Origin of the sequence: Thauera sp. 2A1 (assembly GCF_009469595.2) — a bacterium.
Lineage (GTDB): Bacteria > Pseudomonadota > Gammaproteobacteria > Burkholderiales > Rhodocyclaceae > Thauera.
Genome location: NZ_SSXV01000016.1, coordinates 1 through 115,343 on the forward strand (window position 1 = coordinate 1; position 115,343 = coordinate 115,343).

Below are 115,343 nucleotides of genomic sequence, written 5' to 3' on the forward strand. Positions count from 1 at the left end.
CGCAAGACCAGCATCAAGACCAAGCGATTGCTGGCTTCCGCTTCCGATGAACTCCGCGCCGAAATGCTCGGATTCCAACCGGAAGAGGAAGATGACGAATGATGAATGGGTAGCTGCGGCAGCCCTGGCTCCTGGCCCGGGACACGACGGGATATTCACCGGAAGAGCAGAAGACGATCAGCCAGATCAAGGACAAGGTTTCAGCCCTGGCCAGGGAGGGCATGAAATTCGAATACTGCATGTATGGCGGGAAAATCTTCGACGTCGAGCCGGCGAACGTACCGGGGGTCCGTGTCGTCGATAACGGCTGGGTGACCGTCATCGGCTATCAGGCCAATGGCTACTCCCTCATGCCTGCCTCCCTCATGCCTGCCTATTGGCGTCGGGGCGCCCGCGGCACCGTTGCCATCAGCGAGCACACCATGGCGGCAGTCCCCACCATTGCCGCCACATCGGTACCTCACCAGGAGACTTTCATGGCATTCGAACTGGAACCTTGCGAGCTTGAAAAGATGAATTCAGGGCTGACCATACATGAAGCCGCAGCGGATGACGCCTGGGAGGTCGCCATCCTCGTGGGCGAGCTGCTGGCAGAGATCATGCACGCCATCGGCACACCGGCCTTCAACTTCGACCTGACGGAGACCGCGACCCGGCTGGCGGACTTCCTGAGTCGGGAGAAGTACTTCGTGTTCGTCGCCCGCGATGCGGGCCGCCATGCCGTCGGTTTCGTCTCGCTCTGCGAAAGCTGCTCGCTCTATGCCGAAGGCACATTCGGCACGATGCAGGAGTTGTACGTGCGCCCCGAATTCCGCTCGAAGAAATTGGGACTTCGTCTCGTATCCCAGGCCAAGTCCTTCGCCATGTCCCGTGGCTGGCGTCGTCTGGAGGTCACGACACCGCCGCTGCCAGAATTCGACAGAACCCTGGCATTCTATGAACGCGAGGGATTCTCGGTGACGGGTGGACGCAAGCTGAAGCTTGCCCTCTGAGGGAATCGTCCCCCGCCCCATTCTCGGCATCGACGACATGGCCGGCGCCGCCCCGCCCGCGCCTGCTTCACCGTACAGCGGGCCGCCGTCTTCAAATAGACTGTCGGCCCCGACCTCAGCCCGCGCAAACCGATGAAGATCGACCAGCTCCCGACCGGCGCCCGCTTCCAGTGGAAAGGCCGCAACTACACCAAGGTCGGCCCCATGACCGCCGCGGCGGATTCCGGGGGCACGGACTTCATCCCCAAGCACGCCACGCTGCAGCCCATTCCCGGAGAAACTCCGCCGGCTGCGCCGGAAGAGGACACGGCACCGCCGCTCGATGCGGCAAAGGTCAAGGCCGCGTTCGAGGCCTATCACCGCGCCGCGCTGCGCGTCACGGATGAGGCCGGGCGGCTGGCGCTGCAGAGTGCGCGGGTGCGGTTCTTGGCGGAGATCAGCTAGGGGCGGGTTGTCCGTCGGACACTTGAGCGTAGAGCATCAGCGCATTGCCTCGCTGCAGGCCGGGCGCTTCGTGCTTCATGTACACCGAGCAAAGCCTCGCGAGGACGGCATGAGTGGGAACGATGGAGGTGTCGCCCATCAGGCCGATCGGCAGTGAAGTCGCGCGCGCGGAATATTCTGCTCATGGCTTGAACTCGACGGGGTTGCCCCGGTATCGACCGGGAGGATTGTGCGGGCGCTGTGGCCACCGAATTGTGTCAGTACGCTCGGCCGTCCTTGTGCAGGAACTTCCAGCGACCATCCACCCATTGAGCCATCAGGTCATCGTCCGGGTAGTGGACGGAATCTCCGGGGCTCCGGTCACCGATTTCGAGGTACTCAACATCATCCGGACCGGGATTGAAGAGCTGATGTGCATCGCCGCTGCCGGCGCGAAAGCCCGCGCACATGCCTGGTGCCAGTGGCATTTCGCCAGCGTCGGTGCGCAACATGGGATTTCCCTTGAGCACGTAGATGAACTCGTCCTGAGTTTCGTGAGAGTGGCGCAGGGCAGAAATGGCGCCGGGCTGAAGCGTTGTCAGATTGACGCCGAAGTTGCGAAGTCCAAACACTTCGCCGAGTTGGCGCTTCTCGCGCCCAGCCATGCGCGAGGCAAACGGCTCCGGGTAAGCCGAGGGCAGTCTCCTGGGCTCTACGTGTCCGGCGATAGTGGCTCGGGGCTGGGAGTGCTCATTTCTGTCGTTCGGCATGCAGTCGTTCTCCTCTTGTTCATTCGGGCGGATCGACCCGGCGATGCCGCTGACTCTGATGGTCTGTCGCTACCGCCGTCCAGTTTGGTTCAGCGGCCATCAGTATTGCGAAACTGAGCCTTGGAGTGAAAGGCTCAGTGGAGGACAAAATGTCCATCGAGCCATGTCTCTGGATCGGACATGGTTGTTCTCATGGCCGGATTGGACTTGAGGGACACAGCGATCCGCTGCCCGCCCCGCAAGGCGTCGTCCAATCGGACGATGCCCTGCAGCCATCGAGTCTCGTAGCGTGAGCAATACTGCGCATGCTCGCGCCAATGCGGGCATTACGCCCACCCCATGGAGACACACAGATGGTCATCGACAACACAAGAACAATCGGCGTCATCGGCGGTACCGGCAAGCTCGGGGCGGCCCTCGCCCGCCGCTGGGCGAAGGCGGGGCTGCGCGTGGCGATCGGCTCGCGCGATGCCGGCAAGGCCCGCGAAGCGGCCGCCGCGCTGGCGGCGGAGACCGGCGCGGTGGTCGATTCGGGACTCAACGGCGAAGTTGCCGCCCGCGCCGACCTGATCGTGGTCAGTGTGCCCTTCGCGTCGCAGGTCGCCACGCTGGAGGAGATCCGCACCGCTGCGGCCGGCAAGCTGGTGGTGGATACCACGGTGCCGCTGATGCCGCCCAAGGTGATGCGCGTGCAGTTGCCGCCCGAGGGCTGCGCCGCGCTGCGCGCGCAGCAGACGCTGGGCGAGGCGGTGCGCGTGGTCTCGGCCTTCCACAACGTGGCCGCCCACAAGCTGGCGACTGACGAGGACATCGCCTGCGACGTGCTGGTGTTCGGCGACGACAAGGCCGACCGCGCCCAGGTCGTGGCGCTGGCCGATGCCGCCGGCCTGCGCGGGCTGCATGGCGGCGCCCTGGCGAACTCTGCAGCGGCCGAGGCGATGACCTCGGTGCTGATCTTTCTCAACAAGACCTATCGTGTCGACGGCGCCGGCCTGTGCATCACCGGCAAGCTCGACATGAATGCCGACGCCTGAGCCGGCCGCCATGGGACGCCGGCTCTGTTTCGAAGCGCTTTCCGGCATCCCGGAGATCCGCCCCGGCGATGCCCTGGCGCCGCTGATCGTCGGCGCGCTCGCGGAGAACGGGAGTGCGCTGGGCAGCGACAGCATCGTCGTGGTGGCGCAGAAGATCGTGTCGAAGTCGGAAGGCCGCTTCGCCTGGCTCGATGAGGTCATCCCTTCCGACAAGGCGCGGGAGCTCGCCGGGATCACCGGCAAGGATGCGCGCCTGGTCGAGCTGACCCTGTCCGAATCGACGCGCGTGCTGCGCGCGGTGCCGGGCGTGCTGATCGTGCGCCATCGCCTCGGTTACGTGATGGCCAACGCCGGCATCGACATGTCCAACGTGCCGGGCGAAGCTGGCCGCGAACGCGCCCTGCTGCTGCCGCTGGACCCTGGCGCCTCGGCCGCCGCGCTGCGCGAGGCCTTGCGCCTGGCCACCGGGCAGGCGGTGGGCGTCATCGTCAGCGACAGCTTCGGCCGCCCGTGGCGCAACGGCGTGGTGAACGTGGCGCTGGGCTCGGCCGGCATCCCGGCGCTGATCGACCGCCGCGGCGACACCGACCGCCACGGCCGCACGCTGCAGATCACCCAGACCGCCTTTGCCGATGCAGTGGCCGCCGGCGCCGCGGTGGTGATGGGCGAAGGCGACGAGGGCATGCCGGTGGTGATCGCCAGCGGCTTCATGCCGGCCGCGCCCGAGACGGATTGCCGGGCGCTGGTGCGCCCGATCGACACGGACCTGTTCCAATGAGCGCAACCAACATCCTTGCCCTGAGCGGCGGCGTCGGTGGCGCCAAGCTCGCCGACGGACTGCTGCACGCGGCGGGCCGCGGCCGGCTCACCGTCGTGGTGAATACCGGCGACGACTTCACCCACCTCGGCCTGCACATCTCGCCCGACATCGACACCGCGCTCTACACGCTGGCCGACCTCGCCAACCCCGAGACCGGCTGGGGCCGGCGCGACGAGACCTGGACCTTCATGGATGCGCTCGCCCGCCTGGGCGGCGAGACCTGGTTCCGGCTCGGCGACGGTGACCTCGCCACCCATGTGGAGCGCACGCGCCGGCTCGCGGCCGGCGAGCCGCTCTCGGCCATCGTCGCCGACTTTGCGCGCCGCTTCGGCATCGCCGCCGACATCGTGCCGATGTCCGATCAGCCGCTGCGCACCCGCGTGCGGACGGACGACGGCGTGTTCGACTTCCAGGACTACTTCGTCCGCCAGCAATGCCGACCGGTGACGCGTGCGATCGAATTCATGTTCGCCCCCGACACGCGCCCGTGCGCCGCGTTGGAGCCGGCGCTCGCCGACGAGGAACTGGGCGCCATTCTGATCTGCCCGTCCAACCCCTACCTGAGCATCGCCCCCATCCTGGCGGTACCCGGCCTGCGTGCGCTCCTGCGTGGGCGGGGCGTGCCCATCGTCGCGGTGTCGCCGCTGGTTGGCGGCGCCGCGGTGAAGGGGCCGACGGCCAAGATCATGACCGAACTCGGCGTGCCGGTGAGCGCGGACGAGATCGTCCGCCAATACGGCGACCTGCTCGACGGCTTCGTGCTGGATGCCCGCGACGCCCACCTGCGCGAGCGCATCGCCCTGCCGGTGCATGTCACCGACACGCTGATGCTGACGCCTGCCGATCGCATTCGCGTCGCGCAGGAAACGCTCGCCTTCGCGACCGCCCTCCCACGCAAGGCCTGACCCGGCCGCGTTCCGCTCCATCGACGCAATCGCACGCCCTGAAAACCGAGCTTTTTCATCTTTAGCCGGAATGCATTTCAACGACGTCTGCACTTCATTGTTTTAATTCTTATTTTTCTGGCCCTTCGACAAAACGCGGCAGCCTCAAAGCGAGTAGCCATCGTCGTATCTGAGATGTTTCAATTTTGCCAAGGACAGCACGAAGACCATGCAGACACCTCATCACACCCCTCTCGCAGCCAATGACGCCACACACGCCTCGCGGCGTGTTGACGGCGCCGCTGCGGCCGGATCGCCAGGAGCACGGTCATGAGCTGCTGGGCTGTGGTTCCGCTCAAGGCGCGCCGCTTCGGCAAGACGCGGCTGGCCGGCATGCTGGATGAAGCCGCGCGCGCCGGGCTGGTGCAGACGATGCTCGAGACCGTGTTGTCCGCCCTGTCCGGAGCGCACGAGATCGATCGCGTCGCGGTGGTGAGCAGCGAGCCGGAACGGGTTCCTGCCGGCGTGCTCGCCCTGCCGGACCCCGGCCAGGGCCTGAACCCGGCGCTGACCGCCGCTGCCGACCGGCTGCTCGACCACGGTGCGAGCTCGCTGCTGGTCATCCATGCCGACCTGCCCCTGGTGCGGGCGGCCGACATCGACCGCTTCGTCCGCGCCGGCCGGCAGCAGGGCATGGCCCTGGCATCGGACCGCCACGGCACCGGCACCAATGCGCTTTTCATCGCGGACGGGCTGGATTTCCCCTTCCGGTTCGGCACGAACAGCCTGTCACGCCACCTGGCGGAGGCGCGCCTGCGCCGGATCACCCCCGCCCTGCCCGCGCTGAACGGTCTCGCCCTCGACATCGACACCCCTGCCGACCTCCCCTGCCTGTTGCCGGCGGCCGGTTCCCCCTTCACGCCCTCCCGCTGGAGTCCGACGCCATGCACGACCTCACTCTGAGCCTTCTCGCCCACGCGCGGGCAGGACACATGCTGTCGGCCCAGGAGATCCATCTGCTGGCCGAGCGTGCATCGCACGCCGACCTGCTGCACACCGCCGAGGCCCTGACGCTGGCCGGGCACGGTGCCAGCGTGGGCTATTCGCGCAAGGTCTTCATTCCTCTGACCCGGCTGTGCCGCAACACCTGCGGCTACTGCACCTTCGCCACGACGCCCAAGTCGGTGCCGAGCGCCTACCTGAGCACCGACGAGGTGCTGGCGATCGCCCGCGCCGGGGCAGCGGCGGGCTGCCACGAGGCCTTGTTCACCCTCGGCGAGCGCCCGGAGTCGCGCTACAAGGCGGCGCGCGACGCCCTCGCTGCGCTCGGCCACGGCTCGACCATCGAATACCTGGCGGAGATGGCCGCGCTGGTGCATCGCGAGACCGGGCTGTTGCCGCATGTGAACCCCGGCACCATGAGTGCCGAAGAGATCGCCCTGCTGCGCCCGCTGTCGGCCTCGATGGGCATCATGCTGGAGTCGTCCTCCAGCCGCCTGTGCGAACGCGGCGGCCCGCACTGGAAGTGCGTGGACAAGCACCCCGACGTTCGCCTCGCCACCTTGCGCCTCGCTGGCGAACAGGCGGTGCCGATGACCACCGGCATCCTGATCGGCATCGGCGAGACGCGCCGCGAGCGCGTCGACTCCCTGCTCGCGCTGCGCGACCTGCACGCGGCGCACGGGCACCTGCAGGAGATCATCGTGCAGAACTTCCGCGCCAAGGCCGGCACGGTGATGGCGCGGGCGGACGAGCCCGGGCTGGACGATCACACATGGACGATCGCGATGGCACGGCTGATCTTCGGCGCCCGCATGTCCATCCAGGCGCCGCCCAACCTGAGGCCCGGCGAGCTCGGCCCGCTGCTGCGCGCCGGCGTCAATGACTGGGGCGGCATCTCGCCGGTCACCCTCGATCACGTGAACCCGGAAGCGGCGTGGCCGCAGATCGATGCGCTCGCCGCCGAGACGGCAACGCACGGCCGCCATCTGCGCCCGCGCCTGCCGCTGATCCCGTCCTTCGTGCGCGAGGCTGCGCGGTGGACCGACACGGCGATGGGCACCGCCCTGCTGCGCCGTGCGGACGCCAGCGGCTTCGCCCGCGCCGACGAGTGGCTCGCCGGCACCGGCCAGGCGCCCTCGCCCGCTGCGCTGCGCGCCTTCGCGTCGCAAGCGGGCGGCACGGCGCCATCGCAGGCCATGCGCGCGCTGCTCGACAAGGCCCTGGCGGGCCGCGAGCTGGCCGAGGACGAGATCGTGCGCCTCTTCGACGCGCAGGGCGCGGATCTGCACGCGGTGATGGCGGCGGCCGACCGCCTGCGGCGCGACACCGTGGGCGACACGGTCACGCACGTGCGCAACTGCAACATCAACTACACCAACATCTGCCAGCACCGCTGCGGCTTCTGCGCCTTTGCCAAGAGCCACGCCGCATCCACGCTGCGCGGCCCGGCCTACCGGCTCGAAGCCGAGCAGGTTGCCGCCCGTGCGCTCGAAGCCTGGGCGCGCGGCGCCACCGAGGTGTGCATGCAGGGCGGCATCCACCCGCACTACACCGGCGACACCTACCTCGAGCTGCTGGCGGCGGTGAAGCGCGCGACGCCCGACATGCACATCCATGCCTTCTCGCCGCTGGAGATCCGCCACGGCGCCGCCACGCTGGGGCTGTCGCTGCGCGACTACCTGCGGCGCCTGCGCGATGCCGGCCTGCGCACGCTGCCGGGCACGGCGGCGGAAATCCTCGACGACGAGGTGCGCGCCATCATCTGCCCGGACAAGCTCGACACCGCGCAATGGCTCGAGGTGATGGAAGCCGCGCACGAGGTCGGCATCCGCAGCACCGCGACCATCATGTTCGGCCATGTGGATGCACCGCAGCACTGGGCGCGCCACCTGCTGGCCATCCGCCGGCTGCAGGCGAAGACCGGCGGCTTCACCGAGTTCGTGCCGCTGCCCTTCGTGCATATGGAGTCGCCGCTGTGGCACAAGGGCCGCGCACGTTCCGGCCCGACGCTGCGCGAGTCGGTGCTGATGCATGCGGTCGCCCGCCTGGTGCTGCATCCGCTGATCCCGAACATCCAGACCTCGTGGGTGAAGATGGGCGCCGAAGGCGCGGCGCTCTGCCTGCAGGCCGGCGCCAACGACCTCGGCGGCACGCTGATGTACGAATCGATCACGCGCGCAGCGGGCGGTGCCAACGGCCAGTTGATGGAGACCGCCGACCTGCGCGCCATCGCGGCGCGCTGCGCACGCCTGCTGCGACAACGCACGACGCTTTACGAAGCGGTGCCGCCGGCAACCGATGGTGCCGAGGTCGCGGCAGCGATGGCGGCATCGGATGCGGCAGGCAAGTGCACGACGCCGACCGCCCCGGCTGCCGAGGCCGAAGCCCCCCAACGCCCGCGGCGGGTGCATAGGCTGCACGCGACCGCCTGAACCCCCACGCTCCACGCAGTACCGAACCGCGCCGCCCCGGCGGCGCGGCCGGCCCCCCACGTCCCTAGGTCCCGCAACAAGCTGGAGAATCCATGACACTCACCCACCTGCAACGGCTCGAAGCCGAAAGCATCCACATCCTGCGCGAAGTCGTCGCCGAAGCCGACAACCCGGTCATGCTGTATTCCATCGGCAAGGACAGCGCGGTCATGCTGCACCTGGCGATGAAGGCCTTCTACCCGGCGGTGCCGCCCTTCCCGCTGCTGCACGTCGACACGCGCTGGAAGTTCCAGGAGATGTACCGCTTCCGCGACCGCATGGCACAGCAGACGGGCATGGACCTGCTGGTGCATATCAACCCCGAAGGCGTGGAAAGGGACATCAACCCCTTCACCCACGGCTCGGCCATCCACACCGACATCATGAAGACCGAGGGCTTGAAGCAGGCGCTCGACAAGTACGGCTTCGACGCGGCCTTCGGCGGCGCGCGGCGCGACGAGGAGAAGTCGCGCGCCAAGGAGCGCGTGTTCTCCTTCCGTTCCGCACAGCATCGCTGGGACCCGAAGAACCAGCGCCCGGAGCTGTGGAAGCTGTACAACACCCGCAAGCACAAGGGCGAGTCGATCCGCGTGTTCCCGCTGTCGAACTGGACCGAGCTCGACATCTGGCAATACATCCACCTCGAGAACGTGCCCATCGTGCCGCTGTACTACGCGGCCGAGCGCCCGGTGGTCGAGCGCGACGGCACGCTGATCATGGTCGACGACGAGCGCATGCCCTTGAAACCGGGCGAAGTGCCGATGATGAAGAAGGTGCGTTTCCGCACCCTGGGCTGCTACCCGCTGACCGGCGCGGTGGAGTCCGAGGCCGACACGCTGCCGGCGATCATCCAGGAAATGCTGCTGACGAAAACGTCCGAGCGCCAGGGCCGGGTGATCGACCACGATTCCGCCGCTTCCATGGAAAAGAAAAAGCAAGAGGGCTACTTCTAAATGGCACACGTATCGGATCTGATCGCCACCGACATCGAGCAATACCTGAAGGCGCACGAGAACAAGAGCCTGCTGCGCTTCATCACCTGCGGCAGCGTGGACGACGGCAAGAGCACGCTGATCGGCCGCCTGCTGTTTGAGTCGAAGATGCTGTTCGAGGACCAGTTGGCCGCGGTGGAAGCGGACTCGAAGAAATGGGGCACGCAGGGCGATGCGATCGACTTCGCGCTGCTCGTCGATGGTCTGGCCGCCGAGCGCGAGCAGGGCATCACCATCGACGTGGCCTACCGCTTCTTCTCCACCGACAAGCGCAAGTTCATCGTCGCCGACACGCCGGGCCACGAGCAGTACACCCGCAACATGGTCACCGGCGCGTCCACCGCCGACGTCGCGATCCTGATGGTCGATGCGCGCAAGGGCATCCTGACCCAGACGCGGCGCCACAGCTACCTGGTGTCGCTGCTGGGCATCCGCCACATCGTCGTGGCGATCAACAAGATGGACCTGGTCGACTACTCGGAAAAAGTCTTCCACGACATCCGCGAGGACTATTCCGCCTTTGCCGCTCAGATCGGGCTGAAGGACGTCACCTTCATCCCGCTGTCGGCTTTCAGGGGCGACAACATCATCGAAGCCGGCGATGCGATGCCGTGGTACCACGGCGCCACGCTGATGGACTACCTGGAGACGGTGGAGATCGACGACGCGCGCATGCAGCGCGAGCCTTTCCGCCTGCCGGTGCAGTGGGTGAACCGCCCGAATCTGGATTTCCGCGGCTTTGCCGGCCAGGTGGCGAGCGGCGTGATCCGCCCCGGCGACCGCATCCGCGTGCAGCCGTCGGGGCGCGAGAGCACGGTGGCGCGCATCGTCACCCACGGCGGCGACCTGGCGCAGGCGGTGGCGGGGCAGTCGATCACGATGACGCTGGCCGACGAGATCGACATCTCGCGCGGCGACGTGATCTCGACGGTGGAGGCGCCTGCGGAAGTGGCCGACCAGTTCGAGACCACGCTGGTGTGGATGCACGACGAGCCGATGCTGCCCGGCCGCCCCTACCTGCTGAAGATCGGCGCCAAGGTCGTCACCGCCACGATCACCGACATCAAGTACCAGGTGAACGTGAACACGCTCGAGCACATCGCGGCGAAGAAGCTCGAGCTGAACGCGATCGGCGTGTGCAACCTGAGCCTGGATCGGCCGATCGCCTTCGACCCCTGCGCCCACAACCGCGATACCGGCGGTTTCATCCTGATCGACCGGCTGTCCAACAACACGATAGGCGCGGGTCTGCTGCACTTTGCCCTGCGCCGCGCCCACAACATCCATCTGCAGCACGTCGATGTGGACAAGTCTGCCCGTTCGGCGCTGAAGCAGCAGAAGAGCTGCGTGCTGTGGTTCACCGGCCTGTCGGGCGCGGGCAAGTCGTCGATCGCCAACCTGGTCGAGAAGAAGCTCCATGCGCTCGGCCACCACACCTATCTGCTCGACGGTGACAACGTGCGCCACGGGCTGAACAAGGACCTGGGCTTCACCGATGCCGACCGCGTGGAGAACATCCGCCGCGTCGGCGAAGTGGCCAGGTTGATGGTCGATGCCGGGCTGATCGTGCTCACCGCCTTCATCTCGCCCTTCCGCGCCGAGCGCCAGATGGCGCGCGCGCTGGTCGAGGACGGCGAGTTCGTCGAGATCCACGTCGATACGCCGCTGGAGATCGCCGAGCAGCGCGACGTCAAGGGCCTGTACAAGAAGGCGCGGCGCGGCGAGCTGAAGAACTTCACCGGCATCGACTCGCCCTACGAGGTGCCCGAGGCGCCGGAAATCCGGCTCGCGACGGCCCAACTATCGCTCGAGGCGGCGGCAGATGCCGTGATCGACGCCCTGCGCCTGCGCAGCATCATCGCCGACTGAAGCCGGCCGGCCCCGCACCGGGGCCGGCTCCGCACACCCATTACCGAACGGAAACCTCATGCTCCCGACCCTCGATCTCCCTTCCCTGCTGGAACGTCTGCTGCCGGTGGCGCGCGCCGCCGGAGCAGCCATCATGGAAATCTACGCGACCGACTTCGCCGTACGCGGCAAGGACGATGCATCGCCCGTCACCGAGGCGGACGAACGGGCCGAAGCCCTGATCCTGCCCGAGCTCGCCCGGCTCACGCCGGACATCCCGGTGGTGTCCGAGGAAGAAGCGTCCGCCGGGCGCATTCCGGCGGTGGCCGATCGCTTCTGGCTCGTCGATCCGCTGGACGGCACCAAGGAATTCATCAGCCGCAACGGCGAATTCACCGTCAATATCGCCCTCGTCGAGCACGGCACGCCGGTGCTGGGCGTCGTGTTCGCGCCCGCGCTCGACAGGCTCTTCGCCGGCGCGGCGGGCGCGGGCGGCTTCGCCGAGGACAAGGGCGTGCGCCGCAGCATCGCCTGCCGCATGCCGCCGATGGAAGGACTCACCGTGGTGGCCAGCCGCTCGCACGGCGACGCCGACGCCCTCGCGGCCTTCCTTGCCGGGCGCAAGGTGGCCAGCCAGACCAACGCCGGATCGTCGCTCAAGCTGTGCCTGGTGGCGGCCGGCGAAGCGGACGTCTATCCGCGCCTGGGCCGCACCATGGAATGGGACATTGCCGCCGGCGATGCGGTGCTGCGCGCTGCCGGCGGCAGCGTGAACACCCTCGACGGCAAGGTGCTGACGTATGGCAAGCCGGATTTCGCCAACCCGCACTTCGCCGCATGGGGCATGGCGCCCACCCCATGACCGGCAAAAACCGAGCTTTATTCAGTTTATGATGAAAGGAAGTCGCGTAGATCTGCAGTCAATTGTTTCCAATGACTTTTATCGCAATCTTCCGGCTTCCATCACGAACTGAATGCGAGTAGCCACGGACGGGGCGCTTTGCTCCAATGATCCACGTCACCGGCACGAAAAAGCATGGCCTCCAACCACTCCCCTCTTCGCCGCAGCCCCACCCAGTCGCGTGCCGCCGCCACGCTGAAGGCAATTCGCGAGGCCGCGCTCCGCATCCTGAAGCAGGAAGGTCACGCGCGCCTCACCACCAACCGGATCGCCGAGGTCGCGGGCATCAGCATCGGCAGCCTGTACCAGTACTACTCGGACAAGCATGCGATCGCGGCCGACATCTGCAACGAGCTGCTGACCTCCGAGCTGGACGAGATCAACCGGCTCGACCGCCAGACGATCGCGCTCGCCAAGGATTCGCTGGATGCGACGCTGGCCTTCTTCGTCGAGGAGCATGTCGCACGCCACCGCCGGCTGTACCTGCAACTGCTGGACTTCTACCTCGAGATCCACTGGAAGTACGACTTCGAGTCCTACTCGCTGAAGCGCTACCCGGACAAGCCCACCACCACCGCGTGGCTGCCGTCGGCCCTCAAACGCCACCACGAGCTGCTGCGCGTCACCGATTACGCGCTGGCCGCGCAGATGGTGGTCAACGCCCTCGAAGGAACGATCCACGCCACGCTGGACCGCAACCCGGAACTGATCCTGACGCAGGGCTTCATCGACGAACTGCACGCGATGCTCGTGCGGTATCTGACCAAGCTGCCCGTTGAAGGCAGCACGAACGATTGAGGAGACACCCTTGTTCTACTACTTCGATTTCACCGTCTGGTTGAAGCTGCTGCGCCTGGTCGGCAAGGAGCAGAACCAGCGCCAGCGGCGCGGCCTCTACAAGCTGCTGTTGCTGCACATCCCGCTGCGCGCCACCGTCACGGCCGTGTGCTTCTTCCTGGACGGCATCCTGTTTCCGGGGCTCTGGTTCACGCGGGTGAAGAAGCCCGTCTTCATCATCGGCCACGCCCGCAGCGGCACCACGCTGGCCCACCGCCTGATGAGCGCGGACGAGCGCTTCTCGGCCTTCAAGTACTACGAGTTGCTGCTGCCCTCGCTGCTGCAGAAGAAGCTGGTGCGCCTGGCGGCCTGGATCGATGCCCATCTGCTGGGCCGCGCGCTGGAGCGCAAGCTGCAGGCCTGGGAGAAGCGCAAGTTCGGCCCCATGCAGCACATCCACAAGATGGGCCTGACGATCCCGGAAGAAGACGACCTGATGTATTTCAATTCGTGCGCGTCGGGCTTCTGGCTGACCAAGCTGCCCTACATGAGCGAGCTCGATTTCTTCCACATCGACCAGCGCCCGGCCGCGAGCCGGCGCCGCATGATGAAGTTCTACCGGGAATGCGTGCGCCGCCAGCTTTATCTGAACGGCAGCGACCGCATCCACCTGAGCAAGAACCCGACCTACTGCGGCCGCGTGGAGTCCCTGCTCGGAGCCTTTCCGGATGCCCGCTTCGTGGTCCTGTACCGCAACCCCTACGAGACCATCCCCAGCCTGCTAAAGCTCCTCAACGTGGGCTGGAAGCTGCAGGGCAACCTGTCGCAGGAGCGCATTCGCGAGTCCAACGAGGTCATGACCGGGCTGTCTTACGAAACCTACCTCTACCCGCTCGAAGTCCTTGCCCGCCATCCGGAGACGCCGCGCGCCGTGGTCGATTACCGCCGCCTGACGACCGATCCGAGGGGAACCATCCAGGACGTGTACCGCGACCTCGCGATGCAGATCGGCCCCGCCTATGCCGCCTTCCTCGACGCGGAGGCTGCCCGCACCCGCAAGCATGAGACGGAACACCGCTACAGCCTGGCCGAGTTCGGCCTGGACGACCGCGAAATCCGTGACCGGCTTGCCCCCGTCTTCGAACAGTTCCAGTGGGACGACGACGTCCCTGCCGCCCCGCACAAGAACAAGGAGACTGCCCATGCATGAGCCCAACCCCCTGCACGACGAGGTATTCGTGACGGTCAAGGCCCATCTCCAGCCTTCCGACCCTGCCACCCGCGACGCCGCGGCCCTGCTCCGCCAGGCCTGGGACGGCATGATCGCGCAGCTCGAGGATGCGCGTAATGCGATCGACGATCCTGCGCTGTGGCCGCCGCCCGCCACGCCCCGCAACCTCGCGGAAGGCTACCGCTACGTGCTCGGCTTCCTGTATGGCTCGATCTCGCGCTGCCTCGGCCCGACGCCGGAATTCCCCCACTTCGTGCGGGCGATCCAGCCGCTCAACCGCTCGACGATCGACAACTGCGACGCGATCTACCTGATGGCGCCGATCGACGGCAACCATAGCTACACCATCCGCGGCCGCGCCGGCGACACCAGCGCCTGGCGCGGCGGCAAGGCGCCGGCCGGGGTGCGCAAGGCACCGCACTACGTGATCTTCGAGACGCCCAGCGGCTACTCGGGCGAGAGCGGCAGCCTGAAGGAGATGACGCCCGGCTCGCGCATCAACTGCGCCGAACTGGACTGCACCGAGCTGAAAGTGGAGGCCGACGGCAGCTTCGAGATCCTGCTCGCCCCGGAGAAGCCGCCCGGCTACGAAGGCAACTTCATGCTCACCCGCGCCAGCCGCACTCGCAAGCAGAAGGACGGCAGCAGCGTGACGCGCGAGTACGTGAGCCAGCTCGTGATGCTGCGCGAGCTGTTCTCCGACTGGGAGAACGAGGACCTGCTCGAGCTCTTCATCTACCGCAACGACCTGCTGGGCAAGCCGATGCCGGCCTACACGCCCGAAGTCGCCGCGAAGCAGATCGCCGACATCGGCCGCTTCACCCGCAACCAGGTGCATTTCTGGAACGAGTTCTACGCGGTGGTGTGCGAGTGCTACGGCGACATGAACGGCGACGGCCAGTGCTTCATGCCGCGCAACGACTTCAACAAGCCGAATGCTGCGTCGCTTGCCACCGCTGGCGGCATGGCCACCAACGTGTATTGCGGCGGCATCTTCGAGCTGGCACCCGACGAAGCCCTGGTGGTCGAGCTGCACCAGCCGGTGGAGCCGGTGTACATCGGCTTCAGCCTCGGCAACATGTGGGGCGAATCGTTGGACTTCGCCAACTACCAGAGCAGCCTCGGCGGCCTGCAGGCGCACCGCGATGCCGACAACGTCTTCCGCCTGGTGGTCTCGCACCGCGACCCGGGCATCGCCAACTGGCTCGACACCACCGGCCAGCCCGAGGGCTACATGGCGATCCGCTGGGCCTACCCGGTCAAGCCGATGGACAACCTGCCGTGGGCCACGGCGAAGAAGGTGCCGCTCGCCGAGGTGCGCCAGCACCTGCCGGCCGACACCCGCCTGATCTCGCCGGAGGAGCGGCAGCAGCAGATCGCGATCCGCCAGGAACACGTGCAGCGTCGTTACCGTCAGCACTGACAAGGAGCCCCGCATGCCTCACACCCTGAAGGACAAGGTGGCGATCGTCACCGGCGCCAGCCGCGGCATCGGCGCGGCGATCGCCGAGCGCTTCGCCGCCGAAGGCGCCAAGGTGGTGCTCGTCGCGCGTACCGGCGAGCCTGGCGGCAAGCTGCCCGGCTCGCTCGACGAGACTGCAGCGCGCATCCGCGCCAGCGGCGGTGACTGCCTGTGCGTGCAGGCCGACCTCGCCAGCGCCGTCGATCGCGAACGCATCGTCGGCGAAACGACCGCCCGCTACGGCGGCGTCGACATCCTCGTCAACAACGCTGCCTGGGCGCGCTTCGGCGCCGGCCATGCCCAGCCCACCCAGCGTGTGGAGCTGGCCTACGCGGTGAATGTCTTCGCGCCACATCACCTGGCGCAACTGGCGATTCCCTCGATGCGCGCGCGCGGCGGCGGCTGGATCCTGAACCTGTCGAGCGCCACCAGTACCCTGCCCGCCCCGGCCCCCTACGACCCGAAGGACCGCGCCTACCGTTTCCACACCACGCACTCGCCCACGCTGTACGGCTCGACCAAGGCGGCGCTCGAACGCCTCAGCGCCGGCATGGCGATCGAGCTGGCGGCCGACAACATCGCGGTCAATACCCTCGCGCCGGTCGAGGCTGTCGCCAGCGAAGGCGCCATCAAGAGCGGCTCGATCGACGACATTGCGCACATGGAACCGATCGAAGCCATGGCCGAGGCGGCGCTGGCGCTGTGCTCGCGCCCGCAGGCCGTGCTGTCGGGGCGCATCGCGCTGAGCCTGCCGCTGCTGCGCGAACTCGGCGTGCCGGTGAGGTGCCTCGACGGTGCCTCACCGCTGCCCGGCTTCACCCTCTGACCCTATCCGCCCCGGAGCCCCAATGTTCGAGATCTTCGCTTCCACCCCCGAAAACATGAACCTGGCCGACATCGGCCCTTTCGCAAGACGTGTCGAAGCCATGGGCTACGACGGCCTGTTCGTTTCCGACGCGGTCCACGACGGCCTGCTGCTCGCGTGCCAAGCGCTGTCGGCGACCTCCAAGCTCAAGGTCGGCACCTCGGTGCTGATCGTCTTCCCGCGCAGCCCGATGAACGTCGCACTCGCCGCATGGGACCTGCAGAAAATGTCCGGCGGCCGCTTCGAGCTCGGCATGGGCACGCAGATCAAGCAGAACATCGAGGACCGCTATTCGGCGCGCTGGCTGCCGCCGGCCGCCGGCATGCGCGAGTACCTCGGCTCGCTGCGCGCGATCTTCCACGCCTTCCGCACCGGCGAACCGCTCGAGTACATTGGCGAGCACTACAAGTTCACCCGCCTGCAGCCCTTCTTCAACCCCGGTCCGATCGACGCGCCGGACGTACCCCTGATGCTCGGCGCCGTAGGCCCCAAGATGCTGGAACTGGTCGGCCAGACGGCGGACGGCATCCACACCCATCCGACCAACACCTCGGTGCGCTACCTGAAGGAAGTGATCCTGCCGCAGATCGCCGTCGGCACGGCGAAGCGCGACCCCGGCCGCGCCAGACCCTTCATCAGCGCCAGCCAGTTCGTCGCCACCGGAGCTGACGACGCCACCGTCGCCGCCGAGCGCGAACGCTTTCGCGACATGCTCGCCTTCCTGTTCTCGACCCCGGCCTACTGGGCGAGCCTGGAGCTGTTCGGCTGGCAGGACGTGGGCGAAAGACTGCTTGCGCTGACCCGCGAGCGGCGCTGGAAGGACATGCCTGCCGTCTTCACCGACGAGATGCTGGACACCTTCCTCGTATCCGGCCGCCTCGACGAGCTGCCCGAGCGCCTGGTGTCGCGCTTCGGTGGCCTGGTCGACCGCATCACTCTGACCGTGCCGAACGACCCGGCCGACGATGCGGCAACCGCGGCGGCGATCGAGGCGATCCGCGCCTACCGCTGAACGGGGGTGCGGGGCCGACACGCGCATCGGCATGCAGGCGCAAGAGGGCGATGAACACGTTCATCGCCCCGCTTGCCCGGCTCCGGCAGGGAGGGCGACGCCGGGCCGCCCTGGCGTCACGAATTACTGGCCGCCAAGCCGCTTGCCGAAGGACACCGCATAGGCCGGCGATCGGAACCGGAGGACGGGATCATCACTCGGCTCGATGCCGTCCGCCATGACCATGGGATCGAAGTTGATGGGCTCGCACGCCGCGCCCTTCTGCGGCGCGGCTGACGTGATGGTCAACGTGCCGGCCTTGATTCGTTGCCGCTCCGCCGGCCACGGGACGGTGGGGTCGTCTTCCGCATCGCCCGGCCGACCAATGCTGACGATCATGTCCCAACGCACCGGCGCGCGCCTGGTGCGGTCGATCAGCGCCTGTTCGAGAAAGTTCGCCCCGGCGGTCTTCAATTCATCATCGTCCAGGCGCTTTTCTCCGTCCTGCGGGACGAACTGCCAGCGCACCGGGGTGACCCGGCTCTTGTCGTCCACGAACTTGAAGGTGTGGATGCCCCAGTAGGAGCTGCTGGCATAGCTGGCCGGCGGGTTGTTCGCGGCCAGGTAGTCGGCCTGCGCCCGGCTGTCGGGGTGGCTCGCCTTGAATGCCTTCAGCTTCTCGGGATCGGGCTTGCGGGTGACCGGATCGGGCCGCATCGCCTGCATCAGGTCGAAGAAGGTCTGCGGCGTGGCGGCGCCGAACATCGGCGTATTGAGCATCGCAATGTGGTGCAGTTGCCCGTTCGGCAGCCTGAACTCCAGCGCCATGCCGCGCCCGCTCCTCGCGGTATCGGGTGCCGCGGGATTGCCGCCCGAGAGCGAGAAGCGAGCAATCACCGGCACCGGCTCGCCGGAAAAGAGCGCCGAGCGCGAGTACTCCGCCGCTTCGCGGGTGCCGACGAATTCGCCGACGGCGCAAGTTCCCTTCGTGTGATTGCGCCGTGCGCCCGGCGTCACGCCAAAGGCACCCTCGATCGCCTCGACCACCTGAGGTGCGGTGATTTCATTGCTGGCCAGCACCGGCGGGCACGTCAGCATCAGGCCGGCCGCGAGGACCGGCGCCAGAGTGATCGTCTTCATGTTCATCCTTGTTGTCGGGGGGGGGGTTCATCTACTTCTGGAACTGGTCGTAGACCGCGGTGGCGATCCGCGCCAGTTCATTCTTCGAAATGCCGGCCGAAAGCGCATAGCCGAACTGGCCGTCGATCCAGTAGAACACATTGACCGGCCCCTCCCGGGCAAAGCGGAAGGCGGTGTCGCGATTGGTGGTGTTCTCGGTGCTGACGTAGAGGGTGAGCCGCTGGCCGCTGGCATCGTGATACATGAACTGGGCCACCGGCCCACTGCTCCCCGGAAGCAGGCGGCCGCCGATCAGCTCGTAGCCGAGCGCGCCCAGCCGTGGCGGCCGGATCGGCGTGCCCAGCCGCTTGGAGAGCCAGGTCACCAGTTGATCCTCGTGCTCGGCGGTGATTTCCACCGGCCGCTTCACGTCCGGGCTGAAGACGACGTGCGCGATGGCCGCCTGATGCGGAAGCGGCGACGAGTAAGCCGCAATCATCGGCGGACGATAGTGATCATGGGCAAGCCAGCCCGCTGCGCCACCGAGCAATCCGATTGCCAGGCTCGCCGCGATGCGCTGCAGGGACCAGCGCGAACGCACCGCCGGCCGCGGCGCAGGCTGCGCTGATGGAGGCGGCTCGGCCAGCGCTCTCAGGCGATCCGGCAGCGGCTCGTCGAGCACGGGGGCGAACAGCAGGCGCAAGCCCTGTTTCTGCTCACGGTAGGCGTCCACCCGCGAGGCGTCCTCGGGGTGCTCGGCGAGCCATGCCGCGATCTCTGCGTGGCGTCCTTCGGAGAGTTCGCCATCGACAAAGGCATGCAGATCCGAATCGGAGATCGGGGAAAGACTCATCGCACGACTCGCAGTTGGGCCGGTTTCGACCGGGCATCGAGAATCCGGCGCAGCCGCTCACGCCCCCTGGCAAGGCGGGACATCACGGTGCCGGCCGGGATGTTCAGCGTCGCCGCGATTTCCGCATAACTCATGTCTTCGAGCGCGACGAGCAGCAGCACCGCGCGCTGCTCCTCGGGAAGGCAGGACAAGGCCCCTTCCAGCTCGCCAAGCTCGATACGATCCGTCTGGGTGGCACGCACGGGAAACTCGAGCGCCTCCTCGTCGATCGGCGTCACGGCAAGGGTCGGGCGCCGGATCTGGTCGATCCGGAGGTTGTGCATGATGGCCAGCAGCCAGGCACGGAGATCGCTGCCCGGCTGCCAATGGGAAATACGCAGCCACGCGCGCTCGAGCGTGTCCTGCACGAGATCGTCGGCCGCCTCGCGCGAGCCGACGAGCGCCCGCGCGTAACGACGCAGGCGCGGCAATTCGGCAAGGATCGCGCGGCTGTCCATCGGTTTCAGGGTTTCGCGACGCGCCAGACGTTGTTGAAACCGTCGCCGGTCTTGTCTCCCGGCTTCTGGTCCTTCGCCCAGAAGTACAACGGCTTGCCCTTGTACGCCCACTGCTTGCTGCCGTCGTCCCGCGTCACGATGCTGTAGTCGGCCCCGCCCGTGGCACCTTCGGTGACGAGCAGCGGCGGCCAGTTGGCCGCGCACGGGCCGTTGCATGTGCTCTTGCCGCTGCCCGCGGCGTCCTTGTCGAAGGTGTAGAGGGTCATGCCGTTGCTGCCGGTGAGCATGCCGTCACTCGTCCGCGCCGGGCCGGCAGCCTGGACGGTGTAGCCGGCACACGCGGCCAGCAGGGCGGTGGAAAGGATCAACGGGGCGGATTTCTTCAGAATTTTCATGTCTTTCTCCTTGGCGGGGCCTGCGGATGATCGGCCTGCACTGTGGTAAACGGGCCGTGACGCCGGATTATTCCCGCACCTCGAAGAAAGTTTTGGCGCCATGCCTCCCCTTGCTCACCCGCGCCGCTTCATCCGCAGCGCCGCCACCAGCGCCAGGCCGAATACCAGCGTCAGCAGCACGAAGGCCTGCGAATAGGCCCAATGGATGCCCGGCGGCTGCGCGCCGTGGATGGCGATGCGCCATTCGACGAACACGGCGGCGATCGCCACGCCCAGCACGCCGCCGAACTGTCGCGTGTAGTTGCTGACCATCGACGCCTGACCGACCTGATGTGCCGGCACGCCCCTCAGCGACGCGACCGTCAGCGCCGGAATGGTGAGGCCGAGGCCGAGGCGGCCGACCATGCACACCGCAACCACTCCCGTGTAGCTGATGGACGCACCGAGCACGGCGAACGGCAGGAAGGAAACGCCGAACACCGCCAGCCCCCACACCATCACCGGCCGCGGCGAGTAGCGGTCGGTGAGCCAGCCCGCAATCGGGATCACCACCGCCAGCAGAAGCCCGCCGGGCAGCAGGGCGAGGCCCGACAGCGCAGCGTCGTAGCCCAGTGCCTGCTGCAGGAACACCGGAATCAGGTAGGTCGACGCATAGAGTCCACAGCCATAGACCAGCCCGACCACTGCACCCATGGCGAAGCTGCGTTCCGCGAACAGGGAAAGGGAAACGATGGGCGCCGACGCGCGGCGCGCGTGGCGGACGAAGCCGAACACGCACAGCGCCACCAGCACCAGCATGGCCAGCGTCCGCGGCGCCATCAGACCGACCTGGCGCAGGCTGGTGATGAAGTCGATCGCCGCCAGCGAGGCCGCGCACAGGATGCCGACGCCGAGCCAGTCGAAAGGATGGCGCTGGTTCGTCTCGGAGCGGGCGAGCAGGTAGAGCCCGCACACGCCGGCCACGATGCAGAACGGCAGGGTCATCAGGAAGATCGCCTGCCAGCCGAAGCGCTCGAGCAGCACGCCGGCCAGCGAGGGTGCCGCCGCAGGCGCCAGCACGATGCCGAAGCCAAGCAAGCCGTGCGCCCTGCCCTGGCTCGCCGCGGGAAAGTGCCTCATCACGACCATGATGGTGAGCGGCTGCAGCAGCCCGGCGGCGATGCCCTGCAGCACCCGCATGGCCACGATGAAACCGAAGTCGCTCCCCAGCGCCCCCGCCACGCTGGTCAGCGCGAGCATCAGGTTGGCACCGAGGAAAAGGCGGCGGAAACCCACGCGCTCGAGCAGCCAGGGCGTCGGCAGCATGGCCAGCGTGAGCGCGGCGAGGAAGCCGGTGATCGCCCACTGCACCTGGTGCTGCCCAAGCCCGAAATGCAGCCCGAGGGCCGGCACCGCGACGTTGAAGCTGGTGGTGGCGAGCACCGAAGCAATGATGCCGGTTCCGACCACTGCCAGCGCGAGCCATTTGTAGGCTTCGCCATAGCGTGCGAGCAGCGCATCGTGCTCCGGAGCCTCCGGCAGCCAGCGCATCAGTCGGTTCACTGCGTCGTCACGCACGGCCGCTTCCACGCGCGCCGGCTCCGGCACCCGCGATGGAGTGGCCGTGCTGCGCCGCGATCGGCCACACCGGGAGCGAGTGCATGGGCATCATCGGCGTCAGCGTGCCGCCGGCTGCCACGACACGCCGTTGATGTGCGAGCCGCCATCGAGGAAGACGGTGTTGCCGGTCATGTAGCTGCCGGCATCGCTGCAGATGAAGGCGACGACACCACCGATGTCCTGCTCGGGCTCACCCATGCGGCCCATCGGGTTCTGTTTCAGCAACTGCGCTGCATTCTCCGGCGAGGCCGCGGCGAAGCGCTCGTACGCCGGGGTGCGCGCACCGGGGCAGATGGCATTGACGGTGATGCCGTGCGGCGCCCACTCGCGCGCGGCGCTGCGGGTGAGGCAGCGCAGCGCTTCCTTGCTGACGTTGTAGTCGGCGGTGTACATGTGCGCGTTGACGCCGTTGAGCGAGCACATGTTGACGATGCGGCCCCAGCCCTGCGCCTTCATGAACGGGAAGGCCCGCTGCATCGCTGCCAGCGGGGCGTACAGGCTGCCCTGCAGCGCGCGCGCGAAGTCGCCCGCCGCCTTGCTCTCGAGCGGGCCCGGCATGTTGCCGAGGTAGGCGTTGTTGATGAGAACGTGCAGCGCCCCGAAGCGCTCGCCGACGGTGTCGACCATGGCCTCGACGCTGGCGCTGTCGGCGATGTCGCAACCGATCGCAAGCGCTTCGCCGCCGCGCGACAGCGCGATCGACACGGTTTCGGCCGCGCTGCCGGCATCGATGTCCGACACCACGACACACGCGCCCTGCGCCGCCAGTTGCAGCGCCACCCCGCGGCCGATGCCCTGGCCCGCGCCGGTGACGATGGCGACCTTGCCCGCGAGGAAACCGCGCTGTTTCGCTTCCACTGCTTCAGGCCTCGGCTGCCGTCAGCTCGCCGTAGCGCTGGCAGTGGAAGTCGCCATCACCCAGACTGGCCTGCGCGACGCGGATGCGCTTCAGGTACAGGCCGACGTCGAGTTCGTCGGTGACGCCCATGCCGCCGTGCATCTGCACCGCCTCGCGGCTGATGCGATGGGCGGCGTCGCCGGCCTTCCACTTGGCCAGGCTGGCCATGCGGGCGCGCGCCTCGGCCCCGAGCGCCGGGTCGTCCATCGCCGCCAGGCCCGCCATCACCGCGCTGCGCGCGAGCTGCAGATGGGCGTAGCACCACGCGGCACGGTGCTGCAGCGCCTGGAAGGAGCCGATCGGCACGTCGAACTGGACGCGCGTCTTCAGGTACTCGACGGTCGTATCGAACAAGGACTGGGTCGCACCCAGCAATTCCGCCGCCAGGCACACGCGGCCGCGGTCGAGCGCCGCGTCAAGCAAGGCCAGGCCATTTCCTTCGGCACCCACCAGGGCCTCGGCGCCGACCCGGACACCGTTCAGCGTCAGGTTGGCGTGATTGCGCGAATCGATGGTCTTCATCGGCGACACCTGCAGGGCCGATGCGTCGGCAGGCACCACGAACAGGCTGATACCGTCGCGATCACCCGCCTTGCCCGACGTGCGCGCAGCGACGATGTAGGCGTCCGCACCGACGCCGTCGGCGACGAAGGCCTTGGTGCCGGTGAGCACGTAGCCATCACCCTCACGCGTCGCGCGCAGCGCGACCGCGGCCGGGTCGTGACGCGGCGTTTCGTCCGACGCCAGCGCGACGCGCTTGTCGCCGCCGATCAGCGCCGCCATCCACTCGGCCTGCTGCGCTTCCGAGCCGGCGAGCTCGATCACCGAGCCGCCGAGCACGATGCTCGACAGCAACGGCGAGGCCGACAGGTTGCGGCCGATCTGCTCGAACACCGCGCCCAGGCCCTTGCAGCCGAATTCAAGGCCACCGAGCGCTTCGGGAAAGGGAATCGCGCTCCAGCCCATGTCGACCATCTCGCGCCACAGCGCGGCGTCGAAGCCGTCGGCGGAGCCCCCTGACGCACCCTCGTCGCGCAGCTTGCGCTGGGCGGTGACCGGGCTCTTCGCCATCAGGAACTCGGCGGCGGTGTCGGCCAGCAGTTGCTGCTCTTCGGAATAAACCAGACTCATGACAGGCTGCTCCTCACTTGCCCTGCTTGCCGCTGCTGCCCTCGGGCAACTCCAGCACGCGCTTGGCGATCACGTTCAACTGCACCTCGGACGAGCCGCCGGCGATGGTCTGCGCGAAGCTGCCCAGCCAGGCCTTGGTGATCGCCAGCTCCTGCGGCTCGAAGCCCTCGCCTTCCCAGCCCAGCGCGCGGTGGCCGAGCACGTCGACCAGCACCTCGAACTTGTCCTTCTCCTGCTCGGAGTGCACCAGCTTCATGATCGACATCAGGCCGGACACGTTCTTGCGCGCGCGGGCCTCCTCGCCCATGCGCTGGGCGGTGAGGCTGTAGGCCATCTCGTCCATCGCCGTGGCATACACGCGCTGGCGCAGCGCGACGTCGGCCGGCGAGGACGCCTCCTGCGCCGGCAGGTACTCGCCGGCGATCGACAGCAGGTCGAAGTGGGTCGGCAGGCTGAACTCGCCGAACTTCGACATCGCCCGGCGCTCGTGCTGCAGCAGCGCCTTGCCCAGGGTCCAGCCGCCGTTGAGCGGACCGATCAGCTGGCGCTTGGGCACCTTCACGTTGTCGAAGAAGACCTGGCAGAAGGACGACTTGCCGCTGATGAGGTCGATCGGCCGCGCCTCGATGCCGGGCGACGCCATGTCGACCACGAGCAGGCTGATGCCCTGCTGCTTGGGCACGTCGGGGTTGGTGCGCACCAGCATGTACATCCAGTCCGACTTGTCGCCATAGGATGTCCAGATCTTGGTGCCATTGACCACGAAGTGATCCCCGGCATCGACCGCGCTGGTCTTGAGGCTGGCGAGGTCGGAGCCGGCGTTGGGCTCGGAGAAGCCCTGGCACCAGCGGATCTCGCCGCGCGCCATCGGCGGCAGCAGCTCGCGCTTCTGCTCTTCGGTGCCGAACTCCAGCACCACCGGGCCCAGCATCCAGATGCCGAGATTGATCTGCGGCGGACGGCAGCGCAGGCGGCGCATCTCGGACTCGAGCACCGCGTTCTGCTCCGGGCTCAGCCCGCCGCCGCCATACGCAGCCGGCCAGTCGGGGCAGAACCAGCCCTTGTCGCGCATGCGCTCGAACCACAGGCGCTGGTCCTCGTTCTTGAACTCGACCGTGCGCCCGCCCCACACCAGCTCGCCGTCGGGCATCGCGGTGCGCATCGATTGCGGGCAGTTGGCCTCGAGCCAGGCCCGGGTCTCGCGGCGGAAATCTTCGAGGGTGCTCATGTCTTCTTCCTGTGCGGGGTTCAGCGCGAACGCGGCATGCCGAGGCCGAACTGTGCCACCAGTTCGCGCTGGATCTCGTTGGTGCCGCCGCCAAAGGTCAGCGTGACCGAGGCGCGTACCTCGTATTCCAGCTCGCCGAGCAGGGCCGCAGCGGCCGAGCCTTCGCGCACCAGGCCGCTGGCGCCGACGATCTCCGACAGCTTGCGCAGGATATCGACCACCGACTCCGAGCCGTACACCTTGGTCGTCGACGCCAGCGCCACGTCCATGTGGCCGCGCTCGAGGTCGGCGGCGATGCGGAAGTTGATCAGCCGCATCGCTTCGATCTTCGCGTAGCACTCGGCGAGCAGGCTGCGCACCCAGGCCGCATCGACCGCACGGCGGCCGTTCTCGTCCTTGGCCTTGGCCCACAGCAGCACGCGGCGGAACAGGGCGACGACCTTGTCCGACCACGAGCCCAGGCCCAGGCGCTCGTGGTTGAGCTGGGCGGTGATCAGCTTCCAGCCGCCGTTGAGCTCGCCCACCAGCATCTCCTTCGGCACCTTGACGTTGTCGTAGTAGGTGGCGGCGGTCGGGTTGCTGCAGGTCGGGATGACGGTGTGCGAGAAGCCTTCCGCCTTGGTGTCCAGGATCAGGATGGACACGCCCTTGTGGCGCGGCAGGTTGGGGTCGGTGCGCGCGGCGAGCCAGACATAGTCGGCAGCCTCGGCGCCCGAGGTCCACAGCTTGTTGCCGTTGACCACGAAGTGGTCGCCTTCCAGCCGCGCACTGGTCTTGAGCGTGGCGAGGTCGGAGCCCGCTTCCGGCTCGGAATAGCCGATGGCGAACATGATCTCGCCGGCGGCGATGCCGGGCAGGAATTTCTTCTTCTGCAGCTCGGTGCCCGCCTCCATCAGCGCCGGACCGACCGTGCTGATGGTGACGAAGGGCAGCGGCGCGCCAGCGATGTTGGCTTCCTCGAAGAAGATCAACTGCTCGGTGGCGGCATAGCCCTGGCCGCCGTGCTCCTTGGGCCAGCCCACCGCCAGCCAGCCGTCCGCGCCCATCTTGCGGATGGTGTTGCGGTACAGCTCGCCGCCTTCCTTGCCGCGCAGCTCGCTGCGCAGCTCGGGGGTCATCAGGGTCTGGAAGTAGTCGCGCACCTTCAGGCGCAGCGCGTGTTGTTCCGGGGTCAGATCGACGAACATCGTCCGTTCTCCTTCGCTCAGGCGACGCCGAGGATGAGGCCGCTGGTGGGCACGCCGGTGCCGGCGGTGACCAGCACGTTCTCGACATCGGCCACCTGGTTGGCCGCGCTGCCGCGCACCTGGCGCACCGCCTCGGCCACGCCGTTCATGCCGTGGATGTAGGCCTCTCCAAGCTGGCCGCCGTGGGTGTTGATCGGCAGCTTGCCGCCGCGGGCGTGCTCGCCGGCACGGATGAAGTCCTTCGCCTCGCCGCGCTTGCAGAAGCCGAACTCCTCGAGCTGCGGCAACACGAAAGGCGTGAAGTGGTCGTAGATCACCGCCGTCTGCATGGCGTCGGGGCCGAGGCCGGACTGGGTGTAGAGCTCCTTCGCCACCACGCCCATTTCCGGCAGCCCGGTGATGTCGTCGCGGTAGAAGGAGGTCATGCTCTGCTGGCCTTCAGTGATGCCCTGCGAGCCGGCCTTGATGATCACCGGCTTCTGCTTGAGGTCGCGAGCGCGCTCGGCCGAGGTGATGACCATCGCCACCGCGCCGTCGGACTCCTGGCAGCAGTCGAGCAGGCGCAGCGGCTCGGCGATCCACTTCGAGGCCTGGTGCTCTTCGAGCGTGATCGGCTTGCCGTAGAAGAAGGCTGCCGGGTTGGTCGCGGCGAAGTCGCGCACCGCGACGGACACGCGGCCGAAGTCCTCGCTGGTGGCGCCGTAGGCGTGCATGTAGCGACGCGCGAACATCCCCACCCAGGCGGCCGGGGTATGGAAGCCGTAAGGCATGTACCAGCCGTAGTTCACATTCTCGAAGATCGGCGTCGAGCCGAAGCCGTAGGTGCCGGTACCGAAGCGGTACCAGGAGCGTTCGTTCATCGCCCGGTACACCACCACCGTCTTCGCCACGCCGGTGGCCACCGCCATCGCGGCATGCACGATCGGCGCGCAGGCGGCACCGCCGCCATGCGGCACGGTGGAGAAGAACTTGACGTTCTTGCAGCCGAGCAGGCGCGCGATTTCGTACTCGGGCACCTTGTCCATGGTGTAGGACGAGAAGCCCTCGACCTCGGAGGGGTCGATGCCGGCGTCGGCGAGCGCGGCCAGGGTGGATTCCATCGCCAGGCGCAGCTCGGTGCGGCCGGAGTTCTTGGAGAATTCGGTCGCGCCCAGGCCAACGATGGCGGCGCGGCCGGAAAGGGACATATCCGTCATGAGTTCGGTTCTCCGCGTGTCAGGGCAGCACCAGCGTGGCCGAACCGGTCACGTGGCTGCCCATCGAGTTCTTGCCCTTGAGCGCGACTTCCACCTCGCGGCTGGCCACGTCGGTGCGGACGACCTCGCCGCTGAAGGTCATGGTGTCGCCCGGGTAGTTGGGCGCGCCGAGCTTTATCTTGAGATCCTTGAAGCGCGCCGCCGGACCGGCCCAGCCCTCGATGAAGCGCTGGGTAAGGCCGCTGGTGGTGAGGATGTTCATGAACACGTGCGGCGAGCCGAGCTGCTGGGCGGCTTCCCTGTCGTGGTGGCCGGGGAAGTAGTCGCGGGTGGCGATCGCCGCCGAGGCGATCAGCGTCGTGGTGATCGGGATCGCCAGCTCCGGCAGCGCCTCGCCGGGGCGCACGTCGTCAAAGCGCTTGCTGTTCTTCGAGGTCATATTTCCATCCCAGCTTGTCGTTGTTGGCGAGCCAGTCGCCGAGTCGTTCGAGCGTGGCGGCACTGCCGCCCAGGGTGATGCCGAGCGCACGGCTCCAGTACAGGTAGCGGTGGATCGGGTAGGTCAGATCGACACCGATGCCGCCATGCACGTGCTGCGCCTTGTGGCCGACGAGGTGGCCGCACTCGGCCGCGAGGTACTTGACCGCCAACGCCTCGGACGGCGACGGCAAGCCGGCGTCCAGGCGATACACGAGCTGCCACAGCGCGGAGCGCAGCGCCTCGATCGCGATGTGGGCGTCGGCCATGCTCATCTGCACGGCCTGGAAGGTGGCGATGGCGCGGTCGAACTGGCGGCGCTCGTTGATGTACTCGACGGTGCGGCGCACCTGCTCGGCGCTGACCCCAAGCTGCAGTGCGGCGATCGCGGCGATCGTGCGCTGCTCCAGCCAGGGCAGCGCGGCCTCGGGCAGCACGGCGTCGGCGGCCAGGCGATGGGCGCTGAAGCAAAGATCCGCGATCGCCTCGCGGTGGGTGAGCACGCCGGCGACCTTGTCGATGCCCGCGTCGCGCAGATTCACCGACACCAGGCGCAGGCCGTCGTCGGTCTCGGCCAGCAGCAGCGCGCGGCACACTTCCGCACCCAGCGCCACGGCGGCGACCTTGCCGTCGAGCACCCAGCCGTCACCCTCGCGGCGCGCCTTGAGCGCGATGCCGTGGGCACGTGCTGCCGCACCGAGCGACAACGTGATCATCAGCTTGCTCTCGGCGGCGGCCGCAGCGATCTCGGCACCGCTGGCGCCTCCGAAGCGCGCCAGCGTGGCGGCGGCGAGCTGGTGCCGCCACAGCGGCACATGGCCGAGGCCGCGGCCCTGGGCCTCGAGCACCAGCATCAGCTCGGTCATGCCGAGCCCGGTGCCGCCCGCTTCCTCGGGAATCGCCAGCGCGTGCAGGCCGGTTTCCACGCACTGCTTCCACAGGTCGGCCATGAAGGGCTCGCCGGCGGTATCGAAGGCGCGCAGGCGATCGTCGGTGCACAGGTCGCCGAACAGGCTGCTCGCCATGTCGGCGATGGCGCGCTGATCGTCAGTCAGTTGAAAATCCATGCTCGTCTCCTCAGGCCGCGATCGGGCGGAACATCGGCAGGGTCAGTTCGCCGTCGTCGAAGGACTGGAACTCGACCTGCACGCGCGCGCCGATCTGGATCTCGTCGCGCTTGACGCCGACCAGGCCGGCAACGAGCCGCACGCCCTCGTCGAGTTCGATGAGGCCGATCGGATTCGGGTGCTCGAAGGGCGGCACCTCGGGGTAGTGCATCACCACGAACGAATAGATGCTGCCCTTGCCGGACGCCTCGACGGTGTCCCAGTCGAAGGAGTGGCACTTGATGCACACCGGCGCCGGCGGATGGCGCAGCGTGCTGCAGCAGGTGCAGCGCTGGATCAGCAGCTTGCCGGCATCGACGCCTTCCCAGAAGAAGCGGGTGTCGTCGCTGACGCCGGGCTTCGGACGCTTGAACTTGGGCACCGCGGCTGCCGCACCCTTCTCCACCGGCTTGGGCACGTTGGCGGGGCGGAACTTGAAGACGCGGAACAGCAACTGGCCGACCCGCTCGTCACCCCCCGCGTCACCCGCGGGCTTCTGCGAGAAGAAGCTCATGATCAGGGTGACGAAGTAGCCGGTGCCGAGCGCCGTGGTCTTCTCCTCGCCCACTGCATCGAGGCGCGTCGTGTAGTAGAGCTTCTCGCCCAGCCTCACGTAGCGCTCGAAGCTCAGATCGGAGTTCACCGCCACCACCGAGGGGAAGCCGCGCGCCTCGAGGGTCTTCAGCACCTCGTAGGGGTTCTCGTCGGTCGAACCCGGCGCGTAGTTGTTCATGTGCAGGCCTTCGAGACACCAGGCCTGCAGCATCGCCGGCGGCGCCACGATGCCGCCGAATTCGGTGGTCGCGGCATAGTCGGCGTCGAGGTAGAGCGGGTTGTCCACGCCCATCACCTCGCACCACTGCCGGATCATCGGCGCGTTCACCTCGTCCCAGGCGTAGACGCGACCGTACTCGCGACCCACCTTGGCACGCACTTCGGACATCCATTCCTGTTCAGCCAAGTTCGTCTCCTGCAGTTGTGTGAGGCGCCGAGCCGTTGCCGCCGCGCCTGCTGGACCCTGCTGCGAGCGGAACGGTCACCCTTGGGATTGATCGTCCTTTCGCAGCGCTTGAAGCGAGTCTAAGAGCAGGACCGTCTGCGGCACTTCGTCTGAACGGACGATGGACAAGGCGGCCGAGACCCGACATTCGGCGCCGTTTTCCGAGTTCGCTTTAGTCCCATCGGACGATGTGCCCTCACCCCTCGGGCAGGACCATCCGGCCGACACAAAAAGGCGGCGCGCATCCGCGTGCGCTGCAGACGGAGACAGCAAATGGACTCACGTACCGACGCGCGCTCAGCCTGGGCGGTGTATGCCGCGCTGCTGTTCGGCACCTTCATCACCATCGAGGCTGCCGCCTTCCAGGCCCCTGCCCTGCCGAGCGTGACGCGCCATTTCGGCATCCCGGTCAACATGGCGGCGCTGGTGCTGATCCTGTACTCGCTGGCGCTGACGGTATTCGCCCCCATCATGGGCCGGCTGGGCGACCAGCACGGGCGCAAGAAGGTGATCACCATCGGCATGCTGGTGTTCGCGGCCTCCGAGTTCGCCGCCGCCTGGGCGCCCAACTTCGCCTTCTTCCTCGGCGCGCGCTTCGTGCAAGGCCTGGGCGCGGCCTGCATCCTGCCCGGCGTGTTCGCCTACGCGGCCCACCTGTTCCCGGACAACAAGCGCGGCATGGCGCTGGGCATCCTCGCCTTCACCATGACCTTCGGCGCGGCCTCGGGCGGGCTGCTCGGCGGCCTGCTCATCGACCGCCTGGGCTGGCCCAGCGTGTACTGGATCAGCGGCGCGCTGACCCTGATCGGCCTGATTCCGGTGCGTCTGCTCGTGCCCGAGATCGCCCCCGCCAAGCAGCAGGGCGCCTTCGACTCCACCGGCGCGATGCTGCTGTTCGCGGTCATCGCTGCCCTGCTCTCGCTGCCCACCTGGGCGACCAACTTCGGCAAGGAATCGCCGATCACCTGGGCGATCGTGATCGTGGGCGTCAGCGCGCTGGCCATGCTGTGGCGGCACAGCAAGCGCACGCCGAACCCGGTGATCGATCTCGGCATCCTGGCGCGCGGCGCCTTCGCCACGCCTTCGGCGATCTACTGGCTGCACATGATCTTTTCCAGCGGCATCGTCTATTCGCTGGCCTTCTTCATCAACAACCGACCGGGCGGCACGGCGGCGCAGTTCGGCTTCGTGACCCTCTTCCTCTACGGCAGCGGACTCATCAGCTCGCCGATCGCCGGCAAGCTGGTCGACCGCGTCGAACCGCGCGTGCTGGTCATCGTCGCCATGCTCGCCAGCCTGGGCGGCACCCTGCTCTTCCTCAATATCGACGTCGCCACGCCGCTGTGGATGGTGATCGTGGTGGCCTGCATCATGGGCCTGTCGATCGGCTGCAACACGCCGGCGATCATGAAGCTGGCGCTGGGCGCGGTGCCGGCCAGGAGCATGGGCGCGGGCAGCGGCCTGTTCAGCATGTTCCGCGACCTCGGCAGCCCCACCGGCTCGTCGCTGTCGCTGGCGGTGTTCGGCGCCAGCCTGGCCTACGCCACCCAGGCCGCGATCAGCCGCCAGACCGCCGCGCTCGGCCTCGACGCGGCAAGCCTGGAGGCGCTGGCGCGCGCCGCCGGCAGCCGCGCGCGCGAAGTGCCGGCCGACGTCGCCGCCCGACTGAGGGAACATGGCCTGTCGGCCGACGCCGTGCTCACCGACGCGAACGTCGCCGGCCTGAACGCCGCTCTAAGCAACGTGGGCTACATGCTGCTCGGCCTCATCGTGCTGGCACTAGTGCTGAGCCTGCGGCTCGCGCGCACGCGCGCTCGAACGGTGGCAGGTGAAGTGCGGGCACCTGCGGGTTAAGGCGGTCGCCGATCACTCGGCGCGCAGGGGCTCTGTGCGCCGAGTTCCGACGGTGTAGCGCACGGCAATCAGCAGCGCGCTCAACACGAAGCCACCGGAGACGGCGAAGGCTGCCGCGAGGCCGGAGGTGGCCGCTTGCGGAGCGAGCGAAGTGAAGTCGGAGGCGCCCGCGCCCAAGGCGAAGACCGCGCCCATGAAGGACGCGCCGGTGATCAGCCCGAGGTTGCGCGACAGGTTGAGCAGGCCGGAGACGAGGCCGCGCTGGTCGGCGCTGCTGCGGGTCATCACCGCGGTGTTGTTCGCCGCCTGGAACAGCGCATAGCCGGAGGTGATGACGGCCAGCGCACCGACATAACCGGGCAGCCCTACGTTAGCGGACAGCACGGGCAGCGCAAGAGCGCCCAGTGCCATCGCCCCCAGGCCGGCGATGGTCATCCGTTGTGCGCCCAAGAGATCCACCAGCCGCCCGGCGGGCATGCCCGAGAGCGCCGCCACCAGCGGCCCGACCGACATCACCAGGCCCACCCGCGCCGCATCCAGGGCGAAGGCGCTGGCGAGGTAGAACGGACCCACGACCAGCGTCGCCATGACCACGGCGGTGACCAGCGCGCTCATCGCGAACCCGGCGCCAAGCGCGCCCTGGCGGAACAGCCCCGGCCGCACGAGCGGCGCCTGCGCCCGCGCTTCGACCCGCAGGAACAGCGCGCCGCCGACGATGGTCGCGAGCAGCAGCGCGCCATTGACGACCCCGAAACGCCCCTTGCCGAGTGTCATTGCCAGCGCATAGGCTGCGAGCGTCATGGCCAGGACGACCACGCCAGCCTTGTCGAACGGCGGCCGCGCGGCGGCGGCGGAGCGGGCATCGGCCGGCAGGGCGCGCAGCGCCAGGACCAGCGTCGCCACGCCGAGCGGGAGCTTGATCAGGAAGATCGCCTGCCAGCCACCGACGGCGATGAGCACGCCGCCCAGGGTCGGCCCCAGCGCCGTGCCCACCGCGGACATGGTGCCCAGCAGGCCCATGGCGCGGCCGGTGCGCTCCTTGGGTATGGCCTCGCCCACCAGCGCCATGGTGAGCGCCATCATGATGGCCGCCCCCATGCCCTGGAGCGCGCGCGCGGCGATCAGCCACCCCAGGCCGGGTGCTGCGCTGCACAGCACGGAGGCCGCGGTGAACACGGCGATGCCGACGAGCAGCAGTCGGCGCCGGCCGATGACATCGCCCAGGCGCCCGACGCCGACGATCGTGCTGGTGATGGCGAGCAGGTAGGCCAGCACCACCCACTGCACCGCCTGGAAGGATGCATCGAAGGACTTCGCCAGCGTCGGCAGCGCCACGTTGGCGATGCTGGTGCCGAGCGAGGACAGCAACATGGACAGCGACAGACTGGCCAGCGCCCAGCGCGCGGCGGCCTTCTGCGGCGCCTTCGCGCCAAGCGGATGATCAAGGTTGCTCATGACAAGTTCCTGCCGCGTACGGGGGACTAGATGGGGACTCGATGGCGGCTCGGGAGCCGTCGGCGCCGGCGTTACGCACTACGGTGTGCGCCTTGCCGACGGGCGCGACGCACCCGCCGACATCCTCTCGATCTGCCCGACCGGGCACGCCTTTCCAATCCATTTTTCGGCTCCTCGAACACGATGTCCTGATGGTAGAAAGGCGGCCAGCAAGGCGGAAGACGCACGGTTTGCAGTAAATCAGTGCATGAAACGCCATGTATGCGGATGCCGTGCTATCGTGCGCGCATGTCAAGGCCCGATTTCAACCTGCTCCTCACGCTGGACGTGCTGCTGGACGAAGGCAACGTGGCACGCGCAGCCGAGCGCCTGCGGCTCAGCCCCTCGGCCATGAGCCGCGCGCTGGCGCGCCTGCGCGAGACGACCGGCGATCCGCTGCTGGTCCGTGCGGGACGCGGGCTCGTGCCCACACCGCGTGCGCTGGAACTGCGGGAGAAGGTGAGCGAACTGGTGCAGGACGTGGAAGCTGCGCTGCGTCCGGCGGAAAAACCCGATCTGGCGACGCTGGAACGCAGCTTCACCCTGCGCACCAGCGAAGGCTTCGTCGAGAACTTCGGCCCGTCGCTGCTGGCCCGCGTGGCCGAGGCGGCGCCGAGCATCCGCCTCGGCTTCGTGCCCAAGCTCGACCGCGACAGCAGCGCACTGCGCGACGGCACGGTCGATCTGGAAACCGGCGTCCTCGGCAGCAGCATGGGCCCCGAGATTCGTGTGCAGGCGCTGTTCCGCGACCGCTTCATCGGCGTGGTGCGCGCCGCACACCCGCTCTGTCACACGGAGATCACCCCTTCCTCATTCGCCGCGGGGCGGCATATCGGCCTCTCGCGGCGCGGCATGCCGCACGGCCCCGTCGACGAGACGCTGGCTGTCCTGGGTCTGCAGCGCAACGTCGTCACCACCGTCGGCGGCTTTTCGACTGCCGTGGCGCTGGCGCGGGCCTCGGACTTGATCGCCAGCGTGCCCGAACGCCACACTGGGAACCTGCGCGACGGCATGTACTCGTTTGTCCTGCCCTTCCCCGCTCCAGAGATTACCGTATCGTTGTTCTGGCACCCGAGGCTGCACGGGGACCCGGTGCATCGCTGGCTTCGGGGGGTGATATTGGATGTCTGTGAGCCCCCTCGGTAACTGTGGCAGAACACGCAAGCATCAACCGCGAATGGCGCCAGATTGCCCCGGTACCGGTGACCTGGAAAGCAGAAGAGCCGCCGGCCGTTTGTGTCCGGTTACCTGAACGCCGGTCGCCTTTGGGCCTCGATCCAGTAATCTGGTGCGTCGTCCGGTTCAGATGAACGGCAGCCCGCCATCCGTCGGCTCCTGAAGAGCAGGGGCGGTCTGCTTCGGGTCGTTTCCTCCTATTGGAATCCGTATCCGCATAGCTGCCGTTGATCGCGGCCAGGGCCGGTCCATGACCTCTGGATCCGCCCGATCCGGCGCACATGCCGATCCGCCAACTTGTCACCACGATCGCATTGCATTCTTCCACTTCGCCGGCATCACACTTCACCGGCATCACTCATCCCCTCGCATCCCGGCGAACTCCCCCGGCGTCGCGCCGAAGTGCTCGCGGAAGCTGGCGATGAAGGCAGACACCGAGTCGTAGCCGCAGGCGATGGCGACGTCGGTGACGCGCTCGCCGGCCTCGAGCAGGGGCAAGGCGCTGATCAGGCGCAGGCGCTGACGCCAGAGCCGGAAGTTCAGGCCGGTGTGCTCGCGGAAAAGCCGCGCCAGCGTGCGTTCCGAACACCCCAGGCGCGCGCCCCAGGCCGCCAGCCCGTCCCGCGAATCGGGCTCGGCCTCGAGCGCCTCGCACACCCGGCGCAGGCGCGGCTCCTGCGGCAGCGGCAGCATCAGGCCGAGCGCGGGCGCGGTGGCCACCTGGTCCAGCAGCACGGCGGCGAGCCGGCCGCCCGGTCCGTGCTCGTCATACTCCGCGGGCAAGGCGCCGAAGGCGCGGATCAGCTCGCGCAGCAAGGGGCTCACCGCGAGCACGCGGCAGCCGCCTTGCGCGCCGGGCACGGCCGCGGGCTCGATGTACAGGCTGCGGATCTCGGTGTCGGCGAAGCAGCGCACCTGATGCGCGACGCCCACCGGGATCCACACCGCGCGCTGTGGCGGCGCGATGAAGCGCCCGCTGTCGGTGCGCACGTCGAGAACGCCCGCCACCGCATACGCGAACTGGACCCAGGGATGGGCGTGGCGATAGCCGAGCGCGCGATTGGCGACCGACTCCGCGTGACCGAAAACCGGGCGCGGCAGGGCGGCGAGCCCGACAAGATCGTCATACGCAGGGGGTGGCATGTCTGGTCGCCGATATTCAATGGTCGGTTGGCGTTAGCCGGAAGTATCGCCCTCCGTTAGGCTGACCCACAAGCGCGCAGGCTTTGCGGCCTGGCCGGCCTGCCCGTCACCCCTTCCCGCTCTTCACCGCCCTTCCCGCTCATTCCCCGCCCAATCCCGGATCGACATGAACCTCCTGCGCCTGCTCTTCGATCGCTTCACGATCATGCTCACCGCTGTCGTGGTGATCGCCACCGTCCTGCCCGCGCAGGGCGCGTTCGCCGTGCTCTTCGACTGGCTGACCCACGCGGGCATCGCGTTGCTGTTCTTCCTGCACGGCGCGCGGCTTTCGCGCCGCGCCATCATCGACGGCGCGATGCACTGGCGGCTGCACCTGCTGGTGTTCCTGTGCACCTTCGCCCTGTTCCCGCTGCTCGGCCTCGCGCTCGGGCCGGTGCTGCGTCCGCTGCTCGGCGAAGGGCTCTGGCTCGGCATGCTCTACCTGTGCCTGCTGCCCGGTACGGTGCAGTCGGCCATCGCCTTCACCTCGATCGCGCGCGGCAACATTCCGGCGGCGGTGTGCGCGGCATCGGCGTCGAGCCTGGTCGGCATCGTGCTCACGCCGCTGCTGGCGGGCCTGGTGCTGGGCAGCACCGGCGCCGGCGTGCCGCTCGGGGACGCCGTGGTGAAGATCGGCGTGCAGTTGCTGCTGCCCTTCGCCGCCGGCCATGCCCTGAGGCCGTGGATCGGCGACTGGGTGGCGCGCCGGCAGCGCTGGCTGCGCGTGGTCGACCAGGGGTCGATCCTGCTCGTGGTCTATACCGCCTTCGGTGCGGCGGTGCTCGACGGGCTGTGGCGCGTCGTTCCGGCCTCGGCACTGGCGCAGTTGGTGGTGTGCTGCGTGGTGCTGCTCGCGCTGGTGCTGCTCGCCACGACGTGGCTCGCCCGCGTGTGCGGCTTCGATGTCGAGGACGAGATCACGATCGTGTTCTGCGGCTCGAAGAAGAGCATGGCGACCGGCGTGCCGATGGCGCAGATCATCTTCAGCGGTGGCGCGGCGGGCCTGGCCATCCTGCCGCTGATGGTGTTCCACCAGATTCAGTTGATGGTGTGCGCGGTGATGGCGCGGCGATATGCCGAGCGCGGGCAGCCTGCCCTCGCCGGGCAGCGCGCCCCGCGCTGAGGACGACGGCGGCGCCGCGCGCCCGCGTCGGGCGCGGCGCCACCCGCTCAGTGCTGCTCGCCGGAATTGGCCGCCGCCAGGAAGGCCGGCCGCTCGCCGCCGCCGTGCAGCAGCAGGTTGGTGCCGGCGAAGTAGGCCGCCATCGGCGAGCCGGCGTACAGGCAGGCGTTGGCGATGTCGTCCGGCGTGGCCATGCGGCCGGCGGGGATGGTGGCGCCGACGGCGGCGATGCCGGCCTCGTCGCCATAGTGCAGGTGCGCCTGCTCGGTCTGCACCAGGCCCGGGCTGATCGCCAGCACGCGCACCTTGGGCGCCCACTCCACCGCCAGCGAGGACGCCAGCGACAGCACGCCGGCCTTGGCCGCGCCATAGGCGGCGGTGCCCGGCGAAGGCCGCGAGGCGGCGACGCTGCCCACGAAGATGATCACGCCGCCTTCGGCCTGCTGCTGCATCAGCGCATTGGCCTGCTGGGCGACGTTGAGCGGTGCGATCAGGTTGAGGCGGATGATGCCCTCGTGGAAGCGCGGCGAGGCCTTGTCGGCGAGCGCGAAGGGCGCCCCGCCGGCGTTGTTGACGAGCACGTCGAGGCGGCCGAAGCGCTCGCGGATGGCGGCGAACAGGGCCTGCAGCGACTCGATGTCACGCACGTCGGCAGGGATGAAGTCGGCCGTCCTGCCGCCGGCCTCGGGCAGCGCCTCGGGCGCGTTGCGCCCGCACACGACCACCGCTGCCCCCGCGGCCAGGAAGCCGCGCGCGATGCCCGCGCCGATGCCCTTGGTGCCGCCGGTCACGAGCACGACCTTGCCGCGGTAGTCGAGCGCCGCTGCGCCCGTCGAAGCCTGATTGTTCATGCACTTCTCCACGATGGTTGATGCCTGCGAGTCTAGGTGCGCCCCCCGCGCCATTCTTCGTCTGAACGGACGATGAGCGCCTTGCGTGGAGGACGGAACATCCGTCCCATCCCCTTCCCCGGTTGCCGCGCCCGCACGGGACGTCGCGCCCCGGGGGCGTTCCTGGAGGCTCCATGACCACAGACCCGACACCGTCGTCCGAAACCGCTTCGCCCCTGCTGCTCGAACGCCTCGACGGCGGCGTCGCGCTGCTGCGCCTGAACCGCCCGCAGGCCACCAACGCCCTGTCGCTCGAGCTGCAGGCCCTGCTGTCGCAGCGCTTCACCGAGCTGGCGGCGGACGACACGGTGCGCTGCATCGTGCTCACCGGCGGCGAGAAGGTGTTCGCGGCCGGCGGCGACATCACCAGCATGGCCGGCGTCGGCCCGATCGAGATCATCCAGCGCCACACCGAGCGCGTGTGGGGACCGATCCAGCACTGCCCCAAACCGGTGATCGCCGCGGTCTGCGGCTACGCCTACGGCGGCGGCTGCGAACTGGCGATGCTGGCCGACATCATCGTCGCCGGCGAGGGCGCGCGCTTCTGCCAGCCCGAGATCCGCATCGGCATCATGCCGGGCATCGGCGGCACCCAGCGCCTGGTGCGCGCGGTGGGCAAGGTCAAGGCGATGCGCATGGCCCTCACCGGCAAGCCGATCACCGCGCACGAGGCGTGGACCGCCGGCCTGGTGAGCGACCTGGTGGCCGACGACCAGGTGATTCCGACCGCGATCGAGCTGGCGCGCATGGTTGCCGCGATGCCGCCGCTCGCCGCCGAGCAGATCAAGGAATGCATCCTGCTGGGCATGGACGCCCCGCTCGAGACCGCGCTGGCGATGGAGCGCCGCGCCAACGCCCTGCTGTTCGCCTCGCGCGACCAGAAGGAAGGCATGCAGGCCTTCATCGAGAAGAGGCCGCCGAAGTTCGAGGGGCGCTGAAGCCCGTACGGCGCTCGCCGATGCCGCCCGGCACCGGCTGCGCCCGCCCGACTCCGCCTCCCCCACTCCGCCCACCCCCGTTTTCCACACCTGACAGGAACACCGCGCAATGTCCGACTCGCCCCTGACCCAAGCCTCCGCCGCCTCCAACACCGCCCCGAATGCAGGCCTCTTCCGCCTCGACGGCTGCGTCGCCATCGTCACCGGCGCCGGCCGCGGCATGGGCCGTGGCGTGGCCGAGACCCTGGCCCGCCAGGGCGCCACGGTTGCGATCAACGACTTCTTCCCCGAGCGCGCCGAGGCCGCCGCCGCCGAGCTGCGCGCCGCCGGGCTCAAGGCCCTGGCGGCGCCCGCCGACGTGACTGACCACGAGGCGGTGCAGAAGATGGTGGCCGCCGTGCGCGAGCAGGCCGGCATCGTGGACATCTACGTCTCCAACGCCGGCGTGCCCACCACCGGCATGGGCTATGGCAAGTTCATCGAATCGAAGCCCGAGGACTGGGAGCGCTTCGTCAAGCTCAACATGTACGGCCTGATGAATGGCTGCCACGCCGTGCTGCCCGGCATGATCGAGAAGAAGTGGGGCCGCATCGTGGCGATCACCTCCGAGTCCTGGCGCGCCGCGGTGCCGATGGGCATCGCCGCCTACGCCGCCTCGAAGGCGGGCGTGGTCGGTTTCGTGCGCCAGCTCGCCGCCGAGGTCGGGCGCAAGGGCGTGAATGTGAATGCGCTGTCGCTCGGCACGATGAACAACTGGGAAGGCTCCGAGGAGCTGGCGCGCAAGAACTGCATCATCCCGCGCGCTGGCTCGCCCGCCGACGTCGGCGCCGGCGTGGCCTACCTGGCCTCGCGCGAAGCCGAATGGGTCACCGGCCAGATCGTGCCGCTGAACGGCGGCGGCATCACCGCCTGAGGATCGAGGGCGCGTCGTCGCTCAGAGGCGCGTCGCCTTCCAGCGTCCGCGGCTGAACAGCCACAGCGTGAACAGGCCGACCCCGGTCTCCGAGATGAACACGCCCCAGAACACGCCCGAGTGCGCCCAGCCCAAGGGCAGCGCAAGCGCCCAGGCGAGCGGGATCTGGATCGCCCAGAAGAACACCAGGTTGATCCAGGTCGGCGTCATCGTGTCGCCGGCGCCGTTGAAGGCCTGCACCGACACCATCCACCAGCCGTAGACGAAGTAGGAATACGACAGGATGGCGAGCCATTCGCCGCCGATGGCGATGACCTGCGCGTCGTCGGTGAACAGGGCGACGAGTTCGTCGTGCAGGAAGAAGAACACCACCGACACGGCGAGCGTGAACACCATGTTCATCCAGCCGATGCGCCATACCGCGGCCTCGGCGCGCTCGGGCTGACCGGCGCCGAGGTTCTGCCCGACCAGCGTGGCGGCGGCGTTGGACATGCCCCAGGCCGGCATCAGGGTGAACATCATGATGCGGATCGTGATCGTCGCCCCGGCAACGGCCTCGGTCGATACGCTGGCGAGGATGCGCATCAGGAAGATCCAGGCGGTCATCGACACGATCATCTGGCCGATGCCGCCGAGCGAGGTACGCACGATCTGCCATAGCGTCGCGCCATGCCAGCGCAGGCTGGCGCGGCGGATGCGCAAGTGTTCGCTGCCGCGCACGAGAATCCACACCTGCATCAGCACGCCGGCACCGCGCCCGATGTTGGTCGCAATCCCCGCGCCCTCGATGCCGAGCGCCGGGATCGGTCCCAGGCCGAAGATCAGGATCGGGTCGAGCGCGATGTTGAGCGCATTGGCGACCCACAGCACGCGCATCGCCGCGGCCGCGTCCCCCGCGCCGCGAAAGATGGCGTTGATGACGAAGAGCAGCAGGATCACCGCATTGCCGCCGAGCATCCATTGCGTATAGCGGTAGCCGTGCTCGATGGCCCAGGCGTCCGCGCCCATCAGGCGCAGCAGCTCCTGCGCCCACACGATGCCGGCCAGCGCGAAGGGCAGCGAGACGAGCACCGCCAGAACGATGGCCTGCACCGCCGACAGCGCAGCCTCCTCGCCCCGATGCGCGCCGATGCGGCGGGCGACGATCGCGGTGACCGCCATCGCCAGGCCCATCGCGATCGAGTACAGCAGGAACAGATAGGTTTCGGTGAGCCCGACGGTGGCCACCGCAGACGACCCGAGCTTGGCGACGAAGAAGATGTCGACCACCGCGAAGGTCGACTCGAGCACCAGCTCGAGCATCATCGGCACGGCGAGCAGGAACACCGCGCGCTTGAGCGGAATGCGCGTGTAGTCGGCGTCGGTGCCGCGCAGCGCGGCGCGCAGGTCGGCCCACAGCGTGGAACGTGGAGAGAGGTCGGGCGTGCTCATCCGGCGAATTGTGCCGCGCCGGCGTCGCGCCTCAAACGCCTGCGCGCACCTGGTTGAGCGCGGGGTCATTCGGCGGGTTCAGCACGCACATGGTGCCCGCCGGGTGATAGATGTAGGGCACGCATCGGTTGCAGTTGATGCAGCCGGAAACCTTGAGCTTGCCGCTCTGGAACTTGTTGATGAGCTGCGAATCGTGGATCAGCGGCCGCGCCATCACCACCGCATCGAAGCCCTCGGCCATGGCCTGCTCGGCGTTGGCGAGCGAGCGCGCACCGCCGAGGTAGCCGAGCGGAATGTCGACCGCGGCGCGGATGCGGCGCGAGTACTCCAGGAAGTACATCTCGCGGAACTGGACCTTGGGGGTACCAAGCTGCGACAGCTTCATCATCAGCCCGGTCAGCCAGCTGCCCTTGAGCACCTTCTTCATCTCGTCCATGTCGAAGTTGCTGCCGAACATGAACCAGCCCGACTCGATGTTGCGCCCGCCCGACAGCACCAGCAGGTCGGCGCCGGCCTGCTGCAGCAGGCGCGCGGTGACGATGGCATCCTCGACCGTGGCCCCGCCCGGCACACCGTCCGCGACGTTGATCTTGGCCAGCACCGCCATCCGGTCGCCGACCTTCTCCTTGACCCGGCGCAGCACCTCGACCGGAAAACGGGCACGATTCTCCGCGCTGCCGCCGTACTCGTCCTTGCGCTTGTTGGAGAGCGGCGAGATGAACTGGTTGAGCAGGTAGCCGTGGCCCATGTGGATCTCGACCGCGTCGAAGCCGGCCTGGCGGCACAGCTCGGCAGCGTCGACGAACTGCTGGATGACCAGGTCCATGTCGGCGCGCGTCATTTCCCGCTGGAAAAGGTTGCCGCGCATCAGGCCGGCCTTGTTGAAGCCGCCCGAGGCGCTCATCGTCGGCCCGTCGACCTTCACCGAGGTGACGAAGGAGCCGCCGTGGGTGAGCTGGTAGGAGATCGCGCCGCCTTCGGCATGCACCGCGTCTGCGAGCGCGCGCAGGTCGGGCAGGATCTCCGGCCGCATCCACACCTGGTTGGGCAGGGTGCGCCCCACCTTGGCGACGGCCCCGTAGGCGACGGTCGTGAGGCCGACGCCGCCCGCAGCCATGTCGCGGTGATGCTTGACCAGCGCCTTGGTCGGCGCGCCGTCGAGCACCATGCCTTCGTTGGCCCCGGCGCGGATGAAGCGGTTGCGCAGGGTGACCGGTCCCAGCCGCAAGGGCGTGAAGACCGCACTGGATTCGTACATGGGCGTCTCGCTCCAGTTCTTCTGACTTTGCAGCGACGGGCGACCGTCACGCAGGAACACGGACCAGCGCGCGCAGTTCGTTCTTGGCGACCTTGTTCGACGCATTGACCGGCAGCGCATCGTAGAAGCGGACCAGGCGCGGCACCTTGTAGTTGGCCATGTTCTCGCGCGACCAGGCGATCAGGCCGGCTTCGTCCAGCGTGGCGCCCGGGCGCAGCACGACGCAGGCGCAGCCCACTTCACCCATGCGCTCGTCCGGCACGCCGATGACCGCCACCTGGGCGATTGCGGGGTGCGAGGTCAGCGCGGCCTCGATCTCGGCCGGATAGCAGTTGAAGCCGCCGACGATGAACATGTCCTTGAGCCGGTCGGTGATGCGCAGGTAGCCGCGCGCATCCAGCGTGCCGATGTCGCCGGTGTGCAGCCAGCCTTCCTCGTCGATGGTCTCGGCAGTGGCTTTCGCGTCCTCGAAATAGCCCTTCATGACATGGAAGCCGCGCAGGCAGATCTCGCCGGCCTCGCCCGCCTGCACGGGCTGGTTGTCGGCATCGAAGATGCGCACCTCGGTGCCGGGAATGGCGTGGCCACTGGTGAGCGCGACCGTCTCGGCGTCGTCGTCCGCAGCGCAGATCGTGGCCAGGCCGCCGCATTCGGTGAGGCCGTATGCGGTCAGCACCACCTTGAAGCCGAGTTCGCGCCGCATGCGCTCGATCAGCACCGGCGGAATGGTGGAGGCGCCGGTCACCGCCACGCGCAGGCTGGACAGATCGGTCTGCGCCAGCCGCGGATGCGCCAGCATCGACAGGTAGAGCGTCGGTGGTCCGGGCAGCACGCTGATGCGATCGGCCTCGATGCGGCGGAACACCGCCTCGGCGTCGAACACCGGATGCGGCAGCACCGTGGCGCCGGCGATCAGGCAGGTGACCCAGCCGGCCTTGTAGCCGAAAGCGTGGAAGAAGGGATTGACGATCAGGTAGCGGTCGCCGGGCTGGATGCCGGCGATCTTCACGTACTCGATGAAAGCCTGGATGATCTGCCGGTGCGCACTCATGACGCCCTTGGGGCGACCGGTGGTGCCGGAAGTGAACATCAGGTCGGATACGTCGTCCGGCCTTACCGCCTCAGCGCGTGCGCGCGCCTCCCATTCCGCCACGTCGGCGCCGGCCGCCAGGAAGGCGGCCCAGTCCAGATCGGCATGGTCGCCGCAGGCGCCGATGGCGACGATCTTTTCCAGCGTCGTCGGGCGACAGCCGGCGAGCATCGCCGGGTAGTCGACGTCGAGGAAGCGATCGACCACGAACAGCACCCGGCTGCGGCTGCGTTCGAGAATGTCGGCCGCCTCGCCTCCCTTCATGCGGGTGTTGATCGGCACCATCACGGCACCGGCGCACTGGATGCCCAGCGCGGCCAGGATCCACTCCGCGCGGTTGGGCGCCCAGATGGCGACGCGGTCGCCCGGTGCGATCCCGTGAGCAATCAGCCCGCGGCTGACGGCAAGCACCCGCGCAGGCAGATCGGCATAGTCGATGAGGGTGTCGCCATCCTCGATGAAAGCGCGCCCGGCGTGGCGCTGCGCGGCCTCGAGAACCAGTGCAGGGAGCGTGCGGGCGAGGGGCGGAACGAAGTGTACGGTCATTGGGTTTCCGGAACGACGGGATCAGATGCTCATGACGAACTGGCCGCTGTCGACGCGCAGCTCGATGCCATTGACTGCGCGCGAGCCATCCTCGGCCAGGAACAGGATCGCGGCGGCGACGTCCTCGGGCAGGCAGGCGCGGTTCATCGGGTCGGCGTCGATGGTGAAGCGCGCCGGGTCGACGCCCTTCGGGTACGAACCGGCCGTCATCGGCGTCATGACGCCGTCGGGATGGATGGAATTGCAGCGGATGCGGTACCTGGCCTTGCGGCAGTGCGCGGCCACCGCACGGGTGAGGCCGGCGATGGCGGCCTTCGAGGCGCCGTAGGCGGCGTAGTCGTCCTTGGCGGCGATGCCCGCGATCGAGGACATGTTGATGATCGAGCCGCCGCTCGTCCTCATCATCTCGACGCCGGCCTTGCAGCCGAGGAACACGCTGTCGGCATTGACCCGCATCAGGCGTTGCCAGTCATCGAGCGTGGCGTCCTCGATCGACCCCTTGAGCAGGATGCCGGCATTGTTCACCAGCACGTCGAGGCGGCCGAAACGCTCGCGCACCATGGCCATCACCGCATCCCAGTCGTCCGCCGAGGTCGCGTCGTGGCGCATGAACAGCGCCTTGCCCCCGAGCGCGGCCGCGAGCGCCTCGCCCGCGTCGACATTGAGGTCCGTGAGCACGACCCGGGCGCCCTCCTTCACGAACGATTCCACCGTCGCGCGGCCAACGCCGCTCGCGCCGCCGGTCACCAGCGCGACCTTGCCTTCCATCCGTCCTGCCATGTCCCGTCTCCAGAGTGCGTTTCAGCCGCGATCGTTTGCGTGCTGGGCGATGTGGTGGGCGGCGATGTAACCGAAGGTCATCGCCGGCCCGATGGTGGCGCCCGCGCCCGGATAACCGGTCCCCATCACCGAGGCCGAGGTGTTGCCGATGGCGTACAGCCCCTCGATGGGCGAGCCGTCGGGACGAACGACACGGGCGTGAACATCGGTCAGCAGGCCGCCCTTGGTGCCGATGTCTCCCGCATCCATACGAATCGCATAGAAGGGCCCCTTGGCGATGGGCGCCAGGCAGGGGTTGGGCTTGACATTGACGTCGCCGTAGTAGCGGTCGAACACGTTGCCGCCGCGACCGAAATCCTCGTCCTTGCCGCTGCGCGCGTACTCGTTCACCTTCGTCACGGTCTGGGCAAGGCCTGCCGGTTCGACGCCGATCTGGCGGGCCAGATCGTCGAGCGTGTCCGCCTTCCAGTACATGGCTCCCAGCCACTCCTTGCGCAGGCGGCCATCGGGCATGATCTGGCCCGGCATCAGCGGCCCCATGGCGTAGTTGAAGCGGAAATGGGCGTCGAAGATGCACCAGGCGGGCACGTTGTGGCCGCCGGTGGCTTCCCGGTCCTTGTACATTGCCGCGCCGAACTCGAGATAGCCCTGCGCCTCGTTGCAGAAACGCCGTCCCAGGCTGTTGACCACGATCGCCCCAGGAAAGGCGCGCTCGGCGAACACGCCGCGCGGCTTGTCCTCCCCCGGCACCGGAATCGTCGGTGCCCACCACGCCCACTCGAGCAGGTCGGTCGCCGCGCCGGCCGCCATGCCGGCCTCCAGCGGTGCGCCGGTGTTGTTGCCGGGAGGCGTCGCGCTCCACGCCGTCTTCGTCGGTTGCGGCAGGTATTTCTCGCGCAGCGCCTGGTTCTGCTCGAAACCGCCGGCCCCCAGGATCACGCCGCGCCGCGCGCTCAGTGTCATCGGGCGGCCGTCGCGCACGACCTTGATGCCGGTCACGCGGCCGTTCTCGAGCACCAGATCGCGGAAATCCGTCTTCAGCCACAGCGGCACCTTGCGATCCAGCAGCGAGGCGCGCAGTGCGCACACCAGCGAGCTGCCCAGCCCGGCGCGGCGGTCGTGCCGCGTCTTGCGGCGCCACTTGAAATCGAGCTTGTAGCGCAGCATCAACCCCAGGATCTTGAAGCGCCAGCCGGTTTCACGCGCCATGGCGACGTGGGCGTCGCGCGCCGTCCAGGCGATGCGCCCCATCAGCAGCGTCGACGCCGACGGGCGGCGCAGGCTGTCCAGTTCATCGCCGAGCACGCTGGTGTCGAACAGCTCGGGGTCGAGCGAGCGCCCCCCGGGCAATGCTCCGGGCAGGTGCTGGTAGTAGTCGGGGTACTTCTCGGCCACCGCGTAGCGCACCCGGGACTTCTCCTCCAGGTACTTGATCATTTTCGGCGCGTGGTCGAGGTAGGCGCGCACCTTGGCTTCATCCGCCCGGCCACCGGACGCACTCAGGATGTACTGCAGCGCCTTGTCGTAGCCGTCCTTGCCGCCCTTCGCGACGAAGTAATGATTGCAGGGAATCCAGATGCCGCCGCCGGAAATCGCCGTCGTGCCACCGAACTTGTCGCTCTTCTCGACGACGAGCACCGAGAGCCCCTGGTCGGCGGCAATGACAGCCGACGTCATCGCACCTCCACCCGAGCCGACGACGATGACGTCCCATTCCGTCTGAGTCTGGTTCTGCAAGCTCACGACCCACCCCTGATTGCTGTTTCGATACACGGGATATTCGCTTCAGCAATCCGCCTCTTCATCGTCAATGCGGACTAGAGACGCCCTGCGGCGCAGCCGCGCCCGCAGCCGGCGGGCGACATCGTTCAATCGAAGGATGTGCGGGATGCCGGCGGTGACCAACATCGCGCAGAACTGCAACCAACGGAGCCAGGCATGACGCAGACACAGAACAAGACACCCTCCCCCGGCCGCCCCTGCCGGCTTGCGGACGTGCCACGATGGGACATCGACACCGATGTGGTGGTGATCGGTCTTGGCGCGGCCGGAAGCTGCGCCGCGATCGAAGCGCGTGCGGCCGGCGCCGCCGCGCATGTGTTCGAGGTTGCCGCAGCACCCGGCGGCAGCGCATCGTGGTCGGGCGGCGAAGTCTATGTCGGCGGCAGCGGCGGCACCCGCGTGCAGCGGGCACATGGCTTCGAGGACAGCACCGAGGACCTCTACACCTACCTGATGATGGCCGGTGGCCCCGGCGCGGACGCCGAGCGCGTGCGCATCTATGCCGAGGGCGCAGCCGGTCATTTCGACTGGCTGGAAGCGCAGGGCGTACCGTTCAAGGGCACCTACCTGCCGGGCAAGTGGATCGAGCCCACCACCGACGACACCCTGCTGTGGTCGGGCAGCGAGGCGGCATGGCCATTCAGCGCCAGGGCGAAACCCGCGCCGCGCGGCCACACCGCCCAGTTCAAGGGCTGGGGCGGCGGCAAGATCCTGATGGAGAAGCTGTGCGCGCGCGCCGAAGCGGTCGGCGCCGTCGTGCATTGCAACAGTCGGGCCCTGAGCCTCATCGTCGATGATGATCGCAACGTGGTCGGCGTCGTCGTGCGTATCGAGGGCAAGGAACAGCATGTCCGCGCACGCAAGGGCGTGATCCTGTGCGCCGGCGGTTTCATCGTCAATCGCGAGATGGTCGCACGCTTCGCTCCGGCCGCGCTGGCCTGCAGCGAGGTGGTGTCGGGCGGCAACGACGACGGCTCGGGCATCCGCATGGGCATGAGCGTCGGCGGCGCCACCATCCACATGGACCAGTTCTTCGCCACCATTCCCTTCTTCCCGCCCGCGTCGCTGGTCAAGGGCATCTTCGTCAATGCACGCGGCGAGCGCTTCATCAACGAGGATGCCTACCACGGCCGCGTCGGCCACTACGTGCTGCGCCAGCCCGAGGGCAAGGCCTGGCTGCTGGTGGACAACGAGATCTTCGGCCGGCCGGTGATCGAACCCGACATCCGGGTGGCGGCGGTGGGCGAAACCTGGGAGGAAGTCGAACAGGAACTGGCCCTGCCGGCGGGCACCCTGGTGCACACGGTGGCGGAATTCAACCGCAACGCTGCGGCCGGACAGGACCCGCTGTTCCACAAGGCCGCGGACTGGTTGCGCCCGCTCACCGAGCCGCCATTCGCAGCGCTGAGCTATTGCGCCGGCGACATGAAGGCCCACGCCTTCACCATGGGCGGCCTGCACACCCGGCCCGGCGGCGAGGTGCTCGACGCCGATGGCGCACCGATCAACGGCCTGTACGCCGCCGGTCGCTGCGCCTGTGGCCTGCCGCGCTGGGGCGAAGGCTACAGCTCGGGCATGTCGCTGGGCGACTCGACTTTCTTCGGCCGCCAGGCCGGTCGCGCCGCCGCCGCGCGCTGACGCGCCGCCCACGCGGAAGAAAGCCGCGCCGACCGAACGGCCGACGCGGCTTTCTTCAGACCTTCCCAGGCGAACGTCAGGGCGTGACCTGCGCCTCCATCATCGCCAGGAACTGCTCCGAGTAGGGCGGCAGCAGGCCCCATTCGCGCCGCGGATCATAGGCCGGCGCCTTGAACACGGTACGTGCATGGCTGAACTCGAGGAAACCCTCTCGGCCATGGTAATGGCCCATGCCGGACGCCCCCACGCCACCAAACGGAGCATCCTCCATCGCCGCATGGAACATCGCCTCGTTGATGCAGACGCCGCCCGACAGGGTGTGCTCGAGCACGCGCTGCTGCTCGCCGGCGTCCTCGCCGAAGTAGTAGAGCGCCAGCGGACGTGGGCGGCTGTTGATGTCGGTGATCACTTCGTCGATCTGGTCGTAGGGCTTGACCACTACCGCCGGACCGAAGATCTCCTCGTGCATGATCTTCGCGGTGGACGGCGGATCGATGACGATGGAGAGCGGTCGGCGGCGTTCGGCCGTGTCGGTCGCCACCGGCGCCGGCGCGCATTCGACGCGGGCGCCAGCCTGTGTGGCGTCACTGACATACGACTCGACGCGCGCGAGATGGCGCGGATTGACCACCGCCACCATGTCCGGGTTGCCCGGCACGCTCGGGAACAACTCGCCGAAGGTGCGCTTGAGCGCCGCCACGAAATCCTCGAGCTGCTCGCGTGCCACATAGACGATGTCCGGATTCACGCACAACTGGCCGGCATTGCTGGCCTTGGCGACGCCGATGCGGAAGGCCGCTGTCGCGAGGTCGGCGCTACGGGCAACGATGGTGGGCGACTTCCCGCCCAGTTCCAGCGTCACCGGCACCAGGTTATCCGCCGCGTTGCGCATGACCGCCTTGCCGACCTGAGTACTTCCGGTGAACACGATGTGGTCGAACGGCTGGGAAGTGAACGCCTCGCCCATGTCGGGGCCACCGGTGACCACGCCCACCTCGAGCGGATCGAACATGTCGACCACCGCCTCGGCCACCACCTGGGCCGTGCGCGGGACCACTTCGGACGGTTTGAGGATGGCGCGATTGCCCGCTGCGAGCGCACTGGCCAGCGGGCTGAACAGGGTGAACAGCGGCGCATTCCAGGTGCCGATGATGCCGACCGAGCCCTTGGGCTGGTACATCACCCACGCCTGTGCGCCGAACTGGTCGTAGGGCGGGAACGGCGCACGCGGCTCGTTTGCCATCCAGGGTTCGAAATGGTCGCGGGCGTACTTGAGCGAGGTGAGCGAGCCGATGACGTCGTTCATCAGCGAGTAGCCTCGCGGGCGTCCGCCGAAGTCGGCGTCCATCGCCTCGACCAGCGGCTTGTGGTATTTCACCAGCAGGTCCACCGCCGTCTGGATGCGCCGGCGGCGATCGGCCATGCCGACCGCGCCGGCACGATCGAACGCCTGCTTCTGTTGCTCGAGCAGGCCGGCAAGGCCTGCCACTGTGCTGATGATCTGTTTCGTCACGACAATCGCTCCGGTCAGGAAAATGGTAGAGGTGCGCGTCGGCGCCTCGGGCGCAACTTAACCCGTGCCCGCCGAAACCGCTTAGTCCGATCGGACGATCGCCGGCCGCACGCCACACATCCGGCGCGCCCGCAGCGGTAGTCCGTTGGGACGATGCTCAGGCCGGGAGCGACTCCCATACTCGATCCGAATTTCCCCGCTCCTGCGAGACACGACATGACGACGCAAAAAGGCTTCGACCCACAGGACTTTCGTGCGGCGCTCGGCACCTTCACCACCGGCGTCACCATCATCACCACGCGCACTGCCGGCGGCGAGGCGATCGGCATCACCGCCAACAGCTTCAACTCCGTCTCGCTCGATCCGCCGCTGGTGCTGTGGAGCCTGGCGAAGAATGCGCGCAGCCTTGAAGCCTTCGCCAGCTCCAAGCACTGGAATGTGCACGTGCTGTCGGCGGATCAGGAAGCGCTGTCCGGCCGCTTCGCGCGCCAGGGCGAGGACAAGTTTGCCGGGCTGGAGCTGGAGGAAGGCGTCAGCAATGCGCCACTGCTCACCGACTGCACCGCGCGCTTCCAGTGCCGGACCGCCTTCAGCTACGACGGCGGGGACCATGTGATCTTCGTCGGCGAGGTACTGGCTTACGATCGCAGCACGCGCCCGCCACTGGTGTACCAGGCGGGCCAGTATGCGCTGGCCGCGCGCAAGCCGCGCGACGAAGTGCGCCTGGGATCCACCCCGCCGCCGGATTGCAGCTACACCGAGGATCTGCTCGGCTATCTGCTCGGCCGCAGCCACTACCAGATGCTGCACGCCTTGCGGCAGTTGCTGAGCACGCAGGCGCTCGACGAGCGTTCGTTCTTCGTCCTGTCTGTCCTTTCGATCCGCGACAGCCTGACGCTGGACGAGATCAATGCCTTCATCGGCTACACCGGGATGCTGGCGACGATCGAGTCGATGAACACACTCGAGGCGCACCGCCTTGTCGCCATCGAGCACGAGCCCGGCAAAGTGCGCTACGTGCTCACCGCCGACGGGCGCGAGGCCTCGCTGCGCCAGATCGCGCTGGCGAAGGCCGTCGAAGAGGACATGGCAAGCCGGCTCGGCCCTGGCGACGCGATGGCGCTGAAGCTGCTGCTCAAGCGCCTGATCGCCAGCAGCGATCCGGGCATGCCCGACCTGTGGGCGCCACGCTGACCACTGTCGCCGCCCCCATCCCGAAACCCGATATCGCACAAACGCGCACAGGAGACTGCATGAACATCATCGACCGCTTCAGGCTGGACAATCAGGTTGCCATCGTCACCGGCGGGGGCCGCGGCATCGGCCGCGCCATCGCGCTGACCTACGCTCAGGCTGGCGCCGATGTGGTGTGTGCAGCGCGTACGCTGGGCGACGTCGAGGCCGTGGCCGAGGAAATCCGCTCGATGGGCCGGCGCGCGATCGCGGTGAGCTGCGACGTCACCGACCTGCCCCAGCTCGGCGGCGTGGTGGACGCGGCGCTGAAGGCCTTCGGCCGCATCACCCACCTGGTGAACAACGCCGGCGGTTCCGGCCCCAACGATCCACTGAAGATGTCCGCCGACAAGTTCGAAGGTGTCTTCCGTTTCAACGTCAGCTCGGCCTACGAACTCACCCGCCTGTGCGTTCCGCACATGCGCGAGAGCGGCGGCGGCAACGTGGTGAACATCACCTCGGGCGCCGCACGCTACGCCCAGCCCTACTTCAGCGCCTATGGCACGGCCAAGGCTGCGCTCACCCAGCTCACCCGCCTGCTCGCGCAGGACTTCGCGCCCGCGGTGCGTGTCAACGCCATCGCCCCCGGCCCGATCATGACCGCAGCGCTCGATCGCGCGCTGCCCGCCAACATGCGCGAAGGCATGATCAACAACACGCCGCTCAAGCGCCTGGGCGAAGTCGAGGACATCGCCGCCGCCGCGCTCTATCTTGCCACCCCGGCCTCGGGCTGGGTCACTGGCAAAGTGATCGAGGTCGACGGCGGCGCCGAATCGAGCGTCTGGCCGGGCTGACCCGCTCCTGCCGCGGCGGATCTCAGCCGCGGTGGTAACGCTGCGGGACGAAAGGCGTGCTGGCGACTTCGACCGGAACCGGCTTGCCGCGCACGATCGCCGACAGGTGCGTGCCCGGCTTGGCGAGGGCGGTTTCGACGTAGCCCATTGCGACCGGCGCTTCCAGCGTCGGGCCGAAGCCGCCGCTGGTGACGATGCCGACCTTGCGCCCTTGCCCGTCAACGATCTCCGCGCCTTCGCGCACCGGCACCCGGGCGTTGGGACGCAGGCCGACGCGCTTGCGCGACACGCCGCCGGCGATCTGGCCGAGGATGACGTCGGCACCGGGGAAGCCGCCGGGGCGCGCGCCGTCTGCGCGACGCACCTTCGACAGTGCCCACAGCAGGCTGCTCTCCACCGGGGTGGTGTTCTGGTCGAGATCATGGCCGTACAGGCATAGGCCCGCCTCGAGTCGCAGCGAGTCGCGCGCACCCAGGCCGATCGGGGCGACTTCGGGCTGGCCCAGCAGCTCCCGCGCAAGCGCGTCGGCCTTGTCCGCCGGCACCGAGATCTCGAAACCATCCTCGCCCGTGTAGCCGGAGCGGCTGATGTAGCATTCCGCACCCGCCAGGGTGACGGTCGCGGTGTTCATGAACACCATCTTTGCCGTTTCCGGCGCAAGACGCGCCATCACCGCGCCAGCGGCCGGGCCCTGCAGCGCGAGCAGCGCGCGGTCTGCCAGCACCTCGACCCGGCAGCGGCCGGAGAGGTGCTTCTGCATGTGCGCGAAGTCCTGCTCCTTGCACGCCGCATTCACCACGACGAACAGCCGGTCGCCGAAATTGGCCACCATGAGGTCGTCCATGACGCCGCCAGCCTCGTTGGTGAAGATGGCGTAGCGCTGCATGCCTTGCGGAAGATCGATGATATCCACCGGCACCAGCGTCTCGAGCGCCGCGGCGGCGTCGGGACCATGCAGAAAGACCTGGCCCATGTGCGACACGTCGAACAGGCCGGCCTGGGTGCGGGTGTGGATGTGCTCCTTGAGGATGCCCGTGGGGTACTGGACGGGCATCTCGTAACCGGCGAAGGGCACCATCTTGGCGCCGAGCGAAACGTGCAGGTCGTAAAGGGGGGTGCGCAGCAGCGGCGCGTCAGAGTGAGTGTCGCTCATCTTTTTTCCTTCGTTACATGACAAAAGATCATCAACATTCGATGACATTCACGGCGAGGCCGCCGCGGGCGGTTTCCTTGTACTTCGTCTTCATGTCCGCACCAGTATCGCGCATGGTCTTGATGACCTTGTCGAGCGACACGAAGTGCTTGCCGTCTCCCCGCAGCGCCATGCGCGCGGCGTTGATCGCCTTGATCGAGCCCATCGCGTTGCGCTCGATGCAGGGCACCTGCACGAGGCCGCCGACCGGGTCGCAGGTGAGGCCCAGATTGTGCTCCATGCCGATCTCGGCGGCGTTCTCGACCTGCTCCGGTGTTCCACCCATCAACTCGGTGAGGGCGCCGGCCGCCATCGAGCAGGCCACGCCCACTTCGCCCTGGCAACCGACCTCCGCGCCCGAGATCGACGCATTTTCCTTGTAAAGAATGCCGATCGCGCCGGCGGTGAGCAGAAACCGGATCACGCCCTCCTCGCTCGCACCGGGAATGAAACGGCTGTAATAGTGCAGCACCGCAGGCACGATGCCGGCCGCGCCGTTGGTCGGCGCGGTGACGACACGGCCGCCCGCGGCATTTTCCTCGTTGACGGCGAGCGCGTACAGGTTGACCCAGTCCATCGTCGTCAGAGGGTCCCGCAGGCTCGCCTCGGGTGCACTGGAGAGCTTGCGGTACATCTCCGCGGCACGCCGCCTGACCTTCAGGCCGCCGGGCATGATGCCCTCCCTCTCGCAGCCGCGACGCACGCACAACTGCATTACGTCCCAGATCCGCAGCAAGCCGGCGCGGGTCTCCGCATCGCTGCGCCAGGCGCGCTCGTTCTCGAGCATCAACTGGCTGATCGACGCATTGCTCGCGCGACAGCGCTCCAGCAGTTCGGCTCCGCTGCGGAAAGGGTGCGCGAGCGGCGTGGTGTCTTGCACGATGCGGTCGGCCCCGGCAGCACTCTCGTCGACCACGAAACCGCCGCCCACCGAGTAATAGACCTTGCTGCGCAGCGTTTCGCCGGCAGCGTCGAAGGCGGTGATTCGCATGCCGTTCGGATGAAAGGGAAGCGACTGGCGGCGGTGCATCACCAGATGATCGCGCTCGACGAAGGCGATCGGATGCTCGCCCGCGAGCAGCAACCGCTGCTCGCCGCGGATGCGCGCCAGCTTGCTGTCGACCTGTTCCGGATCGACCAGGTCGGGCGCCTCCCCTTCCAGACCAAGAAGCACGGCCTTGTCACTGCCGTGCCCCTTGCCCGTTGCCCCGAGGGAACCGAAAAGCTCGGCCTTCACGCTTGCGACGGCACCCAGAAGGCCGGCGTCCTTCAGGCCGTTCACGAACACCTGCGCGGCGCGCATCGGTCCCACCGTATGCGAGGACGAGGGACCGATGCCGATCTTGAACAGGTCGAAAACGCTGATCGCCATGGTCGCGGGCCCCCGCTCAGCGGCCGTAGACCGGGAAGCGGGCGCACACCTCGGTGACCTTCGCGCGCACCGCGTCCACCACCGCCGGATTGTCGATGTCGTCGAGGATGTCGCAGATCCAGCCCGCGAGGTCCCTGACCTCGGCGATGCCGAAGCCGCGCGTGGTCGCCGCCGGCGTGCCGATGCGGATGCCGCTGGTCACGAACGGCGATTGCGGGTCATTGGGCACCGTGTTCTTGTTCACCGTGATGTGCGCCGCACCCAGCGCCGCGTCAGCCGCCTTGCCGGTGATGCCCTTGGCGATCAGGTCCACCAGGAACAGGTGGTCGTCGGTACCGCCCGACACGATCTTGTAGCCGCGTTCGACGAACACGCCGGCCATCGCGCGGGCGTTGGCGATCACCTGCTGCTGGTAGTCCTTGAACTCAGGCTCCAGCGCCTCCTTGAAGGCGACCGCCTTGGCGGCGATGACGTGCATCAGCGGGCCGCCCTGGGTGCCGGGGAACACCATCGAGGCGATCTTCTTCTCGATGTCGGCATTCGCGCGGCCGATGATGATGCCGCCACGCGGACCGCGCAGCGTCTTGTGCGTGGTGCTGGTGACGATGTCGGCGAAGGGCACCGGGTTCGGGTACAGGCCGGCAGCGACGAGCCCGGCGACGTGCGCCATATCGACGAACAGCAGCGCGCCGACCTTGTCGGCGATCGCGCGGAAGCGCGGGAAGTCGAGATGGCGGGCGTAGGCCGAGAAGCCGGCGACGATCATCTTCGGCTTGCATTCGAGCGCCTGCGCTTCGAGCGCGTCGTAGTCGATCACGCCGTCGTCGGTGACGCCATACTGCGCGGCATTGAAGATCTTGCCGGAGAAGTTGACCTTGGCACCATGGGTCAGGTGGCCGCCATGCGCGAGGCTCATGCCGAGGATGGTGTCACCCGGCTGCAACAGCGCGAGATAGACCGCGGCATTCGCCTGCGAGCCCGAGTGCGGCTGCACGTTGGCCCAGTCGGCCGCGAACAGTTGCTTGACGCGGTCGATCGCGAGTTGCTCCACGACGTCGACATGCTCGCAGCCGCCGTAGTAGCGCTTGCCGGGATAGCCCTCGGCGTACTTGTTGGTCAGCACCGAACCTTGCGCCTGGATCACGCGCGGGCTGGCGTAGTTTTCCGACGCGATCAGCTCGATGTGGTCTTCCTGGCGGTGGCGTTCGGCCTCCATCGCGTTCCACAGCGAGGGGTCGAAATCGGCAATCTGCATCTGCTTGTCGAACATGGGGGTCTCCCGAAGTACGTTGGTTGCGGCGGGCGGGGAACGCGGCGCCCCGCCCGTCAGGCGAAGATCAGTAGGTCGAGCGCGCCGGCGCAGTGGAGGCGTCTGCGGCGTCGGCGCCGCCGTTGGCGAAGTATTCGCGGGACAGGCTGACGATGACCGGCGACAGCAGCAGCAGTGAGATCAGGTTGGGGATCGCCATCAGCGCATTGAGCGTGTCCGCCACCAGCCAGGCGAAGTCCAGGCTGAGGGTGGCACCGAAGAACACGGCGATCGTCCAGAGGATGCGGAAGGGCTTTTCGCTCACCGTGCCGACCAGGTATTCCCAGCACTTCTCGCCGTAATAGGCCCAGCCGAGGATGGTGGTGAAGGCGAACACCGCCAGTGAGGCTGCCAGCAGGTACTTGCCCACGCCCGGCATCGCGGCTTCGAAGGCCTGCGAGCTCAGCACCGCACCGGTCGCGCCCGAGGTCCATACGCCGCTGACCATGATCGCCAGGCCGGTCATCGTGCACACGATGATGGTATCGATGAAGGTGCCCATCATGCCGATCAGACCCGAGAACACCGGGTTGCTGGTGGCGCCGGCGGCCTGCGCGATGCCTGCGGTGCCGAGGCCCGCCTCGTTGGAGAAGATGCCGCGGGCAACGCCCTTCTGGATCGCCATCATCACCGTCGAGCCGACGAAGCCGCCGGTTGCCGCGGTGGGGCTGAAGGCCTGGGTGAAGATGGTGGCGAAGGCTTCGGGAATGCGATCGGCGAACACGAAGAGGATGATGGCCACGCACGCGATGTAGCCGATGCACATGAACGGCACCAGCCACTCCGCGACCGCGCCGATGCGCTTGATGCCGCCCAGCACCACCGCACCGGTGAGGATGACCAGCACGACGCCGGTGATCCAGGTTTCGACGCCGAAGGCGTTGTGCACCGCGCTGGCGATGCCGTTGGCCTGCACCATGTTGCCGATGCCGAAGCCCGCCAGGCCACCGAAGATGGCGAACGCCGTCCCGAGCCAGCGCCAGTGCTTGCCGAGGCCGTTCTTGATCGCGTACATCGGACCGCCGGCATGCTCACCCTTGTCGTCGACTTCCCGGTACTTCACCGCCAGCAAGACTTCGCTGTATTTCGTGGCCATGCCCACCAGCGCGGTCATCCACATCCAGAACAGCGCACCAGGGCCGCCGACCGCGATCGCCGACGCGACACCGGCGATGTTGCCGGTGCCGACGGTGGCCGACAGCGCCGTCATCAGCGCGGCGAAGGGAGATATCTCGCCTTCGGCCGCAGCACCGGGCTTGCGGCTCTTCCAGATCATGCGGAAGCCGTAGGGAATCTTGAAAATGGGCATGAAGCCCAGGCGAAGCTGGAGGAACAGACCCGTCCCGAGGATCAGGACGATCATGGGAATGCCCCAGACGAGATCGTTCAGCGTGGTGAAAAACTCATTGAGGAACTGCATGGTGTGTCTCCTTCTTGTCGTTTTGGCGGAAGCCGCCACTCGCGATCATTTTCCTCGCGATTGAACGTGGTACGGCTCTCTTGATGCGTGCCCGCAGGCGCGGGCACGGGTGAATTGCTTCAGCCCTGCGCAGCGGCTTCCAGCTTGAGATCGACCATCAGCTCGTTCGCCAGCGCCTCCAGTGCGGCCTGCAGGTCGGCGGGCGCGGCCGACGCCGACAGGTGCGCCTCGATGCTGGCGCGGAACAGCGGCTCGCCGCTGAACGAGGCGCTCTCGCACATGGTTTCCATGCGCTCGATGCTGGCGCCGTGGCGCGCGAGCACCGACGAGATCTCGCGCACGATCCCCGGCCGGTCGTGGCCGAGGAGTTCGAGCTTCAGGCTGCGCAGGCTGGCGCCGGCAGCCTGGGCGACACCGCGCTCGATGGTCAGGCGCAGGCCCTGCACCTCGAGTTCGCGCAACGACGCCTCGAGCTTGCCGGCCTCCGACTCGGCGATCTCGAGCCGCACGATGCCGGCAAAGTGGCCGGCAAGCTGCGCCATGCTGCTCTCGAGCCAGTTTGCCCCGGCCGCCGCGGCGCGGTCGGCGATGGCATTGACGAGCCCCGGACGGTCGGCGCCGATCAGGGTGATGACGAGAAATGCGTTCATGGGTGCTGCTCCTCAGGCCTGTTCGTAATCGGACATCGGCGGGCAGGCGCACACCAGGTTGCGGTCGCCATACACGTTGTCCACCCGGCCGACCGGCGACCAGTACTTGTTCGCCCGCAGGCTGGCGAGCGGATAGACCGCCTGCTCGCGGCTGTAGGGATGCGTCCACTCGCCGACCACGGCCGCGGCGGTGTGCGGCGCGTTGACCAGCGGGTTGTCCCCGGCGTCGAACTCGCCGCTGGCGACCTTGGCGATCTCCTCGCGGATCGCGATCATCGCGTCGCAGAAGCGGTCGAGCTCGGCCTTCGACTCGCTCTCGGTCGGCTCGATCATCAGCGTGCCGGGCACCGGGAAGGACATCGTCGGCGCGTGGAAGCCGTAGTCGATCAGGCGCTTGGCGACGTCATCCACGCTGATGCCGGTGCTGTCCTTCAGCGGGCGCAGGTCGATGATGCATTCGTGCGCCACCATGCCGTTCTCGCCGCGGTACAGCACCGGGTAATGCGCATCGAGGCGCGTCGCGATGTAGTTGGCGTTGAGGATCGCCATCACGGTCGCGTCACGCAGACCGTCGCGGCCCATCAGCGTGATGTAGGTCCAGGTGATGGGCAGGATGCTGGCGCTGCCCCACGGCGCGGCCGACACCGCGCCGCCGCCCCTCAGGCCGGTCACGCCGTGCCCGGGCAGGAAGGGCGCGAGGTGCGACTTGACGCCGATCGGGCCGACGCCCGGTCCGCCGCCGCCGTGCGGGATGCAGAAGGTCTTGTGCAGGTTCAGGTGCGACACGTCGCCGCCGAACTTGCCCGGGCCGCACAGGCCGACCATCGCGTTCATGTTGGCGCCGTCGATATACACCTGGCCACCGTGGGCATGCACGATCTCGGTGATCTCGCGCACCGCGGTCTCGAACACGCCGTGCGTCGAGGGATAGGTGATCATGATCGCGGCGAGCTTGTCGGCATGCTGCGCCGCCTTCGCCTTCAGGTCGCCGACATCGACGTTGCCGTTGTCGTCGCAGGCCACCACCACCACGCGCATGCCCGCCATCTGGGCGGTGGCCGGGTTGGTACCGTGGGCCGAGCTCGGGATCAGGCACACGTCGCGATGCGCTTCCCCACGGCTCGCGTGCCAGCCGCGGATCGCCAGCAGGCCGGCGTATTCGCCCTGCGAGCCGGCATTGGGCTGCAGCGACACCGCGTCGTAGCCGGTGCAGGCGCACAGCATCTGCTCCAGTTCGGCAGTCAGTTGCGCATAGCCCTGAGCCTGGTCCGCAGGTGCGAAGGGATGGATGCCGCCGAATTCGCGCCAGGTGACGGGAATCATCTCGGTGGTGGCGTTCAGCTTCATCGTGCACGAGCCGAGCGGGATCATCGTGCGGTCGAGCGCGAGGTCCTTGTCGGCAAGCGCGCGCAGGTAGCGCAGCATCTTGGTTTCCGAGCGGTGCGCACGGAACACCGGATGGGTCAGGTAGCCGGAAGTGCGCAGCAGCGATTGCGGCAGGGCTTCGGGTGCGAGGCCGTCGACGAGGTCGAAGGCGGGCGTTTCCGCGCCGTTCGCGAACACGGCCCACAGCGCCTCGACGTCGGCGCGGGTCGTCGTCTCGTCGAGCGAGATGCCGACTGTGCGGCCGTCGATCTCGCGCAGGTTCATCCCGCGCGCGCGGGCTGCGGCATGCACCGCAGCGGCGTCGGCCACGCTGACGCTCAGCGTGTCGAAGAAGCGCTCGCTCACCACCGTCACGCCGAGGCGGCGCAGACCCGCTGCCAGCGTCGCCGTCAGGCGATTCACGCGGCGTGCGATCGTCTTCAAGCCGTCCGCGCCGTGCCAGCAGGCATAGAGACTGGCCATGATCGCCAGCAGGACCTGCGCGGTACAGATGTTGCTAGTCGCCTTCTCGCGGCGAATGTGCTGCTCACGCGTCTGCATCGCCAGCCGGTAAGCCTTGTCGCCATGACTGTCGATCGACACGCCGACCACCCTCCCCGGCATCACGCGCTTGTGCGCGTCCAGGGTGGCGAAATAGGCTGCGTGCGGGCCGCCGAAGCCCAGCGGCACGCCGAAGCGCTGCGTGGTGCCGATCGCGACGTCGGCACCGAATTCACCCGGCGGCTTCAGCAAGGTCAGCGCCAGCAGATCGGCGGCGACCACCACCAGCGCCTTCTTGGCGTGCGCGGCGGCGACGATCCCGGCGTAGTCGATCACTTCGCCGGTCGTCGCCGGGTACTGCAGCAGCACACCGAAGAACTCGTGCGCGTCAAGCTCGGTCGCCGGGTTGCCGACGATCACTTCGAAGCCCAGCGGTTCGGCGCGGGTACGCACCACCTCGATCGTCTGCGGATGACAGTCGCTCGACACGAAGAAGGCCTTCGCCGGGTTCTTCGACAGGCGCTGGCAGAACGCCATCGCTTCCGCGGCGGCAGTCGCCTCGTCGAGCAGCGAGGCATTGGCGATCTCCATGCCGGTGAGATCCGTCACCATGGTCTGGAAGTTCAGCAGCGCTTCCAGCCGACCCTGAGAAATTTCCGGCTGATACGGCGTGTACGCGGTGTACCAGGCCGGATTCTCCAGCACGTTGCGCAGCACGACAGGCGGCGTGTGGCAATCGTAGTAGCCCGTGCCGATGAAGGAACGGAACACCCGGTTCTTTTCCGCGATTTCGCGCAGCATCGCAAGCGCATCCGCTTCGGTGCGGCTCTCTGGGAGGGAAAGGGGCGATGCCGACCGGATGGATGCGGGAATCACCCGGTCGACGAGTTGATCGAGCGAATCGAGGCCGAGGGCGTGCAGCATCGCACGCGTTTCGCTCTCGTCCGGGCCGATGTGGCGGCCGACGAAGTCGTCGCGCTGTTCGAGGTGCGCGAGCGTCGCGGAAAGGTGGGTGTCGTTCATGTTCATGGCGTGGGCAGCGGGCGGAAGAAGGACGATCAGGCGGTCAGCTTGTCGTAGGCAGCCTGCTCGAGGAGCCCCGAGACTGCGGCCGGATCATCAAGGCGAATGCGGATGAACCAGCCGGCGCCGAGCGGATCCTCGTTTACCGTCGCCGGCGCATCGGCCAGCGCGGTGTTCACTTCCACCACCGTGCCGGCGAGCGGCATCTTCAGTTCGCCGGCGGCCTTCACCGACTCGATCACGGCCGCCTCGTCGCCGGCGGCGAAATGCGCATCGACTTCCGGCAGTTGCACGAAGACAATGTCGCCCAGCGCATTTTGCGCGTAGTCGGTGATGCCGACCGTTGCGACGCCGCCCTCGACGCGCAGCCATTCGTGGTCTTCGGTGAATTTCAGGGTGCTCATGCTGTCTCCTTGGGGCTCTACGGTTGACGGGGCTGACGTTCGATGTTGCGCGAGCATCCTAAGGCGATCATTCCATTTGCGGATTTGATAACTGAAATCAAATCATTAATATTTGAAATGTCACGAAGCCATGGCCAACATCCCGACCGATCTGTTGAGAACCTTCGTCAAGGTGGTGGATCTGGGCAGCTTCACCCGTGCCGCCGACGCGGTGGGACGGACGCAGTCGGCCATCAGCCTGCAGGTGCGGCGCCTGGAGGAACTGCTCGACGTACCGCTTTTCGTGCGCGGCACGCATCGGGTGAGGCTCACCGACGAAGGCGAGATTCTCGCCGGCTATGCCCGACGCATCCTCGCCCTAAACGACGAGGCGGTGAGCAGCCTGCAGCGGCCCAAGGTGGCCGGCATCGTGCGGCTGGGCGCACCACATGAGTACACCGCGTCGTTGTTGCCGGTGATCCTCGGCAAGTTTGCCCAGTCACATCCGGGCGTCATGCTGGAAGTGACGTGCGACCTGAGCAAGAACCTGCTCGCGAGGCAGCAGAAGGGCGAGTTCGATCTCGTCATCGCCTTGCACGATGACCCGAATGATGCGCATGGCATCAAGATGCTCACGGAACCGCTGGTGTGGATCACCGATCCGGACCACACCAGCCACGCACAGCAGCCGCTGTCGCTGGTCATCGCCCCGCCTCCCTGCATCTATCGCAACCGCGTGCTGCAGGCGCTCGGCCGGCTCTCCCTGCCCTGGCGCATCGTCTACACCAGTTCGAGCTACAGCGGCCTCATCGCCGCGGTGCGCGCCGGCCTGGGCGTCACCCTGCTCGCTGGCAGCACCGTGCCCGAAGGCGTGCGCAAGCTCGACGAGCGCGACGGTTTTCCGGCCATGGGCGAACTCGACGTGCGGCTGCACATGAGTGACGAGAACGCGACCGAGGCCGCACGCTGCCTCGCGGATTACGTCGCCGCAAGCCTGGCCTGAGGGCTGCCGCCCTCCTCTCCGAGCGGTTCGGAGGCGCGCCCTCGCGCCCTGATATGCAGCAGCTCCCGACGCCTCAGAACCACACTTCCATCTGCGCGCCCATCAGCCACTTGCTGCTGCCGGTGAAGGTCGTGTTGCCGAAGCCGACCTTGTCGCTGCTGTCGTAACTGAAGCCGTTCAGGTCTTTGTCCCAGTGCAGGTAACTGCCGAACACGCGCAGTTCGGGGCGGCCGAAGAGACCGAGGCTCTGGTCGAGCTTGAATGTGGGCGCAACCGTCAGCTTGTAGAAATTGCCCGATGCCGACGAATGGGTGCTGTCCAGGTCCATGTACTGGACGCTGCCTTCGTACTGCATCGAGAAGTTCCTGTTGATGACGTTGTTCAGGCGCACGTTGAATGTCGCCCACTTGTACTCGTCGCCCGGGTTGAAACGATCCTTGCTCACTTCGGCCATCACCGCCGGCGCGATCTGCCAGTTCGGCGCCAGATCCGTCACGCCCATCGTGAACACGCGCACCGCCATGGCATCGTTGGTCAGCGTGGCGTCGGCCCCGATACGCTTGACCTCGGCACCCAGGCCGTGGCCGTACAACACCCCGCTCTTCGACACGCCCTTCGCCAGCCCGTAGAAGGACGGTTCGTGATAGGCCAGCATGCCGTGGTAGCCGGCAGTGGCGCGACCGGTGAGCACGTTGCCGTCGCTGTCGATGAACGTGCCGTTGTTGGGCGCGCGGACTCCGCTCAGCATGAGCTGCCAGTTGCCGAAGTAGTTGTTGAGCGTGGTGATGTAGCTCTTGCCGCGGACCTTGTCGCTCTCGCTGTCGGCATCGCGGTTGAGGAAGTCGCGACCGTACACCGTCAGGTTGGTTTTCCACTCCGGCGTCACCTGCACGTCGTACACTCCGGCGCCCGTTCCCGACAGGAAGATGACATCGCTGTCGATGAAGTGGACGCTGAAGTTCTCCCTGTCGAAGCGCTTGCCCGCCCACAGCGTCGCGTTCTCCAGCGCCGTGCCCTTGAAGGCCGCCAACCCGCCCATTTCGGCATACAGGTGACGCACGTTGACGCCGTTCTCGCCTGCCGTCCAGTCGTTGTTGCTGCTGGCGCCGTCGGCCAGCATGAACTGGAAGCGCGCCCAGCTGCCATCGTCGGCGCGGAAGTTCTTCGCCAGCTTGGCTTCCACATAGGTGTCGCTCTCCAGGCCCAGACGCCCGACCGCGCCACCCAGCCGGCCCGCCGGAGTGATGTAGGGGCCGACCCCCTTGGTGGTGAACATGTTGCTGCTCGACAGCGTTCCGGCGCGCGCATAGGCACCGAATTCGAACGAAGCGGCCGTTTCGGCCACTTTCTCGTTGAGCGCGGCCTGCTTGCTGGCCGCCTCCTTTGCCGCCGCTGCGGCGGTATCGGCCTGCTGCGCCACGCCGCTCGCCTGCTCGGCCGTGGTGGTCGCCTGTTGCACCAGCGCGGTCACCCTGCCGAGTTGTTCCTCGAGCCTGGCGATGCGCGCTTCCAGTTCCTCAACCCGTTGCGGCTTGCCGGTCTCGGCGGCGGCCAGCCCGCAATAGCCGATTGCGATGCCGAGGGCGACAGCGGTCTTCGTGAACATCTGGTGTCTCCGTTTGTGTTTGTGGTCGATGCAGTCCCGGGCGAATGAGGGGAGGCATGCGTGGATGCGACGACATGCCTGGCGATCAAGGTTCGCGCGAGATGCGTCAAATTGTAGGAATGCTACATTTTCTGCGCAAGCACTTTGTAGCTTTCTTTCTTCTTCATTTCAGGCATCCGAGCTCGCGCTTCGCAGCTTCTCCTCGTCTTAATCGGCAATCCAGACCATCGAGACACAACATGAACACCGGATCAGCACTCAGAAGCCGGGCTATTCTGTTTGTTTCTTTCCTTCTTATTGCCCGAACGATCGAGGCGTTCCTTGAGCCCCCTGCGCACCCGGACGGCGTCCGGTCGAGCCGGGAACTGGATCGCCCCCGCGCCGCCCGTGGCAAAGTAGCGGGGAGCACCGGCCTCCCGCCCGGCCATGACCGAAAACCGCAACGATCCGAGGACGCCGACATGCATTCCGGCTCTTTTCGTACCGCAGACACCTTCCCGCGCCTGGTCGGCGACATCGGTGGCACCAACGCGCGCTTCGCCCTGATCCTCGCGCCGGGCGGCGACTTGCAGGCTGTCCGCACCCTGCCCTGCGCCGGCTTTCCCGGCCCGGCCGAAGCAATCGAGCACTATCTCGCCAGCAGCGGGCTTCCGCGCCCACGCTGCGGTGCGTTCGGCGTCGCCACCCCGGTCGACGGCGACCTCGTGCGCATGACCAATCACGAATGGGCGTTCTCCATCCGCGCGTTGCGCGACACCCTGGGCCTCGAGCGCCTGGCTGTGCTCAACGACTTCACTGCGCTGGCGCTGGCGCTGCCTGGCCTCAGCGCGACGGACCTGCTGCAGGTGGGAGGCGGCGAGCCGGTCGCGCGGCACGCCATCGGCCTGATCGGCGCAGGCACCGGGCTGGGCGTGTCGGGCCTCGTTCCGTGCGCTGACGACTATGTGCCACTGGACAGTGAAGGCGGACATGTCACGCTTGCCGCCAGCGATGTGCACGAGGCGGAACTGCTTGCCTGGCTGGCCACGCGCCATGGGCATGTGTCGGCGGAACGCGTGCTGTCGGGTCCGGGCCTCGTTGCGCTGCACCAGGCACATGCAGCGATCCGCGGCGCTCCCGCCGAACCACTGACCGCGGCGGAGATCACCGCGAGCGCGCTGTCGGGACGCTCGCCGTCGTGCGTCGCAACGCTTGAGAGTTTCTGCGCCTTCCTGGGAACGGTCGCGTCGGATCTCGCACTCACCCTGGGCGCGCGCGGCGGCATCTACATCGGCGGCGGCATCGTGCCGCGCCTGGGCGAATTCTTCGACAGCTCGCGCTTCCGCGAACGCTTCGAGGCCAAGGGGCGCTACAGCAATTACCTCGCCGCGATTCCGACCTTCGTCATTCGCGCGCCCTACGCCGCGCTTGCGGGCGCTGCGCGGGCACTCGATCGCACGCTTTCTTCCTCCGCTGCACGCGTCGACTGACTCGGCACACCTGCCCTTCGCACCTTTGCGCATCTGAAAGGCCCGACTTCGGTCGGGCCTTTTTCGTCCGTGAAATTTTTCCACATGGTGCTTGACATCCTCCCGATCGCGTCTTTTAATAAACCAACTTGATTTATTAATAAGAACCGCCGATCCCCGGACGGGAAGGAGACAACCATGGCAATTGCCCAAGGCGGGCGCGGCCGCAACTCGGCGCGGCTCCGTCGCTACAACGAGAGGCTGCTGCTGCAGGTGCTGCGTCGCTCGGGCGAGGCCTCCAAGGCCGAGCTCGCCCGCCGCACCCACCTCACCAGCACCGCGATCGGCAGCATCATCCAGTCGCTCGAGGAGAGCGAGCTGATCGTCTATACCGGACGCCGCACCGAGGGCCAGCGCGGGCAGCCGGCGACCCTGATCGATCTCAACCCCAAGGGCGCCTTCGGCATCGGCGTACGGCTCGACCGCGACAGCATCGAGACCGCGCTGCTCGATTTCGGCGGCAACATCCTCGCCCGCCGAGTGCATGACCGCACCCTGCCCTCGCCCGACGAGGCGCTGGCGCTGGTGCAGGCCGACATCGAGGCGGTGCTCGAGGCGATCACCCCCGAGGAGCGCGAGCGGCTTGCCGGCATCGGCGTGGCGCAGCCCTTCAACCTCGGCGCCTGGCTCAAGCAGCTCAACCTGTCGCAGCCCGACTTCCGCGCCTGGGACGAAGTCGACTTCGCCTTCGAGCTGGGCGAAGCCACCGGTCTGCCGGTGTTCAGCGAGAACGACGGCAATGCCGCCGCCATCGCCGAGCTCTTCTACGGCTGCGGGCGCGAGTACGACGATTTCCTGTATGTCTTCATGGGGCCGGTGATCGGCTGCGGCGTCGCGCTCAACGGCGACTGCCTGCGCGGCGTCACCGGCAACGCGGGCGACATCGCAGTGATGCCGGTGCCACCCGGCAACCTGCCCTCGGCACAGAAGCCGGCCGGCAAGTGGGACCTGCTGCTGTCGCGCGCGTCGCTCAATGCGCTGGCGCGCCATCTGCGCCACTCCGGGGCCATCGTCGCCAGCCACGCCGATCTCGAGCGCCACATCCGCGCCCACCATCCCGCCGTCGAGGAATGGGTGGAGGACTGCATCGATGCGCTGGTGCCGCCGCTGCATTCGGCGCTGTGCATCCTCGACGTGCCGGTGATCGTGCTCGACGCCGATGTCGACGGCGGGCTGATCGATCTGCTGCAGCGCCGCCTGGCGGCTGCGCTGGCCGAATCCGTGGCCGAGGGCCGCAGCGTGCCCGAGCTGGTGCGTGGCTCCTTCGGCTCCGACGCAGGCGCGGTCGGTGCCGCCAGCCTGCCGATGTTCTTCAGTTTCTCCCCGCGCGCCGAGATCCTGCGCAACCGGGGCATTTCGATGGAGGAAGTGCGCGATGCCGATTGATCAGACCCGCCCAGTGCTCGAGATGCGCGGCATCTCCAAGACTTTTCCGGGCGTGAAGGCCTTGCGCGACGTGTCGCTGACGCTCTACCCGGGCGAAGTGCATTCGCTGATGGGCGAGAACGGCGCCGGCAAGTCCACGCTGATGAAGATCCTGTCCGGTGCCTACCAGGCCGACGCCGGTGCGGAAATCCGCATCGACGGCCAGCCGGTGCTCATCGACGGCCCGCTGTCGGCCAGGGCGCTGGGGGTGGCGGTGATCTACCAGGAGCTGGCGCTGTGCCCCAGCCTGACGGTGGCCGAGAACATCTACCTCGGCCGCGAGCTGCGCCAGGGCGGGCGCGTCGATCGCCGCGCCATGGAAGCCGCCTGTGCCGACGTGCTGGCGCGGCTCGGCGCCGGTTTCGGGCCGAAGACCGTGGTCAGCGACCTGTCCATCGCCGAACGCCAGTTGGTCGAGATCGCCCGCGCGGTGCATGCCAACGCGCGCATCCTGGTGATGGACGAGCCCACCACACCGCTGTCCTCGCGCGAGACCGAGCGCCTGTTCGAGCTGATCCGCCAGTTGCGCGCCGACGGCCTCGCCATCGTCTACGTCAGCCACCGCATGGCCGAAATCTACGAGCTGTCGGACCGCGTGTCGGTGCTGCGCGACGGCACCTATGTTGGCACCCTGGACCGCGCCCACCTGTCGGCCGACTCGCTGGTGCAGATGATGGTCGGCCGTGACCTGTCCGGTTTCTACAAGAAGGACCACGGCGCCTACGAACCGGGCAAGGTGGTGATGGCAGTGCGCGACATGAAGGACAACCGCCGCGTGCGTGGCTGCAGCTTCGACCTGCACGCCGGCGAAGTGCTGGGTATCGCCGGCCTGGTGGGCGCTGGCCGCACCGAGCTCGCCCGTTTGATCTTCGGCGCCGACGAGCGCACCGGCGGGGAGCTGATGGTCGACGGCCTGCCGGTGCGGCTGCGCACCCCGCTCGACGCGATCCGCGCCGGCGTGGTGTACCTCACCGAGGATCGCAAGGGCCGCGGCCTGTTCCTCGACATGAGCGTGCGCGACAACATCAATGTGTGCGCCTGCTCGGACGATGCCCGCGGCGCCGGCGTGCTGAACCTCGCGAAGGCGCGCGAGCGTGCCAACGGCGCCATCCGCGACCTGAAGATCCGCGTGCCGAACTCGCGGGTGAACGTCGGCGCGCTGTCGGGAGGCAACCAGCAGAAGGTGCTGTTGTCGCGGCTGCTGGAGATCAAGCCGCGTGTGCTGATCCTCGACGAGCCCACGCGCGGCGTCGACATCGGCGCCAAGTCCGAGATCTACCGGATCATCAACGATCTCGCCCGCCAGGGAGTCGGCGTCATCGTGATCTCGAGCGAACTGCCGGAAATCGTCGGCACCGCCGACCGCGTGCTGGTCATGCGCGAAGGCGAGCTGGTCGGCGAACTCGGCGGCTATTCCGGCAAGGCCATCACCCAGGAAGCCATCATCGAACTCGCCACCGGCGCCGGCGGCGACAGCCTGCCGCGCGCCGCCTGACGGCGGCGACGCACCGCACACGAGAAACACCGCAGGAGAAGAAGATCATGGAGAAGACAATGAGCAACCTCACCGCCCCCACCCCCCTCACCGCCTCGCCGCGCGAGCGCTTCCAGTCGCTGATGCGCAACGTCGGCATGCTGCCGGTTCTGCTGCTGCTGACACTGGGCTTCGGCCTGCTGGCCGAAGGCTTCCTCACCGGGCAGAACCTGTCGATCATCGCCCAGCAGGCCTCGATCAACATCGTGCTCGCCGCGGGCATGACCTTCGTCATCCTGACGGCCGGCATCGACCTGTCGGTCGGCTCCATCCTCGCGGTGGCAGCGGTGGTGTCGGTGATGGCGTCGATGCTGCCCGGCGGCGGCTTCCTCGGCATCGCCGCGGGCCTCGCCACCGGCTTGGCGTTCGGCCTGCTCAACGGCGGCCTGGTGGCCTTCGGCAGGCTGCCGCCCTTCATCGTCACGCTCGGCGCGCTGACCGCGGTACGCGGCATCGCCCGCCTGCTCGGTGACGACAAGACGGTGTTCAACCCCGATCTGCCCTTCGCCTTCATCGGCAACGACAACCTGCTGGGCGTGCCCTGGCTGGTGTGGATCGCCGTTGCCGTGATCGCCGGCTCCTGGTTCATCCTGCGCCGCACCGTGCTCGGCCTGCACATCTACTCGGTCGGCAGCAACCCGGAAGCAGCGCGCCTGTCGGGCATCAAGGTGTGGAAGGTGTTGCTGTTCGTGTATGCGATGTCGGGCCTGCTCGCCGGGCTCGGCGCGGTGATGGCCTCGGCACGTCTGATGGCTGCCAACGGCCTGCAACTGGGCCAGTCGTACGAGCTCGATGCGATCGCCGCGGTGATCCTCGGCGGTACCAGCTTCGTCGGCGGCGTCGGCTCCATCCTCGGCACGCTGATCGGCGCGCTGATCATCGCGGTGCTGTCCAACGGACTGGTGCTCCTCGGCGTGTCCGACATCTGGCAGTACATCATCAAGGGCCTGGTCATCATCGGCGCGGTCGCGCTCGACCGCTACCGTCAGAGCGGCGCCCGCACCTGAACCCACCCCCGATCCCGCACGCCGATTTCCAATCCACCGCGCCCCGGATCCCGGTCCCGGGTCGCGGTCAGAAAAGCAGACCGGTCTGAGGAGACACCCATGTTCCATCGCAAGCTCGTCGTCGCCGGCATCGCCCTCGCTCTCGCCAGCGGCTTCGCCCAGGCCCGTGAAATCAAGTCGGTCGGCGTCACCGTCGGCTCGCTCGGCAACCCGTTCTTCGTCACCATCGCCAAGGGTGCGGAGGCCAAGGTCAAGGAGCTCAACCCCAGCGCCAAGGTGCTGGCCGTGTCGGCCGACTACGACCTGAACAAGCAATTCACCCAGATCGACAACTTCATCGCTGCCGGCGTCGACATGATCCTGCTCAACGCCGCCGATCCGAAGGCGATCGAGCCGGCGGTGAAGAAGGCGCAGAAGGCCGGAATCGCGGTGGTCGGCGTGGACGTCGCCGCGGCCGGCGCCGACGCCACCGTGCAGACCGACAACGTGCAGGCCGGCCGCATCGCCTGCGAACACATCGTCAAGCGCCTCAATGGCCAGGGCAACGTGATCATCCAGAACGGCCCGCAGGTGTCCGCCGTGGTGGATCGCGTGAAGGGCTGCAAGGCGGTGTTCGCGGCGGCGCCGGGGATCAAGGTGCTGTCCGACGACCAGGACGGCAAGGGCTCGCGCGAGGGCGGCATGAACGTGATGCTCGGCCACCTCACCCGCTTCCCCAAGCTCGACGCGGTGTTCACGATCAACGACCCGCAGGCCATCGGCACCGACCTCGCCGCGCGCCAGCTCAAGCGCAAGGGCATCGTCATCACCTCGGTCGACGGCGCGCCCGACATCGAGAACGCGCTCAGGACCGACACCCAGGTCGAGGCGTCTGCCAGCCAGGATCCGTGGGCGATGGCGCAACAGGCGATCGTGATCGGCAACGACGTGCTCAACGGCAAGCGCCCGGCCAGCCCGATGGTGCTGATCCCGTCGACGCTGATCACCCGCGACAACGTCACCAGCTACAAGGGCTGGTCGGCGCCGCGTTGAGCCCTCCGTTCAATCAACACCACGGTTCCCATCATGTTTCTGGTTTGTGGCGAAGCCCTGTTCGACGTCTTCATCGCTAGTGAGCGCCCACAGGAAACGTCTTCGACGTCTCCTCAGGATACCGATCACGCATTGCACCTGGACGCGCGCGCCGGCGGCTCGCCGTTCAACGTCGCCGTCGGCCTGGCTCGCCTCGGCCAGCCGGTGGCCTTCCTCAGCGGTCTGGCGAGGGACATGCTCGGCGAACGCCTGGTGCGCACGCTGCGGCGCGAGGACGTGGACACCCGGCTGTGTCCACTGTTCGACGCGCCCACGACGCTAGGCATGGTCGAGCTCGACGCTGCCGGCGTGCCGCGCTACGCCTTCTACGGCAACGGCGCGGCCGACCGGCTGCTGACCACCGACCAGTTGCCGGCGCTCGACGCGGGCTTCCGCGCGATCCACATCGGCTCCTACGCCACCGCGGTGGAACCGGTCGCCAGCGCGCTGGAGGCCCTGGTCCGGCGCGAGCGGGATCGGCGCTTGATCGCCTACGACCCCAACATCCGCCTCAACGTGGAGCCCTCCGTGGCGCGCTGGCGCGAGCGCGTCGACACGCTGGCCGGCCTCGCCCATCTGGTGAAGATCAGCGACGAGGATCTGCACCTGCTCTACGGGGCCGGCGTCGATGAGGCGGCATGCGCGGGGCGCTGGCTCGAGGCGGGGTGCAGGCTGGTGGTCGTCACGCGCGGCGCGAAAGGCGCCAGCGCCTGGAATGCACGCGGCCGGATGGATGTCGCGGCGCCGACGGTCGCCACGGTGGATACCGTCGGTGCCGGCGACACCTTCCAGGCGGCGATGCTCGCCCACCTGGCCGAAAGCGACCGCCTCGCTCCCGCGGCACTCGCCGCGCTCGATGGCGATGCGCTCGCCCGCCTGCTCGACTTTGCCGCCCGCGCGGCTGCGATCACCTGCTCGCGCCGCGGTGCGGACATGCCGCGGCGCAGCGAGATCGCCGACGTCTGAGCGCGTCGCCGTGGCCTGAGCCGCGAAGGACTCGCCGACCCGCTCAGGCCGGGGCTTCGCTCCCCTCACCTTCGGGCAGGTGGATGAGTCCGGTGGTGTAGCCGTACTCGAAGACCTCGCCATAGCGCCCCCATTCGATCGCCACCCGCAACACGCGGCCGGCCTCCGCCTCGTCGAGGTTCTCGCGCAGCAGCCTCAGGAAGGGCTCGACCGCCAGTTCGCCCGATTCTTCCTGCTCGAGGCTGTTGCGGATATGCGCGACGAGCGGCACATGCTCGAGCAACTGCTGGCCGAAGATCTGCTGGCGCAGCACCTTGCTGCCTTCGACGAAACGCCGGCCGATCGCGGTGATCACGATGTCGCCCTGTTCCACGCGGGCCAGCCCGAGCATGCCCAGCGCGGTCGCGACCGGCAGCAGCTCTTCGTCGGTGAGGTCGGCGGCCTCCACCAGCCGCGGCAGGTCGGCTCGGCCGAGGAAGCGCTGCTCGGCGAGCATTTCGAGCACGCCTTCCATGCGGCTGACGTCGGCATCGGGCAGGCGCTCGGCCAGATTCGCATGCGCGCGCCGCTCGACCTGGGTCAGCGGACTGCGGGCCGTCATCTGCGCGTAGACCTCGTCGATCAACTCGCGCACCCGCGGGCTGTCGGCATTGCGCGGCTGCGGCAGCGCGATGGGCAGCTCCGCGCGCACCCGCCCCGGATCGCTGGCGAAGATCAGGATCCGGTCGGCCATCATCACCGCCTCCTCGATGTTGTGCGACACGACGAGGATCGCCTTGATCGGCATGCTGCCGCTGCGCCAGAGCTGGAGGATCTCGTCGCGCAGGCGCTCTCCGGTCAGCACGTCGAGCGCGGAGAAAGCCTCGTCCATCAGCAGCACTTCGGGCTGCACGACCAGCGCGCGTGCGATGCCGACGCGCTGGCGCATGCCGCCGGAGAGCTCGCGCGGCAGCGCGCCCTCGAAGCCTGCGAGGCCGATCATGTCGATCGCCTCCGCGGTGCGGCGTTCGCGCTCGGCCTGCGGGACGCCACGCGCCTCCAGCCCCAGCTCGACGTTCTGCCACACCGTCAGCCACGGGAACAGGGCGAAGGACTGGAACACCATGCTGATGCCGCGCGCAGGGCCGTAGAGGGGCTGGCCGCGGTACCGCACTTCGCCCGCATCCGCCTGCAGCAGGCCGGCCATCAGGCGCAGCAGGGTCGACTTGCCGGAGCCGGACTGCCCCAGCAGGGCGACGATTTCTCCCTCGTGCAGCGTGAAGTCGACGTTCTGCAGCACCGCGCGCGCAGTGCCGTCCGCCGAGCGGAAGGATTTCCCCACGGCAGAGAGCTCGAGGATGGGCGAGGTCTTGAGGTCGGAAGACATGGACAGGCTCGTCTCAGTAGTGCATGCGATCTTCGGCGAGCTGGTACAGCCTGCGCCAGAAGAAGCGGTTCAATGCCATCACGTAGACGCACATCACTCCGATGCCCAGGGCGATGCGCGGGAAATCCCCGCTCGCGGTCATCTCGGCCACGTAACTGCCGATGCCATGCGCCTTCAGCGTGGTATCCCCCCAGGTGACGTACTCCGCAACGATGCTGGCGTTCCACGCGCCGCCGCTGGCGGTGATGGCACCGGTGACGAAGCTCGGGAACACCGCAGGCAGGTAGTACCGCCGCCACTTGAGGCCTCCCCTCAGGCCGAGGTTGCGCGCCGCAAGGCGCAGCTCGGCCGGCACGCTCGATGCGCCGGCCACGACGTTGAACAGCAGGTACCACTGCGTACCGAAGATCATCAGCGGAGACAGCCACAGCTCCGGGTCGAGCTTCCAGCGCACGATCAGCATCACCGCCACCGGAAACATCAGGTTTGCCGGAAAGGCGGCAAGAAACTGCGCCGCCGCCTGCACCCGCTCTGCAATCCGAGGATTGAGCCCGACCCAGATCCCCACCGGCACCCAGACGACGGCAGCCAGTGCGATCAGCACCAGCACCCGCAGCAGGGTCAGGAAGCCGAGACCGAAGACATGCCCGACTTCGGCCCAGCCGACTTCGGTGTGGATGAAGACGCCTAGGTGCCAGATCGCGAACATCAGCAGCGCCGCGATCACCGCGTCCCATCCGCGCTGGAACCCTGCCGAGGACGGCGTCGGGCGCGCCCGGATCGACGTGCCATCGAAATCACGCCGGAACCAGGCGAAGGAGCGCTCCAGCAGCGTCGCGGCCAGTTCCGCCAGCCTGCGCAGTCCGGCCGAGCGGCGTAACCAGGTGAGCAGCCAGGACCGCTGCCCAGCCTCGCCGCCGCTCTCCTCGAAGCGGAACTTGTCCGCCCAGGCGAGCAGCGGGCGGAAGAAGAGCTGATCGTAGATCAGCACGCCGACCAGCATGCCGCCGATCGCCCAGCCGATCGCCGGGAGGTCGCGCGTCTCGATCGCCAGCGCGATGTAGGAGCCGATGCCCGGCAGCCGGATGCTCTGGTTGGAGATGGAGATGGCCTCCGAGGCAACGACGAAGAACCAGCCACCCGACATCGACATCATCATGTTCCACAGCAGGCCGGGCATCGCGTAAGGCAGCTCGAGCCGCCAGAAGCGCTGCCAGCCCGACAACTGGAAGACGCGCGCCGCCTCGCCCAGTTCGGCAGGCACCGTCTTCAGCGACTGGTAGAGGCTGAAGGCCATGTTCCACGCCTGCGAGGTGAAGATGGCAAAGATGGCGGCGCATTCGACGCCGAGCAGGTTGCCGGGAAAGAGCGCGATGAAGCCGGTGATCGTGATCGACAGGAAGCCCAGGATGGGAATCGACTGCAGGATGTCGAGCAGGGGGATCAGGATCTTCTCGGCAAGCCGGGATTTCGCCGCCAGCGCCGCAAAGGCGCAGGCGAAGATCACCGAGGCGCCGAGCGCGAGGAACATCCGCAGGGTGGTGCGCAGCAGGTAGTAGGGCAAGGCCTGTGGGTTGAGCGTCAGCGGCAGCGGGTCGCCTACATGATAGGGACGCGCCATCTGGCCGGCTCCGTAGGCCAGCGACACGAGCAGGGCCAGCACCAGCGGCAGGACGATCCAGTCCCACCTGTTGCCGGTGGCATCCACAACCTGGCGCGGAAAGAACACTCTCGAATCTGACATCGAACGACAGCGTGATCATCACTGGAAATGAACGGCCATTTTCCGCCATCGAAGCTGTCATTTGGCTTGCGGCCGGCAATACGAACCGAGCCGCCTCGATTCGCACTGCGTCAATGAGGGAGGGCCGGACCCTCCCGCCGCGCAGCGCCACACGGCGGGGAATGGTCGTGCTGCTAACCGACAGGAAAATGTCAGGAATTTGAAGGCGGGCATGTTCCAGGATGCAGGCTGTTGCTCCAACAACGCTGGCGTGGCCGCGATCGCGCTTACCGCCCGATGGGCGATCGCGGCGACCCATCACCGGAGCCGATCCGAGCTTGCGAGTCCCTGCGCCTCATGCTTACTGAGCTGATCCCCACCCGGCAACACACGGCGCCCGCCATGCGTGGCGTGCCAACCGTACACCTGGACGCCGCCAATCCGGCAGGTGCCCTGCCCGGCGCAGTGGAAGAGCCCGCCAGCACCATCACCGCGCAGACGGCGAGCCGCATCTTCCGCTGGTTGTGCACCGGCCACATCCTGGTGTGGACCTTGCTCCCTGCCCTGCTCTACCACAACGCGCCTGCCGACTCGCTGGAAGGTCTGGCCTGGGGACGCATGTGGCAGCCCGGCTACGACAAGCACCCTTTCCTTGCGCCGTGGCTCACCGCCCTGTTCTCGGACCTGTTCGGGACCGTGGGATGGCCGATCTACCTGCTGGGGCAGTTGTCGGTCGTGACCTGCTTCTGGGCGGTGCGCAGGATCGCGCTCCCCATCGTCGGGCCGGTTGGCGCGCTGCTCGCCGTGGTCGTCCTCGAGGGCGTTTACTATTACAACATCAGCGCCATCACCTTCAATCCCAACGTGGCGATGCTCGCGACCTGGGCTCTGGCCACCTGGGCCTTTCGCGAAGCGCTGCAGCGTCCGGACCTCTTCCGCTGGGTGCGCGCCGGCCTGTTCGCCGGCCTCGCCACGCTCGCGAAGTACGAATCCGCGATCCTGTTCGTGGTCATGCTGTTCGCGCTGTTCGCGTTGCCCGAGGGGCGCCGGGCAATGCGCGGCAAGTCCTTCCTCGCCGGGATCGCGGCGGCCGTGCTGGTCGCCTCGCCGAACCTGTGGTGGTTGATCACGCATGATTTCGCGCCCTTCCACTATGCAATGGACAGCATGAACCTCGCCCAGGGCGGCCTGCAGCCCGGCAACCATGCATCGGCCCAGGCACGTCACCCTTACCATGCGCCGCTGTGGTTCCTGCTCGAACAGATAGGCGCCCTGCTGCCCATGCTGCTGCTGTATGCGCCGTTCGTGCGCTGGCGCGACCGGAATTTCAGCCTTCGCTCGTTCGACCGCCGCTTCATCCTCATCATGGCAGTCGGTCCGATCCTGGTGACCGAGCTGTTCGCAGTGACGGCCGACATCAAGCTGGTTGCACGCTGGGGTTATTCCTTCTTCTCGCTCGCCGGGCTCGCCCTGGTGCTCTTCTTCCCGCCCCAGCTCAGTGCGGCGCGCTGGCGCCGCTTCGGCGTGCTCGGGCTCGCCCTGCTGCTGGTGCAGGTCTGCGGCGTGTGCTGGAGCATCCTGGTCAATCCCTGGCTGAGCGGCAAACCGCCCTACACGACTGCCGCACCGCGCCATGAAGAGGCCGAATTCATGCACACCTGGTGGTATGAGCGCCAGCCGGGGCCCCTGAAATACATCGCCGGCGATCGCTGGGTGATCAGCGGCATGACCGCGTATTCGGACGAGAGGCCCACCCCCTACTTCGAGTTCAGCGACGCGCAGAGTCCGTGGATGAATGAAGCCGACCTGCGGCGCGACGGTGGCGTGCTGGTCCACAAGCTCACCGGCGACGGCGACCGCGACGACGTGATCAGCGCGATTCGCCACCGCTTTCCGGGCCTGGAAGCCGAAACCGTGACCGCATTCGCCCACGACACCCGCGCCCCGGTTCCGCCCGAACGGCTGTGGATTGCCATCCTGCCGCCCGCAGCAGGGCGCCCCTGAGCGGACGCGACCTCGCTGCATCGCCCCTGGAGGGAGAGTCCCGAGCGTCCGTCGCGAACGCGGATTTCAGCTACGAGGTCATCCGCTTCGAGCGATGCGGCTTACGAATCCCCTTGCTTCAGCACGCCGTCGCCGCCGGTCGACGCACCCTTCATCGGCTCTACCCCGGCCAGCGGATTTATCCGCCCGGCCCGCTGAAGTTTCCCTGCCGCCTCGAGTGCCGGGTAGGCAGCCGCGCAGATGTGGGAATGGATGCGCTTCAGGTCCCGCAGGATGTCGAGATGAAGGGAACTCGTTTCGATGCTTTCGATTCTTCCTTCCTTCAGCCGCGCCATGTGATTCTCCGACGCCGAGAATTCGAGTTCCCTGATCCTCGATTTCTCGTCGAGGAGCTGCCTGGCCGCTTTCAGGTCTCCTGACAGGAAGACGGTCATCGCCAGCTTCAGGTTATCCCGCACGATGCGGTGGAATTCCTGCAACTCGGCCGCACCTTCGGTGGAGAACCGCAGTTGGCGCTTGATCTTCTTGCTGGCGAGCTCCATCAGGTTCTTGTCGATGATGTCCCCGATATGTTCGAGATTGATCGCCATGCTGAGGATCTCCATCGCCCGCCGGCCTTCGGCATCGTCGAGGCTGTCGTGCGTGATCTTGAGGACATACAGCTTGATGGCCTCGTGGAGGCGGTCGACCACATCGTCCTGCTGACTCACCTCGGCGACCAGTTTCCTGTCGTTGGTCCGTATGGCCGTCATCGTCTGCTGCAACATCGAATCGATCATGTCGCCCACTCGCATCGTTTCCCTGGCCGCGCACGCCAGCGCGACCGTGGGGGTTTCGATGACGCCTTGATCGAGATAACGCGGCACTGAGGGATCGTTGGCCGGCCTCACATCGGGCAGCAAGCGCTCAAGCCCCCGGGCGAACCTGCCCAGCGGAAGGATGAACGCCAGCGCCATGACCACGTTGAACAGGGTGTGGAAATCGGCGGCGAGACGGACCGGGTTGGGCTCGATTCTCTCCAGCACTCGCACCACCGGATCGAGCAGCGGCAGGAACAGGATGCAGCCGACGACGCGGTTGATCAGGTTGCCCAGGGGCATGCGCTTGTGGGCGGGATTGCCGCTCCCGATTCCCTCCAGCAGCGGATTGAGCGCGCTGCCGAGATTCGCGCCCAGAACCAGGGCGAGCGCCGCGGCCGGCGTGAGGAAGCCGGACGAAGCCAGCGACATCGTCAGCAGAACGGTCGCGACGCTCGAATGTGCTGCCCAGGTGAGCACGGCGCCGATGAGAAGCGTCAGCACGGGTTCGCCGGTGATGGCAGACAGCAGCTCGCGGACCACGGGGACATGCTCCGCAGGCGCCAGGCTGTCCAGCAGGGTGTGCAGCGAGAGCAGCATCAGCCCCAGACCGATGGCAACCCGCCCCAGGTCTCTGACGATGGTGCGCGCACCGCGCTTGAACGCGACGACGCCGGTCACGAGCAGCAGCGGCGCCACGGCAGAGGAGTCGAAGGAGAGCAGTTGCACGATCAGCGTCGTGCCCACGTTCGCCCCGAGCATGACCGCCAGCGCCGGCGCAAGATCGACAAGCCCCGAGGCGGAAAACGAACTCAGCATCAGCGCAGTAGCGGTGCTGCTCTGCAACACGGCAGTCACGCCCACACCCGCCGCGAAGGCGTGGAACCGACTCTTCAGGACGCTGCCCAGAAAGCGCCTGATCTTGGCGCCGAAAGCGCGCACGATGCCGCTATGCACCATGTGGAGCCCCCACAGGAGCAGCGCCACGCCTCCAATGAGATCCAGCAGAATCCTTGTTCCCATCGATTCCTCCTTCCGTGAAGGAAGCCTGTTCGATGGGAATCCGGCTCACCCTGCGCCCGAACGTCTCCCATCCTGCGCGCGCAAGAGAGCGCGGGAAGCCGCCTCACCGTCCTGTGCCCAAGCGATGCGCCATGCCAGCCGGCAAGCTCGCCAACACCCGTCTGTCGAAAGGGCCGAAGAGTGATGACGTTTCATGCTAGCACCTGCGACGGAGCGGAACATCACACTGTCGCGACCGAAAGACCTATCGTGGTGATGCCGTCGCGGCTTTCGGCGAACACAGTGCCGCCATGCATTGCCGCGACGGCCTTGACGATGGCCAGGCCGAGGCCATGACTCGCGCCGTCGCCGCTGCTGCGCGCCGCGTCCACCCGGTAGAAGCGGTCGAAAAGTCGGCCCAGATGCTCGGGCGAAATCGTCGGCCCCGGGTTGGACACGGCGACGCGTGCCTGGCCGCCTGCGGACGAAACCTCGACCAGGATCTGCGCCTGCGCCGGCGCGTGGCGGATCGCGTTATGCAGCAGGTTGGTCACCGCGCGGCCGAACAGCGCGCGCTCGATCGGCGCCTCGGCATCTCCCTGCACCCGCACCGTCACCCCTGCCTCCTCCAGCAGGAAGTCCAGGAAGTCGACGGCGCGCTCCACTTCGCCCGCCAGTGACGCCCGCCGCAAGTGCTGCGGCCGCTCGCCCTGGTTCGCCCGGGCGAGGAACAGCATGTCGTTCACGATGCTGCGCAAGCGCTCGAGGTCCTCGAGGTTGGACTGCAGCACATCGACCAGGTGCGCCATGCTGCGCTCGCGTGAAAGCGCAACCTGCGTCTCACCGATGAGGTTGGTGAGCGGCGTGCGCAGTTCGTGGGCCACGTCCGCATTGAAGCTCTCGAGCTGCGCGTAGGCCGCTTCGAGACGGTCCAGCGCGCCGTTGAAGGACTGCGCCAGATCGCACAGTTCGCCGGGCAGGCGCGCCACCACCAGACGCTGGGACAGCGCGCTGGGGCTGAGGGCCTGCGCCTCGTGCGACAGGCGCCGCAGCGGCACCAGTCCGAGGTGGGTGATCAGGTAGCCGAGCGCGGCAAAAAGCGCCACCCCGGCCGATACGCTGCCCACCAGCACCGAGCGGAAGGCGCGGCGGGTGTGCGCATAGGAGGCGGAGTCGACACCCACGGCAAAGCGCAGGGCCCCGTGCAGCGCGTCGGCCGGAAAGCTTGCGCTGCGCACCATCATCGGCTCGGCGCGGCCGCCGATGCGCAACTCGCCGACGCGCGCCCCGCCCGCGGCGAAGGCTTCCACCTCGTCCGGCGGGCTGCCGTAGCGGATCTGCGCATCCGAGCTGAGGATCCAGTATTCGGTGCTGCGATCGGGCGGCGTCAGGGCGTCGAGCTTGGCGTGAATGCGCTGCCACTGCTCGGGTGTGCGCAAGCGCTTGAGCACATACTCGATGTCCTCGAACTTGGTGTCGAGCTGCGCCATCTGCTGGCGGCGCAACACGGCGGCAAGTTCGCGGTCGAGCACGTAGCCCAGCAGCGAAAGCACCACCAGCGCGGCGAGTGCGAACATCGCCGCCAGGCGCGCGGCGATCGAGCGCACCGGCCGCAGCGCCACGCTCGTCATTGGCCCTGCCGCTCCTCGAGCACGTAGCCCATGCCGCGCACGGTGTGCAGCAGGCCGCTGTGGAACGGCGCATCGACCTTCGCCCGCAGGCGCTTGATCGCGACTTCCACCACATTGGCGCTGGTGTCGTAACTGATACCCCACACCAGCTCGGCGATGGCGGTCTTGGACAGGATCTGCCCCGGGTGGCGTGCCAGCACGGTGAGCAGGGAAAACTCCTTCGCCGTCAGGTCGATGCGGATGCCCGCGCGCATGGCCTTGCGCGCGATCAGGTCGATCACGAGGTCGCCCACGCGAAGCTGCGTGGCGTCCTGCCGGCGGCTGCGGCGGGTCAGCACCTGCAGGCGGGCGAGCAGTTCGAGGAAGGAGAAGGGTTTGACCAGATAATCGTCGGCACCGGCCTGCAGCCCCTTCACCCGGTCCTCGACCCGGTCGCGCGCGGTGAGCATGATCACCGGCGTGTCCTTCACCGCCCGCAGCGAGCGCAACACCGACAGGCCGTCGAGGCCCGGCAGCATCTGGTCGAGCACGATCACATCGTAGTCCATCTCCAGCGCGAGATGCTGCGCGTCGATGCCGTCGTGCGCCACATCGACGCTGCAGCCCTGCTCGGTGAGTCCCTCGTAGAGATAGCTGGCGATCTTGAGTTCGTCTTCCACCACCAGAATCTTCATGCGTCCCTCTCCTGCGCTCTCTCCTGCGCCATCGCCATCGCGCGCCGCGCCCGGCGCGCCTCCTTGCGGCGCATGTACCAGTCGTGCGCGCGATCGAGGTAGAGATAGATCACGGGCGTGGTGAACAGCGTCATCGCCTGCGACACCAGCAGGCCGCCCACCATCGCGTAGCCGAGCGGGCGCCGCAGCTCCGAGCCCGCCCCCTGGTCCAGCATCAGCGGCAGACCGGCCAGCAGCGCGCAGGCGGTAGTCATCATGATGGGGCGGAAGCGCAGCAGACAGGCCTGGTAGATCGCCTGGTGCGCCTCCAGCCCCTGCTCGCGCTCGGCCTGCAGGGCGAAGTCGATCAGCATGATGCCGTTCTTCTTGACGATGCCGATCAGCAGGATGATGCCGATCAGCGCGATCACGCCGAGGTCGTAACCGCCCAGGCGCAGCACCAGCAGCGCGCCGAGCCCCGCCGACGGCAGCGTCGACAGGATGGTCAGCGGGTGGATGTAGCTCTCGTAGAGCAGGCCCAGCACGATATACACCGCCACCAGCGCGGCGGCGATGAGGTAGGGCTGCGTCGCCAGCGATTCGCCGAACGCCTTCGCCGTGCCCTGGAAACTGCCCGACAGGGTGGCCGGCACGCCCAGCTCGGCCTTGGCCTTGTCGATCGCCTGCACCGCGTCGCCCAACGCCGTGCCCGCGGTGAGGTTGAAGGAGATCGTCACCGCCGGGAACTGGCCCTGGTGGCTGATCTGCAGGTAGGCGCTGCGGCTCGTGTCCACCTTCACGAAGGCCGACAGCGGCACCTGCTCGCCGGTCAGCGGCGCGGTCACGTAGAGCTTGTCGAACAGCGCCGGGTCTTCCTGCAGCCTGGGGGTCACTTCCAGGATCACGCGGTAGCTGTTCGTCTGGGTGTAGTACTGCACCACCTGCCGCTGGCCGATGGCATCGTAAAGGGTGTTGTCGATCAGCGCCGGGGTGATGCCGAAGCTCGCCGCGCGTGCGCGGTCGATGACGAGGTTGGCCGCGGCAGCGGCGTTCTGCTGGTCCGAGGCGACATCCGCGAGCTGCGGCAGCTTGCGCAGCCGCTCCACCAGGCGCGGCGCCCAGGTGTTGAGCTCGTCCAGGTTGGTGTCGGTCACCGTGTATTGGTACTGGGTGCGCGACAGCCGGCCGCCGACGCGGATGTCCTGCGGCGCCTGCATGAAGAGCGCAACGCCTTGCAGCGCCGCGAGCCTCGGGCGCAGGCGGTCGATGATCTCGCTGGCGCTCAGGCGACGGCCTTCGGACTTGGGCCGCAGCGCGATGAAGAAGGTGCCGGTGTTGGCCGTGCCGCGCCCGGCGAACATGCCGAAGCCGGTGACGTCCGGATCCTGGCGCACCACGTCGGCGATCCGGTGCATGCGCTCGCTCATGGCAGCGAACGAAGCGTCCTGCGAAGTCTCGGCGAAACCGTAGATCGTGCCGGTGTCCTGCTGCGGGAAGAAGCCCTTGGGGCTGACGACGAACATCACCACCGTGAGCACGAGCGTCGCCAGGAAGACCAGCAACGTCGTGCGCTCGTGGTGCAGCACGATGTCGAGCCCGCGCTGGTAGCTGGCCTGCATCGCCGCGAAGCCGCGCTCGAAAAGCTGGTGGAGGCGGCCGTGGCGCTGCGTATGCGAGTCGGTCAGGAAACGCGAGCACAGCATCGGCGTCAGCGTCAGGGATACCACCACCGACACCACGATGGTCATCGTCACGGTGACGGCGAACTCGCGGAACAGCCGCCCGACGATGCCGCCCATCAGCAGCAGGGGAATGAACACGGCGACCAGCGACACCGAGATCGAGATGATGGTGAAACCGATCTCGGACGCGCCCTTGAACGCCGCCTCCAGCGGCTTCATGCCGGCCTCGACGTGGCGGTAGATGTTCTCCAGCATGACGATCGCGTCATCGACGACGAAGCCGATGGAGATGGTGAGCGCCATCAGCGACAGGTTGTCGAGGCTGTAGCCCATCAGGTACATGGACGCCGCGGTGCCGAACAGCGCCAGCGGCACGGTGAGGCCCGGAATCACGGTGGCCGGCACGTTCAGCAGGAAGACGAAGATCACCAGCACCACCGCGGCGATGGTGATCAGCAGCGTGCGCTCCACGTCATGCACCGAAGCGCGGATGTTCTCGGTGCGATCCACCAGCACGTTTACCGACACCGTCGGCGGAATCGCGGCGGAAAGCCGCGGCAACTCGGCCTTGATGCGATCGACGGTCTCGATCACGTTGGCGCCAGGCTGCTTGTGCACGAACAGGATCACCGCGTTGCCGCCGTGCGCGACGCCGTCGGCGGACGCCGCCGCGCCCGGGTAGGTCCAGCCGGCGGTCTGCGTGTTCTCCGGCCCGTCCACCGCCACGCCGATGTCGCGCACGCGCACCGGCGCGCCGTTGCGGTACGCGATCACGATGTCGTTCCAGGGCTCGCCTGCCAGCACCTGGTCGTTCGTGTACACCGCAAATGTCTGCTGCCGTCCGTTGATGCTGCCCGTGGGCTGGCTCACCGTGGAGTTCGCGATCACGCCGCGCACCTGCTCGAGGCTCATGCCCAGCGCGGCGAGTTTGGCGGGGTCGACCTGCACCCGCACCGAAGGCTTCTGTTCGCCGCCGATGCCGACGTCGCCGACTCCGGGCAGTTGCGACATCTGCTGCGCGAGGATGGTGTCCGCATACTCGTTCACCGCGGTCAGCGGCAGCGTGTCGGACTGCACGGCAAGCACCAGGATCGCGGCATCCGCCGGGTTGGTCTTGCGAAAGCGCGGCGGGCTGGGCAGGTTGCCGGGGAGCTGCCCGGCGGCGGCGTTGATCGCCGACTGGACGTCGAGTGCTGCCGCGTCGATGTCGCGTTCGAGCACGAATTCCAGCGTGATCTGCGTGCTGCCCTGCGAGCTGGTCGAGCTCATCTGCGACACGCCGGGAATCAGCGAGAACTGCCGCTCGAGCGGCTGCGCCACGTTCGCGGCCATCGTTTCCGGGTTGGCGCCCGGCAGGCTGGCCGACACCTGGATGGTGGGAAAGTCGACCTGCGGCAAGGGCGCCACCGGCAGCAGCGGCCAGGCGGCGATGCCGACCAGCAGGATCGCCAGCGCCAGCAACGAGGTGCCGATCGGGCGGCGGATGAAGCCGGCCGAGATGCCGCGCCAGCCTTCGTTGCCCTGCCCCGCCTCCGGTTCGCCGGATGCCCTCGGTTCCTGCACGCTCATCGGCCGTCGCTCCTCGAGCTCGCGTCGGCGCCCCGCGTGGCGGCAACCACGGCGATGCCCGGCTTCATCCTGTACTGGCCATCGGCCACCACCGTCTCGCCGGCGGCCAGCCCCTTGCCGACGACGGCCTTGTCGTCCTGGATCTGCACGACATCGACCGGCCGCATCTGCGCCTTGCCGTCAGCGCCGACGACATACACGTAGGTTCCCGCCTGGCCGCGCAGCACGGCCGAAGCCGGCACCGTGAGCGCCGCCTCGTGCTCGCCGAGCTGCAGGCGCACATTCACGTACTGGCCCGGCCACAGCTCGTGCTCCCCGTTCGCGAAGCGCGCCTTGAGCTGCACCGTGCCGCTCGCCATGTCGATGCGGTTGTCGACCAGCACCAGCTCGCCGCGGGCCAGCAGCGCATCGCCGCTTCGGTCATAGGCGAACACCGGCAGGCGGCGGCCATCCCGCCCCGCCCGGTTGATCGCCTGAACGGCGTCGCCCGGCAGGGTGAAGACGACGGCAATGGGATCGATCTGGTTGATGACCACGAGGCCACTGGCGTCATTGGCGTGGACGATGTTGCCCGGGTCGACCTGGCGTGCGCCCGTGCGCCCGGAAATCGGCGCGGTGATGGTCGCGTAGCCGAGCTGCACCTCGGCGTAATGGATCTGCGCGTCGTCCGTCTTCACTGCGGCCTGCAGCTGCGCCACCAGGGCCTTCTGCGTGTCGGCCGTCTGGTGCGACGCCGCGTCCTCCCTGACGAGCTGGGTGTAGCGCTCGAGGTCGCGCCGCGCATTGTCGAGCTGCGCCGTGTCGCGTCCCTTCTGCGCGCGCGCCTGCTCGAGCTGGGCACGCAGGGCGCGGCCGTCGAGCTCGGCGAGCACCTGGCCGGCGCGGACGTCCTGACCCTCGATGAAACCGATGCGTTCGAGCTGGCCATCGAGCCGGGTTCGTACGGTGACCGAAGCCAGCGGCTGCACGGTGCCCACCCCGGTGAGCAACTGCGGCACGTTCTCCTGCGCCACCTGCACGAGCGTGGCCGGCACTGCGGCTGCCCTCGGCGCCGGCGCGGGTGCCTCGGCACGGGAACGCAAGGTGGTCCAGCTCGCCGTGGCGGCAGCCAGGATCAGGGCACCGATGACGAGCGGGCGGCGGACGAAGCGATTGCGGGAACGGTCATTCATGGAACGTCGGCCTTCAGGAACGGGCGATGCCGCTGCGGAAGCTGCAGACACAACCGGTCAGCGGGCGGATGGCCCATGTTAGCCCGTCGCGCCGGTCACGATGCTGACCGCAGCCTGACAATCCTGTCAGCCCCGCTGCAGCGCATGCCGCAGCTTGCGCGACCGGGCGTGCCGGGCGCCCCTCGCCCTCGACCGCGGGCGCCAGGATGCAGGCGACGCACACTGCCTTTCCACTGCGCCCATGGCTTCTATACTGAATCCTGAATGACGGTTGTCGATCGCGATTGCATGGATGGGTCGCGGCGCTTGTCCAGGGCGGCGTGCCCCGCCGCTCCACCGCCCGGCCGGGAGGCGAGCATGAAGAAGATCAGGACTCGCATCATTCTTGCGTTCGGCTTTGCCGGCGCGGTGGCCGCGGCCTGCGCCGTGCTGCCATGGAAATCGTCCTGCGGCAGCGGCGCGGGAAACGTGAAGGACGAGGCGCTCTGCGTCGGCCGCAGCGCGGAAAGCTTTCCCGCCGCCGACGAGGACTACTTCGCCGACATGGACTACGGCCTGACCCGTGACCCCGGGGCCGTCGCCGATGCGCTGGCGCCCTACCTGCCGGGCATCGGCCCGGCCGACGCAAAGGCAGCGGCGGTCAGGGGCCGCAACAACTGGATCGTGTGGACGGGCGGCAACGACAGGCTGTGGGACGTGCTCGCGACGAAGAGCGTCGGCCTGCTGGATCTGCTCAAGATCGTCTCCAACCACCCTTCCCTCGCCTACAGCCGCGACAACCGCTGGCAGTACCTCGGGCTGGTCAACGAGCCCTGCTTCGAGAAGGGCACCGGACCGCGGCAGGACCGCTTCGGCCTGTGGCTGGACGTGCGCAGTCCCGGTTGCGGCGCCGACCCCTTCGAGAACGAGCGGAAGTATCCGGGGGTCGCCATCGGCGCACGCGGCAGCACGGTGCCGGTCGGCTCCTATTACGGCTACGCGACCGGCATCGTCGGCCTGCGCCTGTTCCCCAATCCGGACTTCGACGCGAAGGCCGCTGCACGCTGGGATCCGGTCCGCTACTACACCGACCCGAGCTACTACAACGACAAGAACCTGGTGCGCCCCTACCGCGTCGGCATGTCCTGCGGTTTCTGCCATGTCGGCCCCAACCCCAGCAATCCGCCCAAGGATCCGGAGCATCCGCAGTGGGCCAACCTGAACTCCAACCCGGGCGCACAGTACTTCTGGGTGGACCGGATCTTCGTGTGGGATGTGGACAAGAGCAGCTTCCCCTACCAGCTCTTCCACACCTCGCGCCCCGGCGCGCTGGACACGTCCTTCATCTCCACCGATTACATCAACAACCCACGCACGATGAACGCGGTGTACAACCTGGGCGCACGCCTGCGCCTCGCGCGCCTGCTGGGCGAGGAAAAGCTCGCCGGCGGCGAACTCGACAACGAGCACCTCAACAAGTACGTGCCGGCCGGTTCGCCCCTCGCCCGCTTCTACCAGGCGCCCGACACGGTGTGGACGCCACGGGTGCTGAAGGACGGTTCTGACTCGGTGGGTGCGCTGGGTGCCCTGAACCGCGTGTTCGTCAACATCGGCCTCTTCAGCGAGGAATGGCTCGAGCACATCCGGCCTTTCGTCGGCGGCTCGCCCTTCACGCCCTTCCCCATCGCCACAGCCAGCCGCAATTCCAGCTACTGGAAGGCGACCGAAGCACAGACGCCGGACGTGGCCCTGTTCTTCCTCGCCAGCGCGAAGCCGGATCTGCTCGGCAATGCCCCCGGCGGCCGCGGCTACCTCAGCACCGACCGCGCCAGGCTCGACCGCGGCAAGGTCGTCTTCGCCGAGCGCTGCGCGCGCTGCCATTCGAGCAAGCTGCCGGAGCGGACACCGAGTTTCTTCCCCGGTCACGGCTGCGTCGGCCCCGACTACCTGAAATGCTGGAACGACTACTGGGCGTGGACCAAGACCGCCGAGTTCAAGCGCGAGATGACACGCATCGTGCGCGCGGACGATTTCCTGCACGAGAACTACCTGTCCACCGAGTTGCGGGTGCCGGTGACGCTGCTGGAGACCAACGCCTGTTCCTCCCTCGCCACCAACGCGCTGCGCGGCGACATCTGGGACAACTTCTCGTCGCAGTCGTACAAGCGCCTGCCCTCGGTGGGCGCCATCACCGTGCATCACCCGATCACCGGTGAGCCGCGGCAGTACGTGATGCCCGCTGGCGGGCGGGGTTACATCCGGCCGCCCTCGCTGGTCAGCGTGTGGTCCACCGCCCCCTTCCTGCTCAACAACACGCTCGGGGATTTCTACTGGTCGGGCTCGGTGGCCGACCGCATGAAGTCCTTCGACAGCGGCATCCAGCAGTTGCTGTGGCCGGAAAAGCGCAAGGGCGACCGCAGGTTCATGACCGCGTCAGGCAAGCTGGTGCCAGGCGTCATCGACGTGACGTCCGCGCAGACCTATCTGCGAGTGCCGAAAGGCTACCTGCCCGATTTCCTGCAGCCCCTGGTGAAACCGCTGGCCAGCCTGGGCTCGCCGCTGTTCGGCGAGGACGGCATCGAGATCGGCCCGCTGCCCACCGGCACCCCGATCAACCTGGTTTCCAACATGGACCTGGACCAGCATGCCAAGGCGCTGAACGTGCTGCTGAAAGTGCGCGGCGACCTCAATGCCCTGCCCAGGGGCGCAAGCGACGAACAGGCGCGGGCCGCGTTCGCCAACCTGGTGGATCCGCTGCTGGACATCAGCAAGTGCCCGGACTTCGTGGTCAATCGCGGCCACTACTTCGGCACCGACTACTTCAGTGAAGAGCCCGGACTGACGAACGAGGACAAGTGGGCCCTGATCGAATTCCTGAAGACCATGTGAATCCAGCGCCGCCGGTCGATCCGCGCCATCGCCCGCCACGCCGCCGCTTCCTGGCGGTGTGCGCGACGGCACTGTCGGCTTTCGCGGGCCTGCTGGCCGGCTGCGCCTCGTGGTTCCGTGCCGCGCTGCCGCCGCCCGAACCGCTCGCCTGTCCGCCTGCCGGCGACGACGACGCCTTCGACTACATCGTGGTCGGTTCGGGCGCCGGAGGCGGCCCGCTGGCGGCGAACCTGGCTCGCGCCGGTTTCCGCGTCCTGCTGCTGGAAGCCGGCGGCGACGAGGAACCCTACGATTACCAGGTGCCGGCCTTCCATGCCCGTGCGTCGGAAGACCCCCGCTTCGCCTGGAATTTCTACGTGCGCCACTACGCCGACGAGGCGAGGCAGCGCCGGGACGACAAGTACCGCCCGGAACACGGCGGCGTGCTGTATCCGCGCGCCGCGACGCTGGGCGGCTGCACCGCCCACAACGCCATGATCCTGATCTATCCGCAGAACAGCGACTGGGACGGCATTGCCGCACTCACCGGCGACGCTTCGTGGCACAGCGACAACATGCGGCGCTACTTCGAACGCCTCGAGCGCTGCGAATATGCCGACCCGCAAGATCCCGCCGCCCGTCATGGCTTTCGCGGCTGGCTGACCACCAACGTCGCCGACCCGCTGCTGGTGGTGGGCGATCTCTTCGTGAAACGCCTGGTGCTCGGGGCGCTGCGGGAATCCCGGCGGCGTCTGAGCAATCCGCTCCTGCGTGCCGTCAGGAAGCTGCGCAGCAACTTCGATCCTAACGACTGGCGCCTGCTGAAGGATGACGTCGTCGGCGTCTGCATGACGCCCATGACCACCCACGAAGGCCGCCGTGTCGGCAGCCGCGAGTACGTCCGTCGCGTGATGCAGGCCTGCCCCGGCAAGCTGGTCGTGCGCCAGCACACCCTGGTGACCCGCATCCTGCTCGACGAGGATCGCCGTGCCACCGGTGTGGAATGCCTTGCAGGCGCGCATCTGTACCGCGCCGACCCCAACGCCGCGCCTGCTGCGGCGGGCGAGCGGCTGGCGCTGGGCGCGCGGCGCGAAGTCATCCTGTGCGCAGGCGCCTTCAACACGCCGCAACTGCTCATGCTCTCCGGCATCGGTCCGCGTGACGAGCTCGCGCGCCATGGCATCCCGGTAAAGGTGGACCTTCCCGGCGTGGGCGAGAACCTGCAGGACCGCTACGAAGTCTCGGTGGTGAGCCGCATGCGCGGCGATTTCTCGCTGGTGAAGGGGATGAAGTTCCGCCCGCCCGAAGCGGGCGAGGAACCCGACCCCCAGTTCAAGGAATGGCTGCAGGGCAAGGGCCCCTACACCACCAATGGCGCGGTGATCGCCATGCTCAAGCGTTCCACCGAGGACAAGCCGGTGCCCGACCTCTTCCTGTTCGGCCTGCTCGGCTACTTCAACGGCTACTACCCCGGCTACTCGCGCAACATTGCCCGCGGCGAGGACCACTTCACCTGGGCCGTGCTCAAGGCCCACACCCACAATCGCGCCGGACGGGTCAGGCTGCGCTCGGCCGATCCGCGGGATGTGCCGGACATCGACTTCCGCTACTTCGACGAGGGCACGCCCGGCGGCGACGATCTCGAGGCCGTCGTCGACGGGGTGGAAACGGTGCGGCGCATGGCGGACGAAGCCGGCGACGTGGTCGGCGAGGAGCTCTATCCCGGTCGCCATGTGACCGGCAAGGACGCCCTGCGCCAGTTCATCCGCGACAACGCGTGGGGCCACCACGCCTCTTGCTCTTGCCGCATGGGCCCGCCAGACGACCCGATGGCCGTGGTGGACAGCCGCTTTCGCGTGTTAAGGTGCCGGGCCCTGCGCGTGGTGGACGCCTCGATCTTTCCCCGCATCCCCGGCTTCTTCATCGTTTCCGCCGTCTACATGGCGAGCGAGAAGGCCGCGGACGTCATCATCGAGGACGCCGGCATCCTGCCGGACAGCTTGCGCGCTCACTCTGCAACCTGAACCGGATCCGGATGGACCTGAAGCATTTCGACCTGAACCTGCTGGTCGTTTTCGACCTGTTGCTGAAGGAGAAGAAGGTCTCGGCCGTCGCCGACCAGCTCGGCCTCGGCCAGCCGGCCGTCAGCCGGTCATTGAAGCGGTTGCGCACCCTGCTTGGCGACGAACTCTTCCATCGCACCTCCACCGGGATGGAACCCACCGCCTACGCGCGCCAGCTTGCCGCTCCGATTTCCGCCGCGCTGGCTGCGCTGGGCGACGCGATCAGCCGCAGCGCGTCGTTCGACCCGGCCAAGAGCCACAGGACCTTCACGCTGAGGATGTCCGACATCGGCGAGATCTACATCCTGCCGCGGCTGCTGGGCGTGCTGGCGACCGAAGCGCCGGGCGTCGGCATTACCGTGGTGCGCGACCACGGCGATGCCTTGAAGGCGGGCATGGAAGCGGGCCGCATCGATCTTGCCGTGGGGCTCATCGATACGCTGGAAGCCGGATTCTTCCGCCGCCAGATCTACAAGCAGGGCTATGTGTGCGTCTTCCGGCCGGGTCATCGGCTGGCGGGACGGGCAATGAGCCTGGACGACTTCCTCTCGGCAGAACATGCGGTCGTCACCGGCGACGGCAGCGGCCACGCGCGCATCGACGACCTGATCGAGAAGCAGGGCATCCAGCGCAATGTAAGACTGCGCGTTCCGAACTATGCGAGCCTGGAACGCCTGCTGAACGGCTCGGACCTGATCGCCACCGTGCCCGAGGCGCTGGTGCAACCCAACATCTCGCCCCTGTCGCTGGCCCACTCGCGCCATCCGGTGCCGCTGCCCAGGCTGTCCATCGACGAGTTCTGGCACGCGCGCTTCCACCGCGACCCCGGCAACCAGTGGCTGCGCGAATTGATCGCGGTGCGCTGCGCGCTGCCGCCGGTCGTCGCGGCCACCTGAACCTTCCGTCCCATGAAATCCGGTTCGCTGCGCCTCGCGTGGCGCGAGAATCTGAATCCCATGACTTCCATGCGTATGATCCGCCTGCAGCCCGCCCTCATCGTCATCCTCTCCGGCGTGGTCGCGGCCATGCACATCGGCAAGATCCCGCCCGCCATCCCGGTGCTGCGCGAAGCGCTCGGCATGTCGCTGGTCGAAGCGGGATTCCTGCTGTCGATGGTGCAGATGGCCGGCATGCTGATCGGCGTGCTTGCTGGCCTCGCCGCCGATTCGATCGGCGTGCGCCGCAGCATCATCATCGGCCACACCGTGCTGGCGGCGACCGGCGTGGCCGCCATGTGGGCCCAGCGCCCGTTCGACCTGCTTGCGCTGCGCGGGCTGGAAGGCCTGGGCTTCCTGCTGACGGTGTTGCCCGCCCCCGCCCTCATCCGGCAGCTCGTGCCCCCCGCCCGCCTCGCGCTTTACCTGGGCCTGTGGGGCACCTACATGGGGACCGGCGCGGCGCTGACCCTGCTCGGCGGCCCGGTGCTGATGGAAGCCTTCGGCTGGACGCGCTTGTGGGGCCTGCTCGGCATTCTTTCGGCAACGGCCGCGCTCGCGGTCATGTTCCTCGTGCCGTGCGTGCAGCAGGCATCGCCCGCGCCCGCCGCAGCTCCCGCCAGCGCCGAGCCATGGTGGGAGCGCCTGCGCATGACGCTCACCAGCGCCGGGCCGTGGCGCATCGCCGTCACCTTCGCCATGTATTCCAGCCAGTGGCTGGCGGTGATCGGCTTTCTGCCCTCGGTGTATGCCCAGGCCGGCATCTCCGGCAAGACGGCCGGCGCGCTGACGGCGCTGGCCTGCCTCATCAACGTGTGCGGCAGCGTCGCGGCGGGACGCCTGCTGCATCGCGGCACCTGCGCGCGCCACCTGCTCTACGTCGGCTTCATCAACATGGCGCTCACCGCCTTCCTCGCCTTCAGCCCGCTCACCGCCGACGCGCCGGTGCTGCGCTATGTGGCGGCCCTGCTGTTCTCCGCGGTGGGCGGACTCATTCCGGGCACGCTGTTCTCGCTGGTCGTGCATGTCGCGCCGAACGCACGCACCGTGTCGACCACGGTGGGCTGGATGCAGCAGTGCTCGTCCTTCGGCCAGTTCCTCGGCCCACCCTTCGTCGCCTGGATCGCCGGCCTGTACGGCGGGTGGCATCTGACCTGGGTGATCACCGGCGTCGCCTCGGTGATCGGCCTGCTGCTCGCCCGGGGCGTCAGGTTCGACCGGCCGTGAGGCGGGCGAAGGCGCAGCGGTCCTGCCCCTTCCCCACCCTCGCCGCACTCAGGACGCGGCGCGCGCCGCCGTGATCAGCCCCAGCGTCGAGCCGTCATGCTCGCCCGCTGGCCCGCCCGCCAGTTCGGCGGCGATGCGGGTCGCGATCTGCTTGCCCAGCTCCACGCCCCACTGGTCGAAGGCGTTGACGCCCCAGATCACGCTCTGCACGAACACCTTGTGCTCGTACAGCGCGACCAGGGCGCCCAACGAGCGCGGCGACAGGTCCGGCAGCAGCAGCGTGTTGCTCGGGCGGTTGCCCGGAAACACGCGGTGCGGCACCAGCGCTTCGAGCGCCTCGCCGGCGAGCCCGGCGGATGACAGCTCGGCACGCACCTCGGCGGCCGACTTGCCCACCATCAGCGCCTTGCTCTGCGCGATGCAGTTGGCCAGCAGCAGGCGGTGGTGGTCCGCCAGCCCGTGGCTGGCCTTCAAGGCGGCGATGAAATCGACCGGGATCAGGTCGGTGCCCTGGTGCAGCAACTGGAAGAAGGCGTGCTGGCCGTTGGTGCCGGGTTCGCCCCAGATCACCGGGCAGGTGGGCGTGTCCACCGGCTGGCCGTGGCGCGTGACCGACTTGCCATTGCTCTCCATCTCGAGCTGCTGCAGGTAGGCCGGCAGGCGCGCGAGCGCCTGCGCATAAGGCGCGATCGACACACTGGCCGAGCCGAAGAAGCCGCGGTACCACACGCCCAGCAGGCCGAGGATCACCGGCATGTTGCGTTCGAGCGGCGCCTCGACGAAATGGCGGTCCATCGCGTGCGCGCCGTCGAGCATGGCCTCGAATCCGTCGCGTCCCACGAAGAGCGCGATCGGCAGGCCCACCGCCGACCACATCGAGTAGCGCCCGCCCACCCAGTCCCAGAAGCCGAACATGTTGGCCGTATCGATGCCGAAGGCGGCCACGCGTTCCGCATTCGTCGACACCGCGACGAAATGCTTGGCCACGTCCGCCTCGCCGGCGCCGCCGGCGAGGAACCAGCGCCGCGCGCTGGTGGCGTTGGTCATCGTCTCGATGGTGGTGAAGGTCTTGGAGGCGACGATGAACAACGTGCTGGCGGGCTTGACCTTGCCCAGCACGGCGGCCAGGTGGTCGCCGTCGATGTTCGACACGAAGTGCATGGTGAGGCGCGGATGGCCACAGGCGGCCAGCGCCTGGCAGGCCATCGCCGGGCCGAGGTCCGAACCGCCGATGCCGATGTTGACGATGTCGGTGATCGCCTCGCCGGTGTGGCCGCGCCAACGCCCGTCGCGCACCGCCTCGGCGAAGTCGCCCATGCGCTGCAGCACCTCGCGCACCGCGGGCATCACGTCGCTGCCATTCACTTCGACCGGCGCGCCGCTGCGGTTGCGCAGCGCCACGTGCAGCACCGCGCGGTCCTCGGTGTTGTTGATACGCTCGCCGCCGAACATCGCCGCCCGCGCCGCCTCCACGCCGCGTTCGCGCGCGAGTCCGGTCAGCAACGCCAGCCCGCGCTCGTCGATGCGGTTCTTGGAGTAGTCGAGGAAGAGGCCGGCGCCACGCACCGAGAAGCGCTCGAAGCGCGCCGGATCGGCGGCGAAAAGGCTGCTCATCGGGCGGTCGCCGGTTTCCTCGCGATGCGCGGCCAGCGCGCGCCAGGCGGTGGTTTGGGTGAGCGGGACGGATGGATTCATGTCATTCCTCGAAGCCGCGGATGCGCTTGTCGCGCAGGGTCTGTTTGGTGCGCTCCAGGCGCTTGATCAGTTCGGGGCCGCTCGCCAGCGCCACGCTCACCGACAACACGTCGATCAGCGCGAGATGGACGATGCGCGAAGTCATCGGCGCATACACGTCCGGATCCTCGTGCACATCGGCCGCCAGCAGCACGGTGGAGACGCGCGCCAGCGGCGACGCGGTGGCGGTGATCGCGATCACCTCGGCGCCGGCGTCGCGCGCCAGCTCGCAGGCGCGGATCAGCTCGGGAGTGCGTCCGCTGGCGGAAATCGCCACCACCACGTCGCCCGGCTCCAGCAAGGTCGCCGCCATGCCCTGGGTGTGCGGATCGCTGTAGGCGACCGCCGGGATGCCGAAGCGGAAGAACTTGTGCTGCGCGTCGCTGGCGACGATGCCGGAGTTGCCGACGCCATAGAATTCCATGCGCCCCGCCCGCGTGATGACCTCCACCGCCCGCCCCAGCCGCGCCGGATCGAGCTGGTTGCGAACGTTCATCAGCGCGGCGATGCTGCGGTTGAACACCTTGGGCGCGACTTCCTCCAGCGAGTCGTCCGGCCCCACGTCGCCATGCACGTAGGGCACGCCGCTGGCGAGGCTCTGCGCCAGGCGCAGCTTGAAGTCCTTGAAGCCGGGGAAGCCCACCGCGCCGACGAAGCGCGCCACCGTCGGCTGGCTCACGCCCACCCGGTAGGCCAGTTCCGCGATCGAGATGTTGAGGACTTCGTTCGGCTTCGCGAGCACGAACTCGCCCACCGCGCGCTCCGACTTGCGCAGCTCGGGCAGGCTGGCGCGGATGCGGGCCAGCAAGGGGTTGGCCTCGGCGGCGTCGGCACCGGCGGCCGGCGCTGCTGCGACGATGTGATCTTCCATACCTGTTGTCATTTCGCTTTCCTCGACCATGCTACTCAGTCGGGCTGAAGAATACCCGCAAAGGGGCCGCCGTCTGGCGCAGCAGCGCTGCGATCGGCAAGGCCCGCTCGTCCGTGTTGTGCAAAGCGGCGCGCTCGAGCACCGCGCGCTTGCGCTCGCCGGTGATCTGCAGCACGAGATTGCGCGCATTTTGCAGCGCCGCAAGGGTCAGTGTGATGCGCGCGTGCGCCGCCGACGCCGGATGGGTCGCTGCCACAGTCGGCGCACCGGGCGCGAGCAGCGTGGCGAGCTCGTCGCCCCCCGGGAAGAGCGAAGCGAAATGTCCATCCTCGCCCATGCCCAGCACCACCGCGTCGAACGGACGGCGCAGACTGCGAAGGCGCAGCTCGCAGGCTGCCAGGCCCTCTTCCGGGCCAGGCTCGCCGCCGTACAGCGGCACGAAGTTGGCGCCCGCGGCGGCGCCCTGCAGCAGGTTCTCCCTGACCAGGCGCGTGTTGCTGTCGGCGTGGTCGGCCGGTACCCAGCGCTCGTCGACCAGCGACACCGACACGCGCGACCAGTCGAGCCTGCGCTGCGACAGCGCGCGCAGGAAGGGAACCGGGCTGCGACCGCCCGACACCAGCAGGCTGGCGTCGCCACGCTGCCACAGGCCGAGACGCAACATCGCGGCGACAGAATCGGCGACCGCCGAGGCCATCGATCGCCCGTCGTCGAACACGCTTTGCTCGACATGCGACGGCAGATGGAGATCGAGCGTCGTCGCCATCATCATGAGTCCTGCAGCCAGCTCAGGCCGTCACGACCCGGCAGCGCGCTCGACGACGCAGGGCCCCAGGTGCCGGCGGTGTAGGTGCGCGGCGGCGTCGGATCACGCTCCCATCGTTCAAGGATGGGTTCGATCCAGCGCCAGGCGGCGTCGAGTTCGTCACGCCGCATGAACAGTGTCAGCTTGCCGCGGATCACATCCATCAGCAGCCGCTCGTAGGCGTCCCACTGGCGCGTGCCGTAGGTTTCGGCGAAGTCCAGGTTGAGCTTTACCGGCCGCACCTGCATCTCGTCGCCGGGCACCTTGGCCATCAGGTGCAGTTCCAGCCCCTCATCGGGCTGCAGGCGGATGACGAGCCGATTGGGCACGCGTTCGCCAGTCACGGACGGAAAGAGCGCATGCGGCACGTCGCGGAAGTTGACCACGATCTCCGCCAGGCGCTCCTGCATGCGCTTGCCGGTGCGCAGGTAGAAGGGCACGCCGGCCCAGCGCCAGTTGTTCAGTTCCGCCTTCAGTGCGACGAAAGTCTCGGTGCGGCTGCCGGCAGGAATGCCGGGCTCTTCCAGATAGGCCGGCACCGGCTGGCCGTCGATCGCGCCGGCGCGGTACTGGCCGCGCACGGTGCGCAGCGCGACGTCCTCGGCCTGCATCGGCCGCAGCGAACGCAGCACCTTGAGCTTTTCGTCGCGCATCGCGTCCGGGTCGATGCTCGACGGCGGCTCCATCGCGATGATGCACAGCAGTTGCAGCAGGTGGTTCTGCACCATGTCGCGCAGCGCGCCGGTGTTGTCGTAGAACTCGCCCCGCCCTTCCACGCCGACCGTCTCGGCGAGCGTGATCTGCACGTCGCGCACGCAGGCCCGGCTCCACAACGGCTCGAACAGCATGTTGCCGAAGCGCAGCGCGATGAGGTTCTGCACCGTCTCCTTACCGAGGTAGTGGTCGATGCGGTAGATCTGGTCCTCGCGGAAGATCGCCCCCACCTGCTCGTTGATGCGACGTGCCGACGCCAGGTCGCGGCCCAGGGGTTTTTCCAGCACGACGCGACTGTCGGGCGTCACCAGCCCGGCAACGCCGAGGCTCTCGCAGATCGACGCGAACAGGACCGGCGCCGTCGCCAGATAGAACACCCTCACCTTGGCCGGCGCGTCCGCGAGCAATGAGGCGAGGCGCTGGTAATCGCCCGCCTCGCGTGCATCGAGGGCGACGTAGTCCAGGCACGCGGCGAATTCGGACCACGCCGCCTCGTCGAAATCGCCGGCAGCGACGAACTTGCGCGCCTGGGCTTCGACATTGGCCAGATAGGCGTCGCGCGACTGCATCTCGCGCCCCACGCCGATGATGCGCCAGCGGCTGCGTTGCGGATCGTTCGCGCTGTCGCGGTGCCGGTAATAGAGCGCGGGCAACAGCTTGCGCATGGCCAGATCGCCGCTGCCGCCAAAAAGGACGAGGTCGAAGGCATCGAGTGGGATCACGGTTGAACCTCTTTCGGTGTGTGGGTCGGCATCGGGCAGCGCGCCGCCCGCTTGTCGATGATGTTTTCTGTCGGATTTGTAGTAACGCTACATCCAATTAAAAACTCCAGGATGTAGCAAGTCAACAAAAATATTCACCGCCATCCTGCACACAGGCGCCTTCATCGCACCTTAATCGCATCTGCCGTCACTTCCCTGCAGCAGACGATTCACTTCATACACAGCGGAATCGGCGGACGCCCCGATAGAAGCACGGCAAAGGGAGAAATGTAATTTTCTTTCAAAAACACCTTGCAATCTGATTTGTAGTAATTCTACACTTTCATCAACGAAAGGCGTCGGGCAACCCTGAGGGTCGCTTCGACCACATCCGGTCACACAAGGAGGCTTCATGTCCGTCCATCCCGTCCTCGATCGCGTCACGGCGCGCATCCGTGCCCGCAGCGCTGCGTCCCGCGCAAGCTACCTCGCACGCATCGATGCCGCCGCCAGCCGTGCCGGCGCCGCCCGCGCCCAAGTGTCGTGCGCGAACCAGGCGCATGCCTACGCCGCCTTCGCGCCGAACGAGAAGCTGGTGCTGCGCGAGGCCCGCCTGCCCAACCTGGCAATCGTCTCCGCCTACAACGACATGCTGTCGGCGCACCAGCCCTTCGAGCGCATGCCGGCGCTGATCAAGGAAGCAGCGCGCAGCGCCGGGGCCATCGCGCAGTTCGCCGGCGGCGTGCCGGCGATGTGCGACGGCATCACCCAGGGCGACGCCGGCATGGAGCTGTCGCTGTTCTCGCGCGATGTGATCGCCATGGCCACCGCGGTCGCGCTGTCGCACAACGTCTTCGACGGCGCGCTGTGCCTGGGCGTATGCGACAAGATCGTGCCCGGCCTGCTCATCGGCGCACTGCAGTTCGGCCATCTGCCGACGATCTTCGTGCCCGCCGGGCCGATGACGAGCGGCCTCGCCAACGACGACAAGGCGCGCGTGCGCCAGCTCTTCGCCCAGGGCCTCGCCAGCCGCGAGGAACTCCTGGAGGCCGAGATGGCCGCCTACCACGGCGCCGGCACCTGCACCTTCTACGGCACCGCCAACAGCAACCAGATGCTGATGGAAGTGATGGGCCTGCACCTGCCGGGCACCGCCTTCATCAATCCGGGCAACACGCTGCGCGACGGTCTGACGAAGGCGGCGGCACAGCGACTGGCGGCGATCACCCGGCTCGGCAAGGAGTACATCCCGCTCGGCCGCGTGGTGGACGAACGGACGATCGCCAACGCCATCGTCGGCCTGCTCGCCACCGGCGGCTCGACCAACCACACGATCCATCTCGTCGCCATCGCCGCCGCTGCGGGGATCCACATCGACTGGAACGACTTCGACGAGCTGTCGGGCGTAGTGCCGCTGCTCACCCGCATCTATCCGAACGGCAGTGCCGATGTGAACCACTTCCACGCCGCGGGCGGCATGGGCTTCCTGATCCGCGAGCTGCTGGCGGCCGGCCTGCTGCATCCGGACGTGATGACGGTGATGGGCGAGGGCCTCGCCCACTACACGCTGGAGCCCTGGCTCGACGGCGAGCGCGTCGCCTGGCGCCCCGCCACCCCGACCAGCCTCGACTCCACGGTGCTGCGCCCGGCGGCCGAGCCCTTCAGCGCGGATGGCGGGCTGAAGCTGCTCAAGGGCAGCCTCGGCCGAGCGGTAATCAAGGTCTCGGCGGTGAAGCCGGCGCACCGCGTCGTCGAGGCGCCAGCGATCGTGTTCGACCACCAGGATGACGTGATCGGCGCCTTCAAGCGCGGCGAACTGGCGCGCGACTTCGTCGCCGTCGTGCGCTTCCAGGGCCCGCGCGCCAACGGCATGCCCGAGCTGCACAAGCTCACCCCCACGCTGGCGGTGCTGCAGGACCAGGGCCACCGCGTCGCGCTGGTGACCGACGGGCGCATGTCGGGCGCCTCCGGCAAGGTGCCGGCCGCCATCCACGTGACGCCCGAGTGCGTCGCCGGCGGTACGCTCGGCCGCGTGCGCAGCGGCGACATCATCCGCCTCGATGCCGAAGCCGGCGTGCTGGAAGCCCTGGTGGACGCCGATGAGTGGGCGCGACGCGAGCCCGCCACCGCCGACCTCGGCGCCAACCAGCACGGCGTCGGCCGCGAGCTGTTCGTCAATGCGCGCGCCAACGCCGCCGGCGCCGAGCAGGGCGCGAGCACCTTCGGCTCCACCCTGCCCGGCCCGCTGCCGACGAACTGATCACCCCGTTCCCACCTCGCCGCAGAACCGACCCCACGCCCCCAAGGAACGGCCTCAGTGACCTCACTGAGCGAACGCCCCGACCCGGAGAAGATTCACATGGACATTCCCACCCTGCTCGCCACCAGCCCCGTCATGCCCGTCATCGTGCTCGATCGCGTTGCCGATGCCGTGCCCCTCGCCCGTGCGCTGGTCGCTGGCGGCATCCGCGTGCTGGAAGTGACATTGCGCACCGCGGCCGGGCTCGACAGCATCCACGCCATCCGCGCCGAAGTGCCCGAGGCGATCGTCGGCGCCGGCACGGTGGTCACGCCGGCCGACATGGCCGCCGCCGTGGCCGCCGGCGCCGCGTTCACCGTCAGCCCCGGCGCATCGGCCGAGTTGCTGCGCGCCGGCCGCGACGCGGAAGTGCCGCTGCTGCCGGGCGTCATGACGCCATCGGACGTGATCGACGCGCTGGCGGCCGGCTACACCGAGATGAAGCTCTTCCCGGCAGCGCAGGCCGGCGGCATCGGCATGCTGAAGGCGCTCGCCGGCCCCTTCCCACAGGTGCGCTTCTGCCCCACCGGCGGCATCGACGCCGCCAGCGCGCCGGCCTTTCTCGCGCTGCCCAACGTCGCCTGCGTCGGCGGCTCCTGGCTGACCCCGGCCGACCCAGTACGCGCCGGCGACTGGGCGGCGATTACCGGGCTGGCGCGCGCCGCCGCGGCCCTGCGCCCGGCGGCCTGAGGCAGATGGACGTGCTCGAAGCCCCGCCCATGGACCGCCCGCCGATCATGCCGAGCCCAATGCCTCGCTCCGCGCCGGCCTACCGCGTGCAGCGCACCGATTTCGCCGGAATCGAAGCGATCGAGCTGCGCGATGAGGGCAGCGGCAGCCGCGCGGTGTTCGCGCTGCGGGGCGCGACCCTGCTGGCATGGGAGGTCGTCGACGGCGGCCGGACGCTGGCGCTGACCGATGGCTATCGCGACGCGGCCGAGCTGGACAGCCAGGACGGCGTGCGCAACGGCGTGCTCGCTCCCTTCACCAACCGCATCTCCAATGCCCGCTACCGCTTCGATGGACGCGACCATGACCTGCTGCCGGGTGTTCCGGCGGCCGAGCGACGGATCTACCACGGCTATCTTCGGGACATGGCGCTGCGCGTGATCGACACCTGCGCATCCGCCACCGGGGCCGAAGTGCTGTTCAGCGGCGCCATCGAGCCCGAGGACCACGCCGGCTATCCCTTCGCACTCGCGCTCACCGTGCACGTGCGCTTCAGCGCGACGGGGCTCGGTTTCGTCGTGACCGCCACCAACGTCGGCGAGCAGGCGGCGCCCTATGCCGCGGGATGGCATCCGTATTTTCGCCTCGGCGAGGCGGCGATCGACACGCTGGAGCTGACGGTGCCCGCCACCCGCAGCGTCGTCACCGATGCTCGCCTGCTGCCGCTGCCGGGCGAGGCCGTCCGCAGCCCGGTCGCCGAGGGGCCGCTGCCGGACTTTCGCGTCGCCCGCGTGCTGGGACGAGACATGATCGACGGCTGCTACGCCGGCCTCATCCCCGACCGCGATGGTCGGGTGCGCAGCCGCCTGCGCGATCCGGCGAGCGGACGCCAGCTCTCCGTGTGGCAGCGCGGCGGCCTCGTGCATGTGTTCACCGGCGACACCCTGGCGCGCGCCCCGCGCCGTGCGCTCGCCATCGAACCGGTCGAGACGATGACCGACGCCTTCAATCGCGCCGACTGTGCGGCCGCGCTGCGCCTCGCCCCAGGCCGGTCGCGCAGCTTCGCCTTCGGTGCCGAGTTCGTGCCGGCGACGCCCGCCGGCAAGCCTTCCGACCCACCCTGTGCCGCCACGGCATCCGGCCCCCAAGAACAGACAACTGGAGTGAGACACCCATGAACGCGAAAGACCTTCCCGCCGCCGCCAACCCCGTCCAGACCCCGCTGCAGGCCAGGCTTCAGGCACTGTTCCCCACCGAGGCCGACATCCCGGCCGAATGCCGCGTGCTGGCGCCGCTGCACCAGCGCTCCATCCTGCTCAACGGCGAGATGCAGATCTGGAAGGGCGACACGCGTGCGGTGCATTCGCCGGTTTCCATCCGCGGCGCGGACGGCCGCCTGACCCCGGTCGAGCTGGGCAGCTTCCCGGTCACCGGCACCGACGAGGCCGATGCCGCGATCGCCGCCGCGTCGGCCGCCTACGACAACGGCCGTGGCCAGTGGCCGACCATGTCGGTGGCCGAGCGCATCGCCTGCGTGGAGAACTTCACCAACCAGATCGTCGCCCGCCGGCGCGAGGTGGTGAACCTGATCATGTGGGAGATCGGCAAGAGCCTGGCCGACTCCGAGAAGGAGTTCGACCGCACGATCGACTACATCAAGGCGACCATCGCCGAGCTGAAGCGCCTGGACAACGACAACTCCCGCTTCCAGATCGTCGACGGCACGATCGCGCAGATCCGCCGTTCGCCGCTGGGCATCGTGCTGTGCATGGGCCCGTACAACTACCCGATGAACGAGACCTTCTGCACGCTGATTCCGGCGCTGATCATGGGCAACGTGGTGCTGTTCAAGCCGCCGCGCTTCGGCGTGCTGCTGTACTACCCGATGCTGGAGGCCTTCCGCAGCGCCTTCCCGGCCGGCGTGATCAACATCGTGTATGGCCAGGGCAACGTCGTGGTGCCGCACATCATGAGCTCGGGCAAGGTGAATGTGCTGGCGCTGATCGGCACCAGCAAGGTCGCCGACCAGTTGAAGAAGGCGCACCCCAAGACCAACCGCCTGCGCGCGGTGTTGGGCCTGGAGGCGAAGAACGCCGCCATCATCCTGCCGGACGCCGACATCGAGCTGACGGTCAAGGAGTGCATCGCCGGCTCGCTGTCCTTCAACGGCCAGCGCTGCACCGCGATCAAGATGATCCTGGTGCATCAGGCCATCGCCGACCAGTTCCTGCGCCGCTTCTGCGAGGAGATCGCGAAGCTGAAGATCGGCATGCCATGGGAAAAGGGCGTGACGATCACGCCGCTGCCCGAGATGGCGAAGGTCGCCTACATGGACGAATGCATCTCCGACGCGGTCGCCAAGGGCGCCAAGGTGCTCAACGACGGTGGCGGCAGCTCGGTCGGCACGCTGTTCAACCCGGCGGTGGTGTTCCCGGTGCGCGAAGGGATGAAGCTGTATCGCGAGGAGCAGTTCGGCCCGGTGATCCCGGTGGCGCCCTTCGAGGACATCGAGACCGCGCTCGACTACGTGATCACCTCCGACCACGGCCAGCAGGTGTCGATCTTCGGCACCAACCCCGACCAGATCGCCAGCCTCGTCGATCCGCTGGTGAACCAGGTCTGCCGCGTCAACCTGAACGCGCAGTGCCAGCGCAGCCCGGACGTGTTCCCCTTCGCCGGGCGCAAGGATTCGGCCGAAGGCACGCTGTCGGTGCATGACGCGCTGCGCTCCTTCTCGATCCGCACCATGGTCGCCGCCAAGCAGACCGAGGCGTCGAAGAAGCTGCTCGACAGCATCGTGCTCGGCAACAAGTCGAACTTCGTGAATACGCGCTTCATCCTCTGAGCGCAGTTCATTCCGCCAATCCGTCGCGGGACCGCCGCGGTGCCGGTGACCGGTGCCGCCGGTCTTCGCGCGCCTACCGAATCCGGTTACGGAAACAGAATCCATGCACGCCATTTCCTCCATCGAAGCCCTCGAAATCCTCGACTCGCGCGGCAACCCCACGCTGCGCGCCACCGTCCGTCTCGAATCCGGCCACAGCGGCACCGCCGCCGTGCCCTCGGGCGCATCCACAGGCAGCCGCGAAGCCCTCGAGCTGCGCGACGGCGACCCGGCGCGCTTTGGCGGCAAGGGCGTCATGCAGGCGCTCGCCAACGTCGAGGGCCCGATCGCCGCCGCGCTCGCCGGCCACGATGCCGGCGACCAGGCCGCCATCGACGCCCTGCTGTGCGAGCTCGACGGCAGCGCCGAAAAATCCCGCCTCGGCGCCAACGCGCTGCTCGCGGTGTCGCTCGCCACGGCTCATGCCGCAGCCTCCGCACGGAACCTGCCGTTGTACCGGCATCTGGGCGATGCCGCGCGCGGCTTCGAGCTGCCGGTGCCGCTGATGAACGTCATGAACGGCGGCGCGCACGCCAACAACAGCCTGGACATCCAGGAATGCATGATCGTGCCGCACGGCTTCGAGCGCTTCGGCGACGCGCTGCGTGCCGGTGTCGGCGTGTTCCACGCGCTGCGCACGCTGCTGGACAGGAAGGGCTTTCCAACCTCGGTGGGCGACGAAGGCGGCTTCGCGCCCAACGTCAGCGGCACGCGCGAGGCGCTCGACCTCATCCTCGAGGCGATCGAGCGTGCCGGCTACCAGCCCGGCAAGCAGATCGCGCTCGCGCTCGACTGCGCCGCCTCCGAGTTCCACCACGACGGGGAGTACCGCCTGGAGGGCGAAGGCAAGACCTACAACCGCGCGAGCTTCTGCTGCTACCTCGCCGATCTGGTGAACGACTACCCCATCGTCAGCATCGAGGACGGCATGGCCGAGGACGACTGGACCGGCTGGGGCTGCCTCACCGACCGCCTCGCTCGCCGCACGCAACTGGTGGGCGACGACCTGTTCGTGACCAACACCGAGATCCTCGCCGCCGGCATCGACAAGGGCATCGCCAACGCCATCCTGATCAAGCCCAACCAGATCGGCACGTTGAGCGAAACATTGGCCGCGATGGAAATGGCGCGCAAGGCCGGCTATGCGTCCATCGTCTCGCACCGCTCGGGCGAGACTTCGGACACCACCATCGCCGACCTCGCGGTGGCCACCGCCTGCGGCCAGATCAAGACCGGCTCGGCGAGCCGCTCCGATCGCGTCGAGAAGTACAACCGCCTGCTCGCCATCGAGCGCGACCTCGGCACCGCGGCCCGCTTCGCCGGCTCGCGCGCCTTCGGCGGCCGCTGAGCACGGCCCCGTTTCCACAGACCGGCACGTCATCGGCGTTCCTCCCTCGCGCTCCGGTGCCGGTTTGCCTTTTGCACCCAACGCGCTGCGTCCCCTCGCGAGGGGGCGCAGCGCCTCAATTCCGGAGATCCAATTTTGGAACCTGACAAGGACCAGGCCCTGCGTGACGATGTGCGCCTGCTCGGACGCCTGCTCGGCGAGACCGTGCGCGACCGCGAAGGCGATGCCGTTTTCGACACGATCGAACGCATCCGGCGCGATTCCATCCTTTTTCGGCGCGACGACGACCTCGCCGCCCGCATCGAACTGGAGAGCACGCTCGATGCGCTGTCGCCCGAAGACACCCTGCATGTGGTGCGGGCGTTCAGCTATTTCTCGCACCTGGTCAACCTTGCCGAGGACCAGCATCACATCCGCCGCTCGCGCGCCCACCTGATCGCCGGCTCGGCGCCGCGCGAGGGCAGCCTCGCTCACGCGCTGCAGCGCGCTTTCGATACGGGCATGGATGCCGCTGGCCTGTGCGACTTCCTGTCCTCGGCGCTGATCATGCCGGTCCTCACTGCGCATCCGACCGAAGTCCAGCGCAAAAGCATCCTGAACTGCCAGACCGCCGTCGCACGCCTGCTGGACGAGCGCGACCGCCTGGCGCTGACGCCCGAAGAGCAGCGCGACAACGAGGACGCGCTACGCCGCGGCATGCTGACACTGTGGCAGACCCGCATGCTGCGGCCGGCGAAGCTGTCCGTGGTGGATGAGGTCGCAAACGGCCTGAGCTATCACGCCACCACTTTCCTGCGCGAGATTCCGCGCCTCTTCGAAGCCGTCGAGGACGAACTGGCCGCGCGCGACGAGCGTCTGGCCGGTCGCGAACTGCCCGCCTTCCTGAAGGTGGGAAGCTGGATCGGCGGCGACCGCGATGGCAACCCCTTCGTCACTGCGTCCATGCTGGAGCGTGCGCTCGCCATGCAATGCGAGCGCGCGCTGGACTTCTACCTGGACGAGTTGCAGATCCTCGCCTCCCAGTTGTCACTGGCCTCTCAACTGGTCACGGTGTCCGATGAACTGATCGCGCTCGCCGATGCGTCGCCCGACAGTTCGCCGCATCGAAGCGACGAACCCTATCGTCGTGCGCTGGCCCATGCGCGCGCGCGGCTTGCCGCCACGCGGCTGCGCCTGCTGGGCAGCGCGCCGGCCGATGCAAGCCTGGTGTCGGCGCTGGGCGCCGTCGATCCCTACGACAGCGCCGACGCGCTCGCTGCAGACCTCGACATCGTGCATCGCTCGCTGCTCGCCAACGGTTCGGCGGACCTCGCGCGCGGCCGGTTGCGGCGCATCCGGCGGGCAGTCTCGGTGTTCGGTTTCCACCTCGCGCCGATCGACCTGCGCCAGAACTCCGAGGTGCATGAACGCGTGGTCGCGGAACTGCTCGAAGTCGCCCATCCCGGCACCGCCTACCTTGACCTTGATGAACCGAGCCGCATTGCCCTGCTCAGCGAGGAACTCGCCAGCGCGCGGCCACTGCAGTCGCCGCATGTCGGCTATTCGGACGAGACCGCCGCCGAACTGGCGATATTCCACGCCGCAGCCGAAGCGCACCGCCGCTACGGCGCGGAATCGGTGCCCAACTGCATCGTCTCGAAAGCCGCCGCGGTGTCGGATCTGCTGGAGGTTGCCCTGCTGCTGAAGGAAGCGGGCCTGCTCGACCCGCGCGCCGGCAGCCTGGCGGTGAACGTGATCCCGCTGTTCGAGACCATCGCCGACCTACAGGCAAGCGGCCCGGTGATGGACAGCCTGCTGGCCTTGCCGGCCTGGCAGCGGCTCCTGCCTTCGCGCGGGCACGCGCAGGAGGTGATGCTCGGCTACTCGGACTCCAACAAGGACGGCGGCTTCCTGACCTCGGGCTGGGAGCTGTACAAGGCCGAGATCGCGCTGGTGAAGGTGTTCCGCCGCCATGGCGTGCGGCTGCGCCTGTTCCATGGCCGTGGCGGATCGGTCGGGCGCGGCGGCGGGCCGAGCTACCAGGCCATCCTCGCCCAGCCGGGCGGCGCGGTGCAGGGCCAGATCCGGCTCACCGAGCAGGGCGAAGTCATCGCCGCCAAGTACGGCAATGCCGAAGTGGGCCGCCGCAACCTCGAAGTGCTGGTGGCGGCGACGCTGGAGGCGAGCTTGCTTCCGGGGGCCGAATCGGCACCGCCGGCCGTCTTCCTGACAGCGATGGACGAACTGTCGGCCGAAGCCTTCCTCGCCTATCGCGGGCTGGTCTATGAGACGGAGGGTTTCGAGCGGTATTTCCGCGAATCGACCATCGTCGACGAGATCGGCCAGCTCAACATCGGCTCGCGACCGGCGTCGCGCAAGAAGAATACCTCGATCGAGGATCTGCGCGCGATTCCCTGGGTGTTCAGTTGGTCGCAGTGCCGGCTGATGCTGCCGGGCTGGTTCGGCTTCGGTTCGGCGGTCACGGCCTACCTCGACAGGCATGGCAAGCATGGACTCGCCCGCCTGCAGGCCATGCACCGCGAGTGGCCCTTCTTCTCCACGCTGCTGTCGAACATGGACATGGTGCTGGCCAAGAGCGACATCGCCATCGCCAGCCGCTATGCGAGCCTGGTGCGCGATGCGGCGCTGCGCGAGGCGATCTTTGCGCGCATCCGCGCCGAGCATGAGGCGACCGTGTCGTCGCTGCTCGCCATCACAGGGGAGCAGGAACTGCTGGACGGCAATCCGCTGCTCAAGCGCTCGATGCGCAACCGCTTTCCCTACCTCGATCCGCTCAACCACGTGCAGGTCGAGCTGTTGCGCCGCCGCCGCGATGGCGACGACGACGAGCACATCGGCCGCGGCATCCACCTGTCGATCAACGGCATTGCAGCCGGACTCAGAAACAGCGGCTAGGCCGGTGCCGGCCCACGTGCGCCGGCACCCCACCACAGTAGCGCGGGCGCAGCTCGAAGGCTCCGCCCGCGTGCCGGTTTCCGGCGCACAAACGTCGACTTCCCGTCCCGCTCCGGCGAAACTTGTGTCTGTCCGCACGGACCAATCAAGATCAGGCTCTTGCAATCTGCAGCCCCTGCCCTCATCTGACACGAGTTTCCGAACATTCAAAGCTCATTCGCTCACGGTTCGACCGCTACTCGACAGCGACGCCGCCCGGCCTTGGCGGGCCCGCCGCGGTCGAGCACGCGAACCGGAATCCCAAGACTGGAGAACAAGACATGCGCCAAGCCGAGCGTGCCATTTTCGATCTGCGCCGCGGACTTCCCGTCCTGCTGCGCGATACCGCCGGCGACACGCTGGTGCAGGCGGTCGAGGGCCTGCACGACGAAGCTCTGGCGGCACTGCAGGCGCTCGGCGGGTCCGATGCGCAACTGATCCTGAGCCGCCACCGCATGGCCGCGATGGGCCATAAGGAAGGCCCCGACGTCGTCGCGCTCACCTTGCCCGTGCCACCGGACTGCGACAGGCTGCGCGAACTGGCCTGCAAGCGCGGCGCACAGTTGCCGGATGCGACCCGCCATACCGCCGGCTCTGCTGCCCAACGTGCGGCGATCAGGCTGCTCGGTCGAGCCCAGTTGATTCCTGCAGCCGTCGCCTGCTCCGTGGGCGCCAGCTGCGCGGATGCGGTCGCCGCGGCGGTGGCGAGCGGCAACCTGCTCGCAGTCAGCGCGGCCGAGGCGCTGCGCCTGTGCGAGAGCGGTTCCGGCACCCTGACGCGGATCAGTGAGGCACGCGTGCCGCTGGCCGAAGCCGAGAACAGCCGCTTTGTGCTGTTCCGCGAGGCGGACGGCGTGCATGAACACGTCGCCATCGTGATCGGCGATGCCTCGAAGTGGCAGGACGCGGTGCCGGTGCGCCTGCATTCCTCCTGCCTCACCGGCGACCTCTTCGGCAGCCTGCGCTGCGACTGCGGCGAGCAGTTGCGGCGTGGCGTGGCGGCGATCAACGCGAAGGGCGGCGGCGTGCTGCTGTACCTGTCGCAGGAAGGGCGCGGCATCGGCCTTGCCAACAAGCTGCGCGCCTATGGCCTGCAGGATAAGGGCCTGGACACCATCGACGCCGACCAGGTCATCGGCTTCTCGAAGGACGAGCGTAACTTCCGCATCGCCCACGACATGCTGCAACAGCTCGGCATCCACAAGGTGAAGCTGCTCACCAACAACCCGAGCAAGGTCGAAGCCCTGCAGCGCGCCGGCATCAACGTGGTGGCGCGCGAAGCCATCTACGGCGAAGTCACCGCGCAGAACCAGCGTTACCTGCAGACCAAGGCCAATCGCCACGGCCACTGGCTGCACGATCTGCTGGGCGAACAGGACGAACCCGAATCGAGCGAGCCTGAGCGCCTACCCTCGCCCGGTGCGGTGAGTCGCGCCTGAGGCTCACTCGGGGGGCGAAGGTGGCGGTCGGACAGGCACGCCACCGGCCCCCTCCTCCGCACCGCCTGCGAGCCGGATGCATCAGCACGGTTCCCAGCGCGGGCCGTGCTCGGCCAAGGCCGAGAGGTCGAAGTCTGCTGCCTCCTCGATGACGAGCGCCAGCGTCGCCGCAAAATGATCGACAAGCCGCGCACCGAGCGTGGCGTCCGCCAGCGTGGCGTTGCCGACCACCCCGGCCGGATTGAGATCCTGTGCCATCCAGCCGAAACCCGCCTGCCCGCCCGGGCGCAGCACGCGCCCAGCCATCTCGAGATCCTCGCCGAGCGAATGGAAATTGGCGAGGGTCTGTCTCCGAACCTTGTGCGGCGCCAGATGCAGCATCATCGCCGTCTCGAGCGCGCCGCCGTGAATGCCGTGGCGCAATTCCGCTGCCGGAATCGCCTCAGGCGGTGGCGCAAAGCGCAGGTAGTTTGCACGCACCACCAGCATGCGTCGGTCGGCGCGCAGCTTCAGTGCGGCCAGATCGACGATCGCGCTGTTGCCGCCGTGGCTGTTGAACAGCACCAGGCGGCGGATGCCTGCGCGCCGCACGCTCTCGCCCAGTTCGACGACGCTTGCGAGCGCGGTCTCCGGCGTGAGGCTCAACGTGCCGGGAAAAGCCGTGTGCTCCAGGCTCAGCCCGACGCAAAGCGGCGGCAGCACGCACCACGCCAGATTTGCCCGCAAGCATGACCGCGCCGCACACAGCAGGCCGAGCGCGATGTCCAGATCGGTCGACAATGGCAGATGCTCGCCGTGCTGCTCGATGGCCGCCAGCGGCAGCACCGCCACCGCATCGTCTGCCGCAAGCTGACCGATCTGGCGTGGGGTAAGCGCCTGCCACCAGGGCAGTGCGTCGTCGAAGTTCATGAGTCGCTCCTCGGGTTCTACGGGACGCGGATGATCGGCACCTGCCGCATTCGAAAGCGCCGACGCCTGCAACGCAATCGCGCGACTGCCGCGTTGCGAACCAACGTTGCAGCAGGCTGTCCCTGAGGTGACGAAAGTGCGCCCACAACGCCAGCTTGCCCTCACACCCTCGCACCGTGCCTATCGTGACTTTTGTCAATGCCAAGCCGGCCTGGTGAGGGTATAAGTTTGGCCGAACCTACCGGATCCCTACTGCCGATCGATCCCGACACCCGATGAAAAGTCACGTGACCGAGAATATCCTGCCCGCCAATCCCCGCTTTCATGTTCCCCGCGGCGACGGGATGTTTCAGCCCATTCCTTTCCTCTTCGTCACCGAGCGCATGCAGCAGGAAATCCTGCATGAGCGCGAGGCCATCCTGAATGCGCTGCCCTCGCGCGGCCGTGAGCAGCAGGCGAAGATCTTCGCACGCTACGATCCGAAGTCGAGCTTCGACGCCTTCCAGGACATCCTGCATCTGTTCGGCGTCGATCGCAGCCGCACCTGACTCGGCTGCGAGGCCGGCCGCAAGCGGTCTGGCTCATTCCAGCCAGCGGAGCACCATGCGGGCACCTCCACCGGGCTTCAGGTTTACCCAGTGCTCCTGGACGCGACCGTCATAGCTCGCGGTGACGCGGTAGCGACCGGCCGATGCCACATCGACGAGGCCGATCGGCCCGCAATCCGCTTCGGCGCGAAGATCGCGCAGCGGATCGTCGACGCGTGTGTGAACATCGGCCAGAAAGCCACCGTCGATGGTCAGGAACTGGATCATCAGCGCGCGCGAAGCCCCCTCAGCGCGCATCCGCGCGGCTTCATCCTCGCCGATGCCGCCACATTCGATGGCGATCGGCGCCCCCGCCACGTTCTCCCGCGCAAAGGCCTGTCCGTGCAAGGTGCCAAAGGCCACGCCCGCCACAGCCAGCAAGCGCGCCACCCGACGCATGCCGTGAATTCGATCCTGCATGTTCCTCCTCCAGTGCCTGCATTCGACATCTATATCATGATGATGCCGCGCCACGGTCGGCAGCGCAGCAACCGACTTTCGCGCTGCAGCACAACCTGCAGATCTGGCCCGGGCGGGCTGCCATGGCACGCATGGCAGCGGTAGAATGCCACGACGGCGCGAGAAGGCTGCGCCTGCCAGTCGGGCGGCGCAAAATCATCGCACAATGACGTCCCGCTCCGCGCGCGTCAGATCCTCGCATCCCCGCTTCACCTTGCCTCCTCCTGAAGCGACAAGGTTCTGTTTCAAGCTTCAGACCCACCTATTTTCGCGGCCCGCGGCAGCATCTCGCCTCGGGCAGTCGTAGATCATTTCTGATCAGACCACCATGCCATCCCGCGCCAGTCCTTCCCTGAGTGAATACTCCTTCGAACAACTCGAGGTGTTGCTCCAGGAAATCAAGTCCACAATCGCCGACAGGGAGGCGACGCCCGCGATCACTCCGCCCCCGCCCCCATCGGCGCCCGAGCTTCCATCCGCGCCCCTGCTCCCTCCGCCGCCTACAAAGGCCGCCGAAATCCGCTACATGCATCCGGCAAACCGCAACATGGCCTGGTCCGGCGAAGGCATCCAGCCAGAATGGATCGACGCCTATCTCGCCCAGGGCGGCTCATGGATCGCGCTGCGCAACACCGCAGAGAAACTCGCGCCGCGCAAGCGCTGAGTGCCCACTGCACCGCCCCAGGTGTCAGGCGTCACCGAATTGAAACGCCGCTGGCCGACACTGTGCGGGCCGGGTGGCCTGCCCCCGCTCCCGATCACCCCAGGAGTCGGCATGCCTGTTGTCAGCACAAATCAAGGTCGGTGTGAAGTCGAGCGCTATCGCGATGCCACGCTGCGCCTTTCAAAACTTCCCGGGGTGACGCGGCCATCATTCCGGTGCCGGAAATGCGGCAAGAGCCGGGGTGTGAATGGCCGCAGGCAGGTCGTCCGGGGAACATCGAGATTCGGCTATCACTGTGCCTTTTGTGCCCCTCCCGCGCAGCCCACTCGCGATGCAGCCGACTCGCGTGCTGCTGAAGCGTCCACTTCAGGGTAACGGACAGCGCCAGCGGCAGAGACCACGCGATTCAGCAGACTATCCGCGGCAAGCATCGCGCAAGGCAGCGAACCCAGGCCACCTGCATTCGACACGGCAATCGCCGGCGCGCCGCCCAGCAGCCCAGCCATCGGCGCCTGAATGATGGGCAGCTCGATACCGAGCATTCGCTGTAGCGTGGTCATCTGCGTTCCCTGGTCGTCTTGCCTGTCTGCAGCCTGCATCAACGACACGGCAAACCCCACGTGCAGACCTCCCTCCGGTTCAGCCTTCTGGTTGATGCGCAGGATGGTGCCGATACGCGGCTGCGGGTAGCCAATCGTGGACATCGAATCCTCGAAATTTGATTGCTCGACTCGAAATCCATTATCAATCCAGGGTTCCGCGAAGAGTCTATTCGAGAATTTGTTGTAACCACCGATCAGGCAGCACTGCAGGACAGGTCACGCCCCCGGTTCTTCACCTCTGCATCATCGCCATCCGCCACTCAATCGCCACCCGCTTCGGATACATGCGCGCCTCGCGTGGCAGGAACAACGGCTTGCCCTCCAGCTCAGTCAGCACGCGGTACTCGGGGACACGCCGATCGAGCGATGGACTGACGCGCCAACGGAAGTCGGTGTCCGGCGCGATGAGGTGACGGTCGAGCGCCCAGTGCATGTCGGGCGTCAGCGCCAGTCCATTGCGCGGATCGTCGTCGCCAGCCTGGCTGAAAGGATGGATGTGCGCTGCCTCGACCATCGCGGCCCCGTCGGGCAGCACCAGCCGCAAGCCGGTTGCAGCGCAGCGAAAGTCGTAGATCTCGGTTACGACGCGCCTGAACGCGGGATCGCGGACACAGCTCGGCGCCGCCTCGGCGGCGATCAGCGCAGGACCGCTGGAAGTTCGGAGCACGCGCTCGTAGTGATTGATCTGCCGCGTTCGCCCCACCACCGCGTCAAGATCCCGCAGGCCGCGGTCGAACCAGGTTTCGGCGAGCACCGCGCTCAGCGCATCGACCGCGAGCTCATCCTGCAGCAGTTCGAACAGCTCGCTGTCGAGTCTGGCATGATCGATGCTTTCCGTTACCTGCCTTGCCGTTCTCGCCGTGCTCATACCGGCGAGCACGGATTCGTGCCCGGGCCTGGGCTGAAGATGCCAGAAACTCTCGCCACCTCCGCGCAAGCTGCCCGCGAGGTGGAAGAAGGGAAAGTAGGGATTGGGATGGTCGCCCGCGCCCCGGACCGCTTTGAAGTACATCGCGTAGCGTTCGAGCAGCGGCGGGGCGTATTCGATGCGGTTCTGCGTGAGTGCACCGCCGCGCGCAAGATCAAGAACAGCGAGCAGCATGCAGATCTTGTGAGGGCTCGCACGGCCATGCGCGACATTGACCTTGAGGCGCCGGAACTGGTCGGCGTAGGCGGCAAGACTCATCACTCGGCCCAGTATTTCGCCTTGGCTGGCACGACCCAGCGCACACCGCCACGCGGATCCGGGACGTCACCCCGATAGCGCGGGATCAGGTGCAGATGGAGGTGCGGCACGGTCTGCGATCTCGAGCACCAACTGCACCCATGTCATGCCCACGAGCAGGGACCGGCGAGCCTCCTCGTCGAACAGCGCGAAATCCACCTCTGCCAGCACGACGCCGAGGGCGCTCTGTCCCTTGAACCGGTGTATGGGCTCGATCAGGGACTCGACCTCGGACCAGACGGACTCGCCGTTGGTCGTGAATTGCCCCTGAAACTTCTGCCACCGGAACGCCCCCAAGCCTCGGCTCCTTGACCAGGAGCGAGCGCCCATGATCGATCATTCCGATGCACGCCCTGACGAAGATCAGGATCCGCGGAAGCTGATGCGGAACGACCCTCCGAGGGCGGAGGATTTGGCGAAGCGGCTGGATGACGCACCATGCCCATGCAACGGCACCGCCGCCGACAATGTGGGAACTGGGCTGTGGGTGGTAAAGAGGGCGCCCACCGAATGTCACAGGGAATGGCGACCGAGCCGGACCACGTCTAGCGGTTCGGCATCAAGGCCCTACTCTGCAAAGACCTGCCGCACAAAGCAAAACAGCGCACCACACGGCCACGTGTAATGCGCTGCTCTTGCTAGGAATTCCTGGTGGACCGAAGGAGGATCGAACTCCCGACCTCTGCATTGCGAACGCAGCGCTCTCCCAGCTGAGCTATCGGCCCTGAAAGAGCGCGCATTATAGGCAAGCGCCCTGCGGATGTGAACCCCCCTTCGCTTCAGGTTTCGTCGTCTTCCGCGCCTGAGCCGACGGCGGCACGGCCGAGGCGGTCGGCGATGGCGGTCCACGCGGCGCCGGCGGGCAAGGCCTCGACGAGGATGAGGTCGACGCCCAGCGCATCAAGCACGCGCAGGTTCGCGTACAGATCGTGGGCGTAGGCGGCTGGCTGCGCAGGCGCGGCACGCCATGCCAGGCGGCCATCCTGCGGGTCGGCCATGGTGCTGGCCAGCACGGCGACGCGGCGGCCGGTGGCGGCCAGCTCGGCAGCGTCGCCTGCCAGCCGTGACGGTTCGACCAGGCGCAGCGGCGTTCGGGGCGCATAGTGCGCTGCGAGCGCGCCGGATACGCGCGGCGCCGCGGGCGCATTCATGTCACCCGACGCTCCAGCTTCGGCATGCATCCCGCCGCCCTGCTCCACCTCGCCGCGTACGCGCGGGCGTCGTCCGATGACGCGGGCGATGTCGTCAGCGGTGATCGCGCCGGGGCGCAGGATCTCGGGCACATCGCGCGAGAAATCGACGATGGTCGATTCGATGCCGACCGGGCAGGCGCCGCCGTCGAGGATCATCGCCACGCGCTCGCCGAGTTCTTCCTGCACATGCGCGGCGGTCGTCGGGCTGATGCGCCCGAAGCGGTTGGCGCTCGGCGCGGCGATGCCGGACCCGAAGACCTGCAGCAAGGCAAGCGCGATCGAGTGCGCCGGCACACGCACGCCCACCGTGTCCTGTCCGCCGGTGACTTCGTCGGGCACGTCGGCCTCGCGCTTGAGGATCAGCGTCAGCGGACCGGGCCAGAACGCCCTGGCGAGCGCGAGCGCATCCTTCGGGATGCTGGCCGCCCAGCGCGGCAGGTGATCCGCACTCGGAAGGTGCACGATGACCGGATGGTCTGCCGGGCGCCCCTTGGCCGCGAAGATCTTCTTCACCGCCTCCGGGTTGAGTGCGTCGGCAGCGAGGCCATACACCGTCTCGGTGGGCATGCCGACCAGATCCCCAGCCCGCAGCAGCCTGGCGGCAAGCTCGATGGCCACCAGCGTGGCCGGCTCGATGATGCCGCGCGCCGGAGAGGCGCTCTGCCCGTCCGCCATCATTCGTCCCGGATGCCGATCGCCGCACGCGCCTGCAAGGCACGCTGCAACACCGTCTCGGCATCGTCGCCGATCACGGTGAAGTGGCCCATCTTGCGCCCGGGGCGCGCGTGGTGCTTGCCATACAGGTGCAGGCGCAGGCCGGGTACGGCATGCAGCACGGACCAATCGGGCTCGCGATAGGCACCGCTGGCACGCCCCCCCTCGTGCCACAGCTCGCCAAGCAGGTTCACCATCACCGCTGCCGAGTGCTGGCGCGGCGCGGCGAGCGGCAGGCCGCACAGCGCCCTCACCTGCTGCTCGTACTGGCTGGCGTCGCAGGCGTCGATGGTGTGGTGGCCGCTGTTGTGCGGGCGCGGCGCCATCTCGTTCACCACCAGCTCGCCGCGGCAGACGAAGAACTCCACCCCTAGCGTGCCGACGTAGCCGAGCTTGTCGGCGATGCGCTCGGCGATCTCGTGGGCATTGTCCCGGAGGCAGGCGGAGGCGCGCGCCGGCGCGATGGTGATGTCGAGGATGCCGTTGCGGTGGCGATTCTCTCCGGTCTGGAAGGCGCGCACGTTGCCCGCTTCGTCGCGCGAGAGCACGACCGAGACTTCGTAGTCGAGCGTCAGCATCCGTTCCAGCACGCAGGGCTCGCCCTTGAAGTGCTGGAAGGCCTTCACCGCCTCGTCGCGGTCGGCGACACGTGCCTGGCCCTTGCCGTCGTAGCCGAAGCGCGCCACCTTGAGGATGGCGGGAAACAGCCCGGCGTTGGCATTACGGATGTCGTCCTCGCTGCGGATCACCGCGAAGGGGCCGTGCGGCAGGCCGTTGTCGGCGAGGAAGGTCTTCTCCGCGA

Annotated in this window: 93 protein-coding genes and 1 tRNA gene (1 of these 94 running past the window's edge); 44 read left to right on the forward strand and 50 right to left on the reverse strand. The window is 67.9% G+C overall.

All coding sequences use genetic code 11. The features are described from left to right. Window positions 1-221: 221 nt before the first annotated feature. Both GH664_RS14545 and GH664_RS14550 read left to right on the forward strand, forming a co-directional pair. Window positions 222-992: a GNAT family N-acetyltransferase gene (locus tag GH664_RS14545; protein WP_228111532.1), complete on the forward strand. Its 771-nt coding sequence runs from the start codon at window positions 222-224 to the stop codon at window positions 990-992. A gap of 132 nt (window positions 993-1,124) precedes the next feature. Further along, on the forward strand, window positions 1,125-1,436 hold the full coding sequence (locus tag GH664_RS14550; RefSeq protein ID WP_153168807.1) for a hypothetical protein: 312 nt from the start codon (window positions 1,125-1,127) through the stop codon (window positions 1,434-1,436). Window positions 1,437-1,693: 257 nt separating this feature from the next. On the opposite strand, the gene GH664_RS14555 is transcribed toward GH664_RS14550, so the two are convergent. Then, window positions 1,694-2,080 (reverse strand): cupin domain-containing protein, encoded by a 387-nt coding sequence (locus tag GH664_RS14555; protein WP_228111533.1) that lies wholly within the window; start codon window positions 2,078-2,080, stop codon window positions 1,694-1,696. Window positions 2,081-2,538: 458 nt separating this feature from the next. On the opposite strand from GH664_RS14555, the gene npdG reads away from it, so the two are divergent. From npdG to GH664_RS14620, 13 genes are all read left to right on the forward strand, one after another. Continuing rightward, window positions 2,539-3,219 carry an NADPH-dependent F420 reductase gene (npdG, locus tag GH664_RS14560; protein ID WP_153168809.1) on the forward strand — a complete coding sequence of 227 codons (681 nt, stop codon included), beginning with the start codon at window positions 2,539-2,541 and terminating at the stop codon, window positions 3,217-3,219. Beyond that, window positions 3,206-3,997 (forward strand): coenzyme F420-0:L-glutamate ligase, encoded by a 792-nt coding sequence (cofE, locus tag GH664_RS14565; RefSeq protein ID WP_256219471.1) that lies wholly within the window; start codon window positions 3,206-3,208, stop codon window positions 3,995-3,997. Before npdG ends, cofE begins: the two co-directional genes overlap by 14 nt. Continuing rightward, window positions 3,994-4,944 (forward strand): 2-phospho-L-lactate transferase, encoded by a 951-nt coding sequence (gene cofD / locus GH664_RS14570; protein WP_153168810.1) that lies wholly within the window; start codon window positions 3,994-3,996, stop codon window positions 4,942-4,944. Before cofE ends, cofD begins: the two co-directional genes overlap by 4 nt. 309 nt (window positions 4,945-5,253) lie before the next feature. Beyond that, window positions 5,254-5,886 (forward strand): 2-phospho-L-lactate guanylyltransferase, encoded by a 633-nt coding sequence (cofC, locus tag GH664_RS14575; RefSeq protein WP_153168811.1) that lies wholly within the window; start codon window positions 5,254-5,256, stop codon window positions 5,884-5,886. Next, window positions 5,868-8,357, forward strand: a complete 2,490-nt coding sequence (cofH, locus tag GH664_RS14580; RefSeq protein ID WP_228111534.1) for a 5-amino-6-(D-ribitylamino)uracil--L-tyrosine 4-hydroxyphenyl transferase CofH — start codon at window positions 5,868-5,870, stop codon at window positions 8,355-8,357. Before cofC ends, cofH begins: the two co-directional genes overlap by 19 nt. Before the next feature lie 92 nt (window positions 8,358-8,449). Continuing rightward, entirely contained in the window at window positions 8,450-9,349 is a 900-nt protein-coding gene (gene cysD / locus GH664_RS14585) for a sulfate adenylyltransferase subunit CysD (RefSeq protein WP_153168813.1), read from the forward strand. Beyond that, window positions 9,350-11,257 carry a sulfate adenylyltransferase subunit CysN gene (gene cysN, locus GH664_RS14590; protein WP_153168814.1) on the forward strand — a complete coding sequence of 636 codons (1,908 nt, stop codon included), beginning with the start codon at window positions 9,350-9,352 and terminating at the stop codon, window positions 11,255-11,257. A gap of 58 nt (window positions 11,258-11,315) precedes the next feature. Beyond that, on the forward strand, window positions 11,316-12,098 hold the full coding sequence (gene cysQ, locus GH664_RS14595) for a 3'(2'),5'-bisphosphate nucleotidase CysQ (protein WP_153168815.1): 783 nt from the start codon (window positions 11,316-11,318) through the stop codon (window positions 12,096-12,098). Between the two features lie 174 nt (window positions 12,099-12,272). Beyond that, window positions 12,273-12,935 (forward strand): TetR/AcrR family transcriptional regulator, encoded by a 663-nt coding sequence (locus GH664_RS14600; RefSeq protein ID WP_153168816.1) that lies wholly within the window; start codon window positions 12,273-12,275, stop codon window positions 12,933-12,935. A gap of 10 nt (window positions 12,936-12,945) precedes the next feature. Continuing rightward, window positions 12,946-14,124: a sulfotransferase gene (locus GH664_RS14605; RefSeq protein ID WP_153168817.1), complete on the forward strand. Its 1,179-nt coding sequence runs from the start codon at window positions 12,946-12,948 to the stop codon at window positions 14,122-14,124. Beyond that, a complete protein-coding gene (locus GH664_RS14610) occupies window positions 14,117-15,568 on the forward strand; it encodes a hypothetical protein (RefSeq protein ID WP_153168818.1) in 1,452 nt (483 codons plus the stop codon). Before GH664_RS14605 ends, GH664_RS14610 begins: the two co-directional genes overlap by 8 nt. 13 nt (window positions 15,569-15,581) lie before the next feature. Continuing rightward, a complete protein-coding gene (locus tag GH664_RS14615) occupies window positions 15,582-16,433 on the forward strand; it encodes an SDR family NAD(P)-dependent oxidoreductase (protein WP_153168819.1) in 852 nt (283 codons plus the stop codon). Window positions 16,434-16,455: 22 nt separating this feature from the next. Next, window positions 16,456-17,484 carry a TIGR03617 family F420-dependent LLM class oxidoreductase gene (locus GH664_RS14620; protein WP_153168820.1) on the forward strand — a complete coding sequence of 343 codons (1,029 nt, stop codon included), beginning with the start codon at window positions 16,456-16,458 and terminating at the stop codon, window positions 17,482-17,484. 123 nt (window positions 17,485-17,607) lie between these two features. Here GH664_RS14620 and GH664_RS14625 read toward each other — a convergent pair whose 3' ends face one another. The 13 genes from GH664_RS14625 to GH664_RS14685 form a co-directional block, all read right to left on the reverse strand. Further along, the gene (locus GH664_RS14625) at window positions 17,608-18,603 is read right to left on the reverse strand and encodes a catalase family peroxidase (RefSeq protein ID WP_256219472.1); all 996 of its coding nucleotides are present in this window, start codon (window positions 18,601-18,603) and stop codon (window positions 17,608-17,610) included. A gap of 31 nt (window positions 18,604-18,634) precedes the next feature. Then, on the reverse strand, window positions 18,635-19,435 hold the full coding sequence (locus GH664_RS14630) for an anti-sigma factor (RefSeq protein WP_153168822.1): 801 nt from the start codon (window positions 19,433-19,435) through the stop codon (window positions 18,635-18,637). After that, on the reverse strand, window positions 19,432-19,932 hold the full coding sequence (locus GH664_RS14635; RefSeq protein ID WP_153168823.1) for an RNA polymerase sigma factor: 501 nt from the start codon (window positions 19,930-19,932) through the stop codon (window positions 19,432-19,434). The genes GH664_RS14630 and GH664_RS14635 overlap by 4 nt, the downstream gene beginning before the upstream one ends. Before the next feature lie 5 nt (window positions 19,933-19,937). Beyond that, a complete protein-coding gene (locus GH664_RS14640) occupies window positions 19,938-20,327 on the reverse strand; it encodes a hypothetical protein (protein WP_153168824.1) in 390 nt (129 codons plus the stop codon). 114 nt (window positions 20,328-20,441) lie between these two features. Beyond that, window positions 20,442-21,896 (reverse strand): DHA2 family efflux MFS transporter permease subunit, encoded by a 1,455-nt coding sequence (locus tag GH664_RS14645; RefSeq protein WP_256219473.1) that lies wholly within the window; start codon window positions 21,894-21,896, stop codon window positions 20,442-20,444. 87 nt (window positions 21,897-21,983) lie between these two features. Next, window positions 21,984-22,784 carry an SDR family NAD(P)-dependent oxidoreductase gene (locus tag GH664_RS14650; RefSeq protein WP_153168825.1) on the reverse strand — a complete coding sequence of 267 codons (801 nt, stop codon included), beginning with the start codon at window positions 22,782-22,784 and terminating at the stop codon, window positions 21,984-21,986. Window positions 22,785-22,788: 4 nt separating this feature from the next. Then, window positions 22,789-23,955, reverse strand: a complete 1,167-nt coding sequence (locus GH664_RS14655) for an acyl-CoA dehydrogenase family protein (RefSeq protein ID WP_153168826.1) — start codon at window positions 23,953-23,955, stop codon at window positions 22,789-22,791. Between the two features lie 13 nt (window positions 23,956-23,968). Continuing rightward, window positions 23,969-25,183 (reverse strand): acyl-CoA dehydrogenase family protein, encoded by a 1,215-nt coding sequence (locus tag GH664_RS14660; protein ID WP_153168827.1) that lies wholly within the window; start codon window positions 25,181-25,183, stop codon window positions 23,969-23,971. Between the two features lie 20 nt (window positions 25,184-25,203). Continuing rightward, entirely contained in the window at window positions 25,204-26,370 is a 1,167-nt protein-coding gene (locus GH664_RS14665; RefSeq protein ID WP_153168828.1) for an acyl-CoA dehydrogenase family protein, read from the reverse strand. Between the two features lie 17 nt (window positions 26,371-26,387). Beyond that, entirely contained in the window at window positions 26,388-27,566 is a 1,179-nt protein-coding gene (locus GH664_RS14670; protein WP_153168829.1) for a lipid-transfer protein, read from the reverse strand. 19 nt (window positions 27,567-27,585) lie between these two features. Then, entirely contained in the window at window positions 27,586-28,005 is a 420-nt protein-coding gene (locus GH664_RS14675; protein WP_153168830.1) for a MaoC family dehydratase, read from the reverse strand. Further along, entirely contained in the window at window positions 27,977-29,110 is a 1,134-nt protein-coding gene (locus GH664_RS14680; RefSeq protein ID WP_153168831.1) for an acyl-CoA dehydrogenase family protein, read from the reverse strand. Before GH664_RS14680 ends, GH664_RS14675 begins: the two co-directional genes overlap by 29 nt. A gap of 10 nt (window positions 29,111-29,120) precedes the next feature. Continuing rightward, on the reverse strand, window positions 29,121-30,110 hold the full coding sequence (locus GH664_RS14685; protein WP_153168832.1) for an OB-fold domain-containing protein: 990 nt from the start codon (window positions 30,108-30,110) through the stop codon (window positions 29,121-29,123). A gap of 312 nt (window positions 30,111-30,422) precedes the next feature. Here GH664_RS14685 and GH664_RS14690 point away from each other — a divergent pair, with 312 nt between their 5' ends. Further along, window positions 30,423-32,003, forward strand: a complete 1,581-nt coding sequence (locus GH664_RS14690; RefSeq protein WP_153168833.1) for an MFS transporter — start codon at window positions 30,423-30,425, stop codon at window positions 32,001-32,003. 12 nt (window positions 32,004-32,015) lie between these two features. Here GH664_RS14690 and GH664_RS14695 read toward each other — a convergent pair whose 3' ends face one another. After that, window positions 32,016-33,458 (reverse strand): MFS transporter, encoded by a 1,443-nt coding sequence (locus GH664_RS14695; protein WP_228111537.1) that lies wholly within the window; start codon window positions 33,456-33,458, stop codon window positions 32,016-32,018. 288 nt (window positions 33,459-33,746) lie between these two features. Here GH664_RS14695 and GH664_RS14700 point away from each other — a divergent pair, with 288 nt between their 5' ends. Continuing rightward, on the forward strand, window positions 33,747-34,643 hold the full coding sequence (locus GH664_RS14700; RefSeq protein ID WP_153168834.1) for a LysR family transcriptional regulator: 897 nt from the start codon (window positions 33,747-33,749) through the stop codon (window positions 34,641-34,643). A gap of 384 nt (window positions 34,644-35,027) precedes the next feature. Here GH664_RS14700 and GH664_RS14705 read toward each other — a convergent pair whose 3' ends face one another. Next, entirely contained in the window at window positions 35,028-35,816 is a 789-nt protein-coding gene (locus GH664_RS14705) for a helix-turn-helix transcriptional regulator (protein WP_153168835.1), read from the reverse strand. Window positions 35,817-35,982: 166 nt separating this feature from the next. Between GH664_RS14705 and GH664_RS14710 the strand changes: the two genes are divergently transcribed. Continuing rightward, on the forward strand, window positions 35,983-36,978 hold the full coding sequence (locus GH664_RS14710) for a bile acid:sodium symporter family protein (RefSeq protein WP_153168836.1): 996 nt from the start codon (window positions 35,983-35,985) through the stop codon (window positions 36,976-36,978). A gap of 47 nt (window positions 36,979-37,025) precedes the next feature. Here the strand turns inward: GH664_RS14710 and GH664_RS14715 are convergent, their stop codons facing one another. After that, window positions 37,026-37,829: an SDR family oxidoreductase gene (locus GH664_RS14715; RefSeq protein ID WP_153168837.1), complete on the reverse strand. Its 804-nt coding sequence runs from the start codon at window positions 37,827-37,829 to the stop codon at window positions 37,026-37,028. Window positions 37,830-38,002: 173 nt separating this feature from the next. Here GH664_RS14715 and GH664_RS14720 point away from each other — a divergent pair, with 173 nt between their 5' ends. Both GH664_RS14720 and GH664_RS14725 read left to right on the forward strand, forming a co-directional pair. Then, window positions 38,003-38,806, forward strand: a complete 804-nt coding sequence (locus GH664_RS14720; RefSeq protein WP_153168838.1) for an enoyl-CoA hydratase — start codon at window positions 38,003-38,005, stop codon at window positions 38,804-38,806. A gap of 109 nt (window positions 38,807-38,915) precedes the next feature. Continuing rightward, window positions 38,916-39,719 (forward strand): SDR family NAD(P)-dependent oxidoreductase, encoded by an 804-nt coding sequence (locus GH664_RS14725; RefSeq protein ID WP_153168839.1) that lies wholly within the window; start codon window positions 38,916-38,918, stop codon window positions 39,717-39,719. Between the two features lie 21 nt (window positions 39,720-39,740). Here GH664_RS14725 and GH664_RS14730 read toward each other — a convergent pair whose 3' ends face one another. From GH664_RS14730 to GH664_RS14750, 5 genes are read right to left on the reverse strand one after another with little or no spacing between them, the layout of a single operon-like run. Further along, window positions 39,741-41,150 carry an MATE family efflux transporter gene (locus GH664_RS14730; RefSeq protein ID WP_153168840.1) on the reverse strand — a complete coding sequence of 470 codons (1,410 nt, stop codon included), beginning with the start codon at window positions 41,148-41,150 and terminating at the stop codon, window positions 39,741-39,743. Window positions 41,151-41,181: 31 nt separating this feature from the next. Next, entirely contained in the window at window positions 41,182-42,408 is a 1,227-nt protein-coding gene (locus GH664_RS14735; RefSeq protein WP_153168895.1) for an NADH:flavin oxidoreductase, read from the reverse strand. A 46-nt stretch (window positions 42,409-42,454) separates the two neighbouring features. After that, a complete protein-coding gene (locus tag GH664_RS14740) occupies window positions 42,455-44,044 on the reverse strand; it encodes a FadD3 family acyl-CoA ligase (RefSeq protein ID WP_153168841.1) in 1,590 nt (529 codons plus the stop codon). Between the two features lie 21 nt (window positions 44,045-44,065). After that, on the reverse strand, window positions 44,066-44,824 hold the full coding sequence (locus GH664_RS14745; protein WP_153168842.1) for an SDR family oxidoreductase: 759 nt from the start codon (window positions 44,822-44,824) through the stop codon (window positions 44,066-44,068). A gap of 21 nt (window positions 44,825-44,845) precedes the next feature. Beyond that, entirely contained in the window at window positions 44,846-46,567 is a 1,722-nt protein-coding gene (locus tag GH664_RS14750) for an FAD-binding protein (protein WP_153168843.1), read from the reverse strand. A gap of 195 nt (window positions 46,568-46,762) precedes the next feature. Between GH664_RS14750 and GH664_RS14755 the strand changes: the two genes are divergently transcribed. Further along, window positions 46,763-48,244, forward strand: coding sequence for an FAD-dependent oxidoreductase (locus GH664_RS14755; RefSeq protein ID WP_153168844.1), 1,482 nt, complete (start codon window positions 46,763-46,765; stop codon window positions 48,242-48,244). A 76-nt stretch (window positions 48,245-48,320) separates the two neighbouring features. Here the strand turns inward: GH664_RS14755 and GH664_RS14760 are convergent, their stop codons facing one another. Next, window positions 48,321-49,757 (reverse strand): coniferyl aldehyde dehydrogenase, encoded by a 1,437-nt coding sequence (locus GH664_RS14760; protein ID WP_153168845.1) that lies wholly within the window; start codon window positions 49,755-49,757, stop codon window positions 48,321-48,323. Window positions 49,758-49,973: 216 nt separating this feature from the next. On the opposite strand from GH664_RS14760, the gene GH664_RS14765 reads away from it, so the two are divergent. Both GH664_RS14765 and GH664_RS14770 read left to right on the forward strand, forming a co-directional pair. Next, window positions 49,974-50,951 (forward strand): flavin reductase family protein, encoded by a 978-nt coding sequence (locus GH664_RS14765; RefSeq protein WP_153168846.1) that lies wholly within the window; start codon window positions 49,974-49,976, stop codon window positions 50,949-50,951. 59 nt (window positions 50,952-51,010) lie between these two features. After that, window positions 51,011-51,784, forward strand: coding sequence for a glucose 1-dehydrogenase (locus tag GH664_RS14770; protein ID WP_153168847.1), 774 nt, complete (start codon window positions 51,011-51,013; stop codon window positions 51,782-51,784). Window positions 51,785-51,806: 22 nt separating this feature from the next. On the opposite strand, the gene gcvT is transcribed toward GH664_RS14770, so the two are convergent. From gcvT to gcvH, 7 genes are all read right to left on the reverse strand, one after another. Beyond that, a complete protein-coding gene (gcvT, locus tag GH664_RS14775; protein ID WP_153168848.1) occupies window positions 51,807-52,937 on the reverse strand; it encodes a glycine cleavage system aminomethyltransferase GcvT in 1,131 nt (376 codons plus the stop codon). 31 nt (window positions 52,938-52,968) lie between these two features. Then, window positions 52,969-54,348, reverse strand: a complete 1,380-nt coding sequence (locus tag GH664_RS14780) for an L-serine ammonia-lyase (RefSeq protein WP_153168849.1) — start codon at window positions 54,346-54,348, stop codon at window positions 52,969-52,971. A gap of 16 nt (window positions 54,349-54,364) precedes the next feature. Next, window positions 54,365-55,618: a serine hydroxymethyltransferase gene (gene glyA / locus GH664_RS14785; RefSeq protein ID WP_153168850.1), complete on the reverse strand. Its 1,254-nt coding sequence runs from the start codon at window positions 55,616-55,618 to the stop codon at window positions 54,365-54,367. 67 nt (window positions 55,619-55,685) lie between these two features. Continuing rightward, window positions 55,686-57,077 (reverse strand): sodium:alanine symporter family protein, encoded by a 1,392-nt coding sequence (locus GH664_RS14790; RefSeq protein WP_153168851.1) that lies wholly within the window; start codon window positions 57,075-57,077, stop codon window positions 55,686-55,688. A 119-nt stretch (window positions 57,078-57,196) separates the two neighbouring features. Then, window positions 57,197-57,727 (reverse strand): glycine cleavage system protein R, encoded by a 531-nt coding sequence (locus tag GH664_RS14795; protein ID WP_153168852.1) that lies wholly within the window; start codon window positions 57,725-57,727, stop codon window positions 57,197-57,199. Window positions 57,728-57,739: 12 nt separating this feature from the next. Beyond that, window positions 57,740-60,622: an aminomethyl-transferring glycine dehydrogenase gene (gene gcvP / locus GH664_RS14800; RefSeq protein WP_153168853.1), complete on the reverse strand. Its 2,883-nt coding sequence runs from the start codon at window positions 60,620-60,622 to the stop codon at window positions 57,740-57,742. A gap of 29 nt (window positions 60,623-60,651) precedes the next feature. Further along, a complete protein-coding gene (gene gcvH / locus GH664_RS14805; RefSeq protein WP_153168854.1) occupies window positions 60,652-61,020 on the reverse strand; it encodes a glycine cleavage system protein GcvH in 369 nt (122 codons plus the stop codon). 130 nt (window positions 61,021-61,150) lie between these two features. On the opposite strand from gcvH, the gene GH664_RS14810 reads away from it, so the two are divergent. After that, entirely contained in the window at window positions 61,151-62,002 is an 852-nt protein-coding gene (locus GH664_RS14810) for a LysR substrate-binding domain-containing protein (protein ID WP_153168855.1), read from the forward strand. A gap of 73 nt (window positions 62,003-62,075) precedes the next feature. Here the strand turns inward: GH664_RS14810 and GH664_RS14815 are convergent, their stop codons facing one another. Next, complete coding sequence (locus tag GH664_RS14815) at window positions 62,076-63,608, reverse strand: carbohydrate porin (protein WP_153168856.1); 1,533 nt, start codon at window positions 63,606-63,608, stop codon at window positions 62,076-62,078. Between the two features lie 461 nt (window positions 63,609-64,069). Here GH664_RS14815 and GH664_RS14820 point away from each other — a divergent pair, with 461 nt between their 5' ends. From GH664_RS14820 to GH664_RS14845, 6 genes are all read left to right on the forward strand, one after another. Then, a complete protein-coding gene (locus GH664_RS14820) occupies window positions 64,070-65,077 on the forward strand; it encodes a glucokinase (RefSeq protein ID WP_153168857.1) in 1,008 nt (335 codons plus the stop codon). A gap of 177 nt (window positions 65,078-65,254) precedes the next feature. After that, the gene (locus tag GH664_RS14825; protein WP_153168858.1) at window positions 65,255-66,502 is read left to right on the forward strand and encodes an ROK family transcriptional regulator; all 1,248 of its coding nucleotides are present in this window, start codon (window positions 65,255-65,257) and stop codon (window positions 66,500-66,502) included. Then, window positions 66,492-68,036, forward strand: a complete 1,545-nt coding sequence (locus GH664_RS14830) for a sugar ABC transporter ATP-binding protein (protein WP_153168859.1) — start codon at window positions 66,492-66,494, stop codon at window positions 68,034-68,036. The genes GH664_RS14825 and GH664_RS14830 overlap by 11 nt, the downstream gene beginning before the upstream one ends. 59 nt (window positions 68,037-68,095) lie before the next feature. Then, on the forward strand, window positions 68,096-69,082 hold the full coding sequence (locus tag GH664_RS14835; RefSeq protein ID WP_256219474.1) for a ribose ABC transporter permease: 987 nt from the start codon (window positions 68,096-68,098) through the stop codon (window positions 69,080-69,082). A gap of 99 nt (window positions 69,083-69,181) precedes the next feature. Beyond that, on the forward strand, window positions 69,182-70,114 hold the full coding sequence (locus GH664_RS14840) for an ABC transporter substrate-binding protein (protein WP_153168861.1): 933 nt from the start codon (window positions 69,182-69,184) through the stop codon (window positions 70,112-70,114). A gap of 33 nt (window positions 70,115-70,147) precedes the next feature. Then, window positions 70,148-71,119 (forward strand): carbohydrate kinase, encoded by a 972-nt coding sequence (locus GH664_RS14845; protein ID WP_153168862.1) that lies wholly within the window; start codon window positions 70,148-70,150, stop codon window positions 71,117-71,119. Window positions 71,120-71,162: 43 nt separating this feature from the next. Here GH664_RS14845 and GH664_RS14850 read toward each other — a convergent pair whose 3' ends face one another. Further along, a complete protein-coding gene (locus tag GH664_RS14850; RefSeq protein ID WP_153168863.1) occupies window positions 71,163-72,485 on the reverse strand; it encodes a nitrate/sulfonate/bicarbonate ABC transporter ATP-binding protein in 1,323 nt (440 codons plus the stop codon). A 13-nt stretch (window positions 72,486-72,498) separates the two neighbouring features. Then, window positions 72,499-74,229, reverse strand: coding sequence for an ABC transporter permease subunit (locus tag GH664_RS14855; RefSeq protein WP_153168864.1), 1,731 nt, complete (start codon window positions 74,227-74,229; stop codon window positions 72,499-72,501). Window positions 74,230-74,610: 381 nt separating this feature from the next. Between GH664_RS14855 and GH664_RS14860 the strand changes: the two genes are divergently transcribed. Next, on the forward strand, window positions 74,611-76,212 hold the full coding sequence (locus tag GH664_RS14860) for a glycosyltransferase family 39 protein (RefSeq protein ID WP_194270419.1): 1,602 nt from the start codon (window positions 74,611-74,613) through the stop codon (window positions 76,210-76,212). Between the two features lie 101 nt (window positions 76,213-76,313). On the opposite strand, the gene GH664_RS14865 is transcribed toward GH664_RS14860, so the two are convergent. From GH664_RS14865 to GH664_RS14885, 5 genes are all read right to left on the reverse strand, one after another. Continuing rightward, on the reverse strand, window positions 76,314-78,032 hold the full coding sequence (locus tag GH664_RS14865; protein ID WP_153168866.1) for a Na/Pi cotransporter family protein: 1,719 nt from the start codon (window positions 78,030-78,032) through the stop codon (window positions 76,314-76,316). Between the two features lie 221 nt (window positions 78,033-78,253). Next, window positions 78,254-79,642: a heavy metal sensor histidine kinase gene (locus GH664_RS14870; RefSeq protein ID WP_153168867.1), complete on the reverse strand. Its 1,389-nt coding sequence runs from the start codon at window positions 79,640-79,642 to the stop codon at window positions 78,254-78,256. Beyond that, window positions 79,639-80,316: a heavy metal response regulator transcription factor gene (locus tag GH664_RS14875; protein ID WP_153168868.1), complete on the reverse strand. Its 678-nt coding sequence runs from the start codon at window positions 80,314-80,316 to the stop codon at window positions 79,639-79,641. Before GH664_RS14875 ends, GH664_RS14870 begins: the two co-directional genes overlap by 4 nt. Next, window positions 80,313-83,546: an efflux RND transporter permease subunit gene (locus GH664_RS14880; protein ID WP_153168869.1), complete on the reverse strand. Its 3,234-nt coding sequence runs from the start codon at window positions 83,544-83,546 to the stop codon at window positions 80,313-80,315. The genes GH664_RS14875 and GH664_RS14880 overlap by 4 nt, the downstream gene beginning before the upstream one ends. Then, on the reverse strand, window positions 83,543-84,718 hold the full coding sequence (locus GH664_RS14885; protein WP_153168870.1) for an efflux RND transporter periplasmic adaptor subunit: 1,176 nt from the start codon (window positions 84,716-84,718) through the stop codon (window positions 83,543-83,545). The genes GH664_RS14880 and GH664_RS14885 overlap by 4 nt, the downstream gene beginning before the upstream one ends. Window positions 84,719-85,075: 357 nt before the next feature. Here GH664_RS14885 and GH664_RS14890 point away from each other — a divergent pair, with 357 nt between their 5' ends. The 4 genes from GH664_RS14890 to GH664_RS14905 are packed head-to-tail and all read left to right on the forward strand — an operon-like array spanning window position 85,076 to window position 91,790. Beyond that, the gene (locus GH664_RS14890; RefSeq protein ID WP_153168871.1) at window positions 85,076-87,586 is read left to right on the forward strand and encodes a hypothetical protein; all 2,511 of its coding nucleotides are present in this window, start codon (window positions 85,076-85,078) and stop codon (window positions 87,584-87,586) included. Next, window positions 87,553-89,589, forward strand: a complete 2,037-nt coding sequence (locus tag GH664_RS14895; RefSeq protein WP_228111539.1) for a GMC family oxidoreductase — start codon at window positions 87,553-87,555, stop codon at window positions 89,587-89,589. The genes GH664_RS14890 and GH664_RS14895 overlap by 34 nt, the downstream gene beginning before the upstream one ends. Before the next feature lie 11 nt (window positions 89,590-89,600). Further along, window positions 89,601-90,524, forward strand: coding sequence for a LysR family transcriptional regulator (locus GH664_RS14900; RefSeq protein WP_153168872.1), 924 nt, complete (start codon window positions 89,601-89,603; stop codon window positions 90,522-90,524). A gap of 60 nt (window positions 90,525-90,584) precedes the next feature. Beyond that, entirely contained in the window at window positions 90,585-91,790 is a 1,206-nt protein-coding gene (locus GH664_RS14905) for a CynX/NimT family MFS transporter (RefSeq protein WP_153168873.1), read from the forward strand. 48 nt (window positions 91,791-91,838) lie between these two features. Here GH664_RS14905 and pgi read toward each other — a convergent pair whose 3' ends face one another. The 4 genes from pgi to zwf are packed head-to-tail and all read right to left on the reverse strand — an operon-like array spanning window position 91,839 to window position 96,636. After that, window positions 91,839-93,485 carry a glucose-6-phosphate isomerase gene (gene pgi, locus GH664_RS14910; protein WP_153168874.1) on the reverse strand — a complete coding sequence of 549 codons (1,647 nt, stop codon included), beginning with the start codon at window positions 93,483-93,485 and terminating at the stop codon, window positions 91,839-91,841. Window position 93,486: 1 nt separating this feature from the next. Continuing rightward, on the reverse strand, window positions 93,487-94,407 hold the full coding sequence (locus tag GH664_RS14915; RefSeq protein ID WP_228111540.1) for an SIS domain-containing protein: 921 nt from the start codon (window positions 94,405-94,407) through the stop codon (window positions 93,487-93,489). 19 nt (window positions 94,408-94,426) lie between these two features. Then, window positions 94,427-95,167 (reverse strand): 6-phosphogluconolactonase, encoded by a 741-nt coding sequence (pgl, locus tag GH664_RS14920; protein WP_228111542.1) that lies wholly within the window; start codon window positions 95,165-95,167, stop codon window positions 94,427-94,429. Beyond that, window positions 95,164-96,636 carry a glucose-6-phosphate dehydrogenase gene (gene zwf / locus GH664_RS14925; protein WP_153168875.1) on the reverse strand — a complete coding sequence of 491 codons (1,473 nt, stop codon included), beginning with the start codon at window positions 96,634-96,636 and terminating at the stop codon, window positions 95,164-95,166. Before zwf ends, pgl begins: the two co-directional genes overlap by 4 nt. 391 nt (window positions 96,637-97,027) lie before the next feature. Between zwf and edd the strand changes: the two genes are divergently transcribed. The 7 genes from edd (at window position 97,028) to ribA (ending at window position 108,188) form a co-directional block, all read left to right on the forward strand. Continuing rightward, the gene (edd, locus tag GH664_RS14930; protein WP_153168876.1) at window positions 97,028-98,875 is read left to right on the forward strand and encodes a phosphogluconate dehydratase; all 1,848 of its coding nucleotides are present in this window, start codon (window positions 97,028-97,030) and stop codon (window positions 98,873-98,875) included. Between the two features lie 57 nt (window positions 98,876-98,932). Then, window positions 98,933-99,604: a bifunctional 4-hydroxy-2-oxoglutarate aldolase/2-dehydro-3-deoxy-phosphogluconate aldolase gene (gene eda, locus GH664_RS14935; protein ID WP_228111544.1), complete on the forward strand. Its 672-nt coding sequence runs from the start codon at window positions 98,933-98,935 to the stop codon at window positions 99,602-99,604. A 59-nt stretch (window positions 99,605-99,663) separates the two neighbouring features. After that, on the forward strand, window positions 99,664-100,761 hold the full coding sequence (locus tag GH664_RS14940; RefSeq protein WP_228111545.1) for an aldose 1-epimerase: 1,098 nt from the start codon (window positions 99,664-99,666) through the stop codon (window positions 100,759-100,761). Continuing rightward, complete coding sequence (locus tag GH664_RS14945; RefSeq protein ID WP_153168877.1) at window positions 100,758-102,428, forward strand: NADP-dependent glyceraldehyde-3-phosphate dehydrogenase; 1,671 nt, start codon at window positions 100,758-100,760, stop codon at window positions 102,426-102,428. The genes GH664_RS14940 and GH664_RS14945 overlap by 4 nt, the downstream gene beginning before the upstream one ends. Before the next feature lie 103 nt (window positions 102,429-102,531). Then, complete coding sequence (gene eno, locus GH664_RS14950; protein ID WP_153168878.1) at window positions 102,532-103,815, forward strand: phosphopyruvate hydratase; 1,284 nt, start codon at window positions 102,532-102,534, stop codon at window positions 103,813-103,815. Window positions 103,816-103,950: 135 nt separating this feature from the next. Further along, a complete protein-coding gene (gene ppc, locus GH664_RS14955; protein ID WP_153168879.1) occupies window positions 103,951-106,710 on the forward strand; it encodes a phosphoenolpyruvate carboxylase in 2,760 nt (919 codons plus the stop codon). Window positions 106,711-107,030: 320 nt separating this feature from the next. After that, window positions 107,031-108,188, forward strand: coding sequence for a GTP cyclohydrolase II (ribA, locus tag GH664_RS14960; protein WP_153168880.1), 1,158 nt, complete (start codon window positions 107,031-107,033; stop codon window positions 108,186-108,188). Between the two features lie 81 nt (window positions 108,189-108,269). Here ribA and GH664_RS14965 read toward each other — a convergent pair whose 3' ends face one another. Next, window positions 108,270-109,097 carry a creatininase family protein gene (locus GH664_RS14965; RefSeq protein ID WP_153168881.1) on the reverse strand — a complete coding sequence of 276 codons (828 nt, stop codon included), beginning with the start codon at window positions 109,095-109,097 and terminating at the stop codon, window positions 108,270-108,272. 344 nt (window positions 109,098-109,441) lie between these two features. Here GH664_RS14965 and GH664_RS14970 point away from each other — a divergent pair, with 344 nt between their 5' ends. Next, window positions 109,442-109,645, forward strand: coding sequence for a hypothetical protein (locus GH664_RS14970; protein WP_228111546.1), 204 nt, complete (start codon window positions 109,442-109,444; stop codon window positions 109,643-109,645). A gap of 33 nt (window positions 109,646-109,678) precedes the next feature. On the opposite strand, the gene GH664_RS14975 is transcribed toward GH664_RS14970, so the two are convergent. After that, on the reverse strand, window positions 109,679-110,104 hold the full coding sequence (locus GH664_RS14975) for a hypothetical protein (RefSeq protein WP_228111547.1): 426 nt from the start codon (window positions 110,102-110,104) through the stop codon (window positions 109,679-109,681). A 367-nt stretch (window positions 110,105-110,471) separates the two neighbouring features. Here GH664_RS14975 and GH664_RS14980 point away from each other — a divergent pair, with 367 nt between their 5' ends. After that, window positions 110,472-110,807, forward strand: a complete 336-nt coding sequence (locus GH664_RS14980) for an H-NS family nucleoid-associated regulatory protein (RefSeq protein ID WP_153168883.1) — start codon at window positions 110,472-110,474, stop codon at window positions 110,805-110,807. 290 nt (window positions 110,808-111,097) lie between these two features. Here the strand turns inward: GH664_RS14980 and GH664_RS14985 are convergent, their stop codons facing one another. The 6 genes from GH664_RS14985 to GH664_RS15010 form a co-directional block, all read right to left on the reverse strand. Continuing rightward, window positions 111,098-111,511 (reverse strand): nitronate monooxygenase, encoded by a 414-nt coding sequence (locus GH664_RS14985; RefSeq protein WP_269468954.1) that lies wholly within the window; start codon window positions 111,509-111,511, stop codon window positions 111,098-111,100. 130 nt (window positions 111,512-111,641) lie between these two features. Then, entirely contained in the window at window positions 111,642-112,595 is a 954-nt protein-coding gene (locus GH664_RS14990) for an HNH endonuclease (RefSeq protein ID WP_153168884.1), read from the reverse strand. 66 nt (window positions 112,596-112,661) lie between these two features. Continuing rightward, complete coding sequence (locus GH664_RS14995) at window positions 112,662-112,931, reverse strand: hypothetical protein (protein WP_153168885.1); 270 nt, start codon at window positions 112,929-112,931, stop codon at window positions 112,662-112,664. 352 nt (window positions 112,932-113,283) lie between these two features. Then, a tRNA-Ala gene (locus GH664_RS15000) sits at window positions 113,284-113,359 on the reverse strand. Window positions 113,360-113,413: 54 nt separating this feature from the next. Next, on the reverse strand, window positions 113,414-114,505 hold the full coding sequence (locus tag GH664_RS15005; protein WP_256219475.1) for an L-threonylcarbamoyladenylate synthase: 1,092 nt from the start codon (window positions 114,503-114,505) through the stop codon (window positions 113,414-113,416). Next, a protein-coding gene (locus GH664_RS15010; protein ID WP_153168887.1) for a 5-(carboxyamino)imidazole ribonucleotide synthase crosses the window boundary here: on the reverse strand, window positions 114,502-115,343 show its 3' portion. Its footprint extends 313 nt past the window's final position; 842 of the gene's 1,155 nt are visible here — the last part of the coding sequence; its start codon lies off the right edge, out of view; its stop codon occupies window positions 114,502-114,504. Before GH664_RS15010 ends, GH664_RS15005 begins: the two co-directional genes overlap by 4 nt.

What these genes read in the sequence shown, in the direction of transcription:
- GH664_RS14545 (WP_228111532.1), top strand. Translation starts at nt 222, where the DNA reads ATGAAATTCGAATACTGCATGTATGGCGGGAAAATCTTCGACGTCGAG.
- GH664_RS14550 (WP_153168807.1), top strand. Translation starts at nt 1,125, where the DNA reads ATGAAGATCGACCAGCTCCCGACCGGCGCCCGCTTCCAGTGGAAAGGC.
- GH664_RS14555 (WP_228111533.1), bottom strand. Translation starts at nt 2,080, where the DNA reads ATGGCTGGGCGCGAGAAGCGCCAACTCGGCGAAGTGTTTGGACTTCGC.
- npdG (WP_153168809.1), top strand. Translation starts at nt 2,539, where the DNA reads ATGGTCATCGACAACACAAGAACAATCGGCGTCATCGGCGGTACCGGC.
- cofE (WP_256219471.1), top strand. Translation starts at nt 3,206, where the DNA reads ATGCCGACGCCTGAGCCGGCCGCCATGGGACGCCGGCTCTGTTTCGAA.
- cofD (WP_153168810.1), top strand. Translation starts at nt 3,994, where the DNA reads ATGAGCGCAACCAACATCCTTGCCCTGAGCGGCGGCGTCGGTGGCGCC.
- cofC (WP_153168811.1), top strand. Translation starts at nt 5,254, where the DNA reads ATGAGCTGCTGGGCTGTGGTTCCGCTCAAGGCGCGCCGCTTCGGCAAG.
- cofH (WP_228111534.1), top strand. Translation starts at nt 5,868, where the DNA reads ATGCACGACCTCACTCTGAGCCTTCTCGCCCACGCGCGGGCAGGACAC.
- cysD (WP_153168813.1), top strand. Translation starts at nt 8,450, where the DNA reads ATGACACTCACCCACCTGCAACGGCTCGAAGCCGAAAGCATCCACATC.
- cysN (WP_153168814.1), top strand. Translation starts at nt 9,350, where the DNA reads ATGGCACACGTATCGGATCTGATCGCCACCGACATCGAGCAATACCTG.
- cysQ (WP_153168815.1), top strand. Translation starts at nt 11,316, where the DNA reads ATGCTCCCGACCCTCGATCTCCCTTCCCTGCTGGAACGTCTGCTGCCG.
- GH664_RS14600 (WP_153168816.1), top strand. Translation starts at nt 12,273, where the DNA reads ATGGCCTCCAACCACTCCCCTCTTCGCCGCAGCCCCACCCAGTCGCGT.
- GH664_RS14610 (WP_153168818.1), top strand. Translation starts at nt 14,117, where the DNA reads ATGCATGAGCCCAACCCCCTGCACGACGAGGTATTCGTGACGGTCAAG.
- GH664_RS14615 (WP_153168819.1), top strand. Translation starts at nt 15,582, where the DNA reads ATGCCTCACACCCTGAAGGACAAGGTGGCGATCGTCACCGGCGCCAGC.
- GH664_RS14620 (WP_153168820.1), top strand. Translation starts at nt 16,456, where the DNA reads ATGTTCGAGATCTTCGCTTCCACCCCCGAAAACATGAACCTGGCCGAC.
- GH664_RS14625 (WP_256219472.1), bottom strand. Translation starts at nt 18,603, where the DNA reads ATGAAGACGATCACTCTGGCGCCGGTCCTCGCGGCCGGCCTGATGCTG.
- GH664_RS14630 (WP_153168822.1), bottom strand. Translation starts at nt 19,435, where the DNA reads ATGAGTCTTTCCCCGATCTCCGATTCGGATCTGCATGCCTTTGTCGAT.
- GH664_RS14635 (WP_153168823.1), bottom strand. Translation starts at nt 19,932, where the DNA reads ATGGACAGCCGCGCGATCCTTGCCGAATTGCCGCGCCTGCGTCGTTAC.
- GH664_RS14640 (WP_153168824.1), bottom strand. Translation starts at nt 20,327, where the DNA reads ATGAAAATTCTGAAGAAATCCGCCCCGTTGATCCTTTCCACCGCCCTG.
- GH664_RS14655 (WP_153168826.1), bottom strand. Translation starts at nt 23,955, where the DNA reads ATGAGTCTGGTTTATTCCGAAGAGCAGCAACTGCTGGCCGACACCGCC.
- GH664_RS14660 (WP_153168827.1), bottom strand. Translation starts at nt 25,183, where the DNA reads ATGAGCACCCTCGAAGATTTCCGCCGCGAGACCCGGGCCTGGCTCGAG.
- GH664_RS14665 (WP_153168828.1), bottom strand. Translation starts at nt 26,370, where the DNA reads ATGTTCGTCGATCTGACCCCGGAACAACACGCGCTGCGCCTGAAGGTG.
- GH664_RS14670 (WP_153168829.1), bottom strand. Translation starts at nt 27,566, where the DNA reads ATGACGGATATGTCCCTTTCCGGCCGCGCCGCCATCGTTGGCCTGGGC.
- GH664_RS14675 (WP_153168830.1), bottom strand. Translation starts at nt 28,005, where the DNA reads ATGACCTCGAAGAACAGCAAGCGCTTTGACGACGTGCGCCCCGGCGAG.
- GH664_RS14680 (WP_153168831.1), bottom strand. Translation starts at nt 29,110, where the DNA reads ATGGATTTTCAACTGACTGACGATCAGCGCGCCATCGCCGACATGGCG.
- GH664_RS14690 (WP_153168833.1), top strand. Translation starts at nt 30,423, where the DNA reads ATGGACTCACGTACCGACGCGCGCTCAGCCTGGGCGGTGTATGCCGCG.
- GH664_RS14695 (WP_228111537.1), bottom strand. Translation starts at nt 33,458, where the DNA reads ATGAGCAACCTTGATCATCCGCTTGGCGCGAAGGCGCCGCAGAAGGCC.
- GH664_RS14700 (WP_153168834.1), top strand. Translation starts at nt 33,747, where the DNA reads ATGTCAAGGCCCGATTTCAACCTGCTCCTCACGCTGGACGTGCTGCTG.
- GH664_RS14705 (WP_153168835.1), bottom strand. Translation starts at nt 35,816, where the DNA reads ATGCCACCCCCTGCGTATGACGATCTTGTCGGGCTCGCCGCCCTGCCG.
- GH664_RS14710 (WP_153168836.1), top strand. Translation starts at nt 35,983, where the DNA reads ATGAACCTCCTGCGCCTGCTCTTCGATCGCTTCACGATCATGCTCACC.
- GH664_RS14715 (WP_153168837.1), bottom strand. Translation starts at nt 37,829, where the DNA reads ATGAACAATCAGGCTTCGACGGGCGCAGCGGCGCTCGACTACCGCGGC.
- GH664_RS14720 (WP_153168838.1), top strand. Translation starts at nt 38,003, where the DNA reads ATGACCACAGACCCGACACCGTCGTCCGAAACCGCTTCGCCCCTGCTG.
- GH664_RS14725 (WP_153168839.1), top strand. Translation starts at nt 38,916, where the DNA reads ATGTCCGACTCGCCCCTGACCCAAGCCTCCGCCGCCTCCAACACCGCC.
- GH664_RS14730 (WP_153168840.1), bottom strand. Translation starts at nt 41,150, where the DNA reads ATGAGCACGCCCGACCTCTCTCCACGTTCCACGCTGTGGGCCGACCTG.
- GH664_RS14735 (WP_153168895.1), bottom strand. Translation starts at nt 42,408, where the DNA reads ATGTACGAATCCAGTGCGGTCTTCACGCCCTTGCGGCTGGGACCGGTC.
- GH664_RS14740 (WP_153168841.1), bottom strand. Translation starts at nt 44,044, where the DNA reads ATGACCGTACACTTCGTTCCGCCCCTCGCCCGCACGCTCCCTGCACTG.
- GH664_RS14745 (WP_153168842.1), bottom strand. Translation starts at nt 44,824, where the DNA reads ATGGCAGGACGGATGGAAGGCAAGGTCGCGCTGGTGACCGGCGGCGCG.
- GH664_RS14755 (WP_153168844.1), top strand. Translation starts at nt 46,763, where the DNA reads ATGACGCAGACACAGAACAAGACACCCTCCCCCGGCCGCCCCTGCCGG.
- GH664_RS14765 (WP_153168846.1), top strand. Translation starts at nt 49,974, where the DNA reads ATGACGACGCAAAAAGGCTTCGACCCACAGGACTTTCGTGCGGCGCTC.
- GH664_RS14770 (WP_153168847.1), top strand. Translation starts at nt 51,011, where the DNA reads ATGAACATCATCGACCGCTTCAGGCTGGACAATCAGGTTGCCATCGTC.
- gcvT (WP_153168848.1), bottom strand. Translation starts at nt 52,937, where the DNA reads ATGAGCGACACTCACTCTGACGCGCCGCTGCTGCGCACCCCCCTTTAC.
- GH664_RS14780 (WP_153168849.1), bottom strand. Translation starts at nt 54,348, where the DNA reads ATGGCGATCAGCGTTTTCGACCTGTTCAAGATCGGCATCGGTCCCTCG.
- glyA (WP_153168850.1), bottom strand. Translation starts at nt 55,618, where the DNA reads ATGTTCGACAAGCAGATGCAGATTGCCGATTTCGACCCCTCGCTGTGG.
- GH664_RS14790 (WP_153168851.1), bottom strand. Translation starts at nt 57,077, where the DNA reads ATGCAGTTCCTCAATGAGTTTTTCACCACGCTGAACGATCTCGTCTGG.
- GH664_RS14795 (WP_153168852.1), bottom strand. Translation starts at nt 57,727, where the DNA reads ATGAACGCATTTCTCGTCATCACCCTGATCGGCGCCGACCGTCCGGGG.
- gcvP (WP_153168853.1), bottom strand. Translation starts at nt 60,622, where the DNA reads ATGAACATGAACGACACCCACCTTTCCGCGACGCTCGCGCACCTCGAA.
- gcvH (WP_153168854.1), bottom strand. Translation starts at nt 61,020, where the DNA reads ATGAGCACCCTGAAATTCACCGAAGACCACGAATGGCTGCGCGTCGAG.
- GH664_RS14810 (WP_153168855.1), top strand. Translation starts at nt 61,151, where the DNA reads ATGGCCAACATCCCGACCGATCTGTTGAGAACCTTCGTCAAGGTGGTG.
- GH664_RS14815 (WP_153168856.1), bottom strand. Translation starts at nt 63,608, where the DNA reads ATGTTCACGAAGACCGCTGTCGCCCTCGGCATCGCAATCGGCTATTGC.
- GH664_RS14820 (WP_153168857.1), top strand. Translation starts at nt 64,070, where the DNA reads ATGCATTCCGGCTCTTTTCGTACCGCAGACACCTTCCCGCGCCTGGTC.
- GH664_RS14825 (WP_153168858.1), top strand. Translation starts at nt 65,255, where the DNA reads ATGGCAATTGCCCAAGGCGGGCGCGGCCGCAACTCGGCGCGGCTCCGT.
- GH664_RS14830 (WP_153168859.1), top strand. Translation starts at nt 66,492, where the DNA reads ATGCCGATTGATCAGACCCGCCCAGTGCTCGAGATGCGCGGCATCTCC.
- GH664_RS14835 (WP_256219474.1), top strand. Translation starts at nt 68,096, where the DNA reads ATGAGCAACCTCACCGCCCCCACCCCCCTCACCGCCTCGCCGCGCGAG.
- GH664_RS14840 (WP_153168861.1), top strand. Translation starts at nt 69,182, where the DNA reads ATGTTCCATCGCAAGCTCGTCGTCGCCGGCATCGCCCTCGCTCTCGCC.
- GH664_RS14845 (WP_153168862.1), top strand. Translation starts at nt 70,148, where the DNA reads ATGTTTCTGGTTTGTGGCGAAGCCCTGTTCGACGTCTTCATCGCTAGT.
- GH664_RS14850 (WP_153168863.1), bottom strand. Translation starts at nt 72,485, where the DNA reads ATGTCTTCCGACCTCAAGACCTCGCCCATCCTCGAGCTCTCTGCCGTG.
- GH664_RS14855 (WP_153168864.1), bottom strand. Translation starts at nt 74,229, where the DNA reads ATGTCAGATTCGAGAGTGTTCTTTCCGCGCCAGGTTGTGGATGCCACC.
- GH664_RS14860 (WP_194270419.1), top strand. Translation starts at nt 74,611, where the DNA reads ATGCGTGGCGTGCCAACCGTACACCTGGACGCCGCCAATCCGGCAGGT.
- GH664_RS14865 (WP_153168866.1), bottom strand. Translation starts at nt 78,032, where the DNA reads ATGGGAACAAGGATTCTGCTGGATCTCATTGGAGGCGTGGCGCTGCTC.
- GH664_RS14870 (WP_153168867.1), bottom strand. Translation starts at nt 79,642, where the DNA reads ATGACGAGCGTGGCGCTGCGGCCGGTGCGCTCGATCGCCGCGCGCCTG.
- GH664_RS14875 (WP_153168868.1), bottom strand. Translation starts at nt 80,316, where the DNA reads ATGAAGATTCTGGTGGTGGAAGACGAACTCAAGATCGCCAGCTATCTC.
- GH664_RS14880 (WP_153168869.1), bottom strand. Translation starts at nt 83,546, where the DNA reads ATGAGCGTGCAGGAACCGAGGGCATCCGGCGAACCGGAGGCGGGGCAG.
- GH664_RS14885 (WP_153168870.1), bottom strand. Translation starts at nt 84,718, where the DNA reads ATGAATGACCGTTCCCGCAATCGCTTCGTCCGCCGCCCGCTCGTCATC.
- GH664_RS14890 (WP_153168871.1), top strand. Translation starts at nt 85,076, where the DNA reads ATGAAGAAGATCAGGACTCGCATCATTCTTGCGTTCGGCTTTGCCGGC.
- GH664_RS14900 (WP_153168872.1), top strand. Translation starts at nt 89,601, where the DNA reads ATGGACCTGAAGCATTTCGACCTGAACCTGCTGGTCGTTTTCGACCTG.
- GH664_RS14905 (WP_153168873.1), top strand. Translation starts at nt 90,585, where the DNA reads ATGACTTCCATGCGTATGATCCGCCTGCAGCCCGCCCTCATCGTCATC.
- pgi (WP_153168874.1), bottom strand. Translation starts at nt 93,485, where the DNA reads ATGAATCCATCCGTCCCGCTCACCCAAACCACCGCCTGGCGCGCGCTG.
- GH664_RS14915 (WP_228111540.1), bottom strand. Translation starts at nt 94,407, where the DNA reads ATGACAACAGGTATGGAAGATCACATCGTCGCAGCAGCGCCGGCCGCC.
- pgl (WP_228111542.1), bottom strand. Translation starts at nt 95,167, where the DNA reads ATGATGATGGCGACGACGCTCGATCTCCATCTGCCGTCGCATGTCGAG.
- edd (WP_153168876.1), top strand. Translation starts at nt 97,028, where the DNA reads ATGTCCGTCCATCCCGTCCTCGATCGCGTCACGGCGCGCATCCGTGCC.
- GH664_RS14940 (WP_228111545.1), top strand. Translation starts at nt 99,664, where the DNA reads ATGCCTCGCTCCGCGCCGGCCTACCGCGTGCAGCGCACCGATTTCGCC.
- GH664_RS14945 (WP_153168877.1), top strand. Translation starts at nt 100,758, where the DNA reads ATGAACGCGAAAGACCTTCCCGCCGCCGCCAACCCCGTCCAGACCCCG.
- eno (WP_153168878.1), top strand. Translation starts at nt 102,532, where the DNA reads ATGCACGCCATTTCCTCCATCGAAGCCCTCGAAATCCTCGACTCGCGC.
- ribA (WP_153168880.1), top strand. Translation starts at nt 107,031, where the DNA reads ATGCGCCAAGCCGAGCGTGCCATTTTCGATCTGCGCCGCGGACTTCCC.
- GH664_RS14965 (WP_153168881.1), bottom strand. Translation starts at nt 109,097, where the DNA reads ATGAACTTCGACGACGCACTGCCCTGGTGGCAGGCGCTTACCCCACGC.
- GH664_RS14970 (WP_228111546.1), top strand. Translation starts at nt 109,442, where the DNA reads ATGTTTCAGCCCATTCCTTTCCTCTTCGTCACCGAGCGCATGCAGCAG.
- GH664_RS14975 (WP_228111547.1), bottom strand. Translation starts at nt 110,104, where the DNA reads ATGCAGGATCGAATTCACGGCATGCGTCGGGTGGCGCGCTTGCTGGCT.
- GH664_RS14980 (WP_153168883.1), top strand. Translation starts at nt 110,472, where the DNA reads ATGCCATCCCGCGCCAGTCCTTCCCTGAGTGAATACTCCTTCGAACAA.
- GH664_RS14985 (WP_269468954.1), bottom strand. Translation starts at nt 111,511, where the DNA reads ATGTCCACGATTGGCTACCCGCAGCCGCGTATCGGCACCATCCTGCGC.
- GH664_RS14990 (WP_153168884.1), bottom strand. Translation starts at nt 112,595, where the DNA reads ATGAGTCTTGCCGCCTACGCCGACCAGTTCCGGCGCCTCAAGGTCAAT.
- GH664_RS15005 (WP_256219475.1), bottom strand. Translation starts at nt 114,505, where the DNA reads ATGATGGCGGACGGGCAGAGCGCCTCTCCGGCGCGCGGCATCATCGAG.